The organism is Hominimerdicola alba 8 (genome assembly GCF_000178155.2).
GTDB classification, from domain to species: domain Bacteria; phylum Bacillota; class Clostridia; order Oscillospirales; family Ruminococcaceae; genus Hominimerdicola; species Hominimerdicola alba_C.
Window position 1 is genome coordinate 1 of sequence record NZ_ADKM02000086.1, and the last position, 95,491, is coordinate 95,491.

A 95,491-nucleotide genomic window follows, 5' to 3' on the forward strand; every position below is an offset into this window, starting at 1 on the left:
TTATCAGCAGTGCGCTGACAGCATTATAAGGCTTTACAGCGACTATTTCTACCAAAAAGGACAGTTTGACAAGATAACATTTCAGTTTTCAAACGGTGATGAATGCAATTATCCGCGTTGGCGCAAGGGCAGAAGAATGCTGGTTCTGGGGGACTTTTCCTGCGAGATACCTGCCGCACTGCCCGATGACAGCGAACAGCAGTACCGAAATTACCTCAAAGAGGTAATTAATTATGCAGGCACACTGTCACTGCAAAAGGAGTCAGCTGTTATATCACCCGATGAACTGGGGATAGGCGACTTTATCTGCAACGACACCCATGTTGTAATGATAACAGATATGGCTGTCAATGACAAGGGCGAGAAAGTCTACCTGATAGGGCAGAGTTTTATACCCGCTGTATGTTTCCATATAATCACCGACCTTGACGGCAGTGAACCGACCGCATGGTTCACCGAAGACAGGCTGAGAGAAGAGAAATTCCAAATCGGCGCTTTCAGCTTTGAGCAAAAAGACATTCGCCGCTGGAAAGACGGCTTCTGATAAAACCCCCGAAAGCTGTTATGGGCTTTCGGGGGTTTTAATTGTAGGATATATCTAATTGTCAATATAAGATTTGTGCAGTCTAACGGTTGAATTTGTGATGAATATGTGATAAAATAGTGATGTAAGATAGAATTATGTATAGTCAGGAAGTGATGCGGCATGAAAAAGAGGATATCAGCGTTTGTAATCTCTTTCGCTCTGCTTGTCGGCGGCGCATTGACTGCATCTGCTGAAAGTGCCGCTGAGTCTGAAAAAGGCGGCGAAAAAGCAGTGGTCACTGCACAGGAAAATCCAAACACAGGTGCTGTGACACTAGGTACAGTCAGTGTGGCTTTGGCGGGCTGTGCAGTACTGGTCTGCAAAAAACGGAAGTAAATTTATATAACGAGAACGCCCGCGCAGGTCAAGGCTTGCGTGGGCGTTCTTTCATATGATCTCCTCAGAAATATGTACAGGGTGTGCGGCGGGTGCGGAAAACAATACGAATGCCGCAATGATATCCTGTTCAGTGTGCAAGCGGGATCACACATATAAAAAGTGCGCTGTCATATCCTGACTGCGCACTTTGTGGTTTTTATTTGAAGAACAGCGGGAGTTTTTCGAGGAAGAAGATATCTGTCCTGTCTGCCGCATCGCCCTCAGCGAGAACTGCGCCCTTGCCGACTATATTGCCGCCTGCCGCTTTTACAAGCTGTTCGATAGCCGTCAGCGATTCGCCTGTGCTGATGACATCATCAAGTATCAGCACGCGCTTATCTTTAATTCTTGCAACATCTTCCTGCGAAAGGTAGAGTGTCTGCACATTGGCAGTGGTTATGGATTTTACCTGAACCGATATCGGGTCGGTCATATACAGCTTGACCGACTTGCGGGCTACCACGTAATTCTTGCCCGACTGCCTTGCGGCTTCGTAAGCAAGGGGGATACCCTTAGACTCAGCGGTGATGATGACATCGAAATCAGGGGCTTTTTTCAGCAGTTCCTCTGCCGCCTTAACTGTTATCTCAACATCTGAAAACATGATGAATGCCGCAATATCCAGCTTTTCGCCTGCCGCGCAGATAGGCAGTTCACGGGTCAGCCCGGCGACTTTCAATGTATAAGTTTCCATTTCAAACAACTCCTTCATTAATCAAAACTTTCTATCGGATATTCCTCTGATATCTCGTAAATGGTGAACCATGTGCATGTCCTGTCGGTTTCTTCTATGGCAAAGTCAGACTGGTCACTGTTTTTGCCATAGTATTCTTTACCGTCAAGTTCATAGATCTTCTTATAGCCTTTATCCTCGAAATATTTGTCGTAATCATTCTTTTTTCTGCCGATGAATACTGACATTTCGCCATCGGTAGAAGTGTCAACGGTAACTCCCCGGCTGATATTGTAGAATACTTTTGTAGCGCCCCAGAGGTCAGAAGCGCTGTAGCCCATATCCGAAAGGGATTTTACCATCATTATCTCTATCAGTGCAAGCCCAACTATGATAAGGGTCACGATAAGGCCTAAAAATCCTTTTTTCTCCATAAGTACCTCCCTTTATCAGAGGAAAATGTATTTCAGAACAAAAAGTACTGCAAGAACATACATTATCGGGTTTATCTTCTTCGCTTTGCCGCAGAAAAGATTTATGACCACATATGAGATAACGCCGATGGAAATGCCCTCAGAAATGCTGTAGAACAGCGGCATAGCCAGTATGCAGAGGTATGCGGGTATTGCCGAAGCGTAATTTTCGGCATCGAACTTTATCTCGGTGATGGAACTGAACATCAAAAAGCCCACAACTATCAGTGCGGGGGCTGTCGCAAAGGACGGTATCGCAATGAATATCGGTGCGAACAGCATTGATGCCAGAAACAGTAAAGCTGTCGTTACAGCGGTAAGACCTGTTCTGCCGCCTGCGCCGACACCTGCGGCGGACTCGACAAATGTGGTGGTGGTGGAAGTACCAAGAACCGCACCGCCTGTGGTAGCGATAGCATCTGCCATAAGTGCGGGGCGTATACCGGGAAGTCTGCCCTCTTCATCGAGCATATCAGCTTTTGAAGCCACGCCTATCAGTGTGCCGAGAGTATCGAAGAGGTCAACGAACAGGAATGAGAACATTATCACGATGAAGTTGAACAAGCCCAGCGAATCGAAGTCAACATTGAAGCACTCACCGAAAGTCTTGCCGAGCGCCGAGAAATCGGTCATTCTGAAAGACGGGAAAAGTGAGAACCAGTTCTCGTTATCGGGCTTATATATGCCTGCCGCCTGACATATCATGCCAAGCACCCATGTGCCCAGAATGCCCAGCAGTATCGAACCCGGAACTTTCTTGATATAGAGAATGAACATGCCCAGCGTGCCAATTACAGCCAGCAGTGCGCATATACCGCGTGTGGAGAAATCTTCGGTGAAGTCCACCAGTTCGACCAGTGTTGCGCCGCCTACGACCAGCTTTGCATTTTGCAGACCGATGAACGCGATGAACAGACCGATACCCACTGACACGGCTTTCTTCAGCGAAAGGGGTATGCTGTCAAATATAGCTTCGCGCACCTTTGTGACTGACAGGATTATAAAGATGACACCCTCTAAGAACACTGCCAGCAGTGCAGCCTGCCAGGGATATCCCATAGAGCCGCAGACCGTGTACGCCATAAAAGCGTTCAGACCCATGCCCGCTGACAAAGCGAAAGGAAGGTTCGCCATAAGACCCATGCACATAGTACCGATGAAAGATGCAAGGCAGGTCGCAAGAAGCACCGCTGTGCTGTCCATGCCTGCCGCCGAAAGTACGCTTGGGTTGACCGCCAGAATGTATGCCATCGTCATGAACGTGGTCACGCCCGCCATTATCTCGGTGCGGACATCTGTACCATGCTCTTTTAGCTTAAAAAATCTATCCACAGGCTATTCCTCCTCAAATTCTGCTATACACGGCAGATTGCGGTAATACTCACCGTAATCAAGACCGTAGCCGATAACGAAATAGTCGGGTATGGTGAACAGCGAGTAGTCAGACTGCAAGTCTACCAGCCGTCTGTCGGGCTTATCCAGCATTGTCACGACCTTGAGGGAAAGCGGCTTCTTGCCTGCGAGGTATTCCATGACCTTTTTGAGCGTTCTGCCTGTGTCGATTATATCTTCGACTATCACCACATGGTATTTGCTGATATCCTGTGCAAGGTCGAGGGTTATCTCGACCTCACCACTGCTCTCGGTGCTCTCAAAATAGCTTTTTGCTGCCATGAAGCCTATCTCGTGCGGGATAGTGATGGCGCGGCTGAGGTCTGCCATAAAGATGAATGCGCCTTTCAGGATACTCACCAGCAGCAGGGGCTTGTCCTTATACTCCATGCTTAGTATCTCGCCTGTGCGGGCGATGGCAGTTTTAAGTTCTTCTTCCGAGATTATCACGCGCTTGATGTGCTTGTGAAACTCGGACATATTTGTTATCTGCATCAGTCATCTCTCCTTTCGGGGGTCACTTAGTACCGAATATCCTGTCGTCCGCATCGCCCAGACCAGGTACGATATAGGCGTTATCGTTCAGCTTTTCGTCAAGACTGCCGACATAGATATCGATATCGGGGTGTGCCTTTTCAAGTGCAGCCAGACCTTCGGGGGCGGCGATGATGCACATGAACTTTATGTTGTTACAGCCATGTTTTTTGATGAAATCCACCGCTGTTATGGCAGAACCGCCTGTTGCCAGCATCGGGTCGGGCAGGATAACAAGGCGCTCATCGATATTTTCGGGCAGTTTGCAGAAATACTCATGAGGTTCATGGGTGACTTCATCACGGTAAAGCCCGATATGACCGACTTTAGCCGACGGCACCAGTGCCAGTATGCCGTTTACCATGCCAAGACCTGCCCTGAGTATCGGAACAACAGCCAGCTTTTTACCCGAAAGCATCGGCACTGCCGCTTCAGTTATGGGGGTCTTTACTTTGACCAGTTCGGTGGGCAGGTCGCGCAGGGCTTCATATCCCATCAGCATCGCGATCTCTTCCACCAGCACGCGGAAATCCCTTGTGCCTGTTTTTTCATCACGCAAAAGCGAAATTTTGTGCTTGATAAGGGGATGATCGATAACTGTTACTTTGCTCATTTTCAAAAACCTCACTTTATTTTATATGACTATCCCTTTAGCACACCAGCTGAAAATGCTGTAAACAAAAGGATAATTGAGCACCATACGCCAACCACCTTAAGTTCTGTAAAACCGCCGTTTTTGTGGTGTGTCAGCGGGATAACCACGTTATTTTATCATCACACTGTTACCCATTACCGACATGTCGGCGGGGCGTGATGCTTTATTTACTCCGTTTGATTTGGTGTTATATCGAAACTTGAAATATTCAGCGGTCATCTTTCCTCCGCCGCAGGCATGTGAAGGATAGCATCAGCACAACATTTCCTTGTAATATAACGCTTTGCGGGGGTGTGATTATGACTTTATCATCAGCGACATGCAGTCGCCGTCTTCGCAATAAACTATCATGCGGTCGTATTTTTTTGATACAACATAGAAATCATCGAGAAAGCCGTCAGTTTCGCTGAGTACGGCAATGATCTCATCTATATTACCCTCATAGACCCAGCCCTGACTTAATATCAGCCAGTGCAGGTCAGAAAGGTTTTCAGGCGGTGTAAAAGTCTTTATATTGCTGATATGACTGCACCAGTCTTTGCCGCATATGATCTGCCGTTCAAGACAGATGTCATCGCGTATCCTCAGCCAGAGATAGCCGAGTTCGGTGCGGTCGGGCTTGCGGCAGTTCTCATAGTCGAAAAAGGTATAATAAAACTTGTCTATTACGTGAGCGAACTGCTGTTTCGATGCTTCATGAAAACGCCGCCTGTCGATGTTTTCCTCTTTGATGATCTCTTCGATCTCATCGCGTATCCAATATCTTGCGGGCTTGCTTTTCAGCTTTTCGCGCCACTGTGTATCGTTCCGATATTCTGACATTATAATGACCTTTCAGCTATTCACGCATATGGTTCGATACCCATAGAATACCGAACTTCTTTTACAATTTCTTCATAAGTCAGGTCATATGGGAAAGGCTCGGCATCTTCCGTCGTGTTATTGACAAAGTCATCAAGAACGCCGAATTCTATGACTATGAACGGCTTCTGGCTGAAAAGCACTTCGTCAACTCTGAAAAACTCACCGTTATATACAAATACCTTTCTTTCAGAAGAAAAAGATTCCTCACACTTGCCCGATATGACAGACTTGACCGATCTGACGGGCAGATCAGCATCATATACTTCCGCGCCCAGAGCAATCATTATCTGCTCAACACTGTCTTTTGCTTTTTCAAATTCCGTCCTTGTAACATTCTTGTAATGCCACATTATTCGCTCTCCTTGCTATCAGACTTTTTGGACAGCAAAAGATTTGTCAGTATACCGAGTACCAGTGCCGTTGCGACTTCTGTCAGCGTTACCGAGCCGAAATCAACGCTCAGTCCGCCGATGCCCGCTATGAATATCACCGAAGCGGTGAAGAGGTTGCGGTTACGGTCGAGGTCAACATCTTTAAGCATCTTAAGACCCGAAACTGCGATAAAACCATAAAGTGCGATGCAGACACCGCCCATAACGCAGGCGGGTATCGAGTCGATAAAAGCCACGAAAGGAGTCACGAAAGAGAACAGGATACAGCCTACAGCCGCCGCGATTATAGTCACTACAGATGCGTTGCCTGTTATTGCCACACAGCCCACACTTTCGCCGTAGGTGGTGTTCGGACAGCCGCCGAAAACAGCGCCCGCCATCGAACCGACACCGTCACCGAGAAGAGTTCTTGCAAGACCCGGTTCTTTCAGCAGATCTCTGCCGATGACTGAGGAAAGGTTCTTGTGATCTGCTACATGTTCAGCAAAAACCACCAGTGCCACAGGCACATAAGCCACCAATACCGTCACAAGATAGCCGCCTGTAAGTTCACCGAAGCCTTTGAAGCCCTCTAAGAACACAAGGTCGGGAAGTTTTACAAAGCTGGACAAAGTTACCTGACCATCGGGGAACATGACTGATGAAAACACTGAAAGATCCACTATCCTGAGCGCTTCGATATCGGCGGCAGTGCCTATCACAGTGAATATGACAGCTGTGCCGTAGCCTGCCAGAATTCCCAACACAAACGGCAGCAGCTTTAGCATTTTCCTTCCGTAGGTGGAAGCAAGCATTGTCACAGCTAGAGTGACCAGCCCGCAGAACATGGCAGTATAAGAAGAACCGCTCACATCGGTGACATCGCTTTTCTGTAGGTCACCGATGGCGTTGCCTGCCAGCGAAAGTCCGATTATCGCCACAGTAGGTCCGATGACAACAGGCGGCATCAGCTTATTCAGCCAATCTACGCCGACCGCGCCTATAAGTGCTGCAATAAGCACATAGACAAGTCCCGCAAAAAACGCACCGAGAATTATGCCCAGCATACCCAGCTGCATAGTTGCAGCACCGGCGAATGCAGCACTCATTGAGCCGATAAATGCAAAGGACGAACCCAGAAAAACAGGGCTTTTACGCTTAGTAAATCCCACATAGACCAAAGTGCCGACACCCGCACCGAACATTGCCGCCGCAGGTGTAAGACCGTTCCCGATTATCACGGGTACAGCAATGGTCGCCGCGAGTATGGCAAGCATCTGCTGAAGTGCAAATACCACTATCTGCCCAAATTCAGGCTTATCTTCAACATCGTAAACCAGCTTCATACCCCAAAACACCGCCTTTCATCAAATCATCACATTTATAGTTTTATTTTATCACAACGCAGTCAGATTGTCAATAATAATATAGGATTTAAACCGTTTTTCGTATAAATTTAATATTCCTTCAGTCTTTTTACAGAAAAGAACGCGCACCGATGAGGAGTGCGCGCTGATATCATTTTTTTCTCGTAATAAGCCTTTTTATCAGCGGGAAGACCAGCTTTGCCATACCTTTAAAGTACCGCCCCATTGAGAAACCTTCCATGTAATCGGGGTGTTGATCGGTGGGGCGTTTGCTTATCTTGCCCTCAAAAAACAAGTAAGCTGAAAGCAGTTCGTCCATATCCTTGATGGAGTATTTCCAGTAAGGCTTTTTGAGTTCTGTAACACCGCTGAGTTCTATTATCTGCGCGGTAAAGGACATGCAGTTTTCGGCACCCACTATGCGGAAGCCGTGTAACAGCGGCATGGTCGCCATAGAGAAGAGGTTGAAGAGATAGCCGCCCTTTTCGCGCTCATCTATAAACGCCAGAATCTTTCGGTAAGCCTGTTCGCCAACATTCAGTTTGAAGACTTTTGCGCCAAAATCGGCATGGTCGCCAAATGCGTAATAGTCGCGGTATTCGTGGGTGAAGCCTGCTTCAAAGGGGAAGTTATGGTATCTTCTCGAAAAGCTGATGAAGTCACGCAGACTTCCGTCAAGACTGACTGCGATGTGGGTGTACGGATAGCCCGTCAGCCAGCGTGCCGCGCCGCCAAGACCTGTGTGTGCTTTTATCAGCACGATGTAGATGTCTTTCATTTCTGACTCTCTTTCAGTCGGCGGAACAGTGCGACTGCCATGCGCACCATCTCGTAGTACATGGGTATCATGGCAATGTACATGAACATATCCACCAGCGTTACGCCGTGACCTGCCACAGCGAAAAGCTGTTTTCCGCCGAATATCATGGAGAGTATGGAGATGCCTGCATACATGAGATGGGCTTCGATGGGACCCAGACGCGGAAACTGAAATTCGTTGAAATAGATGATGTAGTTCATCATAGTGACATTCATAACGCCGTAGAGGGGCGCCGCAAGTGCCGCAGGAAGCAGGTGCGCCGCAGGACTCAGACCCATAGCTATTATCAGAAAAGTGGAGAAAAGTATATCGACCATAAGGTCATAATACGCCCCTGCCTTTGAGGAAAGCCCCCTTGTTCTTGCCGCGTAGCCGTCAAGGTCATCTGCCACCAGATGCACAGCCAGACCGATGATAGTGCCTATCCAGAAAAGTCTGCTGAAATTAGTCAGCAGCGTCATGACTATGGCGAACACGCCGCCCAGCGCACTTACCGTTGTGACCTGATTTGGTGTCACGCCATCGGGGATATGCGGACCCACATGCTTGTACAGAAATTGCTGAAAACCTGTTTCAAGTTTGCTGGGTATCATTTTCTTGACGGGATTTTTGTAAACTTCTGCCATGCTATCCTCCGAATTTAAAGAGATTTTTCACCATTGAACCGATGAAATATTTGTAGTCGATAAAATCATATATACCCTGCCGCCATGCCCGCAGGAAGAGTTTTACCACCAAAATATGGTAGTGCATGTAATATCTGCGGACACTCATATGGGCGGGCTTTGCCACAACATGCAGGTAATCCCAGTGGGAGGGGTCGCGGGTGACAAGGCGGCTGCGGTACTCTTCAAAAAGTTCACTGCTCATTTCGGGGGTGAAGATGGATATTGCGGCATGTTTCAGCTTATGCCGCCTTACCCAGCGGGAAATATCGCGGAAATCTTCGCCTTTGAAGTCGAGGTCAACTATGAACATGCCCATAGCATTTATGCCAACATCATTGAGTATCTCCACAGCCGCGCTGTTGGCGTGCAGGTCGGACTTTTTATTGTAGCGGTAAAGGTGCTTGTCATCAGCGGCTTCAAGTCCCACAAGCACATAGTAGAAGCCGATATCTTTCAGTTCTTCCATAAGTTCGCGGTGCTTGGATATGAAATCCGCTCTGCCGTAGCAGACATATCTCTTGTGTATGCCGCGCTCTCTCACCAGTTCTATGAACCTTTGCAGTCGCTTTTCATTGAAGAGGAAATCGTCATCAACTATATAGATGTTCTCACAGTCGATGGAAGCTATCTCGTCCACCACATCTTCGATATCGCGGGTGACATAAGTGCCGCAGTTCATTTTATTTCGACAGCAGAATTTACACCTGTAAGGACAGCAGTAAGCTGTTCTCACATGGGCGCATGGCTGTAATTCGAGATAGCGGTAGCGGGGGTGTGCGTAAAAATTAGTCCTGTCGGGGCGGGGCAGACGCTTGATGTCAAAGGGCTCGGAATCGTTCTCTATCCAGCCGCTCCCCTGCCTTCTGCTAAGACCGTTGACCGATGCAAGACCGCGCTCTTCAAGCACATTAAGTATGCCGAATATATCGAAACTGCGGAAGACGAAATCCACATAGCTTTCATAGAAGCGCTTATAGCTGGTATGGGCGTGCAGACCGCCTATCATGGTGACACAGCCCATCGCTTTTGCCGCTTTGCAGTACTCTTTCATGAAATTTTCCTGTCTGGTGCGCCCGCAGATATAGACCGCGTAAGGTTTTATCTCAGCCAGTTTATCGGCAAAAGGTTCATCTGCCACCTGACCGTCCCAGATGAACGGTTCGTAGCCCGCGTCTTTCAGCATAGTCCAGATATATTCCAGTTCAAGCGGTTCATTGTCGATGATGCCGGCGAAATTGTACTTTGTGCGGGATATTTCGGGATGTACCAAAAGTATCTTCTTGTTTTCCATCACGCTCACTCCTCAGCTTTAAGCGCCAGATAATCTATCTTGCCCACCAGTGTTTTAGGCAGGCTGTCGCGGAAACGCAGTTCTCTCGGCAGTGCGTAGACTGCTATCTCCTTTTTGAGCATGTCCATAAGTTCTGTACGAAGGACTTCACGGTTGACACCCTCTTTAGCAACAACGTATGCGCGTACAAGTTCACCCATTATCTTATCGGGAACGCCTACTGCCGCACACATCACAACATCGCGGTGTGAGTTTATGACCTCTTCGATATTCTGCGGATAGATGTTATAACCGCCCGAAACTATCATTCTTTTAAGGCGCTGTCTGAAATACACATAACCGTCTTCGTCCATATAGCCCAGATCGCCTGTGTGGAGCCAGATATTGCCGTCTTCATCGGGGCGCAGAGCGTTGGCAGTTTCTTCGGGGGCTTTGTAGTAACCTTTCATCACTGATGGTCCGCGAAGTATTATCTCGCCTGTTTCGCCTGCGGGGACTTCCCTGCCGTCAGTGTCGATTATCTTATAGAAAGTATCTGCGTAGGGCAGACCAACGCTTTCGGGTTTATAGGCATCGGCAGGTGAAAGACAGCTTCCTGTCACGCATTCGGTCAGTCCATAGCCCTCACGTACACGCGCTTTGCTGCAGCAGCCTGACAGCAGCTTGTTCAGCTTTATTTTGGTGGAAACTGACAGCGAGTCCCCGCCCGAAATAACGGTATGTATGAAGCTGAGGTCTTTATGGACAAGACTGCCCTTAGTCAGCAGCGCTTCGTAGATCGCAGGCACTCCCGCGATTATGTTGGGGCGGTACTTGAAAAGCAGCTTATCGAAATCGGTTGCTGAGAATTTCGGCAGAATGACCGCTGTGCCGCCCAGCACCAGTATGGTATGTATGCAGACACCCAGTCCGAAGCCGTGAAATACTGGCATTACGGACAGCATTCGGTCGCCTGCACTAAGACCGCCGCAGCCGTCGATGCTTTGCATTGCAAGGGCGTTGAAATTGAGGTTCGTCAGCATTATGCCCTTCGGAACGCCTGTTGTTCCGCCGCTGTAGAGTATGGCGGCGGTGTCATCGGGGCGGGTGGTTATGCTTATGTTGTTTGTAACTTTTTTCGCACCCTTTATGAAGTCAGACCAGCTGTCAAAGCCTGTGATATCGGGCTTTTTGCCTTTCAGCTTTGCGAGGTAGCCCGCCTTGATATGGGGCAGCATATAGTCGTCTGCGCCCACTGCAACTGCTTTTTCGGGGCTTACGCGCATGCAGACCTTTCTCAGCTTATCGGCGGTGCTGTCCAGTGCAAAGATATAGCGGCTCTCGGTCAGCTGCATATAGCGGACTATCTCATTTTCAGCTGAAAGCGGGTGTATCATATTGGCAACAGCGCCCACCTTATTGACCGCATAGAACAAAAACACCGCCTGCGGTATATTCGGCAGACATATGGAAATGCTGTCGCCTTTTTTTACGCCCATAGCGGTCAGCGCGCGTGCTGTGCGGCTTATCTCGCCTATCAGACGGCGGTAGTTTATCTTTCTCCCATAGTATTCAAGTGCGGTAAAGTCGGGGTACTGACGCGCCGTTTTCAGCAGAAAGCGGTACAGCGAAAGCTGCGGGTAATCAAGATGTCTTTTCATTTCGTGTTCTCCATTCTTCGTATGTGGTTATTTTTTTGTACTTATATTCTTCTTCGGGCATGACTTTTTTCAGCAGAGCGGCAACCTTATCATACAGCTGTCTGTTGGTTTTATCGGCATCGCCTGTGGCTTTCATGGGTCTGCCGAAAATGATAGTCAGCCCGCCGAACGGCTTGTATCTGCCTGTGATGGCGTATGGCACTATGACAGCACCCGTATCCTCTGCCATTACTGCCGCGCCGAACTTGAAAGGCAGCAGCAGTTCATCGGTGTAATTGCGCTTTGCTTCGGGCGAAACGTTTACCAGTTCACCCGATGAAAGTGCTTGTTTTGCCGCCTGCAAAGCCGCAGGATTATGTTTTGCGTGCAGATCAACGGGGATAGTGCCCGCGCTCCTGAAAAGCCAGCCGAAAGCGCCGTCATGTAGGTCTTTCTTAGCCAGTGTCCTGACGATGCGGCGGGTACTGATATCGATCAGTATAGGGTCGATAGCGTGGGTGTGATTGCCCGCCAGCACTGCCGCGCCGTCTTTTGGTATATTCTGCCGACCAATGATACGCGGCTGGAACAGCAGCCACATCAGCGGTTCAAAAACGCACCTCAGCGCCCTGTATATTACTGCTCTGCTATCCAAATCTGTTCACCACCATAAACAATTTATTCACATTTATTATAATATGCTTTACGGGAATTGTCAATAGATTTTGTAAAAATAAAAACAGCGGGGGCTGCCCGCTGTTTGATGGATATTACTTTATAGTGACTGTGAACTTGGTGTCATCAAGCTGGTTTTTGTACCACTTGCCACCTACTTTTGTGCAGATAGCCATTGTGTATTCACCTGCATCGCACTTGGGCGAGGTGAACTCATTCTTACTTCCGTCAACGTAAGCCTTTGCGATCCACTTACCGTCTTTGTACATGCAGACAGCGTACTGCTCAGCGGTATCGACAGGTCTCCATTCCACACTGAAACGGTTATGCTCTTTGTTATAACCCAGACCTCTGATCTTCGGTGTGGTATAATAAGTTCTTACAAAAATATTATTGGTGGAATTTCTGTTCCAAACGCCGTTTATTCTCGGGAATACTGCCACTCTGTAGCTGGTATTGTATTTCAGACCCTTTAGCACGTAGGAAGTGCCGTCACCTGTTGCAAGGGACTTCCACTTGCCATCAACATAGCCCGCAACTGCGTATTTATCAGCACCCTCGACTGCGTCCCATGTCAGCTTGACACAGCCATCGCCCATTTCATAGGTGATCTCGGGCTTTATGCTCATATCAGCATCGTAAATATAAAGATCAAGACCATTATCAATGGCAAAAGACTCGGCATAAGAACCCGAATTGCAGTAGATAGTAGAATTATTGAAATTACCCAGCAATACATCAGTAACACTGTCGGGCAGCATTACCTGTTCCAGCGCATCACAGTATGAAAATGCCTGTTCTCCGATATTCTTCACGCCATCACAGATGACAAGATCATTAAGACTTGCGCACCCCATAAAGGCACACATCGGAATAGTTTCCAGACTGCCGGGTATATATGCCGCTATAAGATCTTCGCAACCTAAAAATACATCTCTCCCCAGCGTTGTCAGACCATCCGGCAGACTAACTGTAACAAGACCGTTGAAAGAGAAAGCGTGAGTTCCGATAGTTTTTAGGCTTTTAGGAAATTCGATGTTTTGAAGACTTGTACACTCTGAAAACGCAAATTCTTCTATGGTCAACAGTCCTTCAGACAGTTTTACGCTCTCAAGACTATCACAACGACTAAATGCCGCTCTCTCAATTATTTCAACGGTGGAAGGAAGTTCAACCTTTTTCAGATCTGACAAACCATAGAATGCGCCTTCACCGATATATGTCACACCCTCAGGTATCTTGACCTCTGTAAAAGTAATAGTATCCTCAAAAGCTGAACGTGCTATACCTGTAACTATATGACCATCGATCTCGGCGGGTATTTCGAGGATCGAATCCGTACCGATGTATGATACTATGTCACAAGTACCATCTTCCTTTACGCCTATGAAATAATCTCCGCAAGAAATAGCTCCTCCGATATAAGTATCGCTGTCACCATTTTCAGCCGCGCTTGCCGACACCACAGCAATGTTATCCGCGTTCTTTTCGGGCAGTACCGCTCCGCCGAATACGAATGTCAGTGCCAACAGACCTGCTACTAATCTTTTGTTCTTCATTTTTGTGTCCTCCTAAGTAAAAAAAGTTTACATATTCATTTTATCATTTTTGTAACATTTTGTCAATGGATTTTCCATACATATTTCGATATGGTCGATAAAAATTTTATCATATACATTTTTATATATAGACATTCCAAATAATGCAATAACTGCATTTCCGTTTGCTTTAACGATCGTTTTTCCAAAAAACAAAATGACTGCATGACCTAAAAAGCCATGCAGTCGGGGAATATTATTTTACTGTTACTGTGAACGCTCTGCTGTTTATATTTGAAAGATCCCACTCGCCGTTAACTCTGGCGGCGATGAGGAGTTTATAGGTGTCACCTGCTTTCAGCTTGGGAGAGGTGAAAGTGGTCTTGTCGGTGTAGGTCTGGACTCTCCACTTGCCTGCTATGAATGCGGCTATGCCGTATTTGTCAGCGCCTTCAACGGGTGTCCATGACAGGCGGAACTGGTGATAGGTGGTGCTGTAGTCGATGTCGGTAACTTCGGGGTATTTGTATATCAGCTTATAGTTAATGCCGTTCTCAATTGCATACTGCTCAGCATATGAACCACTATAGCAACTAATCGTAAGATCAGGGATAGGCGAATAAACTTTTTTCTCTCTATCATAGTAATGAAAAGCATTTTTTCCTATAGTTGTAACACTTTCAGGTATTGCGATATCAATGATTCCGGTTTCATAAAAAGCATATACAGGCAAAGTTGACAAACTTTTTGGAATATTAATACTTTCAAGATTGGAACAATAACAAAACACATGATCACCGAGATAAGTTAAGCCATCGGGCAAATAAACACTTTTGAGATTTTTACAACTATAAAATGCAGATCTCTCTATACGTGTAACACTATCTGGTATAACAACTTCAGACATTGCACAGTATCTAAATGCATCTTCACCAATAATTGATGTACCTTCTGGTATATTAATATTCTTAAGTGAAGTTCCATAACCGAAAGCTGAATATCCAATGCTTGTTATACTGTTTGGTAACTCAACACTTTCAAGGCATGGACAAAATTCGAATGCATAATCACCTACAACTGTTACACCGTATGGTATAGTAACAGAAGTAAGTTTTTCGCAATCCCGAAACGCTCCTTGGCTGATTGATGTCAAATTTTTCGATAAAACAACATGTTCAAGACTATCACAACCCATAAATACGAAGTCACCCAAGTTAACTACACTATCTGGTATTGTTACTTCAACCAAGTTATTACTGTCATCAAATGCCTCATCACCAATATTTGTAATGCCGTAAGGCATGATAACCCTTTTAAAACTTGTACAATAGAATGCTCTTTTTCCTATACTTGTTACAGCAACACCGTCTATCTCGCTGGGGATCTCGACTGCTGTTTCAGAACCGGTATATTTTGATATCTCAATAGTACCATCTTCAAGCATAGTGTACGTGAAGTTGCCGTATGTCAATTCTTCTGCACTAGCTGAAATAACAGTGTTGTTGCTTACCACGCCTGTTGGGAGAGCTGCCCCGCCGAATACGAATGTCAGTGCCAACAGACCTGCTGCGATTTTCTTATTTGTATTTACCATCTTTATAACCTCCGTAATTTTACTTTATACCCGTTTTTTCACGCGAATATGCGGTCTACGCCGCTTTTGGGAAGGCTTTTTCAGCCCAACTTTATAAAATCAATCATTATACTGAAAACTTCCGAAATATAACTGTTTCGATATCACGACCTTTCCGAATGATGGATTTTTTCGGCTAAAGCTGCCGTTCTGCCGATGCGAATTGTGAAGTATCCCCCTTTCGTTAAAAGATTACACTTATATTTTATCATAGCCGTAATTTTTTGTCAATGGATTTTCCATACATTATTAAACATAGCCAATAAAAGTTTTAACATATATATTTATATATAGCAAGTAAAAACTACCGAAAAATCATTTTTAGCGCAAAAGGAAATTTCTGACAATGTGAAAGTGTCGTTATGAGGAACTTTGCGTTTTTAGAGAAAATAGGGTTCAGCGCATTATTAGTCAACACTATTGACATATTCAATTGTATATGGTATACTAAACACACGGATATATACTTTTTTACATGGAGGGCAAAATGAATCTAACACATCTGCGTTATGTAGTCGAGGTCGAGCGGCTGGGTTCGATAACTAAGGCTGCATCGGCGCTTTATATGGGTCAGCCGAACCTTTCAAAGGCTATAAAAGAACTTGAACATGAGGTAGGAGTACCGATATTCAAGCGTTCTGCTAAGGGAGTAGTTCCCACTGACAAGGGCAAAGAGTTTTTGCAGTATGCGAAAGCCATACTCGTTCAGCTGGATAAAATGGAAGCGCTTTACAAAGACAACATCGCTGACACCGCCAGCTTTTCACTGCTTCTGCCGCGTGCAAGCTATGTCACCCATGCTTTCACGCTGTTTCTGAACCGACTTTCGGACAAGAAGGCTATGGACATAAAGATAAAAGAAACGAACTCGATGGAAACGATAAATTCGGTGGTGGAATGCGAGTACGATCTGGGGATAATACGCTATCCCATCGCTTATGAGAGTTTTTTTCTGCCGCTTCTTGAAGAGAAAAATCTGGCAGTACATGACAGCTGGCAGTACGACTATGTGCTTATAATGAGCGAAAACAGTCCGCTGGCGCAGGAGAAAGAGATAACTGAGGAAGTGCTGGAAAAGTACATCGAGGTACTTCACGGTGACAATATCGTACCGAACATTTCGGAGGTCTACCAAAAAAAGAGTGCTGATTTCCACCGACCGCGCAGGCACATTTACGTTTATGAGAGGGGCAGTCAGTTCGACATACTGGCGGCGTGTCCCGAATCTTTCATGTGGGTATCACCGATGCCGCAGGAGATACTCGACCGATGCGGGCTGGTGCAGCGCAGGACTCCCCTTATAAGCAAGACCAACAAAGATGTGCTGATATATCAGTCAAGCTACAGACTTTCGGTCACTGACAGAATGTTTCTGGAAGAGTTGGAGAGGGTCAGGAACGAGATAACCGAATAACGCAAAACAGACACAGCGCAGCGCCGTGTCTGTTTTTTTACAAAGTTGGAAATAGTTATCCCTTTAATACACCACAAGAAAACGCCAACTATTGCTAATGCCTGCTGAAAGGCTGTTTGATGTGGTGTCAGCGAGATAATTATAGAGTTTAATGCAGAAAACAGCGCACCCGCCAAAAAGACAAGTGCGCTGTATATGGGATAAAGTTGTTTAAATGGCTTTAGATCAAACTACGCCCTGAGCCTTCATAGCTTCAGCGACCTTCAGGAAGCCTGCTATGTTAGCGCCTGCGATCAGGTCATCGCCCAGACCGTACTCGTGAGCAGCCTCGATAGAAGCGGAGAAGATGTTCTTCATGATCTGGTGCAGCTTAGCGTCAACTTCTTCAGCAGTCCAGTTGTATCTCATGGAGTTCTGGCTCATCTCCAGACCCGAAACTGCAACGCCGCCTGCGTTAACAGCCTTAGAAGGAGCAACGATAGCGCCGTTCTCTCTCAGGTAAGCAACAGCATCAGCAGTTGTAGGCATGTTGGAAACCTCAACATAGTACTTAACGCCGTTTGCTACGATGTTCTTAGCATCGTCAATGTTAACTTCGTTCTGGGTAGCGCAAGGCATTACGATGTCAACCTTCTGCTCCCAAGGCTTCTTGCCTGCGAAGAAAGGAACACCGAACTTGTCAGCATAATCCTGAACTCTGTTTCTGCAGGAAGCTCTCATCTCCAGCAGGTAGTCAATCTTCTCAGGAGTGTTGATACCGTCAGCATCATAGATGTAACCGTCAGGACCGGAAATAGTAACTACCTTACCACCCAGTTCGTTTACCTTCTTGATAGTACCCCAAGCAACGTTGCCGAAGCCGGATACTGCGAAGGTCTTGCCCTCGATGCTGTCACCGAAGTGCTTGAGCAGCTCAACAGTATAGTAAACAGCGCCGTAGCCTGTAGCCTCAGGTCTGATCAGAGAACCGCCGTACTGCTGACCCTTACCTGTCAGAACGCCTACGAACTCGTTTCTGATTCTCTTGTACTGACCGAACAGATAGCCGATCTCTCTGCCGCCTACACCGATATCGCCTGCAGGAACGTCAGTATCAGCACCGATGTGCTTGCACAGCTCGGTCATGAAGCTCTGGCAGAAACGCATAACTTCAGCGTCAGACTTGCCCTGAGGGTCAAAGTCAGAACCGCCCTTGCCGCCGCCCATAGGAAGGCTGGTCAGGCTGTTCTTGAAGATCTGCTCGAAGCCGAGGAACTTGATAACAGAAGCGCATACGGTTGGGTGGAATCTCAGACCGCCCTTGTAAGGACCGATAGCGGAGTTGAACTGGATACGGAAACCTCTGTTTACCTGTACCTTGCCGTTATCATCTACCCAAGGAACACGGAACATTATCTGTCTTTCAGGCTCAACTATTCTGTCGAATACGCCTGCGTCGATAAGATCCTGTCTTTTATCTGCTACAGGAACAAGGCTCTCGAGAACCTCATAAACTGCCTGGTGGAATTCCTTCTCGCCGGGGTTTCTCTTCTCAACCTGCTCGTATACCTTCTGGAGGTACTCATTCTTCAATGCCATTGTAAAAACTCCCATCTTTAATAAAATATCCGCGTCAAGCCCGCACTTGACGGACATTTGTCCGCGTCAGGCTCACACTGCCCTTATATTATAGCACACTATTTTTCATTTTGCAAGTACCAAAGCGAAAAATTTCAGAATAAATTGAAATTTTATATCATTCGGAATAATTCGCGCACTTTGAGTCGTAAGATTTATGCAAATAGTCGGAATTGTTTTGCATAAATGCAAAAGCACGTCTTCAAATAATAATATTTCTGTGCTTTCAAACTCCCTGTTTTGCAGGAGTTTATGCAAAATGAATTTTAAAAGTGCCAATCCTGCAAAATTAGTTTACATGTACTGACATTGCACCGACATTCTGTGCGGCTACTGATGGTGTGGGGGAGTTCCCAGCTTTACAATTTCAGAGTATTGTATATAATTTTTTCTAAAAACAAGTACATATATAAACCAAAGTTCCGTTTGTGATTAGTCAAAATATATAATATTATGATTAAATACAACATCACAATGCTACACTATGCTTGACACTTAAAACATATTATGATATAATTATGTAAATCTAACACTAATGTTCACCATAAATTATTTACCTGTTAAAATCAAGAAAAAGAAAGGATGATATTATGATTAAAATTAATAAAATTGGTTCTGTAATTATCGCCTTTGCGCTTCTTTTTCAATTATCGGCTTGTAGCCTTTCAGAAACAGCTAAGAATACTGCGTCCGCGGCTAAAGAAAAAGTAGGTGAAGCAAAAGATTATGTTGTTGGATTATATGATCAGATCGACGTGACCAAATTCAAAGACGGTTGGAATTCAACAGTTGATTTTGCTAGTTCTAAATTTTCTGCTGCAATTGGAAATCAATATGTAACAGATGTCGGCAATGCAATCAATACATTAAAAAACAATATTAATGCTTCGGCGGGATCTGCTCGTACCACTGCACAAGAAGCGGGTCTTGTCGCTGAAAAATGGGTTGCTGACACATTCAACATCGATGCTATCGCCAGAGGTTCATCTAGCAGTGCTAATGTAGTAGGCTCAAATGGTATGGGATCCGTTGATGTAAGCACTTCATATGGCGAAAACGCAAGTCTGAAATACTACAATTCCGGTTCGGGTAGTGCTGCCGCTCAAGCTACTGATATCCTTGAAGAATATGGTAAGTATAAATCGAAATCCAGTAAACCTATTTCACTTGATGAATACTTAAATAAATACAATGTTAAATCCGATGATCTTGATGCTCTTTATGCTTCTATTTATGAAGGACAAACTCGTATCATCCCCTCCGATCAATATAATGAAGCTGTTAAGTACTTAAATAGCAAGTATAATACATTTACTGAATACGAAAAAAATACGGGCAGCGGTCGAGGTAAAGCAAGAAGTGAAGCATATGCAGAAACTCTTGATAATCTAAAGACGAAACTCGAAGCCCCTGATGGTACTTCATCAAAAGTCGCTACATACGATGAAATGCAAGCTATTGCAGAATTAGCACAAAAAGGAGATTTCGATCCATCTGACTTTGGTATCACCACATCTCAGATAATTACGCCGAAATATCTCGTAAAACAATCCGTTAATTCCGGATTAACATCGGCGGCATTGAACACAGTATTATCAATAGGACCGGATATTTTTTCAATTTTGAAACAATCGGCTGAAAACGGTAAATTTGATGAAGCTCAGTTAAAGGAAACCGGAATGGAGGGACTGCTGGCTGCTTCAAATGGATTTGTTGAGGGTTCTGTAAGCTGTGCAATTTTCACTGCTTGTCAGGCAGGAAAACTTGGTGCAAAATTTAAGGATGTATCTCCTGATATAATAGGTACACTTACTGTTCTGACTATTGACGCTTTAAGATTTGGTTATTCTCTTTCTAAGGGAGAAATAACAGCACTTGACTACAGTAATCTTATGGCTGAAGAGGTTTTGGTTGCTGTCATTTCTCAAAGCTCAGGTGTTGCCTTATCAGCCTTGCTTCCAGCTATACCAGTTGCGTATATGGCAGGTAGTCTGGCAGGCGGAATGATAGCAACAGTTGGCTTTGAAATTACCAAAGAACTTGTACTCGAAATTAAAGATGGCGGAGGGTTCGAGGCAATCGTTCCCAAAGATGCTGTTGACACAATAAATGTTATAACTGATAAGATTTCAAACCTTAACATCAAAGATCAAGTAACCACGTTCAAAGACATGGCTGTATCCACAGCTAATGATGGATATATAAAAATAAAATCCATTGTAAAATAATGTATTCTCTGCGCGAAATGTGCTGAAACAGCAGCGGCTTTTATCATATTCGGCTGGCTTATATACCTCGGGAAGAAGTACCATCTGATAAACGGTTTTTCTGAGGACTTTAAAGTGCGCCGCCGCGATGAAAGTTATGCAAGGCGCATTTGGTTTGCCGAACTGACCGAACGGAATACAGTGTTTACCGCATGGAATGATTTTAATTTTGGCGTGACAGTTCTGAAAAATCATGCCGTTTAGTATATGACTGCGCTGATAACATCTTATAACAAAGGAGTGTTGACCATGCCCGACTTCATTACTGTAAACGAACAGAGCAGCATAAGGATAGCTGCTGAAAAGACGATATATTTCGACCCGCTTCACATAAGCGGTGAGCCGCATGATGCGGATATCGTCTTCATCACCCATGACCACTACGACCATTTTTCGCCTGAGGACATTGCTAAGGTCGCGAAGGCTGACACCAGATTTGTGGCACCGTCTTCACTTGAAAAAAGTTTTGCGAAAGCGGGCATCGGTGAGGGCATGACGACTTTCATGCACCCCGCGTACAGCGCTGAGGTCGAGGGTGTGCCGATAGATGCGGTGGCGGCATACAATCTTATAAAACCTTTCCACCCGCGCAAAAACGGCTGGCTTGGCTATGTGGTGACTGTCATGGGCAAGCGGGTCTATGTATGCGGAGATACGGACATCACAAACGAAGCGAGGGCGGTAAAGTGTGACATCATCTGCGTGCCTGTGGGCGGCACTTTTACCATGAACGCAAAGCAGGCGGCTGACCTGGTGAACATCATCAAGCCCGATATCGCCATACCGATACATTACGGCACTATGGCAGGCAAGCCGTCAGACGGTGATGCTTTTGCAGCGGCGGTTGAGAAGTCTGTAAAGGTGGAAAAGAAACTCAGTTTTTGAGGGAGTTTTATACCTTAATAATATAGGGAACAACGGCGGATATATATCCGCAGGCAATATTTACACGAAAGAGGTCTGACTGATGAAGATAAACGGTCTTATATTTGACATGGACGGGCTGATGGTAGATACCGAAAAACTGCTGACCCGTTTCTGGCGGGAAGCGGCAGCTTTCTACGGGTGGAACATGACGCAGGAACATGTGCTGGGCATACGTTCGCTGGCAGGCAAGTATGCGGGTCCGAAATTGCAGAAAGAGGTCGCGCCGGACTTTGACTATGCAAAGGTCAGGCTGAAAAGGGTAGAACTTATGAATGCTTACATTGCCGAAAACGGCATAGAGAAGAAGGCGGGGCTTGATGAACTCATCGCATACGGCAAAGACAGCGGTCTTAAGCTGGCTGTAGCCACTGCGACCGACAATGTGCGTACAAAGCTGTATCTTGAGTCGATAGGCGTTTACCATCATTTTGATAAGATAGTCTGCGGCAACATGGTGAAAAGTTCAAAGCCCGACCCTGACATTTATCTTACTGCATCGGCTGAACTGGGTCTTCCGCCTGCGGAATGTGTTGCGCTGGAGGACTCGCCCAACGGCATAAAGTCGGCAAAGAGTGCGGGCTGTGTGCCTGTTTTCGTGCCTGACCTGTCACAGCCCGACCCTGAAACTGCGGGGCTGATGTTTGCATGCTGTGAAACACTGGCACATGTGATACCAGTCATCGAAGAACTGAACAGATAATAAAAGCCCCCATATCAGCGCGATATGGGGGTCAAGCATTATTCGTCTTTTTCGGAAGTTTCGTTGGTTTCAATACTTTCGGTGCTGTCTTCGCTGTCTGTGGTCAATGAAGAACTTCCCTCTTCATCATTGCCGATGAAGATTTCTTTCAGCGCATCGCGGCGTTCATCGCCGTCCAGCTTTTTGCCGTCTATAGTGACATCTGCCGCTTTCAGCGATTTATATGCGAAGCCGTCATGGACTACCTCTATGGTCACCGTTGCTGATTTTTCGGCGTGTTTGCCCGAATATTCGATGGTAAACTTACTGCCGTCTTTTGAACATTCGGTATCATAGCCGTCATCGAACCATGCTGTCAGCTGTTCGCCTATCACATTGTCAGATGTTCCCCTGAAATTGTTGAGTGCCGTTACCGAAGCGTTTTTCAGCTTATCGGGCAGAGTATTTTTATTTATCATCAGCCCTTGCGTGAAACCGTTGCCGAATATCGCCGCCGCCATAAGTATACCAAGTACCACGCCGCGATAACCCTCGCCTTTGCGCATCTCATCGCGGGTGAATATATAGGCAGGCGGGATAGGCAGGAGTTTTCTGAGTTTTTCAGCCTTTTCCTCAGAAAGCGACGGACTTATCTGCCGAAAATCAGCATAACAACCAAACCATATCAGTATCAAAACTGTCAGCCACAGTGCCGCGCCTGAATATCTGTCATTTGCGTAGAGTTCCATGAACAGACCTGCCACAGGTATGACAGTAACGCCCCACATTCCGCCCTCAGCCGAGCGTTCGCCTTTTGCGAGGGGCTTTTTTATGGGTTTTACGTAGTTTTTTGATGTCAAATGATCTATATTGAGATCCATATATTATCTCCATTCAATATCGGGCTTGCGTGTGCAGACATAACGCTCTTTGCCCACAGTTTTTTTGCCATACTCGATGGCGGCAGTGGGACAGCCGTTTATACAGGACATGCAGTGGGTGCATTTTTCGCCCCAGACAGGTCTGCCGTCCACCAGTCTGATACTCTTGTAGGGACAGACTTCGGCGCATTTGCCGCAGCCCACACAGCTGTCGGTCACACGGAACTTCTTTGAGGAAACGAAAGCGCCGTAGAACCACGGATTTATCATGGCGGTAAAGGGTTTGAGCATCTTCATATCAAGGGTATCTGTCAGCTTTTCGTCACTGTTGATGATATTTGCGATGCGGACTATCTCGCCGTTGGCGCGGCTGAATATCTTTTTCTGCTCTTCCTTTGATGGGGCTTTGTACATGACAGTGTAGTTTTCGGGCATTGGTATGCCTGCAAAGCCCATGAATCTCATGCCTTTTTTCTCGCAGATGGCTTTGAGATACTTTGCCGCGTTGCCCGTCTGACTTTCGCAGGTGGCTACAAAGTAGACTTCATTCGAGCCCCAGAGATCGGAGTTCTCGATAAAACTCTCCACCAGCGGCGGAAAGCGCCATGCGTAGATCGGAGCGCAGAAAACATAAGGCTTATTGGAGTAAAATTTCACCCTTTTGCCTGTACGTATAAGTTTTTTCATATCTCTTGTTTCATCAAAGGTCAGTTCGCTGATGCACTCAGCGGCATAGCGGGTGTTGCCTGTACCCGAAAAATAAACTACCATGATGTCACCTCTTTCTCGGAATTTTCTGTACCGACTATCAGTTTTTAAAAGTTTCCATATCCTCTGCCTTAGCGAAAAGCACGTAGACAGGGGCTATCATCTTAAAATCCGCGGCTACCCGCTCTTTCAGGTCATTGCTGAAAAAGATGTCGGGGTCGTCACTTTCATGCACCACTGCAAGATTTTTGCGGTTGAGCCAGTTCTTATAATTATCGGGCTGTGCGGGAAATCTGTCGCGCTTGTACATTTCGCCGTCAAGGTTGAAAACTTTCTGCTTATCATATGTCTTTATGGCTTTGATGGCTGTTTCATCACCATCTGTTATCATAGTGCGGACATTTTCCATAACAGGTGTGGGGATATGATAGTACCCGCAGCCCCAGCCGAAATTATCAGGGTTTATCCAGAAGAAGAATTCGGGCTTGCTGACGAATGGCTCTTTAGGGCGCATAAGCGAGAACCAGATGGACTTTTTGAAAAACATGCCATCTTTCATCAGCCTGACATCTTTATAGATACGGCTTATCTTTTTCGGTGAGCAGACTATCTGCGGGTCGATATCATTCATCAGCGGCGTGAGGTATTCTATCATCTCACGCATGGGTATCAGGACTTCCTTTTCGTATATATCCTTATTCTCTTTGAACCATTCCTTATCGTTGCGGGTATAGTTCTCAAACAAAAACTGCGGTGCGTTCGGGGTGAACGGCATTATACACACCTCTTTTATAATTCATAATTATTGACAGGCATCACAGTATTGTGTTTCTGATAATATATTTTCCTTACATATATGATAGTATACCACATTTTCCCGCAAATGTAAAGCCGCAAAAGATGTACACCAAAATGTACCCGAAATAATGTAATCAATATGTAATTGACAAACCGAAGCTAATGTTTTATAATTAAATTAGGCAATATGACAAGGAGGTGTTTTTGTGACACCATCAGAAAGAAAAACCATCAGCGAAAACAAGCTGAAAGAACAGGGCATTGCGATCAATCAATGGCTGCCGCTGCTGCCTGCTGAGGAAGAAGCAAGCATTCGCAGCTTTGATGAGATCTGCGGCAGGGCGGTGGCTTCACTGCTGATGATACAGCTTGCAATAGACACATCGAACGGTCAGTATGACGAAGGATTTGAAGTCATCGAAGAGATGCTTGACAAATTCGGCGTGAAAAGTGCGCTGAATACTGCTGAGAAAGAGGTCTTTGACGGCATAGCAGAACCGCAGACCGTTATGAACATTGCTTGGGAGTATGAGTGCTACTGGTCGCTGGTATGGGCGCTGGGGCTTATAGATGATGCTGACTTGCAGGGCGCGGAAGACATCTGTGACTGTGAAAGGGCGATAAAGCTGGTCAGCAAATGCGATGGCATGCAGGCTTTCAAGGCGCAGTGCAAAATGCGTTCCGCTGAGGAGATACTGGCTATGGCAGACTATTTCTACCGTCTGCACTGGGCGTGTGTCGAACACCGCTTAAATCCCGAAACGCCCATCGGGGATATAAGTGAAGAAGTTGTTATGGAAAGGCGCAGAGGGCTTGAATGGCTTATCGGCGGCGGGAACGACTGGTTCGATATATCGCTTGATACGTGATATACGGCTGAAAAGCCGTTAAATAATGAAGTACAGGTATTGAAAGGAGAAAGGAATATGGCTAAGATAAAAGTTGTAACAATTGGTAGACTTTACTGTTCAGGCGGCAGTGACATCGGCAAAATGGTGGCTGAAAAGCTGGGTGTTCCCTGTTATGACAGGGAGATAATCGAGATGGCGGCTGAGAAGAGCGGTATCTCAATGGCTGACATCAAAAAGTATGAGGAGAGCGTGCTCAATCCTCTGAAAAAATCGATCAACTTCTTCAGCCCTCCCGATGATATCACTGAGAGGATATTCGCGGCTGAAACTTCGGTGGTATATGAACTGGTGGAGAAAGGTCCATGCGTGATAGTGGGCAGGTGCGCGGATTTCATACTGAAAAACAAGGTGAAAACGCTGAATGTGTTCATATATTCATCGCTTGACAAGCGCCGTCAGACTGCCACAAGTGAAAAGCACAATATTCCTGTGGACGAAGTGGAGAGCCGTCTGAAAAAGTATGACAAGAAGCGCGGCGATTACTACAACGCCAACACCAACAAGAAGTGGGGCGCAAAAGCAAGCTACGACCTCTGCCTTGACAGCGGTACGCTGGGTTATGAGATGTGCGCTGAACTTATCGCCCATGCGGTGGAGGTATCAAAATAATGGCGAAGGAGAAAGATGTAAAGACCAACGCCATGCGCATTCTCGACCGAAACAAGGTCAGCTACAAGGTCAATACCTACGAATGCGAAGAATTCATTGACGGCGTACAGATAGCCGATATGCTGGGTCAGCCTTATGAGATGACCTATAAGACACTTGTAGCACAGGGCAGGAGCGGCGGATATTTTGTGTTCGTCATACCCATCGCGGAAGAACTGGACATGAAAAAGGCGGCTAGATCGGTGGGTGAAAAGTCGGTGGAACTGATACATGTCAAGGACATCAACAAGATAACCGGTTACATTCGCGGCGGGTGTACCCCGCTGGGCATGAAAAAACAGTTCCCTACTGTGGTGGACGACACTGCAAAAGCACTTGACGAAATAATAATCAGCGGCGGCAGACTGGGGTCGCAGATATTTCTTTCGCCAAAAGACCTTGTAAAGGTCACAGGCGGAAAGTTTGAGCAGATAATATTTGAGAGTCAGCAGGACTGAACATAATGCAGAAAAGATGATGCGCGGCGGGTATATCCTGCCGCGCTTTTTGGTATACTATAGCAATCCGCCTTAAAATTCAGACAAAATCCGGTCACAAAACCCATAAATCCGAGCTTTAGCGACCGGATTTTGTGAATTTAAATAGTTGGATTGCTATATATATGGTGGTCTGTGTATCGTGTGGCGGCAGTTGCATCAGGCGGGGACGCCAATCTTGCCGTACAGGAGATATGGCTGAAAGAAAGACGAAAAAATCCCCCTCCCGCATGTTCAGATGCGAAAGGGGAACAACCATTATTCTGTCAAGCCGCGCGTTTGTCGGCTTTTTCTGCACTCTTACTTACAATGAAACCCTTACGGAGAAGCGGTATAAGAACGCCGCCTGCCGAGTTGCCTGCTGTCATGATAAGCAGTCTGCCGAATGATGCGGGTGACCACATTTTTGCGGCGGTGAAATAGAACATATTCGCAACACAATGCTCAAAACCGCAGAGAATGAACACTATGACAGGCAGGAAGATAGCGAGATGTCTGCCAAGACTGCTGTCTATGGTCTTGTAGCCCTCTGCCGCTATGAACATAAGTACACCGCAGAAGAATGCCAATATGAAAAGGCTGAGCAGAGAATCGCCCATTTTGACTTTGCAAAGTTCAGCCGCCTTTTCACCGATGCCTGCCGCGCGCGTGCAGAGGATAAGTCCGCCTGTGACCGCTGTGCCGACCAGATTGCCCAGCCATATAACAGCGAGATCTTTGAGATAACTCGGCTCACGCTCGACCGCGTAGCCGACTTTGCCTGTGTAAAGATTAAATCCAAAACTGAGTATCACGAACAGTCCCATACCGAAAAGCGCCGCACCTATGTACCTGTTATCACAGGAAAGGTAGACTACGCCGCCCACACCTATCATAAGCCCTGTGGCGACTGCCCGCAGAAATGTGTCTATTAATTTACTCATGATACCGACCTTTCTATATGTCATTCAGCCGCAGGTGTAAGATAGACAAAACAGATAACTGTCACACCGCCGTACTGCCGGACTATATAGAATTATACCATGTCATTTCCCTGCTGTAAAGGACAAAACGGTTCTTTTCCCAAATAAACATGACATATGCACCATTGGATATAGGTCAGAAGCAGGAAAACGGGATATTTTTACATATATTTCCTTTTTGACAGTGCAAAAAACTCTTATGAGCAATAGTGTACAGGAAACTATCATCGCAGATCTGTCAGGCAGATCCGTTACAGCGGTATGACCATCACTAAAGGTCAGCGCGGGTATCGCTCGGTTTCTGAATAGCTTTGTTGAGAGAGCCGCTAAATAATTTTTTAGAAAGACCGCAAACAGCATATTACAGACGAAAATTTCCAACAATGCGGCGGCGGAAAGATAACAGCAGGCAGGATATTTGCATATCTGCCAAAAAACTCCGATATATGCGCTATTTTATGGCACTCTGCGAATTGACTTTTTTACCGTGATAGTGTATAATATATCGGTGGCATTTTTATGCTTATCTTACAAACGGCAGGTGTTGGTAGAATGATCGTATTCAGAAAGATGTCTGCTGAGGACACAGAAATGCTGACAGATGTGCGCGTTACGGTACTGCGGGCGGCAAATCTGCTGAGTGATGATGCTGATATGTCTGAGATCGCAGAACAGTCGCGGCTTTACTACAAACGTGCGCTGAATGACGGCAGTCACACTGCATACCTCGCCTTTGACAGTGAAAAAGTCGTGGGCGCAGGCGGTGTCAGCTATTACACGGTGATGCCTACCTGCGATAATGTCACAGGCAGAAAAGCATACATAATGAACATGTACACCTCACCCGAATACCGCAGACAGGGCATAGCGCTGAAAATGCTGGATCTGCTGGTGAAAGATGCCAAAGAGCGCGGCATTACACACATCGCCCTGGAAGCTACGGCGGCGGGCAGACCTCTTTATTTGAAGTACGGCTTTGTCCAGATGGAACATGAGATGATACTTCCGAAAGACGAGTGAATACAAGTGTACAAATATTCAGATAGCAGCTTTGAAAAAGTCAGCATCTGTGACTGCTTTGCCACTAAGCTGAAACACGATGAAAAAGCGCTGACCCTTGAGTTTGAAGAGGGCTTTTTCATTTTGACGGAGAACAGTTCAAAATGGCAGTCAACGGGCATGTCGGAAGTGACGTTTTACATGAACGATACCGAGCGGGATATAAGCATAGAACTTCTGACTTTCCCGCGAGGCGGCGGTGATGTCATACTGACCGAGATGGCTCTGCAAAAGCTGGAACATCTCATGCAAAACAGTGCAAAGCTGGAGATCTTCGGTGAAAACAAGGAGAATGACAGCTATCTCTTTGAAGGTGCTGTATATTACAAAGGCATGACAGGCACACAGAATTGTCAGATAAAGATAACAGCGAAGAAGATCACTTACCACTGGAATGAAATAATGGTAATTTATAGCAATCCGCCTTATAATTCAGACAAAATCCAGTCACAAAACCCATAAATCCCAGCTTTTGCGACTGGATTTTGTGAATTTAAAAAGTTGGATTGCTATAAATAGAGTAAGGAGTTTTAGTAGAATGATAACAGTTTCAAACGTCAGCCTGTCCTTTGGCGGACAGCTTCTGTTCAAGGACGTTGACCTCAAATTCACGAACGGCAACTGCTACGGCATAATCGGCGCAAACGGCGCGGGCAAATCGACTTTCCTGCGCATACTCAACGGCGAACTTGAACCTACCACAGGCGAAGTTGCCATCACTAAGGGCGAAAGACTTTCAGTGCTGAAGCAGGATCACTTCGCATTTGACGAATACACTGTCCTCGACACGGTCATAATGGGCAACAAGCGCCTTTATGACATTATGAAAGAGAAAGATGCACTGTACGCTAAAGAGGATTTCTCGGAAGAGGACGGCGACCGCGCAGGTCAGCTGGAGAGCGAGTTCGCAGAACTCAACGGCTGGGAGGCTGAGAGCGATGCTTCAAAGCTGATACAAGGTCTGGGTCTGCCTGAGGAACTGCTTTATCAGCAGATGGCAGGACTTTCGGGCAATGAGAAAGTCAAGGTACTGCTGGCGCAGGCATTGTTCGGCAACCCCGATATAATCATGCTGGACGAGCCTACCAACCATCTTGATATAGATGCCATACGCTGGCTGGAGGATTTTCTGGCAGACTACTTCGGCACTGTGCTGGTCGTCAGCCACGACAGACACTTCCTCAACAATGTCTGCACACATATAGTTGATATCGACTACACAAAGATAAAGATGTATGTGGGCAACTACGAATTCTGGTACGAGTCCTCACAGCTGATGCAGAGGCTCATCAAGAACCAGAACAAGAAGGCTGAGGAAAAGATAAAGGAACTACAGGAATTCATCAATCGTTTCTCGGCAAACAAGTCAAAATCAAGACAGGCTACCGCAAGGCGCAAACTGCTGGACAAGCTGAGTGTCGAGGAAATGCCTGCATCTTCGAGAAAGTACCCGTTCATCGGCTTTAACATAGACCGTGAACTGGGCAAGGATATACTCAAAGTCAACGGCATATCAAAGACTGTTGACGGCGTGAAGATGCTCAACAATGTCAGCTTCACACTTTCACGCACCGACAAGGTGGCGTTCATCGGTGAGAGCGAACAGGCTATAACACTGCTTTTCAAGATACTCGCAGAAGAAGTCGAACCTGACGAAGGCACTATAAAGTGGGGCGTTTCCACATCGCGTTCATACTTCCCTGTGGACAACTCGGAGTATTTCAACGGGCATGACGAGAGCATCGTTGACTGGTTAAGACCCTATTCGACCTCAGAAGTCACCGACACTTTCCTGCGCGGTTTTCTGGGCAGGATGCTGTTCTCGGGTGACGAGATATACAAGCCTGTACAGGTATTGTCGGGCGGCGAGAAGGTAAGGTGCATGTTCAGCAGAATGATGCTCTTCGGCTCGAATGTAATTCTGCTTGACAGACCCACCAACCACCTTGACCTTGAAAGCATCACCGCCGTGAACAATGCACTGCGCGATTTCAAGGGCGTTGTCATATTCGCAAGCCACGACCATGAGATAGTTCAGACCGTTGCAAACCGCATCATCGAGATAACTCCCGATGGCTGTATCGACCGCATGGGCACTTACGAAGAATTCCTTGAGTGGAGAAGAGAACAGGGCATGAAGTCCTTTATAGAATAAAAGATAACTCCCCCGACCCACAAAGTCGAGGGAGTTTTTGGTACTTTTATCATTTGGCAGATGGTTCGGACAGACCGCACCTGCCGCATTTTTCACCGATATTGAGCGCCTTGCACATCGGGCATTCCCAAGGTTTGCGCGTGCCGCATTCGGTGCAGAAATTGCCTGTGTTATGTGCAGAACATTTAAGACATATCCAACTTTTATAGCAATCCAACTATTTAAATTCACAAAATCCAGTCGCAAAAGCTCGGATCTATGGATTTTGTGACTGGATTTTGTCTGAATTTTAAGGCGGATTGCTATAGGTGCGCCGCACTGTTCGCAGAAATTGCCGCTTGCCATGAAACCGCAGCTGCACTGCCATAGCCCTAACACAGAGCCCATGCCCTGTGACATGAAAGTGGGGCGAGGGGAATCGGTGTGGGTGTTTGCCAGTATCTTTTCAAGAAGTTCGCGCGGTATCTCTTTACGGTCGTTCATTTTGTTACCTCCCTGATACTGATGCCGCACTGCGGGCATAAAGACGCAAGACGTATCTCGCCGCATTTATAGCCACTGTTTTTGTGGTGTGTAAGCGGGATAACCACATAACAAAATCTACCACAACACAAAAGTCAAATGCGAGTAAACAAAAACAGTCAATAAATTTATAAATAAGCCATTGAACGGACGGCAGCATTGTGTTATAATTTTCACATACCAATTCAGAGGTGACTGTTTTGTCCGAAAAGAAAAAACTGATACCCATACTTATCTCGGTCTGCCTGACCTTTTTCATGGTCGGTGTGGCTGAACTTACGGGTGAGCGGGAACTTATCTTCCCTGAGATAACAGCCATCGCCATCGGTGCGCTGGCTGCACCTGCACAGGTCTGGAGCACTGACAGAAAAAGGCTTTTTATCCTTATTATGTCAGCCGCCGTCACTGGCATGGCGATAGTTCGTTTCGTGCCGCTGCCGACTGTTTTGCAGATACCGATAGGTCTTGCCGCAGTTATGGGTCTGATAATAATTTCACATACAAGTTTTCTGCCTGCTATATCGGCTTGCGTACTGCCGATAATGTTAGGCACGCGCAGCCCTTACTACCTGCTGTCTGTCGGAGTCATGACTGCACTTATACTACTGGCGCAAAAGCTGCTGGAAAAAGCAGGGCTTCGCGAGAAACGCGAGTTTATCCCCGAAAAGCCCGATGCTGCGCTGATAAAACTGAGGGCTGTGCAGGCGGCGACAGCTTCGGTGCTTTTTGCAATACCTGTGCTGATAGGTCAGCCGTTTTTTGCAGCACCGCCGCTGATAGTGGCATTCTGTGAACTGACGACACCCGAATGCAAGCTGACGAAACGTCTGCCCGAAACATCAATAACCATTGCTATCGCTGCATTTATGGGCTGTTCATCAAGGCTGCTTTTATGTGAGATATTCGGTCTGCCGATGGCTGTAGCTGCTGCCCTGACCTGCTGTGCGATACTTTTCGGTGCGAAGTCTTCGGGTCTTTACTTTCCGCCATGCGGCGCAGTGGCAACGCTGCCGTTCCTTATCGCGCCTGAAATGCTGCTGAAATTCCCATTTGAGGTAACTGCGGGATTTCTGTGCTTTTTGCTGGTGATCCTTCTCTCGCTGAGATATCCCGCAAAACACGGGACCGTTGTACACAACAGTTAAAACATATGAAATGCCCCTGATGCTGCATCAGGGGCATTTTTTGTACTTTTTTACAGTTTGTCCCTAATCTCGCGGGCAAGTCTGCCAAGTTCTGCAAGCATAGCTTCGATATCGGGGCATTCCTGCGTTCTTCCGCGATAGAACATCTCTCCCTGATATGCCGTTTCGCCCAGTTCTTCAGCACCTACAGTACGCGCTGCGCCTTTCAGCGAATGAATCTTTATAGCAGCATTCTCACGGTCGTCAGCCGACACATATCTGCGTATGTCAGCCGCATACTCCTCAGCCGAATCAGCGAACGCACCCAGCGTTACACGGTAAAGTTCAGCACCGCCGCAGTGCTTTTCACCAACTTTTGTATCAAGACCTTTGATGCTTTCAAGACCGCTGTGAAGTTCACTTTCATCCTGTGCAAGTTCTTCCAGCTTGCCGCTGCCCTGCCATATATCGGGGGTGAATCCCTGTTCGTTCATGATATAGTCCTTGTCATCATCTATCATACGAACCATGCAGGCAGCAATATCGGGGTCAAACTGTGTGCCGCTGCACCTGATGAACTCAGCCCTGACCTTTTCCTGCGCCATTGGGTTAGAATAAGTACGTGTGGAAGTCATTGCATCATAGCAGTCAGCACAGCAGATTATACGCGCGGGTTCGGGAATATCCTTGCCTGCAAGACCATCAGGGTAGCCTGAACCATTGTATTTTTCGTGATGCGAACGCGCACCTATGGCAAGGTCGGGCATCTCCTTGATGGAAGAGAGTATCTCACTGCCGATTATCGTGTGACGCTTTATCTGCTCGAACTCTTCATCGGTCAGCCTTGAAGTCTTGTTGATTATATCTTCGCTGACACCTATCTTGCCTATATCGTGCATAAGTCCCATGCGGAATATCTGCTGTTGTTCAGCCTCGCTTTTGCCCATTCTGCGGGCAAGTTCGGCGGCATAAGTGGCAACGCGGTTGGAGTGACCGTTGGTATAGTGGTCTTTTGCATCGACTGTCTTTGCCAGCGCCAGCATCATCTCCAGCGACAGCCGCTCACTGCGTATCTGCTGGCGGTCTACTTCACTCTTAAGACCTGTTTGCAGGTGGTACAGTTCGACCACGCGCTTTGTTCTCTGCATGAGGACTTCGGGAGCGAAAGGCTTTTTCACGAAATCTGCCGCGCCGTTTTTGAAGCCCGATGTTTCGGCATCGGCGCTGTCTTCACCCGTCACGAATATAACAGGTATATCGCGCAGTTCGGGATTCTCTTTAAGCCTGCTCAGCACCTCAAAGCCCGACATGCCCGCAAGCCCGATATCAAGCAGTACTGCATCGGGACGAAGCCTGTTTGTAAGCGAAAGCGCTTCTTCACCCGTTGCAGTGGCAGTAACATCGAAAGTTCTGCCCAATATCTGCGAAGCCGCTGTGCGCACGACAGGATCATCATCGACCACAAGTACTTTCGGCGCGGTGCGGTGGGGTTTCTTTTCGGCGGCATGGCTCGTTTCCAGCTTGTCTTCGGGAAGGAGCGATGCTATCATCTTTTCAAGTCGTTCGCCGTCAACAGGCTTTGAAAGATAGTCGGTAAAGCCCTCACTGATATAAAATTCTCTTGCGCCCGAAACCGCGTTGGCAGTCAGCGCGATGCACTTTGCATCTTCATGTCCCTCCATCGCCCGCAGACGTTTCAGCGTTTCCACGCCGTCCATATCGGGCATCATGTGGTCTATGAAAAAGATGTCATACTCGTTCAGTTCAGCCAGCCGCAGAGCCTCACGCCCTGTGGAAGCGGTATCTATACCGATGCGGGTCTTTTTGAGCAGACCCTTGAAAACTGTCAGGTTCATGGCATTGTCGTCCACCACCAGCAGTCTTGCATTCGGTGCGTGGAAGAGTTCGTGGTAAAGGCGCACTCCCCTGCCGCCGTTTTCAAAGCGCTTGGCGTAATCGCCTATCTGCGCCCATCTGACGACTTTCTGCTCGACTGCGAAAGAGAAAGTCGAGCCTTTGCCGTAGGTGCTGTCAACGTCCAGCTTACTGCCCATCAGTTCAAGAAGCTGGACAGTTATGCTCATACCAAGACCTGTGCCCTCTATCGAACGGTTTTTGCCCTCTTCGATGCGCGAGAATGGCGAGAACAGCTTTTCCATGTCCTCTTCCCTGATGCCCGCGCCTGTGTCGGCAATGGTAAATCTCAGCTTTATCGACTTCTCACCGCTCTTCTCAAACCCGACCTCAAACCTGACACTGCCTTTTTCGGTATACTTGACAGCATTTGTCAGCAGATTGAGTGCGCACTGCTTGACCCTTATCTCATCGCCGTAGAGCAGGTGCGGCATTTTCGGGTCAACCTTTACCTCGAATTTCAGACCCTTTTTGTCTGCGCGGGGGCGCACCATGTTCACAAGGTCGTTTATCGCAGAACCGAGTTCGTACTGTGTGGGTACAAGTTCCATTTTTCCCTGTTCGACCTTTGAGAAGTCGAGGATATCGTTTATCAGCGAAAGCAGAGTCCTGCCCGCAGTGCGGATATCTTCGGCATATCCGATTATCTGGCGTTCACTGCTCTCACGCAGTATCATCTCGTCCATACCCAGCACCGCATTTATGGGTGTGCGTATCTCGTGGGACATGCTTGCAAGAAATGCAGATTTCGCCTTGTTTGCGCGGTCTGCCAGCTGTCTTTGTTCTTTCAGCTGTTCCATGTACTTATAATGCTCGGTATCGTCCACCAGCATATACAGACTTCCGAAACTGTCGCCCTCAAATTCAAGTTCATTAACGCATGGCGTGTAGATGCGGTCAGCTATCTCGATCGTCTGCCCCTCACTTATAGCCTGCTCGATGACCTCAACTGTTTCGGCAGGTGTTTCGGTCAGCTGAGGGTAGAGCGCCTTTGCAGGTTCGTTGAAATATCTGACTCTTCCGTCAGTATCAACAGCGATGATGCCCTCAGACAGCTTATCGACAACGTACTCATGGGTGAGTTCCAAAGTATCCAGCAGGTCATACTTGAATATGGCGATGAGCATTACCACCGTACTTATGGAGTAGCCCAGAACAGTCACATTATAGCCCTTTGTGACACCTGTCAGATAGATAATATAGAATGTCACCTGTACCACGATAGATGCGGCGATATACCTGAGCCGTTTGCGGTTTTTAGCGTTTTTCTCTTTGAGAAGGTTCAAAAACAGGATGACAAGACCGTAGACGATATAGCTTATCAGCAGCATGGTGTAGATGTGGTGCCAGGGTCCTGCATCGTAGGTGAGATGCGGGTGAACGCCATCTTTCGTGAAGCCGATGTTTTGATAATAAAGATGATGCCAGTCATTGGTCATGACCGCCACATAAGTCGCGGCATGCAGCGAACCAAGCAGCAGCATGGTGTTGCGCTTGTGCCTTATACCGCAGAGTTCCACCAGAAACAGCAGCAGTGAAAAAGGTATCCAGACCGTACCGATGTATGAAAGTTTCTGGGCGGTCATGGCTTCATCAAGGTTGTCAGATGTCATCACTTGCAGAACACCCGCGTTGTTTACAAGAGTCGCGGTGCAGTTCAGCAGAAGATAGCCGTGTATCTTGCTGTGCCAGTTACGGAAAATATATGCGCTTTCAAAAAGCAGTATAAATATACTGACGTATTGAATAAACAGTACCGTCATGTACATAGTATCACCCCAAAATATATCTGTTACCCGATATACCGCCGTTTTACGCCGTTGGCAGAGCGGTTACCGTACTCTATATAAATATGGCTGTTCAGCCGTTTTCCCACTCTATTATACAATATTATATATAGATTGTCAATAAGTTCATCAAGTTATGTACGGAGGCAGAATATCGCGGAACACAGAGAAAAGAACAGGTGCAGCGTCAGCAGATAGCGGTGCTGAGTGTATTTTTCAAGCATATACAGCATACTGTCATTTTCCGAAAGATAAGGAATAAAAATTGCATCAGGCAGTATTCATTGAACGAATTGTGTAAAACATATAATTTTTTACAGAAAATTTCTACACCCGCCAATATCCATATCTGCGAAGAAGTCAATATAGTTATGTGATATGATGAAATCAAGGCAAACAGCACATTGCGGCGCTGAGAAAAAGTCCATATAAACATAAAAGATGACTGCTTTTTGCTTGAAATTTATTAAAAAACACTTGAATAATAGTTATTTGTGTGCTATAATGATAATGACGGCGTATATCATGGAACATCACGCCGATTACAAGCGGTATCGCGGGAAGTTTTCGTTCTGCGGCTGCACGAAACGATTTGTGCCGACTGACCTGCATGTCTACCCGGCGCGGAGAGTCTTGTGTGGGCTGCATCTCACAGCTTTGCTGCGCTGCTGCAAGATACCGAAAGGAAAAGGATATGAAGATCTATCTTATCGACTTTGAAAATGTAAAGTCAAAGGGACTTACAGGCATCGACAGCCTTACTGAGTACGACCGTGTCATAATCTTTTACAGCGAAAACGCTGATACCATCAACTTTGAGATGCACCAGAAAGTGCTTATCTCAAAAGCTGAGGTAGAGTATTTCAAGGTACATGTAGGCGGCAAGAATGCGCTGGATTTCCAGCTTTCGACTTTGCTGGGCTACCTTGTCAGCAAGAATTATTACAGCCACATCTTCGTTATCAGCAACGACAAAAGTTTTGATTTCCTGCATGATTTCTGGCATGGCAAGTACATAGCTGCGCCCGACTGCATAGTATACCGCACCAAGACCATCGCACAGGCGATAAACTACGCGGGCGGCAAAAAGCAGGCTGTGGCTGATGATGACAGCGAAACTTCCGATACAGAGGTATTTGCATCTGCTGAAACAGCTGCGGCTGAGGAAAATGCTGAAAATCCTGCGGCAGAAGAGGTAAAGGTGACTGTGCCGGATATCACTGAGGCGAAGGCTGTTCACGAAAAGAAAGAGACTGAGAAGAAACCCGCCGCAAAGAGCGCACCTTCGGCTGACAGCGAGAAGTTCACCGAAAAGCGTGCTGCAAAGCCTGCACCGAAGAAAGAACGTCCCGAAAAGAACAGCAAAAAGTTCGACAAGAGCGATGATGTGGAATTTGATGTGACAATCAGCGCGGAAGAACTGAATGCTCTCGAAGCATCGTTCAGCGCTTACACCATCATAAAGCCTGAGGATATATCTGCCCCCAAGCAGGCAGAAAAGCCCGCAGAGAACAAGGCTGAAAAGCCTGTTGAAACGGTCAAGGCACAGCCTGCTGAGGATAAGAATGCAGTGGAAAAGCCTGCCGCTGATGCAAAGCAGGAACAGTCTGCTGATGCAAAGGCTGAAAAGCCTAAGCAAAAGCCTGTCAAGGAATTTTACCCTGCACTTAAGGAAACGCTGAAAAGTACAGGTCTTAAGCCCACTGAGGTGAACCACATCTCGCAGCTGCTTATAAACTCCGACACAAAAGAAGAATTCCACAATGCGCTGGCAAAGGACTACAAGCAGGATGCCACCGAGCTTTACAAGATACTTCGCCCGAAGTACCTGCGTCTGAAAGAGATGTATGCAGCAGAACACCCGGAATATGTTTCGCCCGACACAGTTGTTGTCAGCAACGAAGAACCTGCTAAATCTGAGGAAAAGACCGCAGAGCAGACAGTCGAGGTGAAGGCGGAAGAAGTCAAGGCAGAGGAAACGATAGCTGAAACTGTTGCTGAAACTACAGCTGAACAGGCTGAGATAAAACAGGAAGAAGCTATTGCCGAAGAAAAGGCAGAAGTACCTGCTGAGGAGAAGCCCGCAAAGGCTAAAAAGACAAGCACGAAGAAGTCGGCGGCTAAGACTGAGAAATCTGAAAAGGCTGAGAAGGAAGAAAAGCCCAAGAAGACAGCTAAGGCTGATAAGACAGACAAGGAAGAGAAGCCAAAGGCTAAGAAGTCAGCTAAGGCTGAAAAGACTGCTGAGGAAAAGCCCGCTAAAGCTAAGAAGACAAGCACAAAGAAGTCTGCTAAGGCTGAAAAGCCCGCAGAAGTTCCTGCGACGGCAGGCGGCGACAGGCTGGCTGAACTGCTTGACGGCAAGTGCAGTTCGGAAGAGGTCGAACTTATCCGTCAGCTGTTCAGGGAAGTTCCTTCGCGTCAGCAGCTTTATATCAGAATGATAAAACAGTTCGGCAAAAAGGACGGCTGTGTATACTACAACGCCATAAAGCCCGAATATGAGGCTCTGAGTACGGCTATAAAATGATGACCGATGAAAATTGCAAGGCGCTTCCTGTTCTGAAAAAGCAGGCAGTCACCCGCATAACAAAGTCGGACGAGAACGGCTTTACACATACATTTCCCGTGTATACGGGAGTCAAAAAAGCTGTGGCGCGATAAATTCACAGCGCTGGGGCTTGACGACATCGACTACACAAAGTACGATGATATTCTGCAAAGAAAGCCGATAGATGAGTTAGACCGTGACGAAGTTATCGCGTATCCGGTCATGCTGATGCGGCGGAGAGCGGCAAAACAGAAGCCCTCTGCATGCGCCTGCACTAAACAGTAAAATAACACCTATCCCCCGTCAGCCGATGGGGGATAATTTGTAAGGAGAGCACATGTATATCACCGATGATGACAACCCGCGTCTGCCTTTTCTGCGGGACAAGACCTCAAAGCTGACCACCTCGCCGGGTGTCTACATAATGAAAGACAAGAGCGGCAAGATAATATATATCGGCAAGGCAAAGAACCTGCACAACCGCGTGACTTCGTATTTCAGGCGGGGACAGGACCATCTGCCGAAAGTGTGGAAGATGGTATCGAATGTCAACGACTATGAGTTCATCGTAACGGACAGCGAGTTTGAAGCGCTGGTGCTGGAATGCTCGCTGATAAAACTGCACACGCCGAAGTATAACATTCTGCTGAAAGATGACAAGGGGTACAGCTACATTCGGGTGACTGACGAGCCGTATCCCCGCATACAGGCGGTATTGCAGAAAAGTGATGACAGCGCCGAGTACATCGGACCGTACACAAGTTCTTTTGCGGTAAAACAGGCGGTGGAAGAAGCGAACAAAGTTTTCAGACTGCCTACCTGCACCCGCGTTTTTCCGAGAGATATAAAAAAGCAAAGACCCTGCCTTAACTTCCACATCAAACGGTGCATGGGTGTCTGTACAGGGAATTTTTCGGAAGAAGAATATCGCGCCGCAGTAAAACAGGCGATAGAATACATCAAAAACGGCTCCGAGATGTCGGTGGAAAAGCTGACTGCCGAAATGGAGAGAGCGGCAGAAGACCTGGAATTTGAACTGGCGGCGCGTCTTCGGGACAGGATAGCCGCCATACAGAAAGCCGCAGAAAGCCAGAAGATAATCGACCGCACGATACCCGACTGCGACATAATAGCCATATCGCAGAATGTTGACATCGCCTGCGCCAGCGTGATAATGTATCGTGGCGGCAGGCTTACCGATAAGGCTGACTATTTTCTGGGTGACAGGGCTGAACCCGCGCAGATGATGGAAGAATTTGTGCTTAGTTACTACGCCATGAAAGATGATGCTCCCAAAACTATACTGCTGGAAGAAGAGCCGTCCGATATAGAGATGTTACAGCAATATCTGCGTGAGAAGTACGACCACGCAGTATACGTGAACGTACCGAAGAAGGGGCATCTGGTACAGCTGACCACACTCGCTAAGAACAACGCGAACGAGTTCATATCGGTGAGAGTGGGCAGGACACGCCGTGAGGTTGCAGGTCTGGAAGAACTGGCAAGGGCGCTGGGAATGGAGAAGCCGCCACGCTTCATCGAGTGCTACGACATATCAAATCTGGCATCTACAAACATGGTGGCGGGCATGGTGGTTTTTGAGAACGGAAGACCATGCAAAAAGCGCTACAAAAAGTTCAGCATAAAGACGGTGCTTGAACAGAACGACTACGCCTGCATGACTGAGGTCATCGAAAGGCGCTTCGGTGAGTATTTCAAGGGCGAGGACGAAGGCTTTGCACAGCTTCCCGACCTGATACTGCTGGACGGCGGAAACGGTCATGTGAACACCATAAAGCCTGTTCTTGAAAGGCTGAAAGTCAGTGTGCCGCTGTACGGTCTGGTAAAGGACGATCACCACCGCACCCGCGCCATTGCTACGGGGGACGGCGAGATCTCACTGCTGAAAAGCCGCGCGGCGTTCAACCTTGTGACGCAGATACAGGACGAAGTCCACCGCGTTGCCATTACCTACCAGAAAGCAAAGCGCAAAAGATCGACATTTTCACTGGAACTGACGAAAGTTCGCGGTGTGGGCGAAAAAAAGGCTCAAAAGCTGATAACAGCGTTCAAGACAAAAGAGGCGCTAAAAAAAGCATCTGTGGAGGAACTGCGGGCTGTTGCGGGCATCAGCGAGGACACTGCGAAAGAACTGAAAAATATCATAGATGAAATGAGCTGATAAAATGGTAAAAGAGATAGTCAAGGACATTATCTTCCTGAAAAAGAAGTCCGTAAAAGCGGACACAAAGGACATGCAGATCATCACCGATTTACAGGACACACTGAAAGCTAACCACGACCGCTGTGTGGGCATGGCGGCAAACATGATAGGCTACAGCAAGAGGATAATAATCTTCACGGCGGGCATAATGGACATCGTAATGATAAACCCCGTGATAGTGAAGAAAGCCCGTCCCTACGAAACGGAAGAAGGCTGTCTTTCGCTGACAGGCGTGCGAAAGACAAAGCGCTGGGAGATGATAACTGTTGAATATCTGGACACAAGTTTCAAGAAAAAGCGCGGCGATTTCACGGGATTTGTAGCGCAGATAATCCAGCACGAGTGCGACCATCTTGATGGGATAATAATATGAAACATCGGCAGAGGAAAAACTCCCCTGCCGATTTTTTTGCATATATACTTTCGTTTATTATCATATCCCAATTTGGTTGTGTATTGTTTCCCCACCAAAGGCGTGGGAAACAATACGAAAAAACAGCCTTTTTGTATCATCAGCAATACGCATCAAAATCGTGAGATAAAAAAAGAGATGTCCTAAGACATCTCTCATAGAGGCGCCGACCGGATTTGAACCGGTGGTCAGGGTGTTGCAGACCCACGCCTTACCCCTTGGCTACAGCGCCATAAAAAAGAGCGGATTACGAGGCTCGAACTCGCTACCTCCACCTTGGCAAGGTGGCGCTCTACCAGATGAGCTAAATCCGCAAGTGCTGAACTATCAGCTTTTTTATGAAGTGGTTACCCACAAGCGACCCGGATGAGACTCGAACTCACGACCTCCGCCGTGACAGGGCGGCGTTCTAACCAACTGAACTACCGGGCCGTAGAGTTGTTCAAGACAACTCTTAATGGTGGGGACTACAGGGCTCGAACCTGTGACCCTCTGCTTGTAAGGCAGATGCTCTCCCAGCTGAGCTAAACCCCCAGATTTTCTTTGTCGTGAGTTTCGTTTTTGTTTTGTCCCTCACAACAGTATCTATTATACACCATATCGTTCGATTTGTCAACCCCTTTTTTCAAAAAAAATAATATTTTTTTGTTTTAATTTTTTCATTGTTTATTAAATGCAATATCGGCAAAAAAACGCCCGTCAGATGGAAAACGGGCGGTCTTATCCTTTTATATTTTCATTAAAATCTTGCGCTGCAACTTAATCAATTAGTGTAGTATAATTTCCATTTTTGAAACCCTGAACAACTGACTTTACAGTAAAAGATTCAGAAATATTTTTAGCCTCATCGTATTCAACATAAAGCTCATTAAAATATGCGATATTATCCAATAATACCAATTCTTCATTGCTTAAATTCATTTTTGCTTAAATTCAATTTTACCTCATGCTAATTTAGTTCAGTTATTAATATTTTTTCTATTCTTTCATAAATAAAGTTTTGACCATTAGTTATTCTGGAATAATCATCATCCTTACATACATTAAGGCAAACTTCCATATTTTCGTTAATTAAGCTGACATCTGATTTGAGTTCTGAAAACTCTCTTTCAATATCACTAATTTTTTCATATTCGCTTTGAGGAATAATTAAATCAAAAATTATTTTGGGGCTTTCTTTTTTATCCTCTATTTCGCCTGCCGATTTAATTATTTCTTCCGCGGAATAATCGGCATCAAATTCACTTGGAAAATAAATGGTTGAACTAGATAAGAATGATATATAATACTCCTCAATATTTGTTTTTTTCACATATCTATTAAGCCATTCTTCCATTCTATCTTTTATTACCTTGCTATAATATGCTTTCTTTTTTACATATAACTCTTCGTTATCATTCGCATATACATCCACAAAATACTCTTCTTCATTGATATTCACAGTTACATGATAATACAAACCTTTTGACTTACCTAAAAAAACACCGCCTGCAATCCCTTTATGTGTAACTACAGCTTTTATCCCATATTTATCATTAAAATATTCTTCAACTAATGGGTCAACTTCTTCTTCAAGTTTTTCCAGTTCAGGACGAGATAATTTCTTTGGTTCATTATTGTCGGTTTTAAAAATCGAACAGCCTGTTAAAATTAATAGTCCCACAACGATCGCTGCTGACAATATTTTTGAAAGGCTTTTCCGTAGATATTTCAATATTGTCACCTCACTCTATTATAGCAATCCGCCTTAAAATTCAGACAAAATCCATAGATCCGAGCTTTTGCGACTGGATTTTGTGAATTTAAATAGTTGGATTGCTATAGTGTTTTCAACTTGAATATTGTCTAAAAATCAGCTTGTGATCTATAGTCCCAACATTCATCGTCTTCTTCTTTCTTATTTATTTGTAAGAATTGTACAATTTGTTTTATATATAATGTACAATTGAAATTATTATATCACCGTTCACGAGCCTTGTCAACGAAATATTCGACAATTCGTGATTATAAACTTAATATCTCAAATCAGATTATTGTTATTGGTAATTTTGTGGAAATTTCTGCTAGTAAAAAAACGGACTGAAAACCGCCTTTCAGTCCGTTTTGATATTCATTATTTCTTGCTCTCTTCCAGCAGTTTTCTGACCTCATCGGGGGTGAAACTGTAGTGTTTGCCGCAGAAGTGGCATTTGATATCCACATCGCCGTCCTTGATGATATCATTAAGTTCCTGTTCGCCCAATGAGATCAGCACCCGCTCTGTGCGCTCGCGGGAACAGTCACAGCGATAATCCACCTTGAAATCGTCAAGCACGTTTGGTTCTAAGCCGTCAAGCGCCATCAGCGCGATCTCATCGGTAGTGCGGCCGTCTTCCATCAGCTTTGTGACAGACTGCATCTTAGCTATGTTCTGCTCTATCTGCGTGATTATCTCATCGCTTGCAAAAGGAAGCACCTGTATCAGGAAGCCGCCTGCGTTCTTCACCGTGAGGTCGGGGTTTATCAGCACGCCCAGAGCCGTAACGCTGGGCACCTGCTCGCTCTGTGCGAGGTATGCGGTGATATCCTCAGCTATTTCGCCGCTGACAAGGGGCACCTGACCCACATAAGGTTCTTTAAGCCCCAGATCCTTTATAACGGTTATCGCGCCGTCAACACCAACTGCGCCTGCAACATCAAGTTTACCGATGGAGTTTGGCGGAAGTTCGACCACAGGCTGCATGACATCAGCCTTGACATTACCGTAGCTGTCAGCGACCGCGATAAGCTGACCCGCAGGTCCGCCGCCGTCTATCTTGACAGTCACCCTGTCGTCCTCGCCTTTCATGCCGAAACCCATCAGCGAAGTACCCATAGCCAGTCTGCCCAGCGCCGCAGTCACCACCGCCGACGACTGATGAACACGCTCTATCTCACAGACTATATCCTTGCCATCGATGGCAGAGCATACCACCGAAGCGTCCTTTGAAATTGCTCTTACGATTCTTCCCAATTTAACTATCTCCCATGTCAAAGTTAAAATATGCCCATATTGTAAAACAAAGCCGCCGCCACAATACAGACCACAAAGAATATGCTCTCGGCATTATCGGCACATCTGTGCGGTTCACGGCGCTTGTCAAACAGCGATGCACCGCACCTGTTCCACCAAAAGCCCGCCGCTGCGGGTATATAGCAATCCGCCTTAAAATTCAGACAAAATCCAGTCACAAAATCCATAGATCCGAGCTTTTGCGACTGGATTTTGTGAATTTAAATAGTTGGATTGCTATAATTATCATAACAGCCGTCGGCACACTGCCAAATTTCCCATCGGGAAATTTTACGCCGACGATCAGTGCAATAAAAAGCATAATGGCGGACATTCCGCCTGCTATCCCGAAACCGCGCGGCACTCGGCGGAAGTCATTCATCTGTCCCACGCGCTTTGCGCCTGCACACGTACAACTCACGCTGAGTTGTATCGCAGGGCGGTTCTTCGGTCAGACCATCACAGACCTCAACTATCTCAAAGCCGAACTCATCGACCGTCTGCACTATCAGGTCACGCGGCAGAAGTATCTCGCTGATATACTCGCTCTCACGGGTGTATCTGCCGTCTTCGCCCTCTGCGAAAAAATCAAGCACCATATCGACCCGACCGTCTGTCCGACACTGATTGCGCCAACTGCAAAAAAGCCCGTCAAGTTCATAGACGAAGCTGTTATCGCCCAGTACCTTACGGTGCTTATACTCGGTGTTCACATCAAAAATGAACAGCCCGCCGTCACAGATGAACATCGCCGCACGCTTGACCGCGCGCCTGAAAGCCTCAGTATAAGGCAGATGGTTCATGCCGTCCAGCACACAGACAATGATATCAGCCGCCCCCCAGAGGTCAAGTTCGGTCATATCCTGCAAAACGTAGGTTATCTCGCTGTCAGCCGACTTTGCACGTTCAGCTTCCTCAAGCATTTCAGCAGATATGTCAACACCGATGACATCGAAGCCCAGTTTTTCGAGTTCGCGGCAAAGTCTGCCTGTACCGCACCCAAGTTCCACCACGACTTCATTCTCGCTGCTGTATTTCTGACCCAGCTGCCTTATCCGACCTGCTATGCTGCTGTATGGCACATCAGCCTGCAAAGCATCGTAGTACTTGGCAAAACTACCGTAACCGCTCACTTTCCGCTGTCCTTCTTCTTTTCCAGACGGTCAAATACGATATTGTAACCGCCGCTGCCGTCATAAGAAAGTGACCTGTTGACGCGGCTGATGGTCGCGGTGGAAGCGCCTGTTTCCTTGACTATATCGCTGTATACATGCTTGTCGGTCAGCATTCTCGCGACCTGAAAGCGCTGTGAGAAACTCTTAAGTTCAGGCACAGTGCATAGGTCTTTAAAGAAAAGCCTGCACTCTTCCAGTGTTTCAAGGCAGAGTATTGCTTCATAAAGTTCGTCCAGATTTGATATCTCTAATTTATCGCGCATAAAAAACACTCCTTTACATTTGCCGCTTTTCATATTGTAAAGTGCTAAAACATATTTATATTTTAGCACATTACAGCGTAAATGTAAAGGGGTATATTGAATATTTTGTGTGAATAAACTAACTGATATTACTTTTTGCGGTTAGGTGTCAGGAAGCCTGTAAAATCGCTGTCATCATCATCTTCGTCAGAGGCGCTGTCAATTTCAGCCGCTTCTTCTGCTGACGTTTCTGCACGAATTTCTTCGCCGTATGTATCGAACCAGTCCTGACGCACCTCTTCGATGACCGCTTTCAATTCGTCAACGCCCTCGCCGGTCACAGCCGAGAAAGGTATACAGTGTATATCCTCAAAACAGGGTATCTCTTCAGCAAAAGCCGCCATACGCGCCTTGCGTGCGGTGGGTTTCAGCTTGTCAGCCTTAGTAAGCACGATGACAAAAGGCATCTCATTGTCGATGAGATAGTTTATCATCTGGATATCGTCCTTGCTGGGGGCATGGCGCATGTCTATCAGCTGGAATACTATCTCAACATAGCGCTCAAAATCGCCCAGATAGCCGCCTATAAGTTCGCCCCACTTGCCTTTTTCGGCTTTTGAAACGTTAGCATAGCCGTAGCCCGGCAGGTCAACGAAATAAACGTCCTCCACCGAGAAAAAGTTGATAGTCACCGTTTTTCCCGGAACAGAGCTGACCCTTGCCATGTTTTTGCGGTTGAATATTTTGTTTATCAGTGAAGATTTGCCCACATTCGACCGACCTGAGAATGCAAATTCGGGGCGGTCAGACTTTGGTATCTGCGAGAATTTGCCGTAAGAGGTCACAAATTCTGCCTTGTTGAAATTCAGCGGCTTCATCTCATTCTCCTTTCACGATAACGGGGGCAGACTTTGCCGCCCCCACCTTTATGCTTTATCAGACTGTCTTTCTTGCTCTGCCGCGTCTTTTTACGGGCAGGACTTCGGGCATCATCTCAGGCATTACCTCAGCCTGCGGCGGTTTAACAAGAGCCGCTCTCAGAACATCATCGATGGTCTTCGCGAAAACGAACTCAACATTCTCCTTGACGATATCTTCGACTTCGTCAAGGTCGCCCCTGTTCTTTTCGGGTACAACGACTGTCTTCATTCCCGCCTTGTAAGCAGCCATAGTCTTCTCACGCAGACCGCCTATCGGCAGGACTCTGCCTGTCAGAGTTATCTCGCCTGTCATAGCCAGATCACCGCGGACCTTTATGCCGCTCAGTGCGGAAACAAGTGCTGTTATCATAGTTACGCCCGCAGACGGACCGTCCTTTGGAACAGCGCCCTCAGGTGCGTGTATATGCAGATCTTTCTTCTCATGGAAGTCTTTCTGTATTCCGTACTCGTCTGCGATGCTTCTGCAATAGCTTACAGCTATCCTTGCGCTTTCCTTCATAACATCGCCCAGCGAACCTGTAAGTTCTAATGCGCCCTTACCGTCCATGACAAGCACTTCCAGAGGGAGCAACACGCCGCCTACAGAAGTCCACGCCATGCCGTTGACATAGCCAACGCGGTCTTCCTTATCGGCATCGTCATCAAGGAACTTGATATGACCCAGATAATCAGGGATATTCTTTGCAGAGAATGTGACTTTCGACACATCTTTCTCGATTATCTCCTTAGCCGCCTTTCGGCAGAGCGAACCGATATTTCTTTCGAGAGTTCTCACGCCCGCCTCACGGGTGTAGCCGTCTATCAGCATATACAGACCATCGTTTGTTATGCGCATCATCGAACTTGTAAGACCATGCTTTTCAAGCTGTTTTTTCAGCAGATGTTTTTTTGCGATATTGAACTTCTCCTCGCGGGTATAACTGGAGAGTTCGATTATCTCCATTCTGTCACGCAGAGGACCTGCCACTGTATCAAGAGTATTGGCAGTGGTTATGAACAGCACATCACTGAGGTCATAAGGCACTTCAAGGTAATGGTCACGGAAAGCATTGTTCTGCTCACTGTCGAGAACTTCGAGCATAGCCGCAGAGGGGTCACCCCTGAAATCGTTGCTCATCTTATCTATTTCGTCCAACAGCATAACGGGGTTTGAAGAGCCTGCAATCTTCATGCCGTTGATTATACGGCCGGGCATAGCACCTATATAGGTCTTTCTGTGACCTCTGATATCGCTCTCGTCCCTGACACCGCCCAGCGACACGCGCACGAATTTCTTATCAAGCGCCCTTGCCACCGACTTTGCAACAGAAGTCTTACCGACACCGGGAGGTCCGACAAGGCAGATTATCTGACCCTTGATATCGGGGGTCAGCTGTCTTACCGCGAGATTCTCCAGTATCCTCTCCTTGACACGCTTAAGACCATAGTGGTCTTTATCCAGCACGTTCTGTGCTTTTTTGATATCGGTGGTATCTTTTGTATAAACGCCCCAGGGCAGACCCAACACAGTATCGAGATAACCTCTGATAACGACCGCTTCTGCGGAAGAACCTGCCATTCTCGAAAGGCGCTTGACCTCTTCATTGAGTTTTTCCTTTATCTCATCAGAAGCCTGCATCTCGGTTATTTTTTCGTAATAGCGCTGTATCTCGCCTTCGTCAGAGCCGTCTAGACTGCCCTCGCCCAATTCATTCTGGAGAGCCTTTATCTGCTCACGTATATAGTATTCACGCTGATTATCTTCTATCTGGTTCTGGACTTGTTCGTGGATATCCCTTTCGAGGGACAGCACATCTATCTCGCGGGCAAGAATAGTCATCAGCAGCACCAGCTTTTCGCCTGCTGACGGTGATTCCAGCAACGACTGCCTGTCATTGAAAGCCAGCGGAACATTGAACGCCACAGCTTCAAACAGATCTTCAGCCGACTTTGAGCCCATCACCGCATTGTATATCTCCTGCGGCATTTTTGGCATAAGCTGAGAATACTCTTCAAAAGCCTTGCGCACTTCCCTCTCGACAGCATCCAGTTCATGAGCATAGAGTTTATCTTTTGAATAGTTGGGCATCGGCTTGATGACTGCCTCATAGCAGTCGTCATGGACTATCATATCCACAAGTTTTGCCTTGCGAACGCCGCGAACCATACACCTGCAAACTCCGCCGGGACTTTTTATGACCTGCCTGATATTTGCAACAGTGCCCACCTTGTACATATCGCTTTTTTCGGGAGATTCTACATTAACATCTTTCTGTGCACAGAGGAACACATCGCCCGAAAAATCATTTCTGGCATTCTGCAAACTCTGCACAGACATTTCTCTGCCCACATCAAAATTGACGCTCATACCGGGAAAAACGACCAGATCTCTTGTAGGTATCATCGGCATTACAGTGCCGTTTTTTATTTCAATTTGCTTATCCATATTAACTCCTTTCGTCTGACAACTCACACAAAAACAGTATATCTTACTTTCCTGCTATCTTATTATAACATATATCCTCCTGCATTGCAACAGGAAATAAAAGCAATATCTATCTCACAAAACGCAGGTGCAAAAGGCAGTATATCTGCCGCTTGCATCTGCCTTTTGGCAGATGGTACAAAAACGAGGTACCCCGAAGGATACCTCATCAAAACGCATATTAATCAGCTACATATGGGAGCAGAGCTACGTGTCTTGCTCTCTTGATAGCCTTTGTCAGCTCTCTCTGGTGATAAGCGCAGGTGCCTGTTACACGGCGGGGCAGTATCTTAGCCCTTTCTGTCATGCACTTTCTGAGCTTTGCGATATCCTTATAATCGATCTTCTCAGCTCTGTCAACACAGAACATGCAAACCTTCTTGCGGCCTCTCTTTACAGGTCTGCCGCCGGTTCTTTCCTTATCCATAGCCATCGTATATTTCCCTCCTCGTCAAGGAATTACTAAATTCAAATTAATGATCTTTGGATCAGAACGGTACTCCGTCATCTGAGATAACATCTTCAAATTCCGAGAGATCGCCGATATTCAGCGCATCGTTAGCGGGTGCCTGATTATTGCCGCCGAAATTGTTCTGGTCACCGCCAAAGTTATTCTGATTGCCGCCATTGAAACCGCCGTTTCCGCCGAAGTTGTTACCGCCATAATTGTTATTACCGCCGTAATTTCCTCCGCCGTTGCCAAAGCCGCCGTTTCCGCCGTAACTATTGTTACCGCCGTTAAAACCGCCGTTGCCGTAATTATTTGAGTAATTACCGCCGCCCTGATTGGCTTTTTCGCCTGTAAACGAAGCATTGTCCACATAGACCTCAGTCACATAATGCTTAGTACCATTCTTGTCCTCATAAGTCCTGCTTCTGAGAGTGCCTTCAAGTGCGATCATTCTGCCCTTGCCGAAATACCTGCCAATAAACTCAGCAGTCTGACGCCAAGCTACGCATGTGATAAAATCAGACTGATATTGTCCGTTCTGATCCTTGAAGTTACGGTCAACTGCAACATTAAAAGTCAGAGCAGATACACCGTTGGGTGTCTGTCTTACTTCGAGATCCTGTGTGATCCTTCCCATCAAAATAACTCTGTTCAGCATGATCCTAGTTCCTTTCCATTAACAAATCATCATTCCGTTCACTGCTGATCCTCTCTGATCCTGCTCCTGTCCCCTACAATTACTTTGTGGTTATCAGGAAACGAATAACGCCGTCGGTGATGCCCAGTACTCTCTCCAGCTCTGCGGGGAATTCGGTCTTGCTGTTGAAAGACCACAGTACATAGGTGCCCTCAGACTCGTAGTTGATCTCGTAAGCGAGCTTTCTCTTGCCCCATACGTTCAGCTCTACGTTCTCGGCGTTAGCCTTGATCATGTCATCGAACTTAGTAGTCAGAGCGTTAACGCCCTCCTCGTCGAGCTTCTGGCTGAAAATAACCATAGCCTCATAGTTCTCATTGATCTTTGCCATTTCTTGTACACCTCCTTTTGGATTTCGCCTGCAATTACAGCAAGCAAGGATTAACTCGTATATTATAACATCTTTCGCCGTATCTGTCAAGTCCCGCGCGAAAGAAATTATAAACTTTTTGTAAATTTCATCTTCATCTGCCTGCAAGCATGATATCCCGCTTTACAGAACTGTCTTCCCCCGCCGCAGGCAGAGAAAGACAGCCGATAAACATATAAAACAGCGCTACATCAGCTTACCTATCAGCACTATCGAACCAAAAGATATCATCGTATATATAAGGTATGCCAAAAGCACGTTGCCCAGTGAGGTACCGCCCGCGAGAATTATCTCACGGTTGAGGTCATCTGCCTGCTTGTCCTCGCCCTGTGCACGTATCTTGGTGATATCACGCCGCGCCTGCTTGTAGTAGATATAATTTGCGAAAAAGCCTGCAAGCAGTTTCAGCACCATTGTCAGGTAAAGCATTATCTGTGTCAGCAGGACGAAACTGTGCGACTTTATGTCGATGCCCAGATCGATCCTGAAATCGTAATACTCGCCGCTGGACAGCAGCACGATCATATCCGGGATACTCAGAAGTGCCATTATTATCGCTGCTGCTATGCCCCAGCCTTTCATCTTTCGGAACATGAAATACACCGGTGTGAACAGGAACGCAAAGAAATTCATTGATATCTTCCTGCCTGTTTTGGCAAATCTGATGAAGCTGGGCAGGAAGCCAATGGGATTTGTGCCCACATATCTTGCAAGGTCACCCAGAGTCACACCGTCGATATCGGAATCCTGATTGAGTGTGACAGCTGTGAAGCCGCTTTCGCCCAGCGGGTCATTTTCGTGGTCAGTCCTGAGAGGTTCTCGTTCCTCATTAAACGGTCTGGGGCTGTCCATATTTATCAGAGGTGTGCCGCACTGTTCGCAATAGCGAAGTTCCGCGGGATTTTCAGCCCCGCACCTGATACAGCGTTTAACGCTTGAAGCTGCAACGGGAGTCGTTTCCTCAGCACCGTCGGGCAGCCAGCTCACATTTTTCTCATGCAGTGAGGTATTTATGCACTTTCCCTCTTTGATATAGCATTCTCTGTGGTAAGGTGTACCGCACTCGGGGCAGACGACTATATCATCACCGTCAGCAAACCTTTCGCCGCAGCATATACATTTTGAACCTGTATACTTTGTCATCTTAACTTTCCTTTCTCAATAATGCGGGGTCTTAGCCTATATTTTATATATTATAACACAGTGCTTCAAAAAATGCAAGAGGGGCAATTGTTAATTCACGGAAATCTGTGTTTCGGGACAATAATGAAGGCAAAACAGTCGGGATACACGGTAAAAAGCCTGTTTCCAACGTTTGTGTCCTGAAAAGCAGAAAAAACACATCATCTTTTTGCGAATATTTTACATTAGCTTTTAAGATCCGAAATGTGCGAGATTGCCTGTTCTTGTACCAAAAACTGTCCTTGATAATGCTAATTCTAACTAAATACTCTAAAAATAGCCCTCTTTTGAGGTTTTAATTCGTGCGTTTTGTGTGTTGTAATTTTCTGAGAATTGGGCTATAATATTATTTGTGTTTATCGGCTGGTCTATTTGTATTTACTTTATTTCGGGCTATTTTTCGCCCGACATACACAGCCGTATCACATTCGGGTTTTATAATAAGGATAACTGATCATAATTTCGGGCAGTTGATGCCCTCTCCGATAAAAAAGGGGATACGTTTGATGAATGATAATAAAGAGCAGACCATTGCGTCTGCTGAACTGAGGGAAATGATCTCACACGCTATAATCACCACGCAGAACGGTGAAGCGGACGAGGAACTGAAACAGAGCATTTCCCGCGCTATGGGCAGATCAGCCGAAACTGCCGAAGAGCAGGACGGCGATGAAGATGTGCCCCATAAAAAAAGCCGCAAAAGATCGGCAAAAAAGCACGACGGTACAGAAAAACGTTCTGCAAACCTGAAAGGCGGCTGGAGCGTCCGCAAAAAGACGGGCGTAACGCTGGGATTTATTTTTCTGGCACTGGTGCTGGTAATGGGTATCGCAGTTGTGCTGTTCTTCTATTACACAGGTCTGCTGAAAGAACGTGACAACCACATCAGGACAGACCCGCCTCCCGTTGACAGCCGCGATCTGGTCGATGGCGAGGACACTCTCGATGAAGAAGCGCAGGAGAAGGAACTGCGCGCGCTTCTCGAACAGAAGTCAAGAAAGATATCTGACGAGAATGTAATGAATGTGCTGCTGATAGGTGAAGATATCCGTGACACAGCCTCTCAGGACAGAGGCAACACCGATGTTATGATGCTTATCTCCCTCAACAAGGAGAACAAGACTGTCACACTGACCTCACTGATGCGCGATATCTGGGTGTATATGGAGAAATTCGATATCAACGAGAAGCTGAATCAGGCTTACTGGTACGGCGGAGCCGAATATCTGGCTGAGGTCGTAGAGGATTATTTCAGTATCTCCATCGACAGGACGGTAAAGGTGAATTTCAAGCAGTTCATCGACATCGTTGAAACTGTCGGCGGACTTGATTTTGATGTGAGTTACACCGAAGCAGTCGCAATGCGCGACCCGCTTGACGAGCAGAACTACTACCTCAAAAATCCCGATGGCACAGATTATATCGATCTGAAACAGTATGGCAAGGACGAATCTGTAAATTACTATGATTACGAAGGCAAATTCTGCACCATTATTGAATATCAGTCGGAGGACGACAACGAGATACACATGCACCTGAATGGCAATCAGGCGCTTGCTTACGCCCGTGTAAGATACGGCTGCGGAGATGATTACGGCAGAACGATGCGTCAGCGCGAGTCTATTGAAAAGATAGTGCAGAAAGCAAAGAAACTCAGTCTGATAGAACTTGATGCTCTGGCAAAGCTGGTGCTGCCCGAAGTTGAGACCGACCTCACTGAAGGCGAGATAGCCGAGCTTCTGCTGAATGCCTTTGAGTACATGGGTTATGATATACAGCAGATGAGAGTTCCCGCTGATAATTATTACAGACCTGACATTATCAACAGCCAGAGTTGTCTTGCAATGAACACATGGCAGTTCCAGGCGAATGCTGCATTCCTGAGATACATAATTTACGGTGAATGCGCTAATGTCGATGAAGCGATAACACAATATCAGCAAGAGATAGATGACGGCACGTTCTATGAAAATAACGATTTTCAGCCGCCTGTTAACTGGTAGCAAAAGCCGCAGGATATTTTTCCTGCGGCTTTATCTGTTGTCTAAAAAAGTTTCCGAATAAATTATGACTATCCCTTTAGCACACCGGCTGAAAATGCTGTAAACAAAAGGATAATTGAGCGCCCATACGCCAACCACCTTAAGTTCTGTAAAACCGCCGTTTTTGTGGTGTGTCAGCGGGATAACCACGAAATAAAAAGACAGATCCGCACAATGGCACGTTCTGTCTTTACATATTTATGATATTTTCATAAAGCCATATAACACAGCAAGATCAGCTGTGAGAATCTTTCCTGTGCAGCCGTCTGCCTGCAAGATAATCAAGACTTACCTTATAAAAGTCTGCCAGCTTGATAAAAAGATGCATGGGCATCTCGCGCTTCCCGCACTCGTATAACTGATATTGTTGTCTGGTCACTTCCGGATAGTCTGCGACTTTCTGCTGTGACAGGTCATTGTCCTCTCGCAGGTCGCGTATTCGCTGGTAGAAATACATACTATCCCTCCTTCGGTGTATGTTTAAATAGAACCGTTTCAGCAATCACCTCACCATTACACATATTTTAACATATAAATATTTACAAATTCATATTTTGCACCTCTTTGTATGCTCTAAAAAAGCATTAATTTTACTTGAACATTTTGTGTACGTTCACGAAGAAATTAAACCATTAAAAATATTGTATTCGGTTGATCTGCAAAAATCAACCGAATAATGCTTATCATCACACTGCGGCATAAGTTTGTATTTTCATCGGCTGAGATATCTGCACTGCCAAATAACAACAGATCATGAACAAGACAGAATAGTTGATAGTATTCAATCAATTAATAAATCTGCCGACTTGTGACGATGCTGTTTATAAGGCATTCAGAATTTATATAACCGATATAAGCATGATATGCGGCGAAATATCTGCTTAAGAGCCGCAAATTTCGGCTTTACTTATGAACGTTACGGCACTCGTCCGTAAGAATATTGACAAAACCACTGAAAAATGATACAATAACGATGTATGAAGTTTCACGGAGGTGTGTGCTATGGAAAGAAAAGGCGTTAAACTGCCGCAATACAGCGTGCTGATGTCTGTCTACAGCGGCGAGAAGCCCGAATTTTTCAGGGCATGCGTTGAAAGTATGCTGGGACAGACCTTTGTGACAGATGACTTTGTGCTGGTCTGCGACGGTCCTCTCACCCATGAACTTGATGAGATAGTCAGCGAATATGAGCGCAGATACAGCTTTTTCCGACCGCTCAGACTTCCCAAAAATGTGGGGGTCGGTGAGTGTGCAAATGCAGGTCTGGCAGTGTGCAGGAATGAGTATATCGTCAAGATGGATTCGGACGACATTGCTTTGCCCGAAAGGTGCGAACTTTCGCTCTACCTGCTGGCAAAACATCCGGGAGTGGATATGCTGGGCGCTTACATCAGCGAATTTGACAGCGCTACAGGCGAAGAGATAGCGGTGAAGAAAACTCCGCTGGGGAATGCTGCAATACGCAAATACGCGCGGCGCAGGAATCCTTTCAACAATCCGACACTGGTATACAAAAAATCTTTTGTGGAAAATATCGGCGGGTATTCGACTGTAAGACGGTGCGAGGATTACGACTTCGTAGTTAGAATGCTGTCGGCGGGAGCTGTGGGACGCAATATTCCGAAAGTTCTTGTGAAATACCGCATCACAGGCGGAAATTATGACAGGCGGCGCAACTGGGCTAACACCAAGTCATTTATAGCGGTGCGCTGGAAGATACATCGTTCGGGCTTTTCAAGCCTGTGGGACTTTCTTGTTACGACGGGCGCACAGCTGGTGATGTTCGCGATGCCGAGTTCGCTCACGGGAAAATTCTACAAGAAACTGCTGAGATAAAAAGATCAAAACGGCAAAGCAGATGAATGTAACAGATGCCGCGCCAAATCTTACAGAAATAATACAAATTGTTGCACAACAAGTACATTTAAGTAAATCTGCTTGACATTGTGCCGAAAAGTTGGTAAGATATAAAAAGTCGCCTCGAAAAGGCGGATAATGTCATTAATTGGCATTTACTGCGGTATCTGCCGCATAAATTTTTAGTAAGGAGGTTCGGTATGGAACCGAGTGTTAAGCTGTGCATGGGCTGCATGAACGAGCTGGACGCCGACGGACGCTGCCATCATTGCAGCTATTCGGACGATATCCCCCATTTGCAGTCTTATTTAGCACCGAAAACTGTGCTGGACAATAGATATGTCGTGGGCAAGATGCTCTCGTATAACGGCGAGGGTGCTTCCTACATCTGCTATGATATGGTGGGCAAATGCAAATGCGTCTGCCGAGAATATATGCCCGATACCCTCTGTGAACGTGATGCTGACGGACTGAGCATCAAAGTAAACAAGGACTGCCTTGCAAAGTACAAGACTTTTATGTCGGAATTTGCCGACATGAACAAGCTGCTGTCAAAAATGCGCAACCTTGACCATCTTGTGACCGCGAAGGATATGTTCGCAGAAAACAACACCACATATGTGATACTTGAATACATCGAAGGCGTTTCGCTGAAGAAATTCTTGCAGTCGAATACGGGCTTCCTCACATGGGAACAGGTGAAGAAGCTGTTCGTGCCGCTGTTCACCACACTCAATATAATACACAATTCGGGTATAATACACAGAGGTATATCACCTGAGAACATAATCGTCACCACAGACGGAGAACTGAAGCTGACAGGCTTCTGCATAAGTTCGATACGCACATCCAATACAGGAATGATGCCCGAATTCTATTCGGGTTATACTGCTCCCGAACAGTATTCTTCGCTGCAGTGGCAGGGCACATGGACTGATGTGTACGCTGTGGCTGCGGTCATCTACCGCATACTGACAGGCTGCATGCCGCTCGATGCCAACACAAGGATACACAATGATACACTTGTGGAAGCAAACCGCATCAATCCCCGCATACCGCGGCATATCTCCGATGCGCTGACCAAAGCGCTGGCAGTTCGCGGCGAGGAGAGGACACAGACGGTCACCGAACTTGTATCGGGTCTGTTTGAACAGCCATCACGCATGGAACATTCAAAAGGTTCGACCCAGACAATACCGATACAGCATGTTCCGAGAGAGGAAAGACAGCGCCGCTACGAGGCTGAAAACAAAATCGAGCAGAGATACGGGCAGAAGAAGAAAGGAAGCCGTGTGGCTACTATCGTGGGCTTCTGCGTGCTGGCTGTACTGCTGGCTATAGGTATCTACCTTATGACCCAGCTGTTCGCACCGCCCGAAGAAAACGGCAGCACCGTTTCAAAGAGTTCTTCCTCCGAATATGTATACGTTGATAGCGAAGAAGAAGATGACTACGAATACGGCACCACCACTACTCAGGCTACCAAACCGGTTGATGATACGGAATTCGGTATGGGTTCGATAATGCCGAATGTCGTAGGCATGCTGTACTCGGAAGTAGAGAAGAAGATGGGCGGCGAGTTCACGCTCAAACCAAAGTATTATTACTCAGAAGTGGACGAGCGCGGCTATGTCAAGAGCCAGAGCATACCTGAGGGCGTTGACTACGACCCCGCCCGCAAGAACGAACTGGTGGTGGATGTATGTGCAGGTCCCCCAAGCATACCTGTACCCGACTGCTCGGGCTACAGCAAAAAGGACTATCTCAGTCTGCTGGACAGCCTGAACATAAAGTACAGCATATCTAATGAAAAATCCAGCTATGTCGAGGTGGATATGGTCATCAGGACGAGTATTCCCGCAGGCAGTTATATCAATATAGAAAAGGGCGAAGTGCTGACAGTTGTTGTCTGCAACGGCAAGATATCTGTGACCCAGTCGGCAACAGTCACCCAAAGTGCTATGCAGAGTGCGACTCAGAGCGTCACCGAAACGCAGGCATGGTCTGATACACAGACCGAGTGGAGCGATACTCAGCCTGTGATAACAGACACTGAACCTGTAGTCACCGAACAGCCCCAGACTGACGAAGGATTTTACAATAACTGGTAGTTTTTAGCTGTTCCAAAAAGAAATATTAAACGTTTTCGGAAAAATGTAAAAAAACATGAACTTCATCTAAAACGTTTTTGAAAAAATGTGAAAACCTACGCAAAGCCCTTGACAAGTCGAGGGCTTTGTGCTATTCTATGTTATGGAAAATAAGTGAAAAAGGGCATGAAATAGTGGAATTTCTGCCAAAATTTGGAGGTACATATTATGGCAAAGAAGATCGGCGTTCTCACAAGCGGCGGTGATGCTCCCGGCATGAACGCTGCTGTAAGAGCAGTATGCAGAGCAGCACTGGCAAGAGGTATGGAAGTAGTTGGCATCAAGCGCGGATACAATGGTCTGCTGAATGGTGAGATCATTGAAATGAATGCAAGGACTGTTTCCAACATAATCCAGCGCGGCGGCACATGCCTTTACACTGCAAGATGCCCCGAGTTCAGAAACAAAGAGGGCGTTCAGAAGGGCGCTGACAAGTGCCGTGAGATCGGTCTTGACGGTATCGTTGTTATCGGCGGTGACGGTTCTTTTAGAGGCGCAGCTGATCTGTCTGCTATGGGTATCCCCTGCATCGGTCTGCCGGGTACTATCGATAACGATATCTCCTGCACAGAGTACACCATCGGTTACGATACAGCTATGAACACCGCTATGGAAATGATCGACAAGATCAGAGATACTGCACAGTCCCACGACAGATGCTCTGTTGTTGAGGTAATGGGCAGAAATGCAGGCTATATCGCTATAAATGTTGGTCTGGCTGTCGGTGCTGAGGCTGTTATCACTCCTGAAGAGGACTACGATCTCGATGCTATCTGCGCTAAGATGCAGAAAGTTATGAAGAGCGGCAAGACTCACTTCCTGATAGTTGTTGCTGAGGGTGTTGGCAAGACCGAAGAGATCACAAAGCTGATACAGGAAAAGACCGGTGTTGAAACAAGAGCGACAATTCTCGGTCATGTACAGAGAGGCGGCTCGCCTACAGTAAGAGATAGAGTTATCGCAACTCAGATGGGTTACCACGCTGTTGAACTGCTCGAAAAGGGCATCGGCAACAGAGTAGTTGGTATGCGCGACAACAAGATCTATGATGTTGATATCCAGGAGGCTCTGTCGATGACTAAGCCTTTCGAGGATGAGCTGTACGCTATCCTGAACGATACCGCGTTCTAAAAACGGTCATTTGCCGCAGATGCGGCTGACATATACAGAGTAGAGTGCCCTGCGTTAAGTGTCTGTCAGACGGGGAGTTGCTGACAGGACGAAAAGCATGTATGCTTGCGGTTCGGTGCTCGCATCCCGCTGAATGTGTAAAAGAGAGCTTTTCATGGACTACTCCTTTATACACGAAGCTGTTGTAAAAAGGAGGATATATCTATGAAGAGCTTTTTTTCATCATTCAGAAAATCAGCAAACGAGTTCACTGACCTGAGAAGCCTGTCTATCACGGGCATTTTCATCGCAATGTCGGTGGTGCTGGAGTCGGTGACGATCAACACACCGTACTTCAAGATCAGCTTTGCTTACCTAGCGGCTGCCTGCATCGGTTTGCTTTTCGGACCAACTGTCGGTTTTGCATCGGGGCTTATCTGCGATGTGCTGGGCTTTATGGTCAATCCGGGCGGTGCGCCTTTCCTGCCGATATACACGCTGGTACAGGGCTTGTCGGGACTTATCTATGGTGCAGTGCTGTACTATAAAACGGACTATATGCAGTTCAGAAACATTTCAGACAAGTACGGACACGGCAGGGATAAATACGGTCTTGGCGTACAGTTTTTTGTACGAATAGTTATTGCAAAACTACTGAATGTCATATTTATCAATATTCTTATCAACACCGCGCTGAACATGCACTACGGATTTATCCCGAAACAGGCGTACAGCGCAGCCATCGTTGCAAGAGTGATAAAAAATCTGGTTCAGCTTGCTGCTGATATACCGCTGATGTGTGTTATACTCCCCACTGTTTTTGTCATCTACAAGCGGACTTTCGGCAAGAAGGCAACTGCATAAACGTTTTCGGAGCGGTCTATTGATCGCTCCTTTTTGTAAATTTTTTATAAATTTACAATTGATACTATGGAGTGCTTGAACACACCTCAGATCAGGTCAAATACTTGAAATTTCCTTTTTAATTGTACAAAACATCGTCAAGTTGCACGCTAATAATGTTCTCAACATGTATATTTGTACAATTCGCATCAAAAAAGACGACATTAATTAATATTTTTACGTAAACGTACAACCGATTGACAAACGGCTACGAAAACGTTATAATTAGGTTGTACTTGGGGAAGTATACTTTTATAAAGGCGGGGAGAAGTCATAGTGTTGGATAAACACGGACATTTCCGAAACTTAACGGCTGCAGCTTCGGCTTGCAGCCGCTTTCTTTTTGCACAAATACGCAAAAAAAGACTTGAATATTTGTGGAAAATGTAGTATAATAAATATGTTAAAGTGCTCGATAGAGTACAAAAATTTACCCGAACGGAGTGTTTGATATGAAATATAATGTAGGTTTTATCGGTGCGGGCAACATGGGCTTCGCCATAATGAAAGGCATCACAGGCAGCAGCATGGCTGATGACATAGCGCTGCACGTTTTTGACCCTTCGCAGGAAGCTATGGTAAGGGCTGAACAGCTGGGTGCGGCTTCCGAAAAGAATAGTGCTGAACTGGTCAGCAAGTGTGGCTACATTTTTCTGGCGGTAAAGCCTCAGCAGCTTGACGAAGTTCTGGCTGATATAAAGGACGAGGTCACTGCTGACAAGGTCATCGTATCGATATGTGCAGGCATAACTGACGATTACATCGCATCGAAAACGATCGCGGGTGCAAAAGTCGTAATGGTAATGCCAAACACTCCCCTGCTGCTGGGCGAAGGCGCAACTGCGCTGGCAAAGTCTGACAGCGTCAGCGAAAACGAGTTCGGGCTGGTATGCAGCATATTCGGATCATGCGGGATCTACTCAGTTCTGCCAAAGGACAAGATGAAAGAGGTCATCGCTATAAACGGTTCTTCACCTGCATTCATCTACCTGTATGCGCAGAGTTTCATCGAGTACGCAAAATCTGTCGGCATAGACGAAAAAGCGGCTACTGACCTGTTTGCCAAATCGCTGATAGGTTCTGCCAAGATGATAACAGACAGCGGCAGAACGATAGACGAACTGATAACGATGGTTTCCTCAAAGGGCGGCACCACCATCGCGGGACTTGAAAAGCTGCGCGAAAACGATTTAGATAAGGCAGTCCGCGAATGCTGTGAGGCATGTACAAAGCGCGCTTACGAACTTTCTAAATAAAGCATAATTCCCTCACCTGACGCATAATTATTACTGAGGTGATGATGATGCAGACAAGCATTGAAAGGGTCGAGGGTGAAAAAACGGTCTACAGACGAGGCAGCTTCGCTTTTTTATGCGGCGCGGCGATAGTAGGTGTGCTGCTGGGTGCGATGTGTTTCTGCCTGAACAGCGAACAGGCTGGCAGGCTGATGTTCTTCGGGACAAGTCTTGGCGAACGTGCCGCGATGGACTACGGTCGGCTGATGGCTGGTTCTCTGCTGGGCAGCACTGCTTTCCTGCTGGGGCTGGCTCTGGCGGGATTTTGTGCGCTGGGTCAGCCTTTTGAACTTGCGCTGCTGGTGCTGCGTGGAATGGGTCTGGGCTGCATGCTGACAGAAGTTTACTCAGCGGTCGGAAAAAGCAATGTGCTGTATGCAGCCGGTCTGCTGCTTCCCGGTGCGATCATTTCGCTGCTGGGGCTGGTAGCTGCGGCGCGTGAAGCACTCTGCCTGTCGAACATTTACCTGCGGGTGACGCTTTCTTCGAGGGGCGGAGAGGGTCTTGTGGCAGCAGTGAAGCTGTACGGTGCAAAACTGCTCGTCATTGAAGCTATACTCGCACTTGCAGCGGGTGTTGATACCATTTGCAGTTACCTGTTCATCGGCAGACTGGTCTGACAAGCGGGAATATCTTCAAAGATCATACAAAGGCAAAATTCAAGGAGTTAAAAATGGCATTATTCGGAAATTACAATACACCGGGTCGCGGCGTGCTGAAAACGCCCCACGAAAAGCGTCCGTTCTTCAAGTTCTGGGAGATCTATTTCAGGCATTGCTGGCAGCTGATGGGGCTGAACATGCTCTATTTTCTGTTTACGATACCGCTTTTCGCCACTGTGATACTGGCGGGTGAGAACCTGAAATGGCTGGCTCTTATGGCGGTTTCGGGCATAATGGGACCAGCCACCGCCGCCATGACGCGGGTGGTGCGAAACTTCTCGCAGGAGCGCCCGACATTTATGATGCACGACTTTTTCAGGGCGTTCAAGCTGAACTTCAAACAGGGGCTTATAATGGGCTATATCGACACGGTTGTGGTCATCAGCTTTATAATCGGTGTGCCGATGTACCAGCAAATGGCGCAGAACAACACCGCGATGTACGTGCCTTACGTCATTACACTGGCGTGCATGCTGGTATTTCTGATGATGCACTTCTACATCTATCAGATGATGTGTTCGACCAATCTCACCATGATGCAGATACTTCGCAATTCGCTTTTTCTTGTGAGTGTCGGGCTGAAGTCAACGATATTCACTCTGCTGACGACCCTTTTCGTAGTGATCTTCTGTTACCTGATGCTTCTGGTGACACCTGCGGTCGGAATTGCACTGGTGATGATAATGCCTTTCACGTTCCTGACTTTTGTGGCGTGCTTCAACTGCTACCCTGTTATCAGAAAGAATGTAATACAGCCGTATTACGACCAGCGCGGCGAACAGAACCCCGAAGAAGCCACTGTTGAGGGCGAAGCGCTCTTTGAGGACAAGGCGGCTGAGGAAGAAGCACCTGTTGCCGAGAAAAAGACCAAGCGCAAAACAATACGATAAGAGATCAAAAACAGCGTATGCAAAAAACTGCATACGCTGTGATTTTTTATTAGTTTTTCTCTATCTTGCCCAGTGAGAGCGCTTTGAGATAAGCGTTTATGAAACCGTCAAGATCTCCGTCCATGACTGCTTTGACATTGTTGTATTCATAGCCTGTGCGCAGGTCTTTAACAAGAGTGTAGGGCATGAATACGTAGGAACGTATCTGAGAACCCCAAGCTATCTCCTTCTGCACGCCCTTGATGTCCTCTATCTTTTCCAGATGCTCGCGCTCTTTTATCTCGATGAGTTTTGCTTTCAGCATCTTCATAGCGTAGTCCCTGTTCTGGAACTGCGAACGCTGGGTCTGGCAGGCAGTTACTATGCCTGTGGGCTTGTGTATCAGTCTTACCGCAGATGAAGTCTTGTTGATGTGCTGACCGCCCGCACCGCTCGCACGATAAACTTCCATCTCGATATCTTCGGGTCTTATCTCGACTTCGATATTGTCATCGAGTTCGGGCATTACCTCGACCGCCGAGAAAGAAGTATGTCTGCTTCCCGAACTGTCAAAAGGCGAAATGCGCACAAGTCTGTGAATACCCGACTCACTCTTAAGATAGCCATAGGCATTCTCACCCTCAATGAACATAGAACAACTCTTGATACCTGCATCGCCGCCCTCTAAGATATCCATTATCTTAGCATTGAAGCCGTGAGAATCAGCCCACTTGGTATACATTCTTATGAGCATCTCCGTCCAGTCCTGCGCCTCAGTACCGCCTGCGCCCGCATGGAAGTTCAGTATGGCGTTGCTGTGGTCATACTCCCCTGTCAGCAGAGTTTCCAGCGATGCCGCATCCAGGTCGGCTTTCAGCTTGTCAAGTTCAGCCTTTATCTCTTCAACAAGTTCAGCCTGAGTATCTTCGTCCTCTTCGCCCGCCATCTCTATCATTACCTCGATATCGTCAGCCGCACCATTAAACTTGTTATAGCGCTCGACCTTGCCTTCGAGGTTCCTTGTCTGCTGCAATACCACCTGCGACTTCTCAGGGTCGTCCCAGAAGCCGGGTTCAGCGGCTTTTTCGTGCAGCTCCTCTATCTTTTCCGCCGCATTTTCTATATCATATACATCGTGCAGTTCCTTGATAAGGGGTCTGCAAGCGTCCAGTTCAGACTTCAGGTTTTCCAGAAATACAACTGCCATAGCATTATTCTCCTTAAAACTCAAATTTACATACACATTAATTATACAACCTTTAGGCTGATTTGTCAAGTGCGGATAAACGAATTTTACGGTAATAAAATTATCAGAAGAAAACAAAAAAACAGAGTCCTGCGGGGCTCTGTTTTTCATATTCGATCATCATAAATACAAATGGTCAATGAAGCTATAAGTATCATCTCCCTTTACGGCTTTGACCTCAAGCCCTATAACTCTGCCATAGTTATCAAATGTCGGTGAAAAGGAATATTTCAGCATACTCCCCTGTTTCATCAAACAGATGATGCGCCTGTCACATATTTCCTTGAAATCGGCAAGCACCTCAGGCATGTTCAGCCAATTATCAGCACCGTTCCCGCCGCCGAATTCAGGGGGTACAGCACTTACCCTGCGTGTCTTTTCCCTGTCGCTGACTGCCGCCCTGTATTTCCAATCAAAACTCTCAGACCAGGGCAGTTCCACATCAAGTGCGGGACATACATCGCTCGCATAGTCGCCGCGCACCGCCAACTCACAGCCATGCTCAGGGTCTACCTCTTCACCGCCGCTGAGGATATAAGCAGGCTCACTGCCGCGCGGTGGTAATATGTACATGCTGAGGTCATTGTAATAATTATAAACTTCCTGACGGTCAGCAGGTATTTCCTCAGTGTAACAGAGCCTTTCGCTCAGAGAATCATACAACGCATTTTCCAGCTTTTCACTCGGCTGCTCGATGTGGTCGATACAGCGCTTGATATATGCGGGGTCAACATTTGTATCCGCATAGACAGTCATCTCGCCAAACATTTTCGTATGTGCAGAACCCACCTCAGGGTATTCATAATAGTTGTCATCATCTTCGTCAGAAATTACAAATTCTGACAGGCGACTGTCGATCACAGCTTCAAGTTCAAGCTGCTTTTCCCATGAAAATTCATTGACATAATAGTTCTTCCCGCCGCCGATGATGTCAAAATAATCAAATTGGAAGCTGTCCGAGCAGACATTGTGAAAAAAGCCTGTATCGTGAAAATAATCGTTGGTGAACCGATAGCCTTTTGAGGTAAGCATATCCTCTGTGAGCGTGCAGTCACAGCATTCAAACAACGCCAGCGGGTCGCCGTGACCTGCCTTGATATCAGCCACCAAATTTTCGGGCACACCGTCATAGAAGATCTCGCTGAGCATATCCCGCCTTAACAGCCAGCAGAGATAGCTTGCGATGGGCATGGCGGCATATCTGTGTATCCTGTCAGAGGTATTTGTGTCAATACGTTCGGGGTCTTCGGGTATCTCTCCGCCGAAATATTCCTTTGCGGCGCTTTCCCACGACCATTCAGCTTTTACGCTCTCAAACCTTTTGAAACCTCTAAAGGGATTATCAAGCAGACCAACTTTTGTATCGGGCGATAACCTGTCTGCATGTTTGCCGAGGAGCACCGCAAACAGACCGAACAGCGCTCCTATTAAAAGCACGACACCGTAGATAAGGTATAATCTCTCTTCAATAAGCATTAATACAGGTATCACACCAAATGACAGACCAACAAAAATGTTCATCAGCAGTGTTGACGGCAGCACCAGCTTTTTATGATTTGTCAGTCGTGCGATACCGCCGACATTTATAAGCATCATAAGAAAAAAACACAGTGTAAATAAAACCACCTGTATCGGTGTACACAGCGGGTCATTGCCTTTAGTGGGAGCGACCGTTGCACCGATAAAAACTACACCGAATACCGTATCGGCAACGGCAAACAGTGAGAACAATATATATAACAGGACACGCCCTGCTTTCTTCATAAAATCACGCCTTTCAAATTATTCGACAGATCAATTATATCACACAATAATATCAGTGTCAATCAGCGGCAGTACTTTTCGCTTACAATGACGATGGTCAGCCGTAAAAGCTCACTAAAAAGCAGAGTTTCAGAAAGAAACTCTGCTCAGTCATCTTATGCGAGGTGCATCACATTAAGCAGCAGCACCCATGACAGACCGTAGTAGGTCACCACCGCCACAAGGTCGTTAACGGTGGTTATCAGCGGACCCGATGCAACTGCGGGGTCAACCTTTATCTTCTTGAAAAACAGCGGTATCAGCGTACCGACCGCACTTGATATCAGCATGGCAAGCATCAGCGAAATGCCTATACAGCCTGAAACTGCAAAGGAAAATCCTGCCGCGCGGTGCTTGAATATCATTATGTACAGTCCCACCGCCGCGAAAGAGAGTATACCCAACAGGATACCGTTTGACAGACCTACCCGTGTTTCTTTTGCGACAAGGTGCATCTTCTGCCCGAAAGTGAGGTTCTCATCGGTCAGCACACGTATCGTCACCGCAAGTGACTGCGTGCCAACGTTACCTGCCATATCAAGTATCAATGACTGGAACGCCATTATAAGCGTCAGCTGTGAGATGACTTTCTCAAAAGCGCCCACAACGCCCGATACCAGCAGACCCAGACCCAGCAGCACCAGCAGCCAGGGGAGTCGTTTTTTCATCGACTCTTTCAGCGGTTCCTGCAAATCTTCCTCCGCTGTCAGACCTGCGAACATGACATAGTCCTCGCCCATCTCGTCATCAACGACTTCGATAAGGCTTTTCGCCGTGATAACGCCCAGCAGACGGCTGCTGTTATCAAGTACAGGTATCAGGTCTTCCGAATAGTCTTTCAGCTTTTCGATACATTCGCCTATCTCTTCATTGGCGTACACATAAGGGAAGCTGGTCATTATCAGGCTTTCCAGCGTCCTTGTGGAACGTGCCGTGATAAGTTCCTTGAGGTCTATAGCGCCGTAGAATTCCTCATTCTCGTCAACCACAAAGATCGTGGTGATATTGTCATTCTCCTCCGCCTGACGAACCAGTTCACTCATCGCCTGCTTTACCGAAAGGTCATCAGTGATGATTATACAGTTGGTAGTCATGCGGCTGCCTATCTCGTCCTCATCAAAACTGGCGATAAGGCTTATCTCCTTACGCACTTCAGGGGACAGCGCATCGATTATAAGACTGCGCTTTTCCCTTTCGATTTCACGCAGAACATCGACCGCTGTATCAGTTTCAAGCAGACTTACCACCGCCGCCGCCTTTTTCAAGTCCATCTCGTTCAGGTAAGCGCCTGCATCATTTTCTTCCAGATACTCAAAGACCTCAGCCAGCATATCGCCGCTGCAAACACGGAAGACCTTTTTGCGTTCCTGCTGAGAGAGGTCAGCCATAACGCCTGCAAGGTCATTGCCGTGATAGTCTTCAAGTTTTTTCAGCATAACTCTGGGCGAATCGTTCGACCTTATTATCGAAATTATCTCGCCCTCATAATCGGGCTTGGGCGCACTAGCCTCCTGTTCGGCGGAAGTGTTTTCCATTCCCTCATTTACCATATCTTCTGCCATTGTCAGCCCTCCGTTTCATTTTTTATATCCCCGCCCTTCCACAGGTTCGGAGTTTAATGACGTAAGGGGTTAAAATAAGCATAAAAAAGCCCTGCTGTCCCGTTCAGGTCATACAGAGTCAGCTTGAAATATCAGAGTGAGTACCTTAAAAAGGACACATCACAGAAAGCGGCGAACCGTCACAGTTTGTCGCAAATAAGATATTTCTCCGCATAGATGCCCATTTGACCCGCAACTGTCACCGTTAGTCACTTCTGTCCTCACCGTCCTTTAGTTTGAATTTTTGACCTATATATTATACCACTTTTTGCCCCCCGTGTCAATCATTTTTTATTAACGCAGGTATTTTTTTCGCGGCAGAGTGTATATCAAAAAAGCGCGGGCAGAAAATATCCGTCCGCGCACATATTATTGAAATTGTCAGTCGTTCTTGCTCTCTTTGTCTTTTTCTTTCTTCTTAGTCTTGACCTCTTCTTTAGTGACAGGTATCTCAAACCAGAATGTTGAACCTTTACCCTCTTCCGACCTCACGCCGAACGGGAAATCGTGACACTTAAGTATCTCCTTGCATATCGCCAGACCCAGCCCTGTGCCTACCACATCGCGTTTGACTTTCGCATCGCGGTAGTATCTGTCAAAAACCTTTGGCAAAAGGTCTTTCGCGATGCCCTTGCCGTTGTCCTCAACTTCGATGCGCACAGCTTTTTCGGTGTTTATCTGCTTTATGCGTATCACTTTATGCTCGCCTGTGTAGTTTATGGCGTTGTTGATGAAGTTGTAAATGACCTGATCCAGCTTGTCGGGGTCAGCGGTGACTTCCCTGTCATCGTCAGGCTCGAACTTCATATCGTAGCCGTTCTGCTCAATCACCAGCTGATAGCGGGTCATACAGTCGTTCAGCTTGTCAACTATCGAAAACTTTTTGAGGTTCAGTTCCATATTGCCGCTTTCCAGCTTTGAAAGTTCCAGCAGATTATTAACGAGGTTCGACAGCCTGTCAGCCTCGTCTATTATCACCTGAATATGTTCAGCGCGCTTGACGGGGTTATCGCCCGAAAGATCGCGTATCATTTCAGCATACGCTTTCACCATAGTCAGCGGTGTGCGCAGGTCGTGAGAAACGTTGCCTATCAGGTCACGGCGCAGGTCATTGACCTTGCGTATCTCGTTTTTCGCATCGTTGAGCACTTTTGCCAGCTGTTCAACTTCCTTATAGCCCTTGCCCTCAAACTTGACATCAAAATCGCCCTCACCGAAGCGCTTTGCAGTCTTGGTAATATCGGTGATAGGCCGCGATACCCTCGTAGAGATAAACACCGAGATTATCACAGCAAGTTCAAACAGGATTATCGTCACGAATATCAGCTGTTCGCGTATTATCATTACCGTTGAATCTATCGGCTCGACAGTACATTCTATAAACAGGTAGACCTGTTCGGGCGCATCGTCAACGTAGACTTTTGCGCAGTATATCATCTCCTTGACATTCAGGTGATCGTTGTCAAAGGTGACTGTATAGCAGTTGTCGTGAGCTTTCTGAAGTTCGCTCTTCAGCTTGTAGATATACATTGAGTAGTTGTTCTCGATATCATCATAAAGCCTTGAATAAGCGCCCAGATTGTTCTCAGAAGTCAGCGGGTTGCCGTCCTCATCGGTGAGGACTATGCACAGGCTGTTCTCGTAGGCGACAGTTCGGTTTATGTGACCCTGTTCGGGGGTGCCGTAAGCCTGTATTATGCGGTTCGCTTCACGGCTGATGCTGTTTATCTTTGCCGAGCGATAGTAGTTGTACAAAAACACGTACTGCAACAGCCAGATAGTCACCAATATCAGCAATACCAGAGCCATGCAGTATATCCAGACATAAGTCTGTATGCCGCGCCGTCCTTTAAAGGTGTCCTTTATTACCGCGCCGATGCCCTTGCGGGACTTACTGGATCTTTTCAAACTTATATCCCATTCCTCTCAGGGTGACGATAAGGTTGCGGTAGGGTCCCAGCGAGTTTCTCAGCATTTTTATGTGGGTATCTATCGTTCTGTCATCGCCGTAGAAATCAAAGCCCCATACCTCTTCCAGCAGTTTTTCTCTTGAAAGCGCGATGTTCATATTTCTCACAAGGTAGAAAAGCAGGTCATACTCCTTAGGTGTCATGCTGACTTTTTCACCGTCTATCTTGACTTCTCTTGCGGTGAAGTTTATCTCAAGTCCCTGATACCTGATAATATCCTCAGTCTTCTGCGAAGCCTTAGCGCGGTTGAGTACAGCCCTTATCCTCGCCATAAGTTCCTTTGGCGAGAACGGCTTTACCATGTAGTCGTCAATGCCTATCTCAAAGCCGAACAGCTTGTCGTATTCTTCGCCGCGCGCCGAAAGCATGATAACAGGTATCTTTTTTATCTTCTGTATCTCCTTGCATGCAGAATAACCGTCAAGGCGGGGCATCATGATATCCATTATGATGATATCGTAGTCATCTTTCTTTACCATCTCCACAGCTTCCATGCCGTCCTCGGCTTCGGCTGTTTCGTAGCCCTCGAACTCTGCGTACTCTTTGATTATCATACGTATCTTAGCTTCATCATCAACTATAAGTATCTTTGCCATAAAAGTCAACTCCCTTATATATACTTAACTATAGCAATCCAACTATTTAAATTCACAAAATCCAGTCGCAAAAGCTCGGATCTATGGATTTTGTGACTGGATTTTGTCTGAATTTTAAGGCGGATTGCTATAAGTGTCCGCACTGCGCACACTCAAAAAAATTCTTTTTAAATCATACATTATCAATGTGTATACTGCGTGAACAGTCAATAAAAATCAGGTCATGCTTTGCGGGCGAGGATATATTTTTTCAGCTTAACAAACGCCCCGTCCTCCAGCTGTTTTTGCAGACTTGACGGGTCACTGACAGTGTCGTACAGTTCTATATCCATTTTTCTCCAATATGATATATCCCCCGTTTTGGTCTTAAAAACTATATCCTCCCTGTAATACGGGCGTTCTCTTGTATAAAAAGGGTCGGAATATTCCTGCGTGACCTCAATATCTGTTATATCTTCATAACGTATCACCCGCCTGAACCACAGCACCTTGAAAGTGACTTCGTTTTCGCCCGCTTCAAAACTGCATGGCATATCGTTCATCACCACAGCAAGCACTATCGTCAGTCCCAAAGCGACAACGCCCGCTAATATGGCAAACATCATTTCATCAGTTGCCATTCCTACCCAATAGGGGGTAACAGCTATCAGCAAACTCATTATCAGCGCAAAGACAAAGCGGTACGCCGCAGACAACCTGAAAGTAAAATTTTCTCTCAAACAACTCATCTCCCCTGTTTTCTGCCGCCTGTTCGGGCAGTTCGATTTTTTACAGTGACACCGCCGATAAAGTCATATCATGCTTTGCGTGACAATATAAACTCCCGCAGTGGTGCGAACTTGCTGTGGTCTGTCGGCACAACACCGTTTGCCGCTCTCGGCAGAGCGTTTTTGAACTCGTACACGCCGTCGGTGCAAACGAACCTTATGCACTCTTCGGGATACGGGCGGTTCTGATTCATGCGGTCAATGAAAGATGTGCGTTCTCTGATAAAGAACTGTATGTCATTTATCTTATCATAGGGTATCACAGTTTCCGCACCGTTCACCCTGAAAACTGCCTGCCGTTCGTCAGCAGAATATTCGCACTTAACTTCTATCAGCCTGTATCCCAGATATGCACCGCTGACAAAGAACACTGCACCTATAACAAAGCAGACCGCGATATGCAGTCCGAAAAGGTTCAGTAAAAACGGAAGCATGAACCCGCCGCCTAACACCATAGCCACCGCGCCAAGCACCCTGTTGTCGCGATATGTGAACTTCTCTGTCATTTTGTCCTCCTTTAAAAATCGCCCCCGCAAAGCAGGGGCAATCAATATATCAGTATCCGTAACCGTTGTCGCTGTAGCCGCCGTTGTCATAATAGCCGCTGTCGGTTTCCTCATATCCCTGAGTTTCATCGACCTCGTTGGGGTCACCGACCGTCACGCCCAGCTGTTCAGCCATTTCTTCCTGACTGACAGGGTCTTGGGCGAGGGTATAATCAGAGGTCACGCCCAGATATTCTTCAAGACAGAGATTTTTAGAGGTCAGCTCTTTTGCAAGTTCTACTCCGACAAATCTGATGTGCCAGGGCTCGTATTCATAACCCGTGTACTTCTCCTTGCCTTTAGGGAAACGGATTATAAAACCGTAATCAGAGCAGTGAGCCGCAAGCCACTTGGCTTCGGTGGTGCCTGCAAATGAATTCTCGGTGGAATTGACATCAAAGCACAGCCCTGCCTGATGCTCGGAGTGACCCGGTCTTGACGAAAACTTGTCAGCATCGGCAACACCCCTGTCATAAGCATAGTTATAGTACAGGTTGTACTGCTCATCATAAGTGCGGTAACCTGAATTTATGTACAGGTACACGCCGTCATTGAGAGCATCGTTCATCATCTCGTCAAACGCCGCCTGTGCCGCCGTATTGATGCCGGGTGCATAGTCTTCGGGCACAGAATAGGTCTTGTTGACAATGAGAATGCCGTCAACAAACGTCAGCCCATCGACCTGCTGTATCTTATGTTCAGTCTCTTCGGGCTTTGATTCAACTGTTTCAGCAGGTGTTTCTGCATTGCTGTCAGTATTTTCCTTTTTAGTGGAAGTCTTCTCAGCCACAGACGACTCAGTGTTCACTTTCTGCTCGTCACGCTTTTTTCTGTGTGCAGCGTAACAACTCCTGCAAACTATCAGCACAATGACCATCACCAGAATCAGCGCGATGGTGCGGTTGCGTTTTATCCTTTTGCGTTCGGCAGCGCGCCGCCTTGCGCGGATACGCTGTCTTATCATCTCTTCATAGGCTTGTTCTTCGGGACTCAGCACAACACGAGAGAGGTCACGGTCGTCTATGAGAGAGGTCAGTTCACCATTAACAGAACGCTCGTCATCACGGACATTTCTGTTATTATTTTCATTCATAGCTTTCCTCACAGGTACATTTATTCATTTTACATATCACCCAAGTTCAATAATAATCACCACACCTAAATATTGTAACATATTTAATTAGAAAAATCAAGTCGAATGCTGTAATAAGCCAAATTTTAAAGATTAATTTATTCATTTGTTAACGTTTTATACACATACCAAACGTCTATTCCGTCAAAATTTTATTTAGTGCGCAAAACGCCGATACAAGTTGATCTCACGCAACTTTTTTTCACGTACTTTCTTTCACTGACTTAAGCCGATCAGTGTGAAGTCCTGCCTTAATTTCGTCCTGACGAAATGTAGAGCGCCACCTGCTTGATGTGTCTTACAAGAAAACCGATCGATTTTCGTCAAAAGCACTAAAATGTTTAAAAGAAATTAAAAGTTTATCAATAGCTATTGACAAATCGGCAAAAATGTGATAGACTTACTATCAGTTGATAGTGTGTCTATCACACTATAGGAGGTCTGTCAAGTGGATAACGAAACATACAATGATTTTTCTCAAAAACATTTAAAAACACAGCGCACTAATCAGGCAGTTGCGGCGGCGGCGGAACTGTTTCTAAAACACGGCATCGAAGAGGTAAAAATGACTGATATCGCTGATGCCAGCGGAGTCGGAGTGGCTACGCTCTACCGCTATTTCGGCACAAAGCCCCGCATGACCACTGCGGTCATGACCTATTTGTGGAACGAGATAACCAAGCTGTTCAGCGGTGTTTTCGAGTCGCCCGAATTTACAAGTCAGTCGGGCATAAAACAGCTGAGCGACCTTATGCGCATGTTCATCGTGCTTTATCAGGCACATGCTGATTTCATGCGGCTGGTAGATGAATTTGACAGCTTTATAATACGCGAGGGCATACCGAAAGAAGAACTGACAGAGTATGACCGTTCGATAATAAACTTCTACCCTGTGCTTGAAAACGCCTATTTAAAGGGTATAGAGGACGGCACTGTAAGGAAGCTGGACAATTTCAAGCTGTTCTATCTGTCACATGCGCACGCACTGCTGGAGATGTGCAAAAAATTCGTTGGCGGTGAGATACTGCCGTCTGATGATTTTTCACATGCTGAGGACGAACTTCAGAACCTCATCGACACAGCAGTTGCTTACCTGAAAACCTGACGGGTCACTGCAAGGTCTGCATGCACTGCCCGTACATTCCCGACAAGGAGGTATCAATATGGAACAGAAAAAGATAGCATCAAACAAAGTTCTCTGGATATTTGCTGTAGGTCAGCTGGGCTGGTCAACGCTGGCGGGCATAATCACTAACTGGCTGGTCGTTTTCTATGAACCTGATGTACTGCCTGAGGGTCACAGCTATTTCACACCGCAAGGACGTATCTTTCTCGGTCTGCTGACTGCGCTGGGCGTTATCACTGCCGCAGGCAGGCTGTTCGATGCGGTCACCGACCCGTACATAGCCGGCAAGTCGGACAGTTTCAGGCACAAGCTGGGCAGGCGCATACCCTTTATGCGTGTCGCGGCAATACCATTCGGCGTGATGACTGTGCTGATCTTCACACTGCCTTTCAAGGGTGAGAGTTACAAGAATTTCGGACTGCTTTTTTTGTTCTGCATGCTGTTCTATCTCTGCATGACAGCCTACTGCACGCCATATAACGCGCTTATCCCCGAACTCGGCAGGACACAGACCACAAGGATAAACCTTTCCACCTACATTTCGGTGACATACTTCTTCGGTTCGGGCATAAGCTATCTGGTACCGAACATTGCGGGCATTTTCACGGGAGCGATGGGCTATACAGCCGCTTTCCGCCTGACGGTGGGCATACTTTCGGCTATAGCGGTGGTCTGCATGCTGATACCTGCTTTTCTTATAGACGAGAACGCCTACGCTGACACCACGCCCACTGAGGGAACAGCTTTCGGTTCGCTGATGGCGACTTTCAAAAACGGCGATTTCAGAACTTTTGTGGCTTCTGATATTTTCTACTGGATAGGTCTGACCATGTTCCAGACAGGTCTGCCGTTCTACATCACGACACTGCTGGGTCTGACCGACAAGTGGACTTTCCCCATGTTTGCGGCGATGACTTTCATGTCCCTGCTTTGCTATGCGCCTGTGAACATCTTCGCCAAAAAGATGGGCAAGAAAAAGCTGATAGCTTTCGCGTTCATGTTCTTCTCGGTTACTTTTCTCGTGACGGCGCTGGCAGGCTTACTGCCAATTCCCGCTGTGGTATACGGCTTTTTGATCGCGGCACTGGCTGCTGTTCCTATGGCGATACTCGGCATTCTGCCGCAGGCTGTTGTTGCTGATATCTCTGAGGCTGACCGCGTGAAAACAGGTGAAAGCAGACAGGGAATGTTCTATGCCGCAAGGACTTTTGCATTCAAGATGGGTCAGTCGTTGGCTATGCTTCTGTTTACAAGCATCAAGACCATCAATTCGGATATACCGTCGGGACAGTCGGGCTTCGGTCTGGGACTGCGCATGACTGCTGTGCTTGCCACTGTTCTTTGTTTTATCGGCGGGATCATCTTTATGCGTTACAAGGAAGACAGTGTTATCTCGACCATATCTTCGGCAGAAGATAACAGCAGTGATCGAACCTGATCGCTTTTGTAAAGTGTTGTCAAAGCATAAAAAGACCGCTCTGCTTTTTTGGCAGGCGGTCTTCATTTTAATCTGCTTTGTTCTCTTTCTCTTTTTCTTCGTCATAGATGCGCTTTGCATATACCATCGAGATGGTCAGCGCCGCAGTCAGGTAGCCCAGCAGAAGCATTATCGCACCCATACCTCCCGCAAAAGAGGTGGACACTATGGTGCATATACCCGCAACTGTCATGGCAGCGGCAGCAAAGCGGTTGGACTTCTGCCATGTGGTGTCGTTGTAGAGAGTCCACCCACAGCGGAAGCCGATGCTTGAATTGCGCCTTGTCTTTGGCATGTAGTTGCTGACTGCTATCAGCATAATGCCCATCAGAAATGCGGTTGCGCGGTTCATGTCTATCTCCAGATTTCCGATACCCGCATGACCGTCAGCGCAGGCTTTTACTATGAACACTATCTGCATTACGCACATGATGCCCGCGATGATAGGCACAGTCTTTCTGAAAACTGCGGCATTCTCTTTGCCCGAATGCGTTTTTTTCCCGTAAAAGTGAGCAAACAGTTCAAATATGCCGACAACAAGCAGTATCAGCACAGGAAAGATAAAAAGTTCATATCTGCTGCCCCAGCTGTCAGCTTTGCCTGTGATGCCGTAGTGTGTAGGCACTTTGTCAGGCAGGAAATTAATTGCCGCCGCTGTTATCAGCATCGGCAGTACGGCTATTGCCCATGTCAGTTTTTTCATTTTTTTTTGCCCCCAGTTCCTCAAACCACATCACTATCTCTTCAAACACCGATGTGTTAAGTTCGTAATACACAAAATTCTTCTCTTTGCTCTCACTGACCAGCCCCGCGTTTTTCAGCTGTTTCAGGTGGTATGACATGGTAGCACCTGTCATGTCAAAGTGCGCCCCTATCTCCCCTGCTGACATCTTTCCGTCCCTCAGCATGGTAAGTATCTCGCGGCGCACAGGGTCGCTGAGTGCCTTGAATGTTTCCTGAAATCCCATTTTTTAAACCTCATTTCTATCCATTTTCTTGTATACAAACTTGTATGTCCCGAAAAATATCGCCGCTGACATAACTACAAGTATTATTTCCATCACTGCCAAGCCGAAGTACCCCGCTTTATAAAAAGCTATCGTAAAATCTACCAGTGCGTGCAGGAATATCGCCAGCGGGTAAAGCCAGCCCTTTCCCTTCTGCCTTGCGGCGGCGAACACCAGCATCGAAAGCCCTATCTGCAAGGCGATGGAAGGTATCCTTTCAAAGCCGCCAAGCACGCCCGAAAGCAGCGTCTGTTCAGCATAGCCGCGCACCTGTTCAACAGCCGACTCCCGCGCCGCACCCTCAGCGCCTTTCAGCACAGCGTCAACGCCGCTGTTGTTGACGATAAGTCCCATAGCTATCAGAGAAATGTTATGTAAACCGAGATACACAGCTTCAGATCCGCCGTGACCCAATCCGTAGGATACCGAGTCTTCACGCGACTTGCAGTCTTTAAGTACCGTCTTGAAAGCGATGAACCTGCCTGTTTCCTCAAACAGACCTGCGCACACCGCACCTATAAAGTATAACAGCCAGATGTTGTCAGCCGCCGCCCTTGCCACAGGGGTGTCAGCAATAAGCAGGGGGTACTGCAAAATGTTTTTAAGCCCCAACGCAAAAACAGGGAAAACCACCGCCCCGACTATAAGCGCCTTTACGTTCAGCTTTACCTTTTTGCGAATGATGAAAAAGTAAGTCAGCGCCGCCAGTATCATCAGCGCACCGCTTACCCAATAGCCTGCCAGTGCTTCATTTGAAAAAGTAATGTTTTCTGTGTTTGTCATTTTATTGCTCCTTTCTATTTAGAAAATTCTCTATTTAGAATTTTCTCTAAATAGAATATACCACACTTTTCTTCGTTTGTCAATAGGTATTTAGAAATTTTTCTAAATACGCACATTTCCCGTCTGCCGAAAAGAGTTTCGTCATGCAGTAACATCATAATAATAAGAAAAGGCACTCAAAATCATCTCACCGCAATTTTTGGTCAGTCCAAATAAACACCCGAAAGCACAAATATTAAGAAAAATGCCGAATTTTAGGGACTTTTATGAACTTTGTAGGATTGTTGCACTGTGCTATAAGTTAACTAAAAAGCATAGTGAAATATGACGATTGAAATGATATCTGAAAAATGGTATAATATTATTATAGCAATCCAACTTTTTAAATTCACAAAATCCAGTCGCAAAAGCTGGGATTTATGGATTTTGTGACTGGATTTTGTCTGAATTTTAAGGCGGATTGCTATATGATATATGCGCGGGATATTCCCGCAAAACATGGACTAAAGAAGGAATAGAATGAAAAAGAAAAATACGTTCGCACTCGCCTGTATCACAGCGCTGATATGTTCAGGCTGTGGCAGTATCGAGAGCAACACTGTTAATACGGATGAGGTAAGGGTCACTGAGAACACTGCCGCCCCTGTGGTTACAACGGCGGTACAGTCGGAAGCTGTGAATGATAACACCATTGCTTTGACGGAAGCGACAGATTCTTCTGCCGTTACTGAGGCACAGACAAAGCCAAGCGTCACCACTACCACCGAGAATGTGGTGGACAAACCGTCTACCATAGCGCTGGGCGGTGATACTGACAGCAAGTCCACCAGCCGCAATGCACAGCAGGCGAACGGCGGCACAATAACACTTGAAGCCTCAACTACCACCACCCGCACCGATGACGGCGGTTATCATCACGACCAGCCGATGGGCAACGAGGTGCTTCCGCAGAGTGTTGACTACTACACCACCGACACCCAGCCCCAGCAGACTCAGCCGCCTGTCACCGAACAGCCTGCCCCGCAGGAAACTCAGCAGACGCAGGACGGAGGCTACACATCAAAGGGATACAAGGTCGAAGTCAAGGACGGCGTTACCTACGTGGGCGGTGTCATCATTGCGAACAAAAGCTACAAACTGCCTGAGAACTACGGCAACGGTCTGAACGAAGATGCGCTCAGTGCATTTTATCAGATGCAGTCTGCCGCCGCCAATGACGGGATATGGCTCTCGATAGTTTCAGGCTACAGAAGCTACTGGTATCAGGATCAGCTTTACTGGGGCTATGTGGCGGCACGCGGCAGTCAGGAAGAGGTGGACAGGTTCTCTGCAAGGGCGGGCTACTCTGAACACCAGACTGGTCTTGCGATGGATCTGAACAATGCCAGCCGCAGTTTTGCAGGTACTCCCGAAGCCTACTGGATAGAACAGCACTGTGCTGATTACGGATTCATACTCCGCTACCCCGATGGCAAGGAGGATATAACAGGCTTTATGTATGAACCCTGGCATATCCGATATGTGGGCAATGAACTTGCAAGAACGCTGACCGATCAGGGACTTACCCTTGAAGAATACTTCGGTATCGACTCTGTTTACAGCGGCGAATGATTAAACATAAGACCACCGTACAAGCTGTGCGGTGGTCTTTTTGAATTTCTGACAGTTATGAATAAGGCAAAAGACCGACAGTACACGGAAAAACTGTCGGTCTTTTTTATCAATGATCTGTTTTACTTTACAGTGATAGTCACAGCGTTCTTGATAGCGTTTGCAACATCCCATGTACCGTTTACCTTAGCGGCGATAGCTACCTTGTAACTCTTGCCTGCTGTGAGGTTCTTGGGTGTTGTGTATGACAGGGTCGATGCGGAGATAGACTGTGTCTGGATCCTCCACTTGCCTGCCAGATAAACTGCTATGCCGTAATTCTGGGCATTGTTTACCTTGTCCCATGTAAATCTTACCTGATGGTACTGTTCGCTGTATGCCACCTGAACGTTTGTCGGGTAAGTAACAGTACCCGCAACATCTTTCGCCATAACATTTATAGCGTTGGAATAATCAGTACCCCAAGTGCCGTTAGACTTTGCCACAACAGCGATCTGATAAACTACACCCGATGTCAGACCTGTTACAGTGTAGGAAGTGGCAGAAGTTTCAGCCAGCTTCTTCCAGCTTGAACCGTTCTTCTGGTAAACTGCATAGCCCTCAGCACCGCTTGCTGCCGACCAGCTGAGTTTAGCGCTGTTCTCAGCGGCAGTGTATGTCAGGTTCTTTACAACAGCAGGTGTTTCGGGATCAATGATTATCGGATCGGAATGCTGTACCTTCGTACCGCCGTCGAGGTTACTGCCCTCAGTCGAAGCGTAGTTAGCATAGAAATCGTTCAGCGAGATACCGTCCTTACCCAGTGCCACCTGATGGTCAAGTCCGATAGGCTTTTTGGTCGTCTGAGTCTTCCAGATAGCGGGATAGTAGTAGGTATCATACTTCTCGGTATCCCAGTTGATGGTAGTCTTGCCCTTGATGTTGCCGGCACCATCGCGTACAACGCCGAACTGGATATCCTTCCACAGTCCGCCTGTGTCACCGGAGTCATCGTTCAGGCACCAGAAGGTGTGGTTTACGTGGTGCTTTATCATATAGTCACGCAGAAGACCCAGCCACTTTTCATTGTCGCCGCCGTCAAGTCTGCCGCCCCATTCGCCTATCAGCAGAGGGTACATATCCTTTTCTACCAGATATGCCCAAGTGTCATACCAGTAATCGTCAAGCAGAGTTTGCTCAGTGAAGTCCTTGTGGAACCAGGGCTGGTCACTTACTACAGGACCGTAGTCGTGAGGAGAATAAACTATCTGGCTGGTGCCCGACTCAGGCAGTATAGGATACTTTGCAACACCGCGCAGGTTGCCGCCCCACCAAGCGCCGTGACCCTCGAAGCCTTCAACGCCTTCGATCAGGATAAGTGCATCAGGGTTCTTTGCGAGTATAGCGTTAGCACAGTCCTCAGCAGCTTTTTTCCAGTTGTTGGGTGCGTTTGAATTGTCCCAGATAGCGTCAACAGGTGCGCCGCCGTAGGTGCTGTGAGGCTCGTTCTTAAGGTCGAAGCCTATCAGTGTATCATCGTTCTTGTAATGATCGGCAGCCCATGCCAGAGTTTCTATCCACAGATCGGTCGTAACTGTGACATTCTTGCCGTCACGTCCCTTGAAACTCTTGCCGTACCACAGACCATAGTTGTGACCTGAGTTGTTGGACTCAGGGCTATGGATATCGATGAAGCACTTAACACCGTACTTCTTGCACTTTGCGAGCAGTACTTCAAAAGTCTGCTGGCTGTTTGCTACCTCGCCGTTGATGATAAGGTCAACGTTGATTGGATAGTTAGGATCATCATTAGGATTTACGCTGGAGATCGGGTCGGGGTCGCCTATCATCCAGTTGTAGAGCAGTTCGGTGGAAACGGGCAGTCTGAGCACATTTACGCCATGATCTGCTATATCCTTCACCATGTCATCGATATCACCGCTCCACAGATAGTGAGGTGCGCATTCGGTGCAGTTGAAGCCGAACCAGTTTGCGCCTGTCAGCCAGACTTCATTGCCGTTCTTGTCATACAGACGGCTGCCTTTTGCGTGGAGCCAGTCATCATTGGTGTCATTCACTGCTGATGTTGCAGCACTTGCAGTGACAACTGCGGGCATGCTTGCAGCAGCGAAAGACAATGTCAGTGCAGCCACCGAAGCAGCAGCGGTCATTCTTTTGAATACTTTGTTCATAACTTATACCCCTCCTGTAAATAACCGAAAACGTTTTCAAATCAGTGTATGACGATACCCCTGCAGCAGCGCATGATGCCCTGTCAACACCCGACTTTAATTTGGCAAAACGCCCATGACAGCGGATCCACACGATACATGCAGGTCATAGCCGATACAAATTCGGTTCTCTCATGATTTTATTTTAACATCAAACCAATAAATTGTCAAGCAACATATTGTAAACATTCAACAGAAAGGCGGATTGACTTTGATAGTTTTAATATATTATTCTGATTTACGACAAAATGCGTACAACTATTTTATCATTTATGAAAATACTTTTTGAACTTTTTCACACACAAGTCTGCCGCAAAATACAGAAAGCCGCGCAGATACGCTGTTAATGCGACCTGTACGGCTGAGTGTTTTACATCATATCTTCTGACTGCCTGTTGACCAGACATGCTTTTCATTTTTATTGGCAGGCTTATTCTGAGCCATAACACCTGCCAGCCGGTGAGGGATATACGGCTCTTCAAGATAGCTTATCTCTTCGGCTGAAAGTTCTATATCCACTGCTTTTGCCGCACCCTCGATATGGTGCAGCTTTGTAGCGCCAACCACAGGAGCCGTCACTTTTGTCAGCAGCCACGCAAGGCTTATCTCAGTCATGCTGACGCCGCGCTTTTCAGCAAGTTCAGCCACTCTTCTTATTATGACCTCGTCCTGCGTTTTGGTAGCATCGTACTTGAATTTAGCATAGCTGTCTTCTTCTGCACGCTTTGAACTCTCCTCAGGCAGGCGTGCAAGTCTGCCGCTGGCGAGGGCACTGTAGGGGGTCATGGCGATATTGTCCTCAGCGCACAGACCTGCCATCTCGCGTTCTTCCTCACGGAAGATAAGGTTATAATGCCCCTGAATGCTGACGAACTTCGCAAAGCCTTCCCTTTCTGCCAAAGCGTTCGCTTTTGCAAGCTGCCACGCAAAGCAGTTTGAAATTCCTATATACCGCGCTTTACCCGCCTTTACTACCCTGTTGAGCCCCTCCATGATATCATATATCGGGGTGTTGTGATCCCACATGTGATAGATGTACAGGTCAACGCAGTCCATGCCGAGATTTTCAAGGCTTTTGTTTATCATGCGCTCGATATGCTTCTGACCTGTAATGCCTGCTTCGATATCGGCAGGCGTTCTCGGCAGGAATTTTGTAGCCACCACTACATCATCGCGTTTGGCAAAGTCCCTCAGTGCCCTGCCCACATACTGTTCGCTTGTGCCCGACTGGTAGGCTATTGCAGTATCGAAGAAATTCACGCCCAGTTCAAGACCGCGCCTTATTATCTCGCGGGAATGTTCTTCATCTATCGTCCATGAATGCTGACCGTTCTGTGCATCGCCAAAGCCCATGCAGCCCATACATATACGTGAAACGTTCAGTTCTGAATTTCCGAGTTTTGTGTACTTCATCATTTTCCTCCTATCAGCCGCATAACACAGGAATAAACCAGTTCGTAAATGCTGTGCATCTTGAAATCCATCTCAGCCTCACGCATGGCGCAAAGCTGTTTTTCAGTTGCCACCGCGTAAGGGTATACCCCGAAAAGAAACGGGAAAAACACGAAAATAAAACTCTCGCTGTCGCTCTGCGGGAAGAACTTTGTGACACACGCCCGCACAGCGTCCAGTGAAGCGCCGTATGCCGCCTTGAACTCTGTCAGCCGTTCGGGACGGGAATTTTCTTCCATATCATAGTGGTTCATCGCAAGCAGTTTTAAGAGTTGTTCATGCTTTTCCAGCGAATGCCCCAGCGCTGCCGCAAGTTCCTCAGCCGACATGCTGTCATGCCCGTCAGCAAGTTCATTCAGTTCAGCCGCCCAGTTATCGTATTCACGCTGCATCAGTGCAAGGAATATCTCCTCCTTTGTGCGGAAATAGTTGTAGATAGACGGTCTTGAAAAGCTGGTTTCAACGCTTATCTCTTTCAGCGTTATTTCTTTGAAACTCATTGTCTTGTACAGCTTTTCACATGCGCTGATTATCTCTTCCCTGCGCGAAGCTGTCAGTTCGGGCGAACCTTTCGGCATCGGTAATACCTCCTTAAAATAGCAGTGCAGAACTTTTCTGACACCATGTCACTATCAACATTATAACAGTATTCTGACACAATGTCAACATCTTTTCCCATTTTCAGCACAATGCACTAACTTACCTGCCTCGAACAAAACATTCTGCCCACATAAAATTGTATTTAAACAAATTTATGCTTTTTTAATTATGACTATCCCTTTAGCACACCGGCTGAAAATGCGGCAAACAAAAGGATAATTGATCGCAGGATATCTTTCCCCCGCCTGCGGCGGGGGAAAGATATCCGCCAACCACTTTAAGTTCTGCTAGATCGCTGTTTTTTTGTGGTGTGTCAGCGGGATAACCATATTTTTAATTACAGTTTTTGGTGATTGACTTGACCGTCAAAATATGCTATAATATATTAAATTGTAAAATAATTTGTAAATGGAGTGATATCTTGAAAGAACTGACTGCATACTGGAAAACCGCTCTGCTGATACTGTCGCTGTCGGTGCTGATGCTTTGTGCGAAGTTTTTTCCGAAATACTGTGACAAGTACACTGACAAATTCTACAGCCGCATCTGTGACGGTGTAAGCAAACTGACAGGCAGGATACCTTTTGCACTTGGCGAGGTGCTGATGTTTGTCGGTGCGTTGGCGGTGGTACTTTGCCCAATATTCCTGATACTGCTGATATTTCTGCACAAAAAGGCTAAATACCGCAAATTCTGTGCAGGTTTCCACAAAACTGTTCTGATGACACTGCTGTGTGTGGTGCTGATATACATGCCCACATGGTATATACCTTTCAGCGGGACTTTACTGGGCGAAGGTACCGTTGCAAGGCGTGATAATTTCGACAACGACCAAGTCGGCACACTGCTGAGGTATTCTATCGAGGGTGCAAACTCTGCAGCTGAGGAGATAGAGATAAAAGAGGACGGCACTGTGGTCTTCCCCGATGATGAAGAACTTCACAGAAAAACCGTTGAAGCCATGAAATCGCTGAAAGACGAGTACTCAAGACTTGCGGGCTACTATCCGCCCGTCAAGCGTGCGATGTGTTCGGGCATACTTGATCACATGGGGATAGGCGGCTACAACTACCCTTTCACGATGGAACCCACCATAAACAAGTACTACGACCCCCTCTACCTGCCTTTTATAGAAGCCCATGAACTGGCACACCACAAAGGATATTACAAGGAGAACGAAGCGAATTTCCTGAGCATGGTGGCTCTTTCGGAGAGCGATGACCCATTTCTGAGGCTGTCGGGTTTTTATCAGATGTACTGGTATCTTATCGATGAATATAACTTCCCCGATGACCCGTCAGATGAACCGTATATCAGTGAGCGCACCGAACAGATAATCGATGCCTCAACTTACATACTCAATCAAAAGTACAAGAGTGAGCCTAACGCTGTTGATGATTCACCTCAGGAAGTACAGCAGTTCATCAGTGATGTTTCCGACGAGGGCTGGGATATACAGAGCGAAGTGCTCAAAGAAAACACATACAGCGGTTGTGTAAAGCTGTTGTTGGAGTACTACTACGGTAAATTATACTGATATATCAGACCTCACGGACGGGCTGACGGATACATCAGTGAGTACATTTTGCCACAAATAATACGTGTCTTAAGCAAGGGAAAAGCCGACAGCGTCCCTTGCTTTTCTTATGGCAAACAACCTGTATTGCAATTTTCGGCAAGCTGTGGTATCATAATAGAAAAAGTTGAAAAGAGGAATGACTGTGGAAAAAAAACGCATTCTGATAGTTGATGACGAACAGGAACTTTCGGGGATAATCGCTGAGATGCTGGCAGGCTGTGGATACGATACCGACACTGCCGCCGATTCCGAACACGCTTACAGTCTGCTGGGGCAGAAGAACTATCATCTGATACTTCTTGATATAAATCTGCCTGACGGCACAGGATTTGAGATATGCCGACAGCTGAGAGAGGCTTCACATGTGCCTGTGATATTCGCAAGCGCACGCACTGCTGAGGACGACCGCATAAACAGCTTCGATATAGGCGGTGATGACTACCTGCAAAAGCCATATTCGATGAAAGAACTGCTCTCGCGTGTGAATGCGCTGATGCGCCGCGCATACGGCGGAGAAGTCGATGGCAGTCTTGGATTTGGCGATGTGAAGATAAACACCGCCAGCCGCACTGTCATTAAAGGTGGTAGAAATGTAGCACTGGCACAGCGCGAATTCGACCTGCTATGCTGTCTGTGCAGGAACAAGAACACTGCTGTGCCGAAAGACAAGCTGATATCCGAAGTTTGGGGCGCGTTTTCGGAGGTCGAGCCATCTACGCTGACCGTACACATTCGCTGGCTTCGCGAAAAACTTGAAGATGACCCTGCCGCACCTGTCTACATAAAGACTGTCTGGCGGCTGGGCTACATGCTGGAGGACGGAAAATGAACAGACTTCTGACTGCCGCAATAGCTTTTGCGCTCGTGATGATAGGCATAACTGCCGCCGCTGTAATACGCGGCAAAGAAAAGAGCGACCCTACAGGCGGCTGGGCTGTTGAACTCAACGAGATAGAAAATCTGATAGAACAGGGCGACACAGAAAAGGCTTCGGCATGCGCCCGCGAACTCAGGCAGGAGATGCGCCGCGCCGAAACTGCTGTCCCGGACCATACTTTGCCTGTAATGTGCGGGATATGCCTGCTGTTTCTGGGAGGAGTTTCATGCTACTGCTGGGTGGTCATGATAAGACCTTTCCACAAACTTTCGGACTTTGCCGAACGGGTGGCGCTGGGCGACCTTGACACGCCGCTGGAATATCAGCGCACCAACTGGTTCGGGAAATTCACTTGGGCGTTCGACAGCATGCGGCGCGAGATACAGCGTGCCCGCGCCTGCGAAAAAGAAGCTGTCGAAAACAACAAGACGGTCATAGCTTCGCTGTCACACGATATCAAGACACCCGTATCATCGATACGCGCATATGCCGAAGCACTGGAACTCGGAATGGACGGCGACCCCGAAAAGCGCGGCAGGTACATCTCGGTGATAATGCGCAAGTGCGATGAAGTATCAAAGCTGACGGACGACCTGCTGACGCACTCACTTTCAGACCTCGACAAGCTGAAAATGAATCCCGAAAGATTTGAACTTAACGGTTTCCTGTACGAGATACTTGAAGATATCTCAGCGGGCAGAGATGATGTGAGATTTGAGAAGCCCGCATATTCCATAGAAGTCTTCGCAGACAAGGGCAGGACTGCTCAGATAGCAGAAAATCTTATAAACAACGCCCGCAAATACGCAAAGACAGATATCAGCATAAGCGTCACACGCGATGAACACATGGCACACATAAAATTCCGCGACTATGGCGGCGGCATTCCCGACAAGGACATGCCTTTCATCTTCGGGAAATTCTATCGGGGAAGCAACACGGCAGACGAACGCGGCGCGGGTCTGGGGCTGTTCATAGTCAAATATATCGCTGAACAGTCGGGCGGCGAGGTAAAGCTGAGAAACTGCGGCGGCGCGGAAGTCACTGTAAGTCTGCCGACAGCACAGGACGGCGGGGATATGTCTTAAGGATTTCTTAATACTGCCTGTGCTAGAATATGTACATAAAGCAAAAGGAGGACACTGAATGAAAAAGGCTATTCTTTCCGCAAAAGGGCTTTGCAGGAGTTTTGCCCACAACGGCGGACAGATACATATTCTCACAGGCATGGATGTGGACATTTACGAAAAGGACTTCACGGTGATAATGGGAGCTTCGGGGTCGGGAAAATCGACCACGCTTTACGCACTCAGCGGCATGGACAGGGCTACGGGCGGACAGGTGATATACGGCGGCGAGGACATAGTGAGGATGAGCGAGAAAAAACTCTGTGCGCTCAGGCACAGCGATTTCGGATTTATCTTTCAGCAAATGCACCTTGTCAGCAATCTGACGATGTTCGAGAACATAACGGTACCCGGTTACCTCAGCAAGACCCGTTCTGCCGCAGAGATCGACAAACGCGCCCTTGAACTTATGGATAAAATGGGCATAAGCCATCTTAAGACGCATCTGCCATCGCAGTGTTCGGGCGGTGAACAGCAGCGCTGTGCGATCGCGCGGGCGGTCATACACGAACCTGTACTGCTCTTCGCTGATGAGCCTACAGGTGCGCTGAACAAGAAAAATACCACTGAGGTACTTGACCTGCTGACCGACCTCAACCGAGCGGGTCAGAGCATACTTATGGTGACCCATGATGCCCGCGCAGCATGCAGAGCATCAAGGCTGCTGTACATCGAAGACGGCAGGGTCATCGGTGACCTTGAACTTACACCTTATGAAAAGCAGGAAGAGCACAGCCGCGAACAGCAGATAAACGCATGGCTCGCTTCGATGGAATGGTGAGGTGCGGCATGCGTAGCATACTTAAACTTATGTGGGCAAATATCCGACGGGGGAAAGGCAGTTTCAAGGGGATAATAATACTTATGATGCTTATGACATTCTCCTTTTCGGGGACTGTCAGCAACAACGACCGTCTGAGAGAAGCACGCGAGCAAAAGTTCGCTGATGCGGGTGTATCAGACCTTATGGTGAACATCTACGACGATATACTGACCGATGAGATGCTTAGTTCTGCCACAGAACACCCTGCTGTCAGTTCGGTGACGGTGAATGAAGCATTGTTCTTCTCCACCGCAGTACAGATAAACGGTGAGGACAACAACATGTGGTTCTCGTTAAGGGCTGATGATGGTGACACCAACGTTTTCACCGAAGACGGGAACAGTTTCCGTGAAGATGCAAGCCTTTCGGACGGCGAGATATATCTGCCGTACAAGCTGCGGCTGGCAGAAGGTTTTGAAGTGGGGAATGAACTTTCACTGCGCACACACAGCGGATATGACGAGAAGTTCATCATAAAGGGCTACTACGAAGATATCCTGACAGGTGCGACCACGATGGGCTGGAACTACTGCGTGATAACACCGCACGACTTTGACAGGATAAAGTCTGAAAAGGCAGACAAACTCGGCGGAGAGAGCGTATGCGTGCTTAAGGTAGACTGGCTTCACATCAACGCAAAAGACGGCATAAGCTGTACCGAACTTAGAAAACAGCTTAGCCGCGATACCGACCTTATCAGTTCTGCAAACAACGCCATGACACGGGATTATTTCACAGACAGCATAGAGATGTATTCCCGCGTGGGCACACGTTCGGTTGGGATATTCGTGATGCTGCTGACGATAGTCATGCTGATAACCATGTACAACAGCCTTGCGGCAAGCATCGACCTTGACAGGACTGAACTGGGCATTCTCAAAGCTGAGGGTTTTACCGCAGGACAGATAAGTCTGGTGTACATTTTACAGTATGTCACAGCGCTGACGCTGGGTGGCATCGCGGGGATACTTGTGTCGGTGCCTGCCTGCCGCTATCTTATAGGGGCATGGAAGAATATCACGGGCATAATGACAGATACCGGCGTTTCTTACCTCAAATGCGGAGGACTGTGCGCGGCTATGACGGCAGTCAGCACAGTGTTCATACTTATCGCGACCTCGAAGATAAGCAGGATATCGCCTGTGCGTGCCATATCGGGAAATATCAGCGATGCACATTTTGACAGCAGGCTCGACCTGCCGATACACGCAAGACCGCTCAGCTTTTTTCTGGCACTAAGACAGCTTGGGTCACGCAAAAAGAGCTATATCGGCACAGTGCTGATAGTAACTATGCTGGTGTATTTTGTGGTCAGCATAATGATACTGGCAGGCGGACTTGATACAGACAACCTGTTCTACACAATAGGCGGCGAGATAGAACTCACCGATATGGGCGGGCTGAATATGTCGGAAACAGATGGTATCGAAGCAGAGATACAAAAAACAGACAAAAATGCTTTCATCGAATACTCCTGCCGACACAATATGCTGCTTGACGGAGAGTCTGTGATGGTACACGCTTACCGCGCGGCGCAGGAGGTGTTCAAGCCCGAAGAGGGTCGTGCGCCAAAGTATGACAATGAGATAATGATAACAAGAAATGTCAGCGAACAGCTTGGCAAAAAAATAGGCGACACCATCACCGTAAAATATAAAGACAGCGAAACGGATCTTATAATAACAGGCTATTTCCAGACCGTCTGGGATTTCGGATATCTCTCCGTGATGACAACAGACGGCATAAAGCGTTCGGGACTGGACGAGATATACGAAGCATACATAAGGCTGGGCGACCCGTCAAAGCGGGAAGAGGTCACAGATATGCTGAATGAAAAATACAAGGGCAGACTTGAAGCATCTGCTTTTGAGAACAGCGCATACGCCGAAGCCTACTCGAAGATAGTAAATACACTGATGCACTCGCTGACAGCCGCAATGTATTCTGTACTGCTGATATTTGCGGTGGTAATCGTAAACATGGTGTGCAAAAGGGCATTCATACGCGAACGCACAGACATCGGTATATACAAAGCTATGGGTTTCACGGCGGGGGCACTTCGCACACAATTCGCGGTGCGCTTTACGATAATAGCGGTTATCGGTGCGGCGCTGGGCTGTATCATCAGCGTGTTCTTCTCACGAAAGATGATAACCTACATACTGCATGTAGTCGGGCTGACGGATTTCACCTCAGCCAACCGCCCGCTAACCTTTATACTGCCTGCTATAGCCATAAGCGCGTGCTTTTTTGCGGCAGCTTACATATCCTCGCGAAAGGTGAAGACAGTTGAGGTAAGCGAACTGATATCAGAATAACAGGGGGATAATATGGACTCAAAAACAGCACTTATTGTAATCGACCTGCAAAACGACTATCTTTGGGACAAGCGTAAAAAGATGTTCGGCTACGATACCGAAAGACTAATAAGTTCGGTGAACAGGGCGGTACACACAGTCAGCGAAAAAGGCGGAGATGTCATTTACATCGCACAGATGTTTCCTGATATCATCACCAACAGGTGGTTCATCGGTTTTTCCATCAAGGGCACTGAGGGTGCTGAACTTTTTGGTAAGCTGGACATAGTGAGCGGTCTGTATTTCGAGAAAAATCTGCCTGACAGCTACACCGCCAAAGCATTCCGCCGACACATGGAAGAGAAAAATTACACGGAAGTTCTGCTGTGCGGACTTGACGAGTGCGGCTGTGTCGGGGCAACGGCAAGGGGTGCTGTGAAAAACGCGATCAAGCACGCTGTAACTATCACAGTTCAGTAATAATGCAGACAATAAAGCCGATGCACCAAAAGCATCGGCTTTTTGTTGAAAAAAATTCAGTTTGGCAGACAAAAAAAGCTCACACCCGCCGTGAATAACGGCTTGTGTGAGCTTTGATATTTCTACGACCACATTTTGCGGTACTGCATGACTGTGTAGCCACTTACCTGCTGGAACTGCCGCATGAAGTATTTCAGGTCTTTATAGCCGCATCTTTCGGCTATCTCGGCATTTGAAAGCTGAGTCATGGTTATCTGATAGCGTGCGGCGGCTATCCTTGCATTGATGCAGTCATCATGCAGGGTGAAGCCGTAGCATTTGCGGAATATCGCCCGCAGATAGCCGTCACTGCCGTAAAAGCGCGAGTAAACATCCTGCGAGTTGAAAGTCATCTGCGGTTCTTTGTACAGCATCGCTCTCAGCTCGTTCAGCTTTTTGTAGTGGGGCTGAGCGCGTCTTTGCGAATACCTCTCGCTCAACTCGGCTATCTTTGCAAAGCAGTTCTCTTTAATATTGAAATATTCCATGTCGCCGCATGGTACAGCGGCGCACACAAAAGAGTCCAGCCCGTACTTTTTCATATAGATGCTGTGGTGCAGGAGCAGTGCCGCCAGCTGCTTTGAAAGCACATCGGTATCGGGGATATCCCTTATCAGGCAGACAAAAGTATCATCGCTTATCTTGCCGCACAGCCTGTCGCCGCAGAACTGTCTGACAGCGTCCGCCGCATCCTGCACAGCGTAGATATGTTCGTTGTTGTCGGTGCTGTTCCGGTACAAGCCGCCTGACATGCCTATCTTAAGTGCCACGAAGTACAGCCCGCTCTTTTCGACATTACGGTATTTGCGCCTCAGCCCGTTCTCGTTTAGCATGCCTGTCAGCGGGTCACGCTTTTCTGATATATCCTGACATTGCAGGTAGAAGCTGATATCATTTTTCATGCGCAGGTATTCAAGACCGTTTGAGATGGTCTTGAGCCAGCTGCGAAGAAGCTGATTGAATGTGTCCTCACCTTTAAAGCCCATCACCACATAGCCCAGTTCTCTGTCTGAGAAGAACAGCGGGCAGAAATAATAGTGCGCGGCTTCATCTCTGAAAAATGTTGAGATATCGTACTTGTGGAAAACGAACGGTTCGCTGTCAGACAGCAGGTCATAGCTGACCATCTTGTCGGAATTTTCAGAGTCGTCATACCAGTTCTCATAAAGGCACAAGTTGACCTTATCGGCATACATTATAAGGAACTGCGGGTCACGGCACTGCTCAATAAATTCAGTGATGCTCCTGCACTCCATCAGGCGGTGTTCAAACTGTATCAGCGTGTGAAGATCCTGATAGGTGTCACGGAAGCGTGCCGCCTGTATATCAGCCTTGATATCGGCTATCTTTGAACCGCATGGACAGGTATCACCGCATATAAGTTGTCCGCGCGGCGGGGGTGGGTCAAGGTATTCGCCGCAGTCTATCTTATGCGCCAGCATCTCAACAGCCTGCACGCCCAGCGCACTTCTGTTGCGGCGGTAGGTGGTCAGCAGCGGCAGATGGCTACCGCGTTCACGGATATATTCATAGCTTATCACCGACATTTTCTCGGTGATATCGATATTTCTTTCCATATACTCGTCCAGCAGACCATACGCCATGTAGTCATTACAGCATATGAGCGCCTGCGGGTAAGGAAGTTCGCCCTCGATATACTTCACCGCATGGGCACGCCCCGAAGTCAGCCAGAAATCACCAAAGAACACCTTGCTTTCGTCAAAAGCGATGCCGTGTTTTTCCAGCGAGCGCCTGTAGCCCTCAACACGCCTGTGAGAAACCTCCTCATTGTAATTGCCTGACAGTATATGGATATCTGTATATCCGTGTACATCTATAAGATGGTCACACACATCTTCGAGGTCATTTTCATCACAGGTGTTGACATAGTGATATGACGGCTTTGTGAAGCCCTCCATCTCGACACCCAGCGTCAGTATCGGCACATCCTTGCGTTCAAGCTGTTCGGTTATGACCCTCTGCACATCGGCGTTTATGACAGCTTCCGAAATGAGTATGATGCCGTCAAGTTCATCAGAACCTATCAGTTCGTAGATTATGTTCTCTGTTTTCAGAACATCGGCTGTTTCGGCGGGATTGTATATATTTGACATTATGACTATGTCGATATCCATCGCCCGCGCCTGCGCGTAAATGCCGCTGAGTATCTCACGCTGTTCGATATTAGCGACAGTAGCAGCAACAACCCCGAATACCTTTCTCCTTTTCAAGCGGCTCCCTCCTGCTTCGATATACCTGCCGATAACGGCAGGGCATAGAACACCTAAGCGAATAAAGTAAGATAATGCCACATATCAGACCGCAGGGTATGCTCCCCTGCTCATCTTCTGCACCGAATGGTATCGGCAGTGATGTGACAAGGCTGAAATATAAACGCTTTTTCCTCTTTATATATCCTTCATGCAGATAATTCCGCTTTAACTGAACGCATCATAAAACAGACCACAGCGTTCAGTGTTTTCTTTTTATATATCCTGCTTTGATTATACCACATAGTCCTGATTAAGTCAACGACATTATATGAACAAATCCGTTATATATTCGCTCAAACGCCGTATTTAAGGGCTTTATCATCGACTGTGGTAGAAAGATATATTATCGAAATCTGGTTTTCTTCTAGCCTTGCCGTTTACGATAGCGATCGCACCCTCATGGCAAGCCTTCGCACACAGACCGCAGCCGTTGCATTTTTCTTCGTCTATCTCAATTATTTTCCGTATCATAGCCATACCTCCTTGACTTTCTGTATCCATTATAGTATAATCAAAGGAGAAAGTATGTTGTAATTACAACATTTCAGGAGAAAAATATGGATATTTCAGTTTTGCATAATTCGATACTGTTCAAGGGCTTTGATGATACCGAAATATCGGAGCTTATGAAAGCCCTTAATGCAGCCGAAAAGAAATACAATAAAGGTGCGATGATATTTTCATCGGGAGAGATCACCGATAAACTATGCTTTGTGACCGCAGGCAGCGTTACCGTGGAGAGCAATGATATGTGGGGAAACCGCACGATACTCAACCTTGTAGGTAAGGGACAGTTCTTTGCAGAAAGCTATGCACTCCTGCCTGATGTGCCTATGCTGGTCGATGTCTGCGCCGCTGAGGATTGCACTGTTGTTTTTCTGAGCATGAAGTCGCTCGCTGACCTCAACGATACGATAAGGGCGAGACTGCTTGCAAATCTTCTGACTATCACCACAAGAAAAAATCTGCACCTGTCGAGCCGGAGCTTTCATACTGCTCCGAGACAGGTGCGTGGACGTATTATGGCGTACCTGAACACCATATCGGTTCAAAAGCATTCCCGTGAGTTTGATATACCCTTTGACCGTCAGCAGCTTGCAGACTACCTCAATGTGGAACGGTCTGTGCTTTCCAATGAACTTAGTAAAATGCAGAGAGACGGACTGATACGATGCAGGAAGAACCATTTTGAGATCATATAACAGAAGCGCAGATGACCAATTTTAGCCATCTGCGCTTTTTTATGTTTCTGTTTTCTCAAAGCCCTTCAATACCTGTTTATCCGAGAACGAGGACAGCTTGCCGTCCGACCATTCTATGAAAACATTGTCCATTTCGTCTATATAAAGTATCGTTGCCGTTGAGCCGATAGGATAGTCGTTGGTGACTGTCTCGGTCATTTTGATCTTAGCACCGACTGTGATAGAGTCCATCATAGTTATAACCTCCTGAAATTCACACACTTGCTCTATTATACTACAATGGGGATTCGGTGTCAAGGGACAGATTGATTATTATGGGATTGCACGGCAGTTGCACATGAGCTGCAAGAAAAGCTGTAAAAAACACTATTGCACAACGATCTCAGGATATGCACCGAGCATTTTTCGCACTTCGTCCAAATACTCAGCTCGCTCTTTGGCAGGAGCAGCAAGCTCCACTCCGCTGCCGAACTGCATCAGCCACAGGTAAAATTTCTGATTGATGCCTACACGAACATGGAAACGCACGAAGTCGCTATCCTCATCAGACATGATCGAAGCGAAGTATCCGAAGTTCTCACGCATCTCATCAAGCAGATACTTCCTCACTCGGAGCGTGACCGAGGTGAAGTATTCGGGAGCGAACATATCCGTCACGAAGCCCTCATATTTTTCGTCCGGCGGCAGACGGAGCTGTGTCGTGTTACCGCCGACGATATTCTTCATTCTGTCAACTCTGTATATCCTCCACTTGCTGTCGGTCAAGTTGAAGCATTTGAGGTAAAACCGTTCGTGGAAATAGATCACGCTCACGGGGAGCATATCTCTGTCCTTCAGATAGTATTTGATCTGCTTTTCACTCTCATCATACTTGCCATACTCAAAATTGATTTTCCGCCGTTCACCGATCAGGCGGTGTATCTTATCCAAGTTTTCCAAAAGGTCAAGTGTCGAGGGGCATTGTTCGTTCAGAACGATTCGGCTTATAAGCTGTCTGATCTCCGCATCGGAACACATACCCTCAAACTTCTTGATAAGCAGCCGCTTTTGCTTTGAAGTCAGGAACTTATTTATGGAGATAGAATCCACAATGAAGCGTATTTCATTGAACGAGAAGCCTTTGTCGATCAGAGCATAGTAAGCCTTGTTATGGTCACGGCTCTTTTTTACAATATTATTTCCCATACTGGTGAGCCTGTCGATGTCTCGCCTTATCGTGACTTCGGCAGGATAAGACAGCGTCCCTGTGTTGGCTACATAATCTTGAATATCCTTGATTGATACATAGTGGTTTTCATCAGAATATCTTGATAGGTATTCCAGTACGCAAATGATACGTTCGTGTTCCATTCCATTTCCCTCCGATAGTATTGAAATATCCCTGTTCTGTGCATTGACGGAACAGGGATTTTTGTTTACTAAAGTTACTGTCACTCTGCCTGTTCAGAGTGGTGTCAGATATTCAGTTGAAGACAGCTCAGGAACGCCACCCTGTGATACTATTATTTTATCATAGAATGACCTGCTATTCAATCGGGTTCGGAATAAAGGCGCATATAGTTCGGAATGTTTATCTACTATCAATTCTAAATGTAAATATTTTGTGAACATTTCGCCTTATCTACCCCAAAAATCCAAAATTGTCGGTAGATAAGTGAAGGGGTATGCAGCCGCAGTCGCTTACGCTCCAATTCCTCTAACGGAGAGAGGAAACTTCCGAGAGCCGCAGGCTCAAATTGAAGTCACGCACAGAGGGCGTGACTCAAACCCAGCAAGCACGGTATCTCCGCATTACAATTTTCCAAAATTGAATGCTCCGATACACAGCTTGTC

Annotated in this window: 86 protein-coding genes, 4 tRNA genes, 1 pseudogene and 1 riboswitch; of the genes and pseudogenes, 35 read left to right on the top strand and 56 right to left on the bottom strand. The window is 46.9% G+C overall.

The annotated features are described in order from the left end of the window. Positions 1 to 544, top strand: a 544-nt coding sequence (locus CUS_RS09625; RefSeq protein WP_002850103.1) for a DUF4846 domain-containing protein, incomplete at its 5' end; no start/stop codon positions are given. Positions 545 to 706: 162 nt separating this feature from the next. Next, on the top strand, positions 707 to 922 hold the full coding sequence (locus tag CUS_RS09630) for an NPXTG-anchored protein (protein ID WP_002850176.1): 216 nt from the start codon (positions 707 to 709) through the stop codon (positions 920 to 922). A gap of 199 nt (positions 923 to 1,121) precedes the next feature. Here the strand turns inward: CUS_RS09630 and CUS_RS09635 are convergent, their stop codons facing one another. The 15 genes from CUS_RS09635 to CUS_RS18620 form a co-directional block, all read right to left on the bottom strand. Beyond that, complete coding sequence (locus CUS_RS09635) at positions 1,122 to 1,658, bottom strand: phosphoribosyltransferase family protein (RefSeq protein WP_002850162.1); 537 nt, start codon at positions 1,656 to 1,658, stop codon at positions 1,122 to 1,124. A 17-nt stretch (positions 1,659 to 1,675) separates the two neighbouring features. Continuing rightward, positions 1,676 to 2,071 carry a hypothetical protein gene (locus CUS_RS09640; protein WP_002850110.1) on the bottom strand — a complete coding sequence of 132 codons (396 nt, stop codon included), beginning with the start codon at positions 2,069 to 2,071 and terminating at the stop codon, positions 1,676 to 1,678. Positions 2,072 to 2,086: 15 nt separating this feature from the next. Beyond that, positions 2,087 to 3,388: an NCS2 family permease gene (locus CUS_RS09645; RefSeq protein WP_050792220.1), complete on the bottom strand. Its 1,302-nt coding sequence runs from the start codon at positions 3,386 to 3,388 to the stop codon at positions 2,087 to 2,089. Positions 3,389 to 3,445: 57 nt separating this feature from the next. Further along, positions 3,446 to 3,997, bottom strand: coding sequence for a hypoxanthine phosphoribosyltransferase (hpt, locus tag CUS_RS09650; RefSeq protein WP_002850260.1), 552 nt, complete (start codon positions 3,995 to 3,997; stop codon positions 3,446 to 3,448). A 22-nt stretch (positions 3,998 to 4,019) separates the two neighbouring features. Continuing rightward, on the bottom strand, positions 4,020 to 4,649 hold the full coding sequence (upp, locus tag CUS_RS09655; RefSeq protein WP_002850150.1) for a uracil phosphoribosyltransferase: 630 nt from the start codon (positions 4,647 to 4,649) through the stop codon (positions 4,020 to 4,022). 339 nt (positions 4,650 to 4,988) lie between these two features. Next, complete coding sequence (locus tag CUS_RS09660; protein WP_002850095.1) at positions 4,989 to 5,513, bottom strand: DUF6756 family protein; 525 nt, start codon at positions 5,511 to 5,513, stop codon at positions 4,989 to 4,991. Between the two features lie 20 nt (positions 5,514 to 5,533). Beyond that, complete coding sequence (locus CUS_RS09665; protein ID WP_002850238.1) at positions 5,534 to 5,905, bottom strand: hypothetical protein; 372 nt, start codon at positions 5,903 to 5,905, stop codon at positions 5,534 to 5,536. Continuing rightward, on the bottom strand, positions 5,905 to 7,272 hold the full coding sequence (locus CUS_RS09670) for a uracil-xanthine permease family protein (protein WP_002850166.1): 1,368 nt from the start codon (positions 7,270 to 7,272) through the stop codon (positions 5,905 to 5,907). The genes CUS_RS09665 and CUS_RS09670 overlap by 1 nt, the downstream gene beginning before the upstream one ends. Positions 7,273 to 7,444: 172 nt before the next feature. Continuing rightward, a complete protein-coding gene (locus CUS_RS09675) occupies positions 7,445 to 8,071 on the bottom strand; it encodes a hypothetical protein (RefSeq protein ID WP_002850120.1) in 627 nt (208 codons plus the stop codon). Next, on the bottom strand, positions 8,068 to 8,739 hold the full coding sequence (locus CUS_RS09680) for a CDP-alcohol phosphatidyltransferase family protein (protein ID WP_002850158.1): 672 nt from the start codon (positions 8,737 to 8,739) through the stop codon (positions 8,068 to 8,070). Before CUS_RS09680 ends, CUS_RS09675 begins: the two co-directional genes overlap by 4 nt. A gap of 1 nt (position 8,740) precedes the next feature. Further along, positions 8,741 to 10,072 carry a B12-binding domain-containing radical SAM protein gene (locus tag CUS_RS09685; RefSeq protein WP_002850154.1) on the bottom strand — a complete coding sequence of 444 codons (1,332 nt, stop codon included), beginning with the start codon at positions 10,070 to 10,072 and terminating at the stop codon, positions 8,741 to 8,743. 5 nt (positions 10,073 to 10,077) lie between these two features. Continuing rightward, the gene (locus tag CUS_RS09690) at positions 10,078 to 11,712 is read right to left on the bottom strand and encodes an AMP-binding protein (protein WP_002850268.1); all 1,635 of its coding nucleotides are present in this window, start codon (positions 11,710 to 11,712) and stop codon (positions 10,078 to 10,080) included. Next, on the bottom strand, positions 11,696 to 12,346 hold the full coding sequence (locus tag CUS_RS09695) for a lysophospholipid acyltransferase family protein (RefSeq protein WP_002850190.1): 651 nt from the start codon (positions 12,344 to 12,346) through the stop codon (positions 11,696 to 11,698). The genes CUS_RS09690 and CUS_RS09695 overlap by 17 nt, the downstream gene beginning before the upstream one ends. 115 nt (positions 12,347 to 12,461) lie before the next feature. Beyond that, a complete protein-coding gene (locus CUS_RS09700) occupies positions 12,462 to 13,925 on the bottom strand; it encodes a leucine-rich repeat domain-containing protein (RefSeq protein ID WP_002850097.1) in 1,464 nt (487 codons plus the stop codon). Positions 13,926 to 14,160: 235 nt separating this feature from the next. Then, positions 14,161 to 15,498, bottom strand: coding sequence for a leucine-rich repeat domain-containing protein (locus tag CUS_RS18620; RefSeq protein ID WP_002850144.1), 1,338 nt, complete (start codon positions 15,496 to 15,498; stop codon positions 14,161 to 14,163). 526 nt (positions 15,499 to 16,024) lie between these two features. Between CUS_RS18620 and CUS_RS09710 the strand changes: the two genes are divergently transcribed. Further along, positions 16,025 to 16,951 carry a LysR family transcriptional regulator gene (locus CUS_RS09710; RefSeq protein ID WP_002850104.1) on the top strand — a complete coding sequence of 309 codons (927 nt, stop codon included), beginning with the start codon at positions 16,025 to 16,027 and terminating at the stop codon, positions 16,949 to 16,951. A 225-nt stretch (positions 16,952 to 17,176) separates the two neighbouring features. Here the strand turns inward: CUS_RS09710 and gdhA are convergent, their stop codons facing one another. After that, positions 17,177 to 18,529 (bottom strand): NADP-specific glutamate dehydrogenase, encoded by a 1,353-nt coding sequence (gene gdhA, locus CUS_RS09715; RefSeq protein WP_002850178.1) that lies wholly within the window; start codon positions 18,527 to 18,529, stop codon positions 17,177 to 17,179. A 629-nt stretch (positions 18,530 to 19,158) separates the two neighbouring features. Here gdhA and CUS_RS09720 point away from each other — a divergent pair. The 3 genes from CUS_RS09720 to CUS_RS09730 all read left to right on the top strand — a co-directional run bounded on the left by CUS_RS09720 (position 19,159) and on the right by CUS_RS09730 (position 22,462). After that, the gene (locus CUS_RS09720; protein WP_002850126.1) at positions 19,159 to 20,796 is read left to right on the top strand and encodes a hypothetical protein; all 1,638 of its coding nucleotides are present in this window, start codon (positions 19,159 to 19,161) and stop codon (positions 20,794 to 20,796) included. Positions 20,797 to 21,084: 288 nt separating this feature from the next. Beyond that, complete coding sequence (locus CUS_RS09725; RefSeq protein ID WP_002850140.1) at positions 21,085 to 21,720, top strand: MBL fold metallo-hydrolase; 636 nt, start codon at positions 21,085 to 21,087, stop codon at positions 21,718 to 21,720. An 82-nt stretch (positions 21,721 to 21,802) separates the two neighbouring features. Beyond that, entirely contained in the window at positions 21,803 to 22,462 is a 660-nt protein-coding gene (locus CUS_RS09730) for an HAD family hydrolase (RefSeq protein ID WP_002850160.1), read from the top strand. Between the two features lie 38 nt (positions 22,463 to 22,500). Here CUS_RS09730 and CUS_RS09735 read toward each other — a convergent pair whose 3' ends face one another. Genes CUS_RS09735 through CUS_RS09745 form a run of 3 tightly spaced genes read right to left on the bottom strand, consistent with a single transcriptional unit; the run spans position 22,501 to position 24,805 of the window. Then, positions 22,501 to 23,322, bottom strand: coding sequence for a hypothetical protein (locus CUS_RS09735; RefSeq protein ID WP_002850116.1), 822 nt, complete (start codon positions 23,320 to 23,322; stop codon positions 22,501 to 22,503). Positions 23,323 to 23,325: 3 nt separating this feature from the next. Next, positions 23,326 to 24,093, bottom strand: coding sequence for an EFR1 family ferrodoxin (locus CUS_RS09740; protein WP_002850259.1), 768 nt, complete (start codon positions 24,091 to 24,093; stop codon positions 23,326 to 23,328). 37 nt (positions 24,094 to 24,130) lie between these two features. Further along, positions 24,131 to 24,805, bottom strand: coding sequence for a DUF2461 domain-containing protein (locus CUS_RS09745; protein WP_002850229.1), 675 nt, complete (start codon positions 24,803 to 24,805; stop codon positions 24,131 to 24,133). Positions 24,806 to 25,034: 229 nt separating this feature from the next. On the opposite strand from CUS_RS09745, the gene CUS_RS09750 reads away from it, so the two are divergent. Genes CUS_RS09750 through ybaK form a run of 3 tightly spaced genes read left to right on the top strand, consistent with a single transcriptional unit; the run spans position 25,035 to position 26,845 of the window. Continuing rightward, positions 25,035 to 25,697 (top strand): DUF4272 domain-containing protein, encoded by a 663-nt coding sequence (locus CUS_RS09750; protein ID WP_002850128.1) that lies wholly within the window; start codon positions 25,035 to 25,037, stop codon positions 25,695 to 25,697. 57 nt (positions 25,698 to 25,754) lie between these two features. Beyond that, positions 25,755 to 26,348, top strand: coding sequence for an AAA family ATPase (locus CUS_RS09755; RefSeq protein ID WP_002850133.1), 594 nt, complete (start codon positions 25,755 to 25,757; stop codon positions 26,346 to 26,348). Next, the gene (gene ybaK, locus CUS_RS09760) at positions 26,348 to 26,845 is read left to right on the top strand and encodes a Cys-tRNA(Pro) deacylase (protein WP_002850247.1); all 498 of its coding nucleotides are present in this window, start codon (positions 26,348 to 26,350) and stop codon (positions 26,843 to 26,845) included. The genes CUS_RS09755 and ybaK overlap by 1 nt, the downstream gene beginning before the upstream one ends. 305 nt (positions 26,846 to 27,150) lie before the next feature. On the opposite strand, the gene CUS_RS09765 is transcribed toward ybaK, so the two are convergent. Beyond that, on the bottom strand, positions 27,151 to 27,807 hold the full coding sequence (locus tag CUS_RS09765; RefSeq protein ID WP_037277007.1) for a formate/nitrite transporter family protein: 657 nt from the start codon (positions 27,805 to 27,807) through the stop codon (positions 27,151 to 27,153). Between the two features lie 558 nt (positions 27,808 to 28,365). Here CUS_RS09765 and CUS_RS09770 point away from each other — a divergent pair. From CUS_RS09770 to CUS_RS09780, 3 genes are all read left to right on the top strand, one after another. Then, positions 28,366 to 28,866: a GNAT family N-acetyltransferase gene (locus tag CUS_RS09770; RefSeq protein WP_227945436.1), complete on the top strand. Its 501-nt coding sequence runs from the start codon at positions 28,366 to 28,368 to the stop codon at positions 28,864 to 28,866. Positions 28,867 to 28,872: 6 nt separating this feature from the next. After that, positions 28,873 to 29,367 (top strand): hypothetical protein, encoded by a 495-nt coding sequence (locus CUS_RS09775; protein WP_002850138.1) that lies wholly within the window; start codon positions 28,873 to 28,875, stop codon positions 29,365 to 29,367. 76 nt (positions 29,368 to 29,443) lie between these two features. Then, positions 29,444 to 31,060: an ABC-F family ATP-binding cassette domain-containing protein gene (locus CUS_RS09780; RefSeq protein WP_002850221.1), complete on the top strand. Its 1,617-nt coding sequence runs from the start codon at positions 29,444 to 29,446 to the stop codon at positions 31,058 to 31,060. 49 nt (positions 31,061 to 31,109) lie between these two features. Here CUS_RS09780 and CUS_RS19810 read toward each other — a convergent pair whose 3' ends face one another. Beyond that, on the bottom strand, positions 31,110 to 31,277 hold the full coding sequence (locus CUS_RS19810; RefSeq protein ID WP_002850169.1) for a hypothetical protein: 168 nt from the start codon (positions 31,275 to 31,277) through the stop codon (positions 31,110 to 31,112). Between the two features lie 496 nt (positions 31,278 to 31,773). Between CUS_RS19810 and CUS_RS09785 the strand changes: the two genes are divergently transcribed. Next, complete coding sequence (locus tag CUS_RS09785; RefSeq protein ID WP_431767927.1) at positions 31,774 to 32,727, top strand: hypothetical protein; 954 nt, start codon at positions 31,774 to 31,776, stop codon at positions 32,725 to 32,727. A gap of 50 nt (positions 32,728 to 32,777) precedes the next feature. Here the strand turns inward: CUS_RS09785 and CUS_RS09790 are convergent, their stop codons facing one another. After that, entirely contained in the window at positions 32,778 to 36,389 is a 3,612-nt protein-coding gene (locus tag CUS_RS09790) for a response regulator (RefSeq protein WP_002850124.1), read from the bottom strand. A 655-nt stretch (positions 36,390 to 37,044) separates the two neighbouring features. Between CUS_RS09790 and CUS_RS09795 the strand changes: the two genes are divergently transcribed. From CUS_RS09795 to CUS_RS09805, 4 genes are all read left to right on the top strand, one after another. Beyond that, positions 37,045 to 38,937, top strand: coding sequence for a PIN domain-containing protein (locus CUS_RS09795; RefSeq protein WP_002850251.1), 1,893 nt, complete (start codon positions 37,045 to 37,047; stop codon positions 38,935 to 38,937). After that, complete coding sequence (locus CUS_RS19815; RefSeq protein WP_157769518.1) at positions 38,934 to 39,071, top strand: hypothetical protein; 138 nt, start codon at positions 38,934 to 38,936, stop codon at positions 39,069 to 39,071. Before CUS_RS09795 ends, CUS_RS19815 begins: the two co-directional genes overlap by 4 nt. Positions 39,072 to 39,295: 224 nt before the next feature. Continuing rightward, entirely contained in the window at positions 39,296 to 41,140 is a 1,845-nt protein-coding gene (gene uvrC, locus CUS_RS09800; protein WP_002850182.1) for an excinuclease ABC subunit UvrC, read from the top strand. A 4-nt stretch (positions 41,141 to 41,144) separates the two neighbouring features. Further along, positions 41,145 to 41,555 carry a peptide deformylase gene (locus CUS_RS09805; protein WP_002850240.1) on the top strand — a complete coding sequence of 137 codons (411 nt, stop codon included), beginning with the start codon at positions 41,145 to 41,147 and terminating at the stop codon, positions 41,553 to 41,555. A 200-nt stretch (positions 41,556 to 41,755) separates the two neighbouring features. On the opposite strand, the gene CUS_RS09810 is transcribed toward CUS_RS09805, so the two are convergent. From CUS_RS09810 to CUS_RS09885, 15 genes are all read right to left on the bottom strand, one after another. Then, a tRNA-Cys gene (locus CUS_RS09810) sits at positions 41,756 to 41,826 on the bottom strand. 9 nt (positions 41,827 to 41,835) lie between these two features. Beyond that, positions 41,836 to 41,908 (bottom strand) — tRNA-Gly (locus tag CUS_RS09815). 44 nt (positions 41,909 to 41,952) lie between these two features. Next, positions 41,953 to 42,026: transfer RNA gene (locus CUS_RS09820), tRNA-Asp, on the bottom strand. A gap of 26 nt (positions 42,027 to 42,052) precedes the next feature. Next, positions 42,053 to 42,128: transfer RNA gene (locus CUS_RS09825), tRNA-Val, on the bottom strand. A gap of 415 nt (positions 42,129 to 42,543) precedes the next feature. Then, positions 42,544 to 43,308 (bottom strand): hypothetical protein, encoded by a 765-nt coding sequence (locus CUS_RS09830; protein ID WP_002850174.1) that lies wholly within the window; start codon positions 43,306 to 43,308, stop codon positions 42,544 to 42,546. A gap of 399 nt (positions 43,309 to 43,707) precedes the next feature. Then, positions 43,708 to 44,586, bottom strand: coding sequence for an Hsp33 family molecular chaperone HslO (gene hslO, locus CUS_RS09835; protein ID WP_002850236.1), 879 nt, complete (start codon positions 44,584 to 44,586; stop codon positions 43,708 to 43,710). 23 nt (positions 44,587 to 44,609) lie between these two features. Continuing rightward, on the bottom strand, positions 44,610 to 44,813 hold the full coding sequence (locus CUS_RS09840; protein ID WP_002850253.1) for a hypothetical protein: 204 nt from the start codon (positions 44,811 to 44,813) through the stop codon (positions 44,610 to 44,612). A 186-nt stretch (positions 44,814 to 44,999) separates the two neighbouring features. Continuing rightward, a complete protein-coding gene (locus CUS_RS09850; RefSeq protein ID WP_002850212.1) occupies positions 45,000 to 45,758 on the bottom strand; it encodes a class I SAM-dependent DNA methyltransferase in 759 nt (252 codons plus the stop codon). Next, positions 45,755 to 46,063, bottom strand: a complete 309-nt coding sequence (locus tag CUS_RS09855; protein WP_002850094.1) for a YerC/YecD family TrpR-related protein — start codon at positions 46,061 to 46,063, stop codon at positions 45,755 to 45,757. The genes CUS_RS09850 and CUS_RS09855 overlap by 4 nt, the downstream gene beginning before the upstream one ends. Before the next feature lie 128 nt (positions 46,064 to 46,191). Continuing rightward, complete coding sequence (gene yihA, locus CUS_RS09860) at positions 46,192 to 46,920, bottom strand: ribosome biogenesis GTP-binding protein YihA/YsxC (RefSeq protein ID WP_002850090.1); 729 nt, start codon at positions 46,918 to 46,920, stop codon at positions 46,192 to 46,194. Positions 46,921 to 46,978: 58 nt separating this feature from the next. Then, on the bottom strand, positions 46,979 to 49,408 hold the full coding sequence (lon, locus tag CUS_RS09865; RefSeq protein WP_002850131.1) for an endopeptidase La: 2,430 nt from the start codon (positions 49,406 to 49,408) through the stop codon (positions 46,979 to 46,981). Positions 49,409 to 49,628: 220 nt separating this feature from the next. Continuing rightward, positions 49,629 to 49,874 (bottom strand): 30S ribosomal protein S18, encoded by a 246-nt coding sequence (rpsR, locus tag CUS_RS09870; RefSeq protein WP_037277024.1) that lies wholly within the window; start codon positions 49,872 to 49,874, stop codon positions 49,629 to 49,631. A 61-nt stretch (positions 49,875 to 49,935) separates the two neighbouring features. Then, positions 49,936 to 50,556, bottom strand: coding sequence for a single-stranded DNA-binding protein (locus CUS_RS09875; protein WP_002850107.1), 621 nt, complete (start codon positions 50,554 to 50,556; stop codon positions 49,936 to 49,938). A 79-nt stretch (positions 50,557 to 50,635) separates the two neighbouring features. Then, entirely contained in the window at positions 50,636 to 50,926 is a 291-nt protein-coding gene (gene rpsF / locus CUS_RS09880) for a 30S ribosomal protein S6 (RefSeq protein WP_002850279.1), read from the bottom strand. 225 nt (positions 50,927 to 51,151) lie between these two features. After that, positions 51,152 to 52,108, bottom strand: coding sequence for an RING finger protein (locus tag CUS_RS09885; protein ID WP_002850257.1), 957 nt, complete (start codon positions 52,106 to 52,108; stop codon positions 51,152 to 51,154). Positions 52,109 to 52,653: 545 nt separating this feature from the next. Here CUS_RS09885 and CUS_RS09890 point away from each other — a divergent pair. After that, on the top strand, positions 52,654 to 54,150 hold the full coding sequence (locus CUS_RS09890) for an LCP family protein (RefSeq protein ID WP_002850266.1): 1,497 nt from the start codon (positions 52,654 to 52,656) through the stop codon (positions 54,148 to 54,150). 274 nt (positions 54,151 to 54,424) lie between these two features. On the opposite strand, the gene CUS_RS09895 is transcribed toward CUS_RS09890, so the two are convergent. Next, positions 54,425 to 54,646, bottom strand: a complete 222-nt coding sequence (locus CUS_RS09895) for a helix-turn-helix domain-containing protein (RefSeq protein ID WP_002850100.1) — start codon at positions 54,644 to 54,646, stop codon at positions 54,425 to 54,427. Positions 54,647 to 55,191: 545 nt separating this feature from the next. Between CUS_RS09895 and CUS_RS09900 the strand changes: the two genes are divergently transcribed. The 7 genes from CUS_RS09900 (at position 55,192) to CUS_RS09930 (ending at position 63,056) form a co-directional block, all read left to right on the top strand. Further along, entirely contained in the window at positions 55,192 to 56,025 is an 834-nt protein-coding gene (locus tag CUS_RS09900) for a glycosyltransferase (protein WP_002850118.1), read from the top strand. A 221-nt stretch (positions 56,026 to 56,246) separates the two neighbouring features. Beyond that, positions 56,247 to 58,157, top strand: coding sequence for a protein kinase domain-containing protein (locus CUS_RS09905; protein WP_002850264.1), 1,911 nt, complete (start codon positions 56,247 to 56,249; stop codon positions 58,155 to 58,157). Positions 58,158 to 58,364: 207 nt separating this feature from the next. Next, positions 58,365 to 59,327 (top strand): 6-phosphofructokinase, encoded by a 963-nt coding sequence (pfkA, locus tag CUS_RS09910; RefSeq protein WP_002850099.1) that lies wholly within the window; start codon positions 58,365 to 58,367, stop codon positions 59,325 to 59,327. Positions 59,328 to 59,360: 33 nt separating this feature from the next. Continuing rightward, positions 59,361 to 59,461, top strand: a riboswitch (THF riboswitch). A gap of 70 nt (positions 59,462 to 59,531) precedes the next feature. After that, positions 59,532 to 60,170, top strand: coding sequence for a folate family ECF transporter S component (locus CUS_RS18625; RefSeq protein ID WP_002850217.1), 639 nt, complete (start codon positions 59,532 to 59,534; stop codon positions 60,168 to 60,170). Between the two features lie 491 nt (positions 60,171 to 60,661). After that, on the top strand, positions 60,662 to 61,465 hold the full coding sequence (gene proC / locus CUS_RS09920) for a pyrroline-5-carboxylate reductase (RefSeq protein ID WP_002850146.1): 804 nt from the start codon (positions 60,662 to 60,664) through the stop codon (positions 61,463 to 61,465). A gap of 47 nt (positions 61,466 to 61,512) precedes the next feature. Further along, the gene (locus tag CUS_RS09925; RefSeq protein ID WP_002850170.1) at positions 61,513 to 62,124 is read left to right on the top strand and encodes a hypothetical protein; all 612 of its coding nucleotides are present in this window, start codon (positions 61,513 to 61,515) and stop codon (positions 62,122 to 62,124) included. A 53-nt stretch (positions 62,125 to 62,177) separates the two neighbouring features. Continuing rightward, positions 62,178 to 63,056: a YesL family protein gene (locus CUS_RS09930; RefSeq protein ID WP_002850246.1), complete on the top strand. Its 879-nt coding sequence runs from the start codon at positions 62,178 to 62,180 to the stop codon at positions 63,054 to 63,056. Positions 63,057 to 63,105: 49 nt separating this feature from the next. Here CUS_RS09930 and prfB read toward each other — a convergent pair whose 3' ends face one another. The 8 genes from prfB to CUS_RS09970 form a co-directional block, all read right to left on the bottom strand. Then, complete coding sequence (gene prfB, locus CUS_RS09935) at positions 63,106 to 64,242, bottom strand: peptide chain release factor 2 (protein WP_002850241.1); 1,137 nt, start codon at positions 64,240 to 64,242, stop codon at positions 63,106 to 63,108. Between the two features lie 159 nt (positions 64,243 to 64,401). Further along, positions 64,402 to 66,045: a hypothetical protein gene (locus CUS_RS09940; protein ID WP_002850244.1), complete on the bottom strand. Its 1,644-nt coding sequence runs from the start codon at positions 66,043 to 66,045 to the stop codon at positions 64,402 to 64,404. Positions 66,046 to 66,200: 155 nt separating this feature from the next. Continuing rightward, on the bottom strand, positions 66,201 to 67,646 hold the full coding sequence (gene mgtE / locus CUS_RS09945) for a magnesium transporter (RefSeq protein ID WP_002850188.1): 1,446 nt from the start codon (positions 67,644 to 67,646) through the stop codon (positions 66,201 to 66,203). 420 nt (positions 67,647 to 68,066) lie between these two features. Beyond that, entirely contained in the window at positions 68,067 to 69,593 is a 1,527-nt protein-coding gene (locus CUS_RS09950; protein WP_002850208.1) for a sensor histidine kinase, read from the bottom strand. After that, positions 69,577 to 70,251, bottom strand: coding sequence for a response regulator (locus CUS_RS09955; RefSeq protein WP_002850203.1), 675 nt, complete (start codon positions 70,249 to 70,251; stop codon positions 69,577 to 69,579). Before CUS_RS09955 ends, CUS_RS09950 begins: the two co-directional genes overlap by 17 nt. Before the next feature lie 221 nt (positions 70,252 to 70,472). Further along, positions 70,473 to 70,970, bottom strand: a complete 498-nt coding sequence (locus CUS_RS18630) for a hypothetical protein (protein WP_002850088.1) — start codon at positions 70,968 to 70,970, stop codon at positions 70,473 to 70,475. 77 nt (positions 70,971 to 71,047) lie between these two features. Next, on the bottom strand, positions 71,048 to 71,524 hold the full coding sequence (locus tag CUS_RS09965; protein ID WP_002850114.1) for a hypothetical protein: 477 nt from the start codon (positions 71,522 to 71,524) through the stop codon (positions 71,048 to 71,050). Between the two features lie 49 nt (positions 71,525 to 71,573). Further along, positions 71,574 to 72,656 (bottom strand): M15 family metallopeptidase, encoded by a 1,083-nt coding sequence (locus CUS_RS09970; protein ID WP_002850201.1) that lies wholly within the window; start codon positions 72,654 to 72,656, stop codon positions 71,574 to 71,576. Positions 72,657 to 73,143: 487 nt separating this feature from the next. Here CUS_RS09970 and CUS_RS09975 point away from each other — a divergent pair, with 487 nt between their 5' ends. Continuing rightward, entirely contained in the window at positions 73,144 to 73,800 is a 657-nt protein-coding gene (locus tag CUS_RS09975) for a TetR/AcrR family transcriptional regulator (RefSeq protein ID WP_002850142.1), read from the top strand. 58 nt (positions 73,801 to 73,858) lie between these two features. Next, the gene (locus CUS_RS09980) at positions 73,859 to 75,259 is read left to right on the top strand and encodes an MFS transporter (RefSeq protein WP_002850181.1); all 1,401 of its coding nucleotides are present in this window, start codon (positions 73,859 to 73,861) and stop codon (positions 75,257 to 75,259) included. Positions 75,260 to 75,326: 67 nt separating this feature from the next. On the opposite strand, the gene CUS_RS09985 is transcribed toward CUS_RS09980, so the two are convergent. Genes CUS_RS09985 through CUS_RS09995 form a run of 3 tightly spaced genes read right to left on the bottom strand, consistent with a single transcriptional unit; the run spans position 75,327 to position 77,088 of the window. Then, positions 75,327 to 76,001: an SdpI family protein gene (locus tag CUS_RS09985; protein ID WP_037277010.1), complete on the bottom strand. Its 675-nt coding sequence runs from the start codon at positions 75,999 to 76,001 to the stop codon at positions 75,327 to 75,329. Continuing rightward, the gene (locus CUS_RS09990; RefSeq protein WP_002850122.1) at positions 75,940 to 76,266 is read right to left on the bottom strand and encodes an autorepressor SdpR family transcription factor; all 327 of its coding nucleotides are present in this window, start codon (positions 76,264 to 76,266) and stop codon (positions 75,940 to 75,942) included. Before CUS_RS09990 ends, CUS_RS09985 begins: the two co-directional genes overlap by 62 nt. A gap of 3 nt (positions 76,267 to 76,269) precedes the next feature. Then, positions 76,270 to 77,088: a YhfC family intramembrane metalloprotease gene (locus CUS_RS09995; RefSeq protein WP_002850136.1), complete on the bottom strand. Its 819-nt coding sequence runs from the start codon at positions 77,086 to 77,088 to the stop codon at positions 76,270 to 76,272. Between the two features lie 519 nt (positions 77,089 to 77,607). Between CUS_RS09995 and CUS_RS10000 the strand changes: the two genes are divergently transcribed. Then, a complete protein-coding gene (locus CUS_RS10000; RefSeq protein WP_002850223.1) occupies positions 77,608 to 78,699 on the top strand; it encodes a M15 family metallopeptidase in 1,092 nt (363 codons plus the stop codon). A gap of 122 nt (positions 78,700 to 78,821) precedes the next feature. Here the strand turns inward: CUS_RS10000 and CUS_RS10005 are convergent, their stop codons facing one another. From CUS_RS10005 to CUS_RS10015, 3 genes are all read right to left on the bottom strand, one after another. Beyond that, positions 78,822 to 80,870: a cellulase family glycosylhydrolase gene (locus CUS_RS10005; RefSeq protein ID WP_002850130.1), complete on the bottom strand. Its 2,049-nt coding sequence runs from the start codon at positions 80,868 to 80,870 to the stop codon at positions 78,822 to 78,824. A 414-nt stretch (positions 80,871 to 81,284) separates the two neighbouring features. Further along, positions 81,285 to 82,322, bottom strand: coding sequence for an aldo/keto reductase (locus CUS_RS10010; protein ID WP_002850134.1), 1,038 nt, complete (start codon positions 82,320 to 82,322; stop codon positions 81,285 to 81,287). Then, the gene (locus CUS_RS10015; protein ID WP_002850186.1) at positions 82,322 to 82,939 is read right to left on the bottom strand and encodes a TetR family transcriptional regulator; all 618 of its coding nucleotides are present in this window, start codon (positions 82,937 to 82,939) and stop codon (positions 82,322 to 82,324) included. Before CUS_RS10015 ends, CUS_RS10010 begins: the two co-directional genes overlap by 1 nt. A 443-nt stretch (positions 82,940 to 83,382) precedes the next feature. On the opposite strand from CUS_RS10015, the gene CUS_RS10020 reads away from it, so the two are divergent. The 6 genes from CUS_RS10020 to CUS_RS10045 all read left to right on the top strand — a co-directional run bounded on the left by CUS_RS10020 (position 83,383) and on the right by CUS_RS10045 (position 90,144). Beyond that, the gene (locus tag CUS_RS10020) at positions 83,383 to 84,498 is read left to right on the top strand and encodes a DUF3810 family protein (protein WP_002850225.1); all 1,116 of its coding nucleotides are present in this window, start codon (positions 83,383 to 83,385) and stop codon (positions 84,496 to 84,498) included. 178 nt (positions 84,499 to 84,676) lie between these two features. Then, complete coding sequence (locus CUS_RS10025; protein ID WP_037277011.1) at positions 84,677 to 85,369, top strand: response regulator transcription factor; 693 nt, start codon at positions 84,677 to 84,679, stop codon at positions 85,367 to 85,369. After that, on the top strand, positions 85,366 to 86,505 hold the full coding sequence (locus CUS_RS10030) for a HAMP domain-containing sensor histidine kinase (RefSeq protein WP_002850164.1): 1,140 nt from the start codon (positions 85,366 to 85,368) through the stop codon (positions 86,503 to 86,505). Before CUS_RS10025 ends, CUS_RS10030 begins: the two co-directional genes overlap by 4 nt. Before the next feature lie 58 nt (positions 86,506 to 86,563). Continuing rightward, entirely contained in the window at positions 86,564 to 87,325 is a 762-nt protein-coding gene (locus CUS_RS10035) for an ABC transporter ATP-binding protein (protein WP_002850192.1), read from the top strand. Positions 87,326 to 87,333: 8 nt separating this feature from the next. Further along, the gene (locus tag CUS_RS10040; protein WP_172634525.1) at positions 87,334 to 89,685 is read left to right on the top strand and encodes an ABC transporter permease; all 2,352 of its coding nucleotides are present in this window, start codon (positions 87,334 to 87,336) and stop codon (positions 89,683 to 89,685) included. Between the two features lie 12 nt (positions 89,686 to 89,697). Next, positions 89,698 to 90,144: a cysteine hydrolase family protein gene (locus CUS_RS10045; protein ID WP_002850184.1), complete on the top strand. Its 447-nt coding sequence runs from the start codon at positions 89,698 to 89,700 to the stop codon at positions 90,142 to 90,144. Between the two features lie 122 nt (positions 90,145 to 90,266). Here CUS_RS10045 and CUS_RS10050 read toward each other — a convergent pair whose 3' ends face one another. Then, a complete protein-coding gene (locus CUS_RS10050) occupies positions 90,267 to 92,414 on the bottom strand; it encodes a substrate-binding domain-containing protein (RefSeq protein WP_002850092.1) in 2,148 nt (715 codons plus the stop codon). Positions 92,415 to 92,819: 405 nt separating this feature from the next. Next, positions 92,820 to 92,927: pseudogene (locus CUS_RS19200) on the bottom strand (ATP-binding protein); the annotation flags it as partial. Between the two features lie 86 nt (positions 92,928 to 93,013). Between CUS_RS19200 and CUS_RS10055 the strand changes: the two are divergent. After that, positions 93,014 to 93,658, top strand: coding sequence for a Crp/Fnr family transcriptional regulator (locus tag CUS_RS10055; RefSeq protein WP_002850172.1), 645 nt, complete (start codon positions 93,014 to 93,016; stop codon positions 93,656 to 93,658). A 39-nt stretch (positions 93,659 to 93,697) separates the two neighbouring features. On the opposite strand, the gene CUS_RS10060 is transcribed toward CUS_RS10055, so the two are convergent. Both CUS_RS10060 and CUS_RS19205 read right to left on the bottom strand, forming a co-directional pair. Next, on the bottom strand, positions 93,698 to 93,892 hold the full coding sequence (locus tag CUS_RS10060; RefSeq protein WP_002850180.1) for a hypothetical protein: 195 nt from the start codon (positions 93,890 to 93,892) through the stop codon (positions 93,698 to 93,700). 132 nt (positions 93,893 to 94,024) lie between these two features. Further along, complete coding sequence (locus CUS_RS19205) at positions 94,025 to 95,008, bottom strand: helix-turn-helix transcriptional regulator (protein ID WP_002850227.1); 984 nt, start codon at positions 95,006 to 95,008, stop codon at positions 94,025 to 94,027. Positions 95,009 to 95,491: the final 483 nt, after the last annotated feature.

Excerpts from the sequence above, each read along its gene's own strand:
- CUS_RS09630 (WP_002850176.1), top strand. The coding sequence starts at position 707 with ATGAAAAAGAGGATATCAGCGTTTGTAATCTCTTTCGCTCTGCTTGTC.
- CUS_RS09635 (WP_002850162.1), bottom strand. The coding sequence starts at position 1,658 with ATGGAAACTTATACATTGAAAGTCGCCGGGCTGACCCGTGAACTGCCT.
- CUS_RS09640 (WP_002850110.1), bottom strand. The coding sequence starts at position 2,071 with ATGGAGAAAAAAGGATTTTTAGGCCTTATCGTGACCCTTATCATAGTT.
- CUS_RS09645 (WP_050792220.1), bottom strand. The coding sequence starts at position 3,388 with ATGGCGGGCGTGACCACGTTCATGACGATGGCATACATTCTGGCGGTC.
- hpt (WP_002850260.1), bottom strand. The coding sequence starts at position 3,997 with ATGCAGATAACAAATATGTCCGAGTTTCACAAGCACATCAAGCGCGTG.
- upp (WP_002850150.1), bottom strand. The coding sequence starts at position 4,649 with ATGAGCAAAGTAACAGTTATCGATCATCCCCTTATCAAGCACAAAATT.
- CUS_RS09660 (WP_002850095.1), bottom strand. The coding sequence starts at position 5,513 with ATGTCAGAATATCGGAACGATACACAGTGGCGCGAAAAGCTGAAAAGC.
- CUS_RS09665 (WP_002850238.1), bottom strand. The coding sequence starts at position 5,905 with ATGTGGCATTACAAGAATGTTACAAGGACGGAATTTGAAAAAGCAAAA.
- CUS_RS09670 (WP_002850166.1), bottom strand. The coding sequence starts at position 7,272 with ATGAAGCTGGTTTACGATGTTGAAGATAAGCCTGAATTTGGGCAGATA.
- CUS_RS09675 (WP_002850120.1), bottom strand. The coding sequence starts at position 8,071 with ATGAAAGACATCTACATCGTGCTGATAAAAGCACACACAGGTCTTGGC.
- CUS_RS09680 (WP_002850158.1), bottom strand. The coding sequence starts at position 8,739 with ATGGCAGAAGTTTACAAAAATCCCGTCAAGAAAATGATACCCAGCAAA.
- CUS_RS09685 (WP_002850154.1), bottom strand. The coding sequence starts at position 10,072 with ATGGAAAACAAGAAGATACTTTTGGTACATCCCGAAATATCCCGCACA.
- CUS_RS09690 (WP_002850268.1), bottom strand. The coding sequence starts at position 11,712 with ATGAAAAGACATCTTGATTACCCGCAGCTTTCGCTGTACCGCTTTCTG.
- CUS_RS09700 (WP_002850097.1), bottom strand. The coding sequence starts at position 13,925 with ATGAAGAACAAAAGATTAGTAGCAGGTCTGTTGGCACTGACATTCGTA.
- CUS_RS18620 (WP_002850144.1), bottom strand. The coding sequence starts at position 15,498 with ATGGTAAATACAAATAAGAAAATCGCAGCAGGTCTGTTGGCACTGACA.
- CUS_RS09710 (WP_002850104.1), top strand. The coding sequence starts at position 16,025 with ATGAATCTAACACATCTGCGTTATGTAGTCGAGGTCGAGCGGCTGGGT.
- gdhA (WP_002850178.1), bottom strand. The coding sequence starts at position 18,529 with ATGGCATTGAAGAATGAGTACCTCCAGAAGGTATACGAGCAGGTTGAG.
- CUS_RS09720 (WP_002850126.1), top strand. The coding sequence starts at position 19,159 with ATGATTAAAATTAATAAAATTGGTTCTGTAATTATCGCCTTTGCGCTT.
- CUS_RS09725 (WP_002850140.1), top strand. The coding sequence starts at position 21,085 with ATGCCCGACTTCATTACTGTAAACGAACAGAGCAGCATAAGGATAGCT.
- CUS_RS09730 (WP_002850160.1), top strand. The coding sequence starts at position 21,803 with ATGAAGATAAACGGTCTTATATTTGACATGGACGGGCTGATGGTAGAT.
- CUS_RS09735 (WP_002850116.1), bottom strand. The coding sequence starts at position 23,322 with ATGGATCTCAATATAGATCATTTGACATCAAAAAACTACGTAAAACCC.
- CUS_RS09740 (WP_002850259.1), bottom strand. The coding sequence starts at position 24,093 with ATGGTAGTTTATTTTTCGGGTACAGGCAACACCCGCTATGCCGCTGAG.
- CUS_RS09745 (WP_002850229.1), bottom strand. The coding sequence starts at position 24,805 with ATGCCGTTCACCCCGAACGCACCGCAGTTTTTGTTTGAGAACTATACC.
- CUS_RS09755 (WP_002850133.1), top strand. The coding sequence starts at position 25,755 with ATGGCTAAGATAAAAGTTGTAACAATTGGTAGACTTTACTGTTCAGGC.
- ybaK (WP_002850247.1), top strand. The coding sequence starts at position 26,348 with ATGGCGAAGGAGAAAGATGTAAAGACCAACGCCATGCGCATTCTCGAC.
- CUS_RS09765 (WP_037277007.1), bottom strand. The coding sequence starts at position 27,807 with ATGAGTAAATTAATAGACACATTTCTGCGGGCAGTCGCCACAGGGCTT.
- CUS_RS09770 (WP_227945436.1), top strand. The coding sequence starts at position 28,366 with ATGCTTATCTTACAAACGGCAGGTGTTGGTAGAATGATCGTATTCAGA.
- CUS_RS09780 (WP_002850221.1), top strand. The coding sequence starts at position 29,444 with ATGATAACAGTTTCAAACGTCAGCCTGTCCTTTGGCGGACAGCTTCTG.
- CUS_RS09790 (WP_002850124.1), bottom strand. The coding sequence starts at position 36,389 with ATGTACATGACGGTACTGTTTATTCAATACGTCAGTATATTTATACTG.
- CUS_RS19815 (WP_157769518.1), top strand. The coding sequence starts at position 38,934 with ATGATGACCGATGAAAATTGCAAGGCGCTTCCTGTTCTGAAAAAGCAG.
- uvrC (WP_002850182.1), top strand. The coding sequence starts at position 39,296 with ATGTATATCACCGATGATGACAACCCGCGTCTGCCTTTTCTGCGGGAC.
- CUS_RS09805 (WP_002850240.1), top strand. The coding sequence starts at position 41,145 with ATGGTAAAAGAGATAGTCAAGGACATTATCTTCCTGAAAAAGAAGTCC.
- CUS_RS09840 (WP_002850253.1), bottom strand. The coding sequence starts at position 44,813 with ATGGATTTTGTGACTGGATTTTGTCTGAATTTTAAGGCGGATTGCTAT.
- CUS_RS09855 (WP_002850094.1), bottom strand. The coding sequence starts at position 46,063 with ATGCGCGATAAATTAGAGATATCAAATCTGGACGAACTTTATGAAGCA.
- yihA (WP_002850090.1), bottom strand. The coding sequence starts at position 46,920 with ATGAAGCCGCTGAATTTCAACAAGGCAGAATTTGTGACCTCTTACGGC.
- lon (WP_002850131.1), bottom strand. The coding sequence starts at position 49,408 with ATGGATAAGCAAATTGAAATAAAAAACGGCACTGTAATGCCGATGATA.
- rpsR (WP_037277024.1), bottom strand. The coding sequence starts at position 49,874 with ATGGATAAGGAAAGAACCGGCGGCAGACCTGTAAAGAGAGGCCGCAAG.
- CUS_RS09875 (WP_002850107.1), bottom strand. The coding sequence starts at position 50,556 with ATGCTGAACAGAGTTATTTTGATGGGAAGGATCACACAGGATCTCGAA.
- rpsF (WP_002850279.1), bottom strand. The coding sequence starts at position 50,926 with ATGGCAAAGATCAATGAGAACTATGAGGCTATGGTTATTTTCAGCCAG.
- CUS_RS09885 (WP_002850257.1), bottom strand. The coding sequence starts at position 52,108 with ATGACAAAGTATACAGGTTCAAAATGTATATGCTGCGGCGAAAGGTTT.
- CUS_RS09890 (WP_002850266.1), top strand. The coding sequence starts at position 52,654 with ATGAATGATAATAAAGAGCAGACCATTGCGTCTGCTGAACTGAGGGAA.
- CUS_RS09895 (WP_002850100.1), bottom strand. The coding sequence starts at position 54,646 with ATGTATTTCTACCAGCGAATACGCGACCTGCGAGAGGACAATGACCTG.
- CUS_RS09900 (WP_002850118.1), top strand. The coding sequence starts at position 55,192 with ATGGAAAGAAAAGGCGTTAAACTGCCGCAATACAGCGTGCTGATGTCT.
- CUS_RS09905 (WP_002850264.1), top strand. The coding sequence starts at position 56,247 with ATGGAACCGAGTGTTAAGCTGTGCATGGGCTGCATGAACGAGCTGGAC.
- pfkA (WP_002850099.1), top strand. The coding sequence starts at position 58,365 with ATGGCAAAGAAGATCGGCGTTCTCACAAGCGGCGGTGATGCTCCCGGC.
- CUS_RS18625 (WP_002850217.1), top strand. The coding sequence starts at position 59,532 with ATGAAGAGCTTTTTTTCATCATTCAGAAAATCAGCAAACGAGTTCACT.
- proC (WP_002850146.1), top strand. The coding sequence starts at position 60,662 with ATGAAATATAATGTAGGTTTTATCGGTGCGGGCAACATGGGCTTCGCC.
- CUS_RS09925 (WP_002850170.1), top strand. The coding sequence starts at position 61,513 with ATGCAGACAAGCATTGAAAGGGTCGAGGGTGAAAAAACGGTCTACAGA.
- CUS_RS09930 (WP_002850246.1), top strand. The coding sequence starts at position 62,178 with ATGGCATTATTCGGAAATTACAATACACCGGGTCGCGGCGTGCTGAAA.
- prfB (WP_002850241.1), bottom strand. The coding sequence starts at position 64,242 with ATGGCAGTTGTATTTCTGGAAAACCTGAAGTCTGAACTGGACGCTTGC.
- CUS_RS09940 (WP_002850244.1), bottom strand. The coding sequence starts at position 66,045 with ATGAAGAAAGCAGGGCGTGTCCTGTTATATATATTGTTCTCACTGTTT.
- mgtE (WP_002850188.1), bottom strand. The coding sequence starts at position 67,646 with ATGGCAGAAGATATGGTAAATGAGGGAATGGAAAACACTTCCGCCGAA.
- CUS_RS09955 (WP_002850203.1), bottom strand. The coding sequence starts at position 70,251 with ATGGCAAAGATACTTATAGTTGATGATGAAGCTAAGATACGTATGATA.
- CUS_RS09965 (WP_002850114.1), bottom strand. The coding sequence starts at position 71,524 with ATGACAGAGAAGTTCACATATCGCGACAACAGGGTGCTTGGCGCGGTG.
- CUS_RS09970 (WP_002850201.1), bottom strand. The coding sequence starts at position 72,656 with ATGAATGAAAATAATAACAGAAATGTCCGTGATGACGAGCGTTCTGTT.
- CUS_RS09980 (WP_002850181.1), top strand. The coding sequence starts at position 73,859 with ATGGAACAGAAAAAGATAGCATCAAACAAAGTTCTCTGGATATTTGCT.
- CUS_RS09985 (WP_037277010.1), bottom strand. The coding sequence starts at position 76,001 with ATGAAAAAACTGACATGGGCAATAGCCGTACTGCCGATGCTGATAACA.
- CUS_RS09990 (WP_002850122.1), bottom strand. The coding sequence starts at position 76,266 with ATGGGATTTCAGGAAACATTCAAGGCACTCAGCGACCCTGTGCGCCGC.
- CUS_RS09995 (WP_002850136.1), bottom strand. The coding sequence starts at position 77,088 with ATGACAAACACAGAAAACATTACTTTTTCAAATGAAGCACTGGCAGGC.
- CUS_RS10000 (WP_002850223.1), top strand. The coding sequence starts at position 77,608 with ATGAAAAAGAAAAATACGTTCGCACTCGCCTGTATCACAGCGCTGATA.
- CUS_RS10005 (WP_002850130.1), bottom strand. The coding sequence starts at position 80,870 with ATGAACAAAGTATTCAAAAGAATGACCGCTGCTGCTTCGGTGGCTGCA.
- CUS_RS10010 (WP_002850134.1), bottom strand. The coding sequence starts at position 82,322 with ATGAAGTACACAAAACTCGGAAATTCAGAACTGAACGTTTCACGTATA.
- CUS_RS10015 (WP_002850186.1), bottom strand. The coding sequence starts at position 82,939 with ATGCCGAAAGGTTCGCCCGAACTGACAGCTTCGCGCAGGGAAGAGATA.
- CUS_RS10025 (WP_037277011.1), top strand. The coding sequence starts at position 84,677 with ATGACTGTGGAAAAAAAACGCATTCTGATAGTTGATGACGAACAGGAA.
- CUS_RS10030 (WP_002850164.1), top strand. The coding sequence starts at position 85,366 with ATGAACAGACTTCTGACTGCCGCAATAGCTTTTGCGCTCGTGATGATA.
- CUS_RS10035 (WP_002850192.1), top strand. The coding sequence starts at position 86,564 with ATGAAAAAGGCTATTCTTTCCGCAAAAGGGCTTTGCAGGAGTTTTGCC.
- CUS_RS10040 (WP_172634525.1), top strand. The coding sequence starts at position 87,334 with ATGCGTAGCATACTTAAACTTATGTGGGCAAATATCCGACGGGGGAAA.
- CUS_RS10045 (WP_002850184.1), top strand. The coding sequence starts at position 89,698 with ATGGACTCAAAAACAGCACTTATTGTAATCGACCTGCAAAACGACTAT.
- CUS_RS10055 (WP_002850172.1), top strand. The coding sequence starts at position 93,014 with ATGGATATTTCAGTTTTGCATAATTCGATACTGTTCAAGGGCTTTGAT.
- CUS_RS10060 (WP_002850180.1), bottom strand. The coding sequence starts at position 93,892 with ATGATGGACTCTATCACAGTCGGTGCTAAGATCAAAATGACCGAGACA.
- CUS_RS19205 (WP_002850227.1), bottom strand. The coding sequence starts at position 95,008 with ATGGAACACGAACGTATCATTTGCGTACTGGAATACCTATCAAGATAT.